Genomic DNA, 115343 nt, shown 5'->3' on the forward strand with positions numbered 1-115343 from the left:
TCACGTTCGAAGGGAGTAATGTTGCCCGCGTGCAAGGCCGAGGTTTGCGCCCCGGTGTCGATCTTGGCCTTGATCCACGGCACTCCGATTCCGGGCAGGCTCACCCATTCACGCCAGCCCGTCAGGGTGCTTGAATAGTATTCGTCCACGGCTTCTATCTTGGCAGGAAATCACCTTGAAACTGGCGATTCTTTCGCGCGCCCCGCAGGCGTACTCGACGCAGCGCCTCCGCGCGGCCGCAGAACAGCGCGGCCACAACGTGAAGGTGCTCAACACCCTTCGCTTTGCGATCGACCTCGCGACGGATGAGCCCGACCTCAGGTATCGCGGAAAGCTCCTGAGCGACTACGACGCGATCCTGCCGCGCATCGGCAACTCGATTACCTACTTTGGTACCGCCGTCGTCCGCCAGTTCGAGCAGATGGACGTCTACACTCCGAACACCGCCAATGGAATCTCGAACGCGCGCGACAAGCTGCGAGCGATCCAGATCCTGTCGCGCCACTCGATCGAGATGCCGCCGACAGCCTTCGTGCGCAATCGCGCGGACGTTCGCCCGGCGATTGAGTCTGTCGGCGGCGCCCCCGTCGTGATCAAGCTGCTCGAGGGCACGCAGGGGATCGGCGTGATCCTCGCCCCCCAGGTGAAGGTCGCCGAGGCGATCATCGAGACGCTGCACTCAACGCAGCAGAACGTGCTCATCCAGAAGTTCATCGCGGAGAGCCGCGGCCGAGATATTCGCGCGCTCGTCGTCGGCGACCGCGTCGTCGCGGCGATGCGTCGCGTCGCGTCGGGCGACGAGTTCCGGTCGAACGTGCACCGCGGTGGCACGGTCGAGCCAGTGCAGCTCGACCCGGCCTACGAGCAGACCGCCGTGCGCGCCGCCCAGATCATGGGGTTGCGCGTCGCCGGCGTCGACATGCTCGAGGGCGACGACGGGCCGCTCGTGATGGAGGTGAACTCGTCGCCGGGCCTGCAGGGCATCGAAACCGCGACCGACCTCGACGTCGCCGGGGCGATCATCGACTACATCGCGAACCAGGTGAACTTCCCCGAGATCGACGTCCGTCAGCGCCTCTCCGTCTCGACGGGGTACGGCGTGGCCGAGCTCGCGATGCACGCCGGCGCGGAGCACGTCGGCAAGCCGCTCGGCGAGCTCGGGCTGTGGGAGCGCGACATCACCGTGCTGACGCTGCACCGCGGCGTGCAGGTGATCCCGAACCCGCGCAAGCACGTCGTGCTCGAGCCGGAGGACCGACTGCTCTGCTTCGGCAAGCTTGAGGAGATGCGCTCCATGATCCCCGAGCGCCCGCGCCGCCGGGCCCGCGTTCGCAAGCTCCCGCCCGAGGCGCAGGACCTCGTCGACAGCTGAGCCTCGCCGGCCGCGGCCCCGGAACAATGCCATGATCGAATGCATGAACGGAATTCGGTACGGCAGCGAGCGGAGCCCTGCTCGGCTGGCGAGCGCCCCTTCGAAGGCGTCGGGATGACTGCCGGCAGCAACCGGGATCGGGAGCTTGCCGCCATCATCCGTCGCCTCAGTGAGGGAAGCCCCGTCTCCGAAAGTGAAATCTCTGCTGCGGCAAACACCGCAGAGACAGCGGAGGCACTCATAGCGCTGTCCCAGCGCACTGCCGGGCTCCGCCAGAGGAGCGCCGAGCTTCGAGCGGTGATGTCATCCACACGCGACCTGTTGTCAACGACCGATGCGGAGTTACTCCTGCAGCGCATCGTGGATCGCGCCCACGAGCTCATTGAACTCGACATTGCGTACCTGTCTGTCTATGACGCGAGCAACGAAGAACTCTACGTGCGGGCCGCGACCGGTACAACGTCCCCTCGGTTTCTCACAATGGTCGTGCCGGCAGGCATTGGCCTGGCGAGCCTCGCGGTGCGTACGAGGCATCCGCAGTGGGTGGAGGACTACGACGAACTCACAACCGTCCCCCACGACCCTGTCATCGATGGCATTGTGCAGGAAGAGCAGCTGCGATCCCTCGTCGGAGTACCTCTCGTTGTTGGAGATGAGGTCTTGGGCGTGTTGTTCGGCGCGAGCCGCCAGCCGCATAGCTTCAGGGCTGACGAGATTTCGCTGCTCGCCACCTTCGCAGGACATGCGGCACTGGTGCTGCATACCGCCAGGCTGCTCCAGGAAGCCACCACCGCAACCCAGGAGGCAGCGCGTGGTCAGCGGGCAGCCGAATGGGCGGCGTCGCTGCACGGTGATCTCACTGCTCTCGTCGTACACGGGCATGGAACCGCGACAGTGATCGCGACCCTCAGCGACGCGCTCGGGCGTCCGGTTGGCCTGCTCGATGTCGAGGGCAAGGTTGTGGCGGGCACGATGAGTGAAACCTCACCGGGCCGGCGGATGCGGGAAGTGATTGAGCGCACGGTGGCGGGTGGAACGAGCCTCCGCTTGCCGCAGGGGGCCGTTGAGCTGGTCGCTCCAGTGCTTGCCGCGACGGGGCACCTCGGGGCGATAGTCGTTGAGCGAGGCGCCGCACCGCTGACCTCTGTCGAGCAGCGAGCAGTCGAGCGATCAGCAGTTATTGCCGCACTTGTGCACATGCGCCACGACGCGCTCGACCAAGCTGAGGAGAGAGTCCGGGGGGAACTTGCAGCCGACTTGTTCGACCCCGAGCGTCGTGCGAGCGGGGTAGATCGGGCTGAGGCCCGCGGCTACCCCGTTGATGAACCTTGGGCGTTGTGCGTCGTCCTTCTGCCGCGGGAACACTGCGCGCAGGCATTGGCCGCAGTTCGCGGCCGCCGGGACTTTCTCGCCGCACACACGCCGGTCGGTGTTGCAGTGCTCGCTCCGCTCGAGCATTCAGGGGATACGTGCGAGCACATTGTTGGGGTAATGAACCGGCCTGAAGCGGGAGCTGCCTACGTGATCGCGGCGAACCTTCAGGAAGCCGCCGCAGGCATCGAAGACGCTATACAAACCGCGAAGCTGGCCCAAGGGCTGGCACTTGGCTCGCGGCGTTTCCCCGTCGCGACCTTTGCCCCGTATGCGTTGCTGTTCGGAGGCGAAGGTGGCAAGCTCCGCGATTTTGTCACCGAGACGTTGCGCCCTGTTTCTCAATGGGATCACGCGCATGGGACCCAGCTCGTAGAAACTCTTGCTGCACTCTTCGATGAGCGCTGGTCGCTCACCGCCGCCTCGCGGCGGCTCCACATTCACCTCAACACGTTGAAGCAGCGAGTGCAACGGCTACGAGCGCTCTTAGGTGAAGCCGATGACTCGCCCGAAGCACGATTCCGCCTCGAGCTTGCTGTTCGCGTAGAAGTCGCACGCCGCGCACTCGAATAGACAGGGTTGATCGCCCAATAACGTCCAAATCGGACCTGATGTGGCTGACCCTGAGGTGCTTTGATTGCTCGGATGGCATGACCGCTGCGTGTGCGGTTGAGCATGAGAGGACAATGACGTGGCCAAGACTTCCCGCCTAAGCGGACTTCGCAATCTCACCGTCGCTGAGCGGCGTACCACCCTGATGGACGCCTTCGAAGCGCCGCCTACGAATATGGAGGCGCTTGTCGGTAGCGGCTTGTCTGAAGAGCAAGCCGACCGGATGATCGAGAACGTGATCGGCCAGATCGGGATCCCGGTTGGGGTGGCGACAAACTTTGTCGTGAATGGTCGCGAGGTGCTCGTGCCGATGGCCACTGAGGAGCCGTCTGTCGTGGCGGCCGCATCGAACATCGCTCGGATGGCTCGAGAACTTGGTGGCATTACGACCACGACGAGCGAGCCATTGATGCAAGCGCAAATTCAGCTTCTCGACATCGCAGACCCACATGGTGCGCGGGCGCGACTCATCGAGTCGGCTGATGAAATCCTGGCCCTCGCCAATGCACAAGATCCGAAGCTTGTCGAGATCGGTGGCGGTGCGCGCGACATTCGCGTACGCATACTGCCGCGGAGCGAGGGTGGATCACACGTTGTCGTGCACCTCATCGTCGATGTCGCCGACGCTATGGGGGCGAACGCCGTGAACACTATGGCGGAGGCCGTTGCTCCTCGACTCGCTGAACTCGCCGGAGGCCGGCCACTGCTCCGAATTCTCACCAACCTCGCTGACCTGAGGCTTGTTCGAGCTCGGCTGGCTATTCCACCCGGAGCGCTGGGCGGCGGCCAAGTCGTAGACGACATGCTCGCCGGCGCCATGCTTGCAGTCGATGATCCCTACCGAGCCGCCACCCATAACAAGGGCATCATGAACGGCATCTCCGCTGTCGTACTCGCAACGGGCAATGACACTCGGGCCGTCGAAGCCGGAGCGCACTCGTACGCTGCGCGCGACGGCCAGTATCGGGCGCTTTCGCGGTTCGAACGAGACGAGTCGGGCTCGCTCGTCGCTACCCTGGAGCTGCCAATGGCTGTTGGGCTCGTCGGGGGCGCAACGAAGACCCATCCCGCAGCGCGGGCGGCAGTTGAGATCACCGAAGTGAAATCCGCTGCAGAACTCGGTGAAATTGTCTGCGCCGTGGGCCTCGCTCAGAACGTCGCCGCCGTACGCGCACTCGCTGCCGAGGGTATCCAGCGGGGCCACATGGGACTCCACGCGCGCAACGTGGCGATCGGGGCAGGCGCGACGGCCAGCGAGGTCGATGCAGTCGCGAGTGCGCTCGTTGCAGACGGGCGCGTTCGCGCAGACATCGCTGAGGGAATTATCGGTGAACTGCGGGCCGAACGGTGACTGACGTTCGGGCGCTTGGCTTGCCCGCCCGCGTCTCCCTGCCAAGTGGGCCGGACGCCGTGGAAGTCTGGGAGATGGCGCCGCGTGATGGGCTGCAAGCCGAGTCCAGGCTCCTCGGCATCGACGAGCGGGTTGAGCTCATCGAGCGGCTCGCCGGCGCCGGTTGCCCCATCATCGAGGTCGGTAGCTTTGTCCGCCCGGACCGTGTACCGGCAATGGCGGGTTCTGATGAGGTGCTTCGCCGGGTGGCGCACCTCGACGTGCGAAAACCAGTGCTGGTGCCGAATCTCCGTGGCTATGAGCTCGCGCGCGCCGCTGGCGCCACTGAGATCGCTGTCTTCCTCAGCGTCACCGAGTCCTTTTCGCAGAGCAACCTTGGTGCATCGCGCGAGACCATGGAAGCCGCTGCCGCTGCCGTAGTCGCGCGCGCCGTTGCTGACGGCGTGCGCGTACGCGGATATCTCTCTATGGTCTTCGGAGACCCGTGGGAAGGTCCAGTGTCGCCACGGGAGGTCCTCGGCCTTGCTCAGCGAATGCGGGCGTTCGGGGTATCGCAGCTTTCGCTTGGGGACACCATCGGTGTCGCGACGCCCGGCCAGGTGACCGAAGTGGTGCGCACGCTTACCGGGGAAGGAGTGCCTGTCGCTGATCTCGCGTTGCACATGCACGACACCTACGGTCAAGCTTTGGCAAACGTTGCCGCTGGCCTTGCCGAGGGAATCCGCGTCTTTGACTCGTCGGCGGGTGGGGTTGGTGGCTGCCCCTTTGCGCGTTCGGCCACCGGCAACCTTGCCACCGACGACTTGTTGTGGATGCTCATGGGGATGGGCATCCAGACAGGCATCAATTTGGATGCCCTCACCGAGGCGAGCTCGTGGCTGAGTGCCACGCTCCGCAAACCCCCTACATCACGAGTCGCAACGGCGCTGGCGCGTTAGAAAGAGGAAGCTCAATGAACAACGACCACCTTCTGGAGGTGTGGGGAGACACGGTTGATAGCCGTCACCTCGTCGCCTCTATTGGACTTGGCATTGGTATCGCGGTACCCGCCTACTTTGTCGCAGAGTGGGGATTTGGCCTGCTCACTGACGGCGATCCCCTCGCTCACTCCTACTCGCTGGTGACCGGCCTTGCAGCGTGTGTGCTGGCCGCCGTCATCGCGGCGCGGTTCTTCAAGCCGAAGAGGATCGTCAGGATCGGCGAGGAAAGCTCTGGCTCCCGCGCTGACGCGATGGATGCCATCGAAGCCGAGCTGGGCCCGCTCGGGGACCCCGACGAACTTCCTGCGGCGACGCTCGCGGAGGTTCGTGAACTCGGACTCTATGACGATCTCCGTGCGCAGCACCTGAAGAACGAACGCCGGCGAGCGGAACAGGGGGACGCTTCCTAATGGAACTTATCGAACTCCTGCTGTGGGCTGTCGGAATGGCCCTTGCTGGTGCCGTTGTGTTCGGGCTGCTTGGGCTCGTGTCGGGGACCGACGAGACGGCCACGATCGCGCCCCTGACTCTGCTGGTGATCCTGCTTGGTGTGCCACCCGTCGGCGTCTTTGCCTTCTTCATGGCATCGATCGCGGCGAAACACATCACCCACGCGATACCCACCACACTCCTCGGGATACCCGGCGACACGCTAGCCGCGCCGTTGCTCCGCGATGCTCAGATGCTGCGCGAGCTTGGGGTTCCACACATTGCCCTGCGCAAGGCCATCTCCGGCGGCGTCGTTGCCGCTCTCATTGCAGTGCCGTTGGCCGTGCTGTTTGCGATGATTCTGACGCCTTTCTCGGGAGCGATCAGCTCGGTTGCTCCGTGGTTGTTCCTTGCCGCTGCGGTGCTCATCGCCGTTCTTTCGAAGGGCCGTTGGGGTGCATTGGTGGCACTCGTTCCGTTTGTCTTGATTGTTGTTGGCCTCCAAGGGTGGGCAACGGGGGTGCTTGGCAAGGGGCTGTCGATCAGCTTCTTCCTGGGAATTGCAATCGGGCCCCTCATTGCCGACCTGGTGCTCTCCGCGAGCCCCACCGGTCGGAAACTACTGAAGCGGGATGCTCCGAGAACCTTCGAGCTTGCGGCAGATGTTCGAACGTGGAAGGGCCGGACCCCGAACCCATTCCGGGTGCTAGACCGTGGCCAGCTCGCGGGTACCGCCTCAGCGGCGGTCGTGTCGAGCGCGACGTTCGTCTTTTCTCCGGTCGCAATGACTGTGCTCATGGGCGAGACGTTCGGCGGTCGAATCAAGAACGGTTACCGTCGACTGACATCGATGATGGCGATCAAGAACGGCACGACGGAGTCCACGTATATTGCTGAGACGCTGATCCCGCTCATCGCAATCGGATTGCCGCTTTCGCCCATGGCGGCGGGCCCAGCCAACCCGCTCTTCAACGCTCCGCCGGTCTACACGATCGATGCCGACTCGGGCGAAACGAACAACCTGCACAACCTGCTGGAGCCCTGGCAGTTCTTAGTATTCGGCCTCGTTGCGGTGGTCATCGCGCTGCTGATCACCTACCCGTTCGCGATGACGCAGGCGCACCGTGCCGCGTCCTGGATCATGCGTAAGGTCTCGCACGAAGCCATCATTGGTGCGTTCGCCGGGCTCATCGCCGTAATCTGCTTGTACGAGGGAGGCATTGTCGCGCTTCTCGTGGCGGTCAGTATCGGGCTGGTCGGAGGACTGTTGAATCGGATGTTCCAGGTTCATACCGGAGTCCAATTCATGGGGTACTACGTCGCCGCGCTGACGGTTCCAGCGATTGGAGCCTTGTTCGCTGGATGATTCACTTGCGAACGCCGCTCCCAGCGGCGTTCGCAAGCTCCCGCCCGAGGCGCAGGACCTCGTCGACAGCTGAGCCTCGCCGGCCGCGGCTGAGACGCCTCACGCGGCACGCGCCCGCACCATACGTAACGCGAAGAAAACCCGTCAGTGGCGGGCCGCGATGGAGTACTCTCTCCACAAGTCGTGATGTTCCGCGGCGAGTACGGTGACCCAACGAGGCGGTGTGGCGCGAATGGACGATCGAGCGGTATCTTTCAGGAAAACGACGGAGATCATCGCGAGCGGTGGTTCGGTTGAGATCCTCGGCGAGCATGGCGTCGGCAAGAGCCATCTGGTGCACCAGATCGTCGAACACTTCCGTAACCTCACCTGGCGCGTGATTGAAGTGCGGGGGATCTACGCGTACCGGACGACGCCGTTCGCCTGCCTGAGCCTCGCTGGAGTCGAGACCGCCCCGAGCGGGCGGGGGTTCTCCGTCGGCGCTGTCGTGACCGAGCTCGCCGCGCTGCTGGGCGACGACGACGCGCTGCTTGTGCTTGAGGATGCCGACTTCATCGACGACGCGAGCTGGGGCGCGCTCTCCGCGGTGTGCTCGCGCAAGCGGATCCCAACCATCGTCAGCCGGCTTCCCGGCTCCTCGCGGCACCGCGTTGGGAATCAGCTTGAGGGGCTCAGCATCGCGCCTGGTTTCGGGGTGCGCCTTGGGCCGCTCGGCTTCGACGAGCTGGCTGCCGTGATCGAGCGTGCGACCGGTCACCCGATGCATCCGAGCACCACCAGCTCCGTGTTCGCAGAGTCCGGCGGCAACGTCGGGCTTGCGCTGACGATGGTGCGGGCAGCGATTCACGACGGAAAGATGCAGCTCGATCGCGGATCGTGGGTGGCGTCGGGCACGTTTTGGAGTAACGCACTCATTCCGTACGTCGACGCGCTCCTTGCCGAGCTCACCGACGAGCAGTGGGACGCGCTCGAGATTCTCGCACTGCTGGGGATCGTCGAGCTCGACACCCTCGTCGAGTTCACCGGTCACGAGGTGCCGACGCAGCTTGAGGACCTCGCGCTCATCGGCCTGTACCCCTCGGCCGGCAGGCTGCTTGTGACGGTGCAGCCGCCGCTGCTTGTTGACTTTTTCAGGCAGCGGCCCGCCGCGGCGAGGCGACACAAACTGAGCAAGATGCTCGAGGCTCATCTGGGCGGCGACACCGCGAAGGCGATCCCGTTCCACCTGCCCGAGCTCACCGCAACGCCGGACGCGCCGTTCGTGCGGCTCGTCCACGAGCACCTGCGCAACCGGATGCTCGTCGCGCAGTCGGAATGGTCCCGCTCGCCGTCGCGCACGACGCTCGCGAACCTCATCGAGATCTCGGTCTCGGCGGGGGCGACACAGGAGGAGCTGGAGGAGCTGTTCGATCTGGCGGCGGGGCTCCCCGCTGAGGCCAGCGAGGCGATCATGGTGCGCTGGGTGCTGCTGCAGGTCGACCACTGGCTGTTTATCTCGCGCGAGTTCGATCGGGCCCTCACGACGTTGGTCGAGGAATCCGGGCGCTTTCCGCGGCTCGGGCCGCTGCTCAACGTCCGCGCGTTCGAGGTGCAGGGCGCGCTGCTGCCGCAGGCCGATCCTGATCTGCTGCCCGACCCGAAGGACACACGGCTTGACGTGCGCGTCCGCGTTGCCGTTCACGAGGCGCTCGGCGCCCACCTGTTGCGCGACGGGAACCCCGCTGCTGCCCGCGCGCACTACGCCGCGGCGGAGTCGATTGACGTTCGTCCGCCGTCAATCGAGCGGACAGGCTTTGTCATCATGACCGAGTACTTTGGAGGCCACCCCGACCTCGCGCGGACCTACGCCGAGCAGGGGCTCGCCGCCGCGCGCGAGTCATTCGACAACCTCGCCATCCGTGGGTTTTGCTACATATCGGCGCTCATCGACATCTTCGACGGCCGGTACTGGCGCGCGGAGGAGTCGATCCGGCTCGCGCTCTCGCTCGGCGAGCCGATCCGCCAGCCGCCCTTCGTACACCTGTCGCTTATCGTTATGGGCGCCGTGCTCGCGGCGGTGCGAGGCGACCTGCGGACGGCCCAGCTCCTGCAAGCCCAGTACGAGGCGCTGCCGGTGCCCGACAGCCTGCTGCCGGGCGGGACGCGTGGCTGGGCATCGGCTCACATCACGGCGGCCGCGGGCGACGCCGCCGCTGGTGCGGATCTGGCTGAGGCGGGCGGCGACGAGCTGTGGGCCCGGGGGTCGAAGCTCAACGCAGGCCTCACGTATCTCACCGCGCTCGATCTCGACCCAACGTCCGATCGGCTCGACCGCCTCCGCGAGCGTCTCACGAGCCTCGCGTCTGAATATTTCGCGCGGAGGCTGGAACTGTTCGAATCAATCGTGGCGGGAGCCGCTGGCAAGGCTGCGGCAACGGGAACGCAGCTGGCGGCAGGCGGATTCTACGGCGACGCGCTCACCGCGTACCGGGTGGCTCAGAACCTGGCCGAGGAGGCGGGCGACGCCGCCAAGGCAGAGGCTCACAAGCAGCAGTACGACGAGCTCCGCGCCGAGCTCCCCCGTGAGGAATTCGGGGACATCCACGCTGAGAACCTCGGATCGCAACTGACGGCGCGCGAGCAGGAGATCACGCGGCTCGTGCTCGCGGGCGCCACGAACCAGCAGATCGCGGATCGCCTGGTGCTGTCGGTGCGGACGATCGAGAGCCACATGCACCGCATCATGAAGAAGACCGGAGTGCGAAAGCGTGGTGACCTCGCCTCGGTGGTGAACCTGCCGGGCTGATTCGGGTGTCCTTCTGGCCCGCGCGCGTGACCCGCGGCCGGGCCTTAGGAGTTGCTCGCGAAATAGTCGGCGAGGTCGGCGCGACGATCGATGTCGAGCTTTCGCATGATGCGATAGATGTGGCTTTCGACGGTGCGGATCGAGAGGACGAGGTCGGAGGCAATCTGTTGGTTCGAGAGGCCGGACTGGGCGAGCCGCGCGATGCGCAGCTCTCGGCTCGTGAGCTCTGCCGCCACCTTTGAGCCCCGGCGCGGGTCGTATTGCCCCGTCGGCAGACTCTTGGTGAGCTCTGTGAGCTTGCGCTCGAATACCGCGGTCTCGGCAGGGTCCCCACTCGAACGCGAGATCTCGGCCGCGAGCCGAAGCGCAGAGATAGCGAACGAGTACCTGCGCTGCTGGGCGAAGACGCCGGCAAGGTCGGCGAGCGCAGGAGCGTCCTCGGAGATCCTTGCCACGGCATGCTGCACGAGGAGCGCGACGGCGGGGGCGGTGACCTGCTGCAGCCGCGGCAGTGTGGCCGCGAGGCGTTCGCGTGTTGGGTCGGCTTCGAGCGCGCCGAGATAGGCGTAGGCTGCGGCTAGGCGCGAGTCCTGCTCCCAGTACTCGTGCCCAGACCGCTCTGCGAGGGCGGCTGCGTCGCGCTGCTTTCCCGAGCTGATGAGAGCCTGGACTGCGGCCCACTGGGGGCTGACACCCGGCAGCGGCACGGCGACGTCGTGCATGCGGGGCTGATCGTGTAGGGGCCGCTCACCGAGATTCTTCCGCCCTTGTCGCGCGGCGAGGACAGCGGCGGCGGTGGCGAGGCTCATCCGAGTGAAGGCCGGGAGGGTGCCCGGAGCGCCAAGCATGTGCGTGCGTGCGATGACGCTGCCGGCTTCTTTGTGCCTGCCCTCAAGGAGCAGCAGGGTCGCGCAGAGCGAACCACGAGCGATTACTGCGACGGTGTCGAGGTTGGCGACGGCGTCATGGAACGCGTCGAGGCATCGAAGGATGGTGTTGGCAGCGTCGCCAGAGAGGTACGCTGCGTAGCCCTCGAAGATCTCGACCGTGGCGTCGACGCTGCTCGTCCCTGGGGCAGCAGCGAGTAGTTCGCGGCGTTCCTCAAACAGCACGGTGCACGCGCCGACGTTGCCCTCGACGAGCGCAAGCATTCCCTGAGTGGCGAGGATCTCTGCGTGGACGCGGGGCGGGGCGTCCGACGGTGGGCGCGGGCATGACCTTGCGCGCGCCTGATCTCCGGAATACACCAGCGCGAGTTGCGCGGCGCGAGCCTCGAGAGCTGGGGCGTACTCGCTTCCCGAGGCAGCTGCGGTCGCAAGCACGGTCATCGCGCCGCTCAGGTCGGCGTCACGCGCGATGTGTACGTCGGCGATGGTGCAGGCCCAGTCGAACGACTCTTCGTCCGTCGCCGTGAGTTGCTGCGCCTCGGCGACGATCGCGGCAACCTCCTCAGTAAACCTGTCGATACCTAGTGTGAGCGCCCGCACCGCTCGCGCAGCCGTGCGAAGGCTCGGGGCCTCTCGCCACGCTTGACCCGCAGCAAACTGCTCCGCGCGAATCCGTTCGTGCGCGAGTCGGACGAGCTGAGCCGGGTGCTCAGACTCAGCCTCGAGCGCCGTCGACCCCCAGGCGCCTTGGGACGGCTGGGGGAGGCCCTCGAGCGCCTTGGTGAGCCTGAACCTGCGGACGTGGTTGGCCTCGTGGCGGAAGTATTCGGCGAGGAGTGGGGGTTCAACGGACACGACGTTGTCGCCATCGACGGGGACAATCTGAATGAATCCGTGGTCCTCGAGCCGTTCAAGCAGGCCGAGGTCGACGACTTCGCTTGCGCGGCTGACGCTGACGGCGCCGAGGAGGGAGAGCACCTCGAGGGCGTCTCGATACTCGCCGTCGAGCCTATCGATGAGCCTGCGTGCGAGCGCCGCCAGTGAGTCGTTCCACAGGTCCGCAGCGCCGCGCCACTCATTCTCGATGACGCGCAGCTTGTCGACCTGCGTGGCGGCGTCGACGAGCGCCAGGGCGAGGCCGGGGCTGCCGCCGGTCTTCGCGTAGATCCGGCTCAACGTGTTCGGGGCGATCGCGCCGTTCAGGTGCTGTTTGAGTGCCTGCTCGAGCTCGGCGAACGTCAGAGGCCGAAGCCGTACCTCGCGCATCTTGCTGCCTGCGAGGGGGCTCAAGCGTGACGTCGAGATGCCCGGCGGGTCGGCCGGAAGCCTGCTGCACACGAGCGGAACCGCATTGCGTCTTGCAGCGGCCTGGATGACGCCCCAACTCGCGTCGTCGAGTTCCTGCCAGTCGTCGACGAACAGGGCCGACCTGCCGTGTGGCAGTTTCGCGCACAGATCGCTGACCGCCGCCGCAAGGAGCGCCGCGACCGGTTGAGGCCGGAGCTCTGCGGCGTTCACAAGCCCGGCGACGGTGAGCGCTGCGAGCGGATGGTTGACGAACGATGGCTGGCCCTGCACGCTGTAGACGACCCAGCCGTCCTGCTGCAGCGAGCTCTGTGCGCGCTGCAGCAGCGTCGTCTTTCCGCTCCCCGGCGCACCAACGACCTCAACGTGCTTTCCACGCTGAACGTCCTCGCAGATAACGTTCGCATGATGATTGCGATGCATAGTTCTCGGCCCCTCATTTGCGGTCGGTGCGTCGAAGACTCTCGCGGCCGCTGGGACCGCTGGGCGCGCACGCTGGGGCGCGATCTTCTCTCCAGATCAGCAGCCGGTGACGACCAGCGTGGGCACGGGACGCACTAGTTTTCTACCGCGTTGACGGGCGGACGGGCCCACGAAGCGACCGAATTTCGGTGCCGAGTGAGTACAGTGCAGCATTCCTGAGGGGCCCAAGCGCCCCAATGCAGTAGTTTCTCGGCCCGTGGCCGTGAGTGGACTACGTAGTCGGCAGTGGATCGTTCTCGGTGGGTGCTAGCCCCGCCCCGCGGTGAGCTGAAACTCGACGAATCCCTCGGGTTCGACGGAGACAAATCCGAGGGTGGGGGCCGTTACGCCAAAGTCGGCGAAGGTGATCGGAACAGACCCAGCGAGCTCGGCGGTCGTGCCGTCGCTTCGCAGTTCGACGTCGACAGTCACGGTCTGCGTCTTCCCGGCGATCGTGAGCTCGCCGGTGGCGCTCGCGTGGACGGTTTCGCCCGACTCGGGCGTCTCAGCGAGCTGGACGGGCTCCGTGAGCGTGAACGTCGCCTCCGGGAACTCGCTGGCTCGCAGCGCCTGGTCTCGGAAGTAGGCATCGCGCTGCGCACTGTCGGTCTCAATCGATGCCACGTCCACCGACAGCTGCGCGGCGGTGAGGGTGAGCCCGTCCTCGCCGACGGTGAACGTGCCAGTGACGTCCTGCGTGCGGCCGGTCACCGTGACGTCGGTGCCGTTCAGTACCTCGTCGACCCGGTAGCCGGCCTCGGACCCTGCAGTCACGGACCAGTCGCCCACGAGGGCAGCCGGGTCGAGCGCGCCGGTCATGCCGTCCGCCGGCGCGTCGGCGGGGCGCTCGACCGACGGCACCTCGGCTGCGGGCGCGGCGATGAAGTCGCGGTAGATGCTTGGCCCGACGAGTGCCCCCACCGCGCCGAGCGCGAGGAGGCCGGCGCCGACGCCGATGAGGATCTTGTGGTTCTTCTGCATGAGGAATCTTCCGTCGGAGGAGCGCGGGTATCAACCTTCGCAGTTTCCTCGACGAGATTGCTTTGAAAAGGTAGGGAAGTTGCTGGCAACTTATCGGGTGCCAGGGCCCGCATTCGCCGCACCCTCGGCCGCTTGCCCGCCGCCCGTGATGGTGAGCCACAGCGGCCACCCGACGAACCACACGCCGGTCACGAGCCACACGCGACCGATCCAGCCGGCGAGCTCCGCGGTGCGCGCGCTGTCGCCGACGAGCAGCACGATGACGCCGATGACGACGCTCGCGATGACGGCGCAGAGCAGCATCCGACCCCATTGCTGCCACTCGTAGCGGACGTGGGCGCTGCCAGCCTTGGGCGGCTTGACCGGGGGCGGGCCGCCCGCGAACCTGTGCGCGAACCGCGCATCCACCCGGTTGATGATCTGGTGCCCGAACGCCACGGTAAACCCGAGATAGACCGCCCCGAGCCCGTGGGCGAAGGTGGCGGTTGCGCCATTGAAGACGAGATCCCAGGTAATAAGCGCGAGCAGCAGCAGATCCAGGAGAGGGACGCAGAGCAGCAGCACGGACGAGAGACGGCGAAGCCGCAGCAGATACCGCGCGCCGAGGCCCGCTGCGAGGACCACCCAGAACCCAATCTCGCAGGCGACGATCCCGATAACGATGATGTTCATACATCCAGGCTCCCGTGAGCGGGCGCGGACCGGATCCTCCCCCTGGCCGCACCTGCTCCTCCGATCGAATGAGCCACGGGGCCGGGCCGTGGGCGAAGATAGAACCATGCAAGCTGACTGGGTGAAGACGCTCCCGGCGCACCCCGGACGCCGAGACGCCCTGATCGCCGCGTTCTGGCTCGTTGTCGGCGGCGTCGCGTGGGGCTTGGGCTTCACCGGGATCTGGGGGCAACTCGCCGTCTTCGAGGCGCCACGCTGGGCATTCCTCGTCACGCTCGCGGCCGCAGCCGCACCCCTACTCATGCGCTCACGCAGGCCGTTCCTCGCGCTCGGGCTCGGGGCCGCCGTCGCCCTCGCCGACACGCTCCTGGGCGCGAGCGTCGCGGTGGTGTTCGTCTTCACGGACCTCATCTACGCCGCCGTGAAGTACGGGAGCCCGCGCGCCGTGCGGATCCTGCTGCGCCTCGCAGGGTTCGCCGCGGCGGCGCTCGCCGCCGCGCTGGTGCTTGTCACTCCGACCCACCCCGAGATCGCCGTCGCGCTCGTGCAGTGGGGGCTCATCGTCGCGGTGTCCGGCCTGTGGGGCTGGAACGTGCGCGCCGAGCGCGCGAGCACGGCCGCGGAGCTCGCGACCCGTCACGCGAGCGACACCCGCGAACTGCGCACCCGGATCGCGCACGACCTCCACGACCTCGTCGCGAACCAGATCGCCGTCGCCGGGCTGCACATCGAGGCGGCCAAGCTGCAGGCCGCGAAGCTCGACCGCGCCGATCCCGATGCTGGACCGCGCACCGACCTCAGCGCGCTCCAACAGAGCCTTGACCGCGCGAAGAACGGAACCGATCGCGCGCACCACGAGCTGCGCGGGCTCATCTCCGTGCTCACGCTCGTCGACGAGGCGGGAAGCGGTGCGCCGATCGACACCGGCGAGGAACTCGCATCAATCGCTGGCCTGCTGCCGGCGGGGCGCGCGGTGCACTGGGCGGAATCGGCCGATGAGACGATCTCCCGGGCGCTCGCACGGGAACAGACCGCGCGGGTCAGGATCCTGCTCCGCTCGCTCCAGGAGCTCGCCGCGAATGCGGCGAAGCACGGAACCGGCGATGTCGAGGTCCGCGCGGAGCATCTTGAGGGCGTAACCGAACAGCCCGACGGTCGGGCGCTGCGCATCGCCGTCAGCAATGCCCGCGGTGCCGGCGCACATCCGCTGCCGACAGGCACGGGTCTCGGGATCGAGGGAACCCGCGTGCTGCTCGAAAGCGTCGGCGGGACGTTGCGCTCGGGGGCCGATGGGGCGACGTGGCGCGCCGTGCTCGAGCTGCCCACCCTCGGCGCGCGCAGGGGCGGGCGAGTGCCACCGGAGGGAAGCCGATGACCGAACCTATTCGCGTACTCATTGCCGACGATCACGAGGCGGTGCGCAGCGGCGTGGCCGCGATCCTCCAAGCTGGCGACGGCATCGAGGTCGTCGCCGAGGCCGAGAACGGCCTCGATGCGGTCGCCGCATGTCACCGCTTGGCGCCAGACGTCGCACTCGTCGACCTGCGCATGCCGGGAACCGACGGCGTGTGGGCGACGGAGCGGATCACCGCCGAGACGGCGACTCGGGTGCTGGTGCTCACCACGTACGACTCGGGCGATCTCATCGCGAGCGCGCTCGCCGCCGGCGCACACGGCTATCTCCTCAAGAGCACGAGCGGTGGCGACCTCATTGATGCGGTGCGGCACGTTGCGGCGGACCGACACGTGCTCGACCCCGCCGTCGCCGGTTCGGTGATCGCCGGGTTCACCGCCGCGCGGCGTACCAGTCCAGCTCCCGGCGGCGACGCCTCAGGCGGCCTCGCCGACCTCACGCCGCGCGAACGGCAGGTGCTCGAGCTCCTCGTCGCGGGGCTGTCGAACCAGCACATCGCCCGCGAGCTCCACATCGGCGTGACGACGGTCAAGACGCACGTGGGATCGCTCTACACGAAGAGCGGCGCGACCTCACGCGTGCAACTCGCGGCGCTTGGCGCGGCCGCTATCTGACGCGCAGGGCAGCGGGCAGCACCCGCGCTTCGAATGACACGACATCCTCGAAGTCGTCGCCGTCCACCTCAAACGCGTGCGGGTGGGGGAGCTCGACCCTCACCGTGCGCGCCCGCAGATGCCCGGTCGAGGCGGAACTCTCGGCCCGGTCGCCGCCAGTGAGCAGCCGCTTCAGGCCGTTCTCCCACACCATGTTGCGCATCGTGTCGAGCCAGGCGGCGATCCCATCCGCGCGCAGCACGAGCAGGTCGAGCTCGCCGTCGTCGGGCTCCGCGTCTGGGAGGAGCGTGATTCCGCCCTGGAGCGTGCCGCAGTTCGCGACGAGCAGCGTGTGGGCCTCCTCGGGGTGTCGATCCGCGCCGTCGAGTGAGAGCGAGAACTCGACAACCTCGGTCTCCGCCGTCGCGCGCCCGAGCGACTCCACGTAGGCGAGCCACCCGGCCTTCTCTTTGAGGTCGTCGTCGGTTTCGACGATCATCTGCGCGTCGATGCCGAAGCCGACCATCACGACGAAGGCCTCGGCTTCGCTCGCGCCGTCCGCGCGCGTCAGCGTGACTTCGCCGAGATCGAGCGGCTGCGCCTCCCCGGCGAGCACGCGCGCGAACGCAGACTCGGGGTCTCCGAGCGGAACGCCGAGGTTGCGCGCCAGCAGGTTCCCAGTGCCGAGCGGAATGATCCCGAGGTCTGCGCGCGGGCTGCCCTCACCCGCCCGCGCGCCGAGGCCGCCGAGCGCCCCCGCGACCGCGCGAACCGTCCCGTCGCCGCCAGCAGCGACGACGACCGTGCATCCCGCTGCGAGCGCCTCCCGGGCCGCGGCGCCTCCCGGATCGGCTACCGTCGTTTCAAACCAGTGCAGATCGGGCTCGCGGCCGCTCGACGCGACTGCGGCCGCGACCGCAGCGCTGAGCTCGCTCTCCGCGACCTTTGACGGATTCCAGACGATGCCGATGGTCTCGTGCACGGTGTTCCCCTTGCCGTGACGCAGCCGGCACGGTCGCCGACTGCTCGTGCCACTATGCTTGCGCGACTGGCTGAAAGTTCGCCGGTTATGCGTCAGAGCTGCGCGAGCTGCGCCTTCCAGTAGGCGCGCCACTCTTCGATGCGCTCGCCAGAGCTCATCCCATCCTGACTGATCGCGAGGATCGTCCGCGCGGGATCCTTCGCGGTCGCCGACACCTCGACCTTGCCGGCATCGGTGAGCGAGAACCGCCAAAACGAGCGCTTCTCCGTGCGCGAGCTGCGCGCCCCGGTCACCTCGTGTCCGAGGTGCTCCGCAGCATCGCCGAACCGCTCGACCCAGGCGGCGAGCGCGGCGTCACGCTCGAGCGGCAGGGTGCGGCTCGCGCTCACACGGAAGTCACCGGCGGACGACTGGCCGGGCACCCGCAGGCCGGCGTGCTGCTCGAACGCGATTGCGACGCCCTGCGCCCACCACTCCTCGTTCTCGACGTTCGGCGGCATCGTCGCGAGCGCGAGCTTCGCGATCTCCGTGTGCCCGAGGGAGCGCGCCCCGTGGGCATCGAACACGCTGACCCAGTCCGCCCACTGCCTGCCTGTCGCCCGCTCGATTGCGGGAACCCGCTCGCCGCGGGTGTTGTTCCCGGTCCCGCCATTCGTCGTACTCATAGTGTCAGTGTAGGCCCGTGGCGGCTCGGCGGGCGCGAGCTGCGACCACCCAGCGCCAATACGGTCGCGGGAGCCCGCGAATGGTTGAATGAGGGGCATGATGGATACGACAGCCGGGCCCGCGAATCGAGCAACGAGGCGATATGCGGAGCAGGAGTCGTCGCAGCATGCGGCTCGGGGTAGCGAGGGAGTCGAACCTGGCGAGGTCGGCGACAGCACGGAGCTCGAGCAGTTCCGCATCGACCTCGAACGGATTCGCTTCTCGTCGTATTTCGCGCGGCTGTCGGACGTGACGCAGGTTGTGCCGCAGTCCGGCGTGGGGCCCGTGATGCACAACCGGCTCACGCACTCCCTCAAGGTGAGCGCCGTCGCCCGCGTCGTCGCGGCGAACCTCGCCGGGGCCGCCGCACACCACAGCGCGTTCGAACGCGGTGAGGCGGCGACCGATGACGAGACCGGCGCGATCGTGACGGCGCTCGGTGGGTGCGACACGATCGTCGCCCAGGCGGCCGCGCACGCGCACGACCTCGGGCATCCACCGTTCGGGCACCTCGGTGAGCGTGTGCTCGACAGGGTCGCGCGCGAGCGCCTCGGACTCGCCGAGGGGTTCGAAGGCAACGCCCAGACGTTCCGCATTCTTACCTCGCTCGACACGCTCGGGCGCGACTTCGCCGGCCTGAATCTCACGGCCGCGGTGCGCGCGTCAGTGCTGAAGTACCCCTGGACGCGGGCGCGGTGGGTCGGCGTGACCGCGAACGAACTGCCCGTCACCGAGCGGCCACGCGGCGTCGGCAACGACCCGGTGAAGGGCGCCGAGAAGTTCTCGAGCTACGTGCTCGAGGTCGGCGAGCTTGAGCAGGCGCTGTCCGCCTTCCCGGCGATCGCCGAGGGCGTGCAGACCGTCGAGTGCGCGGTGATGGACGTCGCAGACGACATCGCGTACGCGGTGCACGACCTCGACGACTTCACGCGGGCTGGCGTGCTGCAGCACGCCGCCGTCGCCGCAGAGCTCCAGACGTGGCTCGCTGAGGACGCCGTGCTCGCGGCCGAGCCGCTTGCGAAGGTCCAGGTGGAGTGGCGCAGGCCGGGCCGCTCGCTCGAGCTGAAGTGGCGAAGCATGAGCAGAAAGGATGGCTGGATCGCAAACCGGGACGCGTTCCGAGCCGCCGTGCAGCTCGTGTGCGACGAACTCGTCGACGGCCTGCTCCTGTCGCCCTACGACGGGGGCATCGCGAGCGAGCGCGCCGTCTCCGGGTTCACCCGCCGCTGGATCGAGCGACTCCGCTCCTCGATCGTCGTCGAGGCCAAGCCGCACATGCGCGGCGGGCACGTGCGACTCAACCAGCGCGCGTGGCACGAGGTCGCCGTGCTGAAGTTCGTGCACGCGAGCTTCGTGCTCGAGTCGCCCGACCTCGCGCACTCCCAGCGCGGTCAGGCCCGCGTCGTCGAGGAACTCGTGCTCGGCTTCGACGCCTGGCTGTCGGACCCCGACGACGCCGGCCGCGCGCCGCGCAGACTGCTCGAGTGGGTCGACGAGGCCACTGAGAACCTCTTCGATCTCTCGAAGGAGCGGCCGGAGCTGCTGCAGGGGGACATCTCGGGCACGGGCATTCACCGCAGGGGCCGCGCGCGTGCGATCCTCGACTACGTCTCGTCCTTCACGGACCAGCAGGCGGTGGCCGCGTTCGACCTGCTCACCCGCGCCGGATAGCTCGGGGCGCTGCTAGCCCGTCACCTCGAAGTCGGACCCTGGCTGCCACGGCACGGTCCAGCCGACACCGTCGATACGTGCCGCAACGCTGGCCTGACCTGTGCGGGTCATTCTCGTGTCGAGAGAAACGTGCCGACCGCGACCAAGACTCCGGCTAAGAACGATATGCCAATCGCAATGACCGGAACGATCTTGGAAGCAGATCCCTCCAGCTGCCCCACCAGCAGTGACACGGCAAAGACGTTGAGCGTGGCATTGACCCCGTTCACAATAGCCAGTCCGAGGCGTGCCTCGCGGCGGTTCCAGGCGCGAGCTGCAACCTGCCCGAGGATGATGACGAGCAGGGCGCATGCAGGCATGACGAGGAGCTCGGCTGGCGACGCGTACCGGGAAGGCCTCCCGTCCCACCACTGCATGACGACCCCCTCAGGGGCAAGCGGCATCAGCCACACCACTGTCCCCGCGGTGAGCAACGAGAGCACGCTCGGGAAGACAATAGTGGCCAACGTGGATCGGCGCGATCCGCGACGCATCAGGTGCTCTCGGCCGTTTCAGCTGGAACAGAACCTGGCTCGGCGACCGTGTTGAGTGAGAATTCAATCATTGTCGCTGCAGTCTGTGACATCGACAGACACCCATACCTTACGAACGAACGTGCCTGTGTGTTGATGGACAACCGCACGCGTCTCCCGAGCAGCGACGGCCGTGTCGACTGCTGGTAACCCGCCTCCGATCGAGCGCTGCGGCGGTCGTTTCAGACTGACTCCGGTAGCGATACGGGCACTTCCATAGCGGTGCTGCGAACAAAGGTGCGCCTCAGTCCACAGGATCTTCTTCCTCGTCACGATCGCTCGATCCTGTCTAGCCATACGAATGTTCCTCAGTGGTTTTCGCAGTCGGCGCGAAGGGCGTGAACTTGCCGAGCACAACTAGGACGAGAAGGAGGATCGCTGGGACGATCCAACCGCTCCACCCAGTGATGTTGCCGTGTAGCGGGTCGAAACGGCCGTTCTCTGCAACGAACACGATAAACAATGAGCCGGCGGCGTTGAGGGTGCTGTGCGCGAGGGCAGCGGGCCAGACTGATCCTCCGCGAAGCCTGAGCCACCCGAAGAGCCCGCCCATGATCGTGCTGAACGCGACCATGGCGAGGAGAGCAAGCCAGCCCGGAGTTCCTGGGTAATTGTGCCCTAGCAGGATTACGGGAGCATGCCAGAGTCCCCAGATGACACCGGATATGAGAATCGCGGGCCACGGGCCGTACTTCAGAAGCTTTGGTAATAGCCAGCCACGCCACCCGATTTCCTCGCCGAGTGCGGGGAGCAGATTGATGAACAGCGCGGAGACGAGAACGTTCAAGAACTGCAACGCTACAAGCGCGCCGATAGGCATAGGCAGCTCGGTGCTTCCTGCTTGGGCAAGCTGCATCTCGGTGATCTGGCGGAAGCCCGAGAAATGGGTGAAGTCAGCCGGATACACTCCGAACAATGACCCAACCACCAGGGCGAGTAAACACAGCGCGATCGTGAGGAAGAGGGCAACTATGAGGTAGCCGATGAGCCTCCCCGCTGGCTTGAGCGGGACGAGACCGAGCGCCTCCGCCTTTCGCTCAGGCTTTTCGATGACAAGCACCACAGTGAGTGCGGCGACCGTTGGAACGAACATCATCGTAGTTACGAGAAGGTTCGCGAGTGGCGAACGTAACCCCTCTCCGAGCCAGAGTGGAAGTGCTATCGCCCATGCCAACACGAATGAGATCACGGTAAAGATAGCCACCGAAACACCAGACCATCGACTGTAACTCATTCGGTTTACCACCGCCTCATTGCTGTGTTTCGAATATCATACAGAACGCACTGCCCTTAGTCATTCCAGCGGGCTGAGATGGGCGTCGGCATGCTTGATGGCTTGCGGAGGTGTCGAGGCAAGGCTGCGAAGCGGCTCAGCATGAGGGGACTGAGCTGCGATCGGAGGAAGCTCCTGCGTGGCAGTGTGAGTATTGGCCCGCGCCCGATAGCTCGGGGCGCTGCTAGCCCGTCACCTCGAAGTCGGACCCTGGCTGCCACGGCACGGTCCAGCCGACACCGTCGAAGACGCTCGACAGGAGCATCCCGGTGAAGCCCCACACGGTGTGGCCGCCGAACCTGTCTTGCAGCTTGAACGCGGCGCCGCGATGCGTCGCGCCCGCGCGCCGGAGCACGGAGTGGCCGCGGGCCGCCGGGTCGAGCATCTCGGCGACGGGCACACGGAAGACCTCGACGGACTCGGTGTGGTCGGCGGCGACGTTGCTGGGAAGCCGCCACCAGCCGATCACGGGCGTGACGAGGTTGCGGCTCACCGGCACGTGGATCTCGGGCAGCGTGCCGAGGACCTCGACGCCCGCAGGGTCGAGTCCGGTCTCCTCCGCGGCCTCTCGCAGTGCCGTCTGCGTGATGTCCGCGTCCTCCGGCTCGACGCCGCCGCCCGGGAAGGCGATCTGGCCTGCGTGATGCCGCATCCGGGTCGCGCGGCGGGTGAGCAGCACGTCGAGCTCGGCCGGGACCGGCTCGCCCGACGCCGGGTCTGCGGGCACCCTGTCGAGCGCGCCGAAGAGGATCAGCACGGCGGACCGGCGGAGCTCGCCAGTGGTCTGCGGAAACGGCGGTTCAAAGTCGATCCCGAACCCGCGATCGACCGCGTCCTTGAGCTGCTGCCGCGCTTCCGCCTTCGTACGTGCCATGACTTTAGCTTAGGCGCTCGCCTCCGCGAGCTAGCCGTCGATGAGGAGATCGGCGAAGCCGTCGGGCACGCGCTGCGAGCGCGCCCACGGCTCGCGGTCGCGACGGGCGACGCGCTTGACCTGCCGAGTCTCCTCGGCGCGGGCAGCGGTGAGCACCGCGATGACCGCCGCACGCTCCTCTTCGCTGACGCCGCGGGTGATGAACGTAATGTCGTCGCCGTGGATGGCGTCGTCTTCCTCGCCGGCGTCCTCCCGCTTGGCGGCGTCGCGCGCGGCGGCGTCGGGCGGCAGGTCGCCCGCGAGCGCCGCGAGCTCCTCGTCGATGTCCGCCGCCGGGTCGACCGCGGTTTCGGTGTTCTGCTCGCTCATAGCGGGATGTTGCCGTGCTTCTTCGCGGGCAGTTCGTCGCGCTTTCCGCGGAGGCCGCGGAGCGCCTTGATGACTGCGAGGCGGGTGCCGGCTGGCTCGAGCACATTGTCGATCTCGCCGCGCTCGGCCGCGAGGAACGGGCTCGTGACGTCTGCCGTGTACTTCGCCGTGAGTTCGGCACGCAGCGCCTCGACGTCTTGGCCTGCGGCCTCGGCAGCCGCGAGCTCCTTGCGGTAGAGGATGTTCACGGCGCCCGCGCCGCCCATGACGGCGATCTCGGCGGTGGGCCACGCGATGTTGAAGTCTGCGCCCATCTCCTTCGAGCCCATCACGATGTACGCGCCGCCGTAGGCCTTGCGCGTAATGATCGTGACGAGCGGCACCGTCGCCTCCGCGTACGCGAAGAGCAGCTTCGCGCCGCGACGGATGACGCCCTGGTACTCCTGCTCGGTGCCGGGCAGGTAGCCGGGAACGTCGACGAGCGTCAAGATCGGGATCGAGAACGCGTCGCAGAACCGCACGAAGCGTGCGGCCTTCTCGCTCGCGTCGATGTTCAGCGTGCCGGCCATCTGGTTCGGCTGGTTCGCGACGATGCCGACCGTGCGGCCTTCGACGCGGCCGAAGCCGATGAGGATGTTCGGGGCGAACAGCGGCTGCACCTCGAGGAAGTCGCCGCCATCGAGGATCGCCTCGATGACGACCTTCATGTCGTAGGGCTGATTCTGGCTGTCCGGGATGATCGTGTTCAGCCGGCGGTCTGCCTCGGTGATCTCGAACGCGGTGTCGCTGTCGTAGATCGGGGCCTCGGCCAGGTTGTTGTCGGGGAGGAAGCTGATGAGCGTGCGCGCGTAGTCGAGCGCGTCGAGCTCATCGCTTGCGAGGTAGTGCGATACGCCGCTCGTCTTGTTGTGGGTGAGCGCGCCGCCGAGCTCCTCGAAGCCGACCTCCTCGCCCGTCACGGTCTTGATCACGTCAGGGCCGGTGACGAACATGTTGCTCGTCTTGTCGACCATAATGACGAAGTCGGTGAGGGCGGGCGAGTAGACCGCGCCGCCGGCCGACGGGCCCATCACGATCGAGATCTGCGGGATCACGCCCGAAGAGAGCGTGTTGCGCTTGAAGATGCGGGCGTACTGCGAGAGCGAGAACACGCCCTCCTGGATGCGGGCGCCGCCCGAATCGAGCATGCCGATGATCGGTGCGCCGGTCTTCATCGCGAAGTCCATCGCCTTCACGATCTTCTCGCCCGCAGCCTCGCCGAGCGAACCACCGAACGTGGTGAAGTCCTGCGAGTAGACGACGACCTGGCGGCCGTGGATCGTGCCAGCGCCGGTCACGACGGCGTCGCCGAAGGGGCGATTCGCGTCCATGCCAAACGCCGTCGAGCGGTGCTTCACGTACTTGTCGAACTCGACGAAGGATCCGGGGTCGAGGAGCGACGCGATGCGCTCGCGCGCGGTCATCTTGCCGCGCGGATGCTGCTTGGCTGCTGCTGCTGCGTCGCGGTCACCGACGGCCTCTTGATACTTCCGGCGATGGTCCGCAATGCGGCCGGCCGTCGTTGCGAGGTACTCGGGAGCGGTGTCGTTCTCTGAGGTCACCCGTTTAGCCTAGCGCGGGTATATGCCGCAAAGTTCAAGAACTCCTCCAACTGAATTGCGGATCCTTGGTTGGAATCCTCAGTGAGTGCGGGGGTGGAGCGCGCGTCCGGGCCGTTCGGGTGCCCGGCCACCGGGCTCCGGGGAATAGGCTCGCACGTATGGAACTCAGGCAGACCCGCGCCCAGCAGCCCCGTGTCGAGTGGCGCGACGAGTCACCCTCGACCAACGCCGAACTCCGTGAGCTTGCGGCGGAGGCCGACCGCGCCGGAGCACCGCTCCCGCACGGCACCGTGCTGCTCACCGACAATCAGACGGCCGGGAGGGGGCGGCTCACCCGCGGCTGGGAGGTGCTGCCGGGGCGGGCGCTCGCCGTCTCCGTGCTCGTGCGCGGGTACGGCCACCGCGACGGCGCCGGTGCCGGTGCCGCCGCTGCTGATGCTGGTGGTGGTGCTGCTGCCGGTGCTGCTGCTGCAGCGTGGGGCGACCTCGGCCCGGGCTGGCTGCCGTTCATCGCCGGGGCGGCAGTGAACGCCGCGTTTCAGCCGCTGTTCACCGCGGCAGCCGCCCGCGACGAGACCGAGGCGATGCGTGTTGGCATGAAGTGGCCGAACGACATCCACGTCCGCGACGAGGAGGATGCGGTCGCCGGCCGGACCGGGAAAAAACTCTGTGGGATCCTCTGCGAGCTCCTCCCCGACGGCAGTGCGATTATCGGAATGGGCATGAACCTGCTCATTCCCGAGTGGGAACTGCCGACTGAGCGGGCGACGTCGCTGCTCGCCGCGGGCGCCGACGTCGGGGGCGCGGAGAGCTTCGCAGACCCGCTCGGGGCCGAGCTCGCCGACCGGGTGGTCGCCGCCGTCACCGCCGAGATCTCACGACTCGCGGAGCTCGCAGCCCGCGAACCGGAGGCGATCAGGATCCGGGCAGCGCGCCATTCCCTGACCCTCGGCAGCGAGGTTCGCGTTCACCTGCCGGGCGACGAGATCGTCGATGGCAGGGCGCGAGCGCTCGCGGACGACGGCGCCCTGATTGTCGATCTACCGACCGGCGGCACCCTCACCGTGAACGCGGGAGACGTGCAGCACCTGCGCTAGTTCGCGGCCCGCCAGTGCTGCCTTCCCCTGTCGGCTCTGCCCTCCGGCAGTACCAATGCAATCTGCCCAAGATCTGCCCCAACTCGCAGTTGAGGGCATATCTTGGGCAGATTGCATTGGGTGGCGCTCGAGTTCGATCGCGAGTGCGACCGCGAGCGCCCGGGTGGGGCCGGCTAGCGCCGCTCACCCTCCAGCGGGAACTCGTCACCGAGCGCATCGATCTGCTGCGTCGTCGGGTCGCCCTCGGAGAAGTCCATCTTCGGAACAGGCCCGCGGAAACCGCGCGTCACGAGCACGATCACGCCTACGCCGAGGACGAGCCAGCACGCGCCGACAAGCCAGGTGATCGGCTGAAGGGAGGTCCACAGCCAGATCGTCAGCCCAAACCCGACAAGCGGGATCACGCCGAACCGCAAGATCTCCCACGCCGTCGCCGGCCGCGTGCGACCGCCCTTCGGGAAGAGGTAGGTGCGGATCACCGAGAGGTTCACCATCGCGAACGCGGCGAGCGCGCCGAAGCTGATCATGAACGCCGCGACGTCGAACGGCACGAACAGTGCGGAGAGCGCGAACGTTGACACGACGACGGCCGCGACGATCGGGGTGCCGAAGCGCTTGTGCAGGCGCGAGAGTGGCTTGGGCAGCATGCCGTCGCGGCCCATCGCGTAGAGGATGCGCGAGACCGACACCTGGCCTGTCATGCCAGACCCGAACGCCCCGGCAACGTAGACCGCGACGAAGAACGCGGTGAACCAGCTCGCGCCGAACGAGTCCATGACGGTGGTGCCGGCGGCGTCGATCTGCGCCTGGTCCATTGAGGCCCAATCGGGGTCGAACGCGAGCGCGCCCGCCCATGCGACGAGGATGAAGAAGAACCCGCCAACGAGGGTCGACAGCATGATGGCGCGGGGGATGTCTCGGCGCGGGTTCTTTGCTTCTTCGGAGAGCGTCGAGACGGCGTCGAATCCGAGGAACGACAGAGCGAGGATCGCGGCGCCCGACGCGATCGCACCGATCCCGCCCTCGCCGAAGGTGAACGGCTCGATGATGCCGACATCCGTGGCGCCGCCGAGGTGCTGCTTGAACGCGAGCGCGACAAACACGATGACGAGCACGACTGACAGCGCGATGATTGCCATGTTGAGCTTGCTCACGAGCGTGATGCCGAGCACGTTGAAGACGAGCACGAGCAGCAGCGCGGCGAGCGTGAATACCCAGATCGGGATCGCCGGGAACTGCGTGTTCATATAGATGCCGATGAGCATGAAGTTGATCATCGGGATGAACAGGTAGTCGAGCAGCATGACCCAGCCGGTGAGGAAGCCTGCCGCGCCGCCGAAGGACTGCTGCGCGTAGGTGTAGGCGGACCCGGCGACCGGGTACCGCCGCACCATGGCCGCGTAGCTCCCCGCGGTGAAGAGCATGGTGATGACGGCGACGATGTACGCCGCCGGGAGCTTACCGCCGGTCACCTGGTTCACGATGCCGTACGTCGTGAATACGGTGATGACGGTCATATAGGTCACGCCGAAGAACGTGAGCCCGGTGAGCCCGAGCGCCCGCCGCATGTGCGGCTGGCTTTCGGACGACGCTGTGGGGGTGGTGGTGGACACGATTCTCCTTTGAATCAGCGGATGGTGTGGGGGTTAGTAGGTGCGTTCGCCCGCGAGCCAGGTGCCGCGGACGTCGATGGACGGGATGGAGTTGGGGTCGACGGCCAGCGGATCGGCAGACAGCCAGACGGCGTCTGCGACCATGCCGATGCGGAGCGTGCCGCGATCGTCCGCGAGGGCCTGCCTGGCCGTGCCGGCGGTGTACGCGGAGAGGGCCTCGCCTGCGCTCACCCGCTCGTCCGGCAGCCACGCCTCGGCGTTGGGTTCGAGGTGGCTGTGGCGTGTGACCGCCGTCGAGAACGCGGGGCGCCAATCCTTGGTGGTGACCGGCCAGTCGCTACCGAATGACACTGTCGCGCCAGCCCGAAGCACGGACCCAATGAGGTACTGCCAGCCCTCGCGGTCGTGGCCAATGTGCGGGATGGTGAGGTCGCGCATTACGGCGTCGCACTGGGCCCAGTAGGGCTCGAAGTTCGCGATGGTGTCGAGTTCGGCGAAGCGTGCGACCTGATCCTCAGCGAGCATCGCCACGTGCGCGATTACGTGGGCGCGTTCGCGGGCAGGATTTGTCGCCTGCACGGCGGCGATGGTGTCGAGCGCGATGCGATTCGCGTCGTCGCCGATCGCGTGAATGTGCAGCTGGAATCCCGCGAGGTCGAACGCGCGCGCCGCGGCGATGAGCTCGTCCTCGGCCCAGTTCGGCAGGCCGCGCTCATCGGGGCGGTCGGCGTACGGGGCGGCGAGGACCGCGGTGTGGTTCTCGATGACGCCGTCGACGAAGAACTTGACGGTGTTCGCGCTCAGCCGGTCGTGCGCGAGCGCGCGGATCTCGTCTCGCTGCACACCGAATGCGGCGACCTGATCCCGCCAGGTCGCGGGGTCTGCGCGGAAGGCGAGGTTGACGCGCGTGTGGAGGCGACCCGCACGTGCGGCCTCGACGTAGCTGGGAAGGTCCGTCGGCTCGACCCAGGCGTCCTGGACCCACGTCGTACCCTGTTCGGCGTAGGCGCGGGTGGCTGCTTCGATCGCTGCGACGCGATCCTCGAGCGAGAACGGCGGCACCACGTTCGCGATGAAGTCGTTTGCCGCCGCCTCCTGGAGTGTGCCCGTCGGAGTGCCGTCGGCGTCGCGCACGTAGCGTCCAAGCTCGGGGTCCGGGGTATCTGCCGTGATGCCCCCGGCGCGGAGCGCAGCGGTGTTCACCCAGGCCGTGTGATAGTCCCACGCGCGCAGGATCGTCGGGGTGTCACCGGTGACCTCGTCGAGCCACTCGGCCCGGAACACCCCGCCGGGGGCGAACGTCGCGTCGTAGCTCGCCCCGACAATCCACTTGGTCTCCGGGTGCTGCCGCTTCCAGTCGGCGACCGCGGTCAGGATCCCGGCGACATCTGCCGCCCCGCGCACGTTCGGGCCGACGGCCTCGAGCCCGCCGAGCACCGGATGGGCGTGGCCCTCGCCGATCCCCGGCACGAGCGTTCCACCCGCAAGGTCGACGACCTCTGCATGCTCGGCCCTCGCGAGTTCGTCGGCTGCGGCGTCGAGCGCGACGACCCTGCCGTCCTCGAACGCGATCGCCGCGGCGACATCGACGCCGCCCGTGCGGTCCGCCGCGACGATGACTGTTCCGCCAGTGAATACCGTGAGTGCCACGCTCGCTCCATCTCTGGCGCCTCTGCCAGTTCGTCTCATCCGCCCGTTTAATGAACAGTGTTCGTTATTGTACGCACACGACGGCCTCGAGCGCGAGCCAGAAATGCGACGCGGCTCCGATACCCTCGGATGAGAGACATGCTCGGCCGCTGCGGTGCCGGGAGAAAGCGGTGCACCATGGCGGTGAGCGAACAGCCCCAGGCAAGACGGTCTGGCAGGCCGACAACCCCGGTGCTCACGCGCGGCCTCATTCTCGAGACGGCGCTCAGGCTGCTCGACGAGCGCGGCGAGTCGGGGGCAAGCCTCCGGCTCATCGCGCGTGAACTCGGCGTCCGGCCGTCCGCGCTCTACAACCACATCTCAGGCCAGGACGACCTCATTTCAGGGATCCGCGAGCTCGTGAGCGACAGGATCGACGTTTCCGGCTTCGGGCGGCTGCCGTGGGACGAGGCGATGGATCGCTGGGCACGTTCGTACCGCAACGCGTTCGCAGATCATCCACCGACAATCGCGCTGCTTGGCGTGCTGCCAATCGCGACGGGGACGCGCACGAGCGACATGTACGAGGCGGTGTTCGCGGGTCTCATTGAGGCTGGGTGGCCCGAATCTGAGGTGCTGAGCACCGTGGTCGCCGTCGAGTGCCTCATCCTGGGCGCGGCCCTCGATCACAGCGCACCCGACAATATGCTCGACCCGGGCGACGACCCGAACTCGCCGACCTTCCAGGCCGTGTACGACGCCGGGCACGCAGCGGCCGCGTCCACGGCGAGGCGACTGACTGACGTGGCCTTCGAAACGGGGCTCTCGGCGATCCTCGCCGGGCTGCGCGCCAGACACGCAGCGCTCGCAGCCGACTAGGCTGCCGACTCGCCGTTCGAGTGCCGCGCAGACTCATCGAGTAGTGGCTTCAAACCGGTCGCGAGGGCAAACATGTGTCCGTTGACGCTGTCGATGCGGTCGCTGAGTCGGACATCGAGGCTCGCGATGCGGTCGCTGAGCCGACTATCGAGGCTGTCGATCCGCTCGCTGAGCCGGACATCGACGTGTTGAATTGCGGCAGTGAGTTCGGTGCGTGTGGCATCAAGCTGCTGGGTGAGTTGCGTGAACTGGGCCTCGATTCGTTCGAACTGCCCGGAGGCGAATGTGGCAGCGCTTGCGAACCTTCCGTCCACGCTGCCCTCAACCGCGGCAAAACGGGCGTCCAGTTTGGTGTCGGCTTCGGCAAAACGGGCGTCCAGTTTGGCGTCGGCCTCGGTGAAACGGGCGTCCAGTTGGGCGTCGGCCTCGGTAAAGCGAGCCTCCAGTTTGACGTCGGCCTCGGTGAAACGAGCGTCCATCCTCGTCTCCAACTGGGTCAACCAGGAGTTCGTAGCGGAGTCGGAGGCGTCGAGTCGCGCATCATTTGCGTCAAAACGGGCGTCCATGCGGTCCAGCCGCGCATCAATTCCGTCAAGTCGGGCGTCAACGCTGTCGATCCGTGCGTCGATGCCGTCCAGCCTCGTTTCGATCCGGTCCAGTCGTATGTCGACTTGCGCAAACCTGGCGCGGAACTTCTGGTCGAGGCTTCGGCGGCTGAGTAGGAGCATGGTGCCGATAGTGATGAACCCGGCGACCGTCGAGATGAGGTTGATGATCGGGTCCATGGCACCTCCTGCGCTAATCGACGTTCGAATGATGTATGGCAACCATACGTCGACTAGTGCTCGAAGGGTATGGTTTCGGCCGGACCCGTGGATAACTTACGAAAACGGGCTGCTGCGATCTCCTGTGGAGAACGCAGCAGCCCGCAGGTAGGCGGAGGGGCCGCCTACCGGAACACGATGGTGCGGTCGCCATCCTGCAGCACCCGGTTCTCGGCGAACCAGCCAACCGCATGGCGCAGCACTCGAGACTCGATGTCCTGCCCGAGCTGCATGAGCTCGCGCGGCGAGTAGGAGTGGTCTACCCGTGTCGTATCCTGCTCGATGATCGGGCCCTCGTCGAGGTCCGTCGTGACGAAGTGCGCGGTTGCGCCAATGAGCTTCACACCGCGCTGATGGGCCTGCTTGTAGGGGTTGGCCCCCTTGAACCCGGGCAAGAACGAGTGGTGGATGTTGATCGCACGGCCGGCGAGGGCCTCGCAGAGCTCGGGGGAGAGGATCTGCATGTAACGGGCGAGAACGACGAGCTCGATGTCGTGCTGTTCGACGGCTTCGAGTACGCGGGCCTCGAACGCAGCCTTCTCGTCAGGTCCGGTGACCGGGCGGTACTCGAAATCGACGCCATAGAACTCGGCGATGTCGCGCATGGTTTCGTGGTTCGAAAGGACGAGCGGCACCTCGATCGGAAGCTGGCCGGCGCGCTTGCGGTAGAGCAGGTCGTTGACGCAATGCGTGGCCGTGGACCCAAGCAGCAGGGTGCGAACGGGGCGACCCACCTGGTCGAGCCGCCAGAGCATGTTGTAGCGCTCGGTGACGGGTGCGAGGGAGCTGCGGAAGCGGTCGCCGAACGTCTCGGGCTGGGCGACGGCCTCCACCTGCAGTCGCATAAAGAATCGTCCCGTGTCAGCCGAGGCGAACTGCTGGCTCTCAGCGATGTTGCCGCCTGCGGCGACGATCGCGCCGCTGATAGCGTGCACGATACCCGGACCGTCAATGCATGAAAGTGTCAGTACCCACTGTTGGCTCTGCGCATCGGCGACGATTGTGTTCATCCGGCCAATTCTAGTCCGCTTTGTATAACGTCCTCAGCTGGGCGGTGAAACCTATCGTCATAGGCAAGCGGGCCGCTGATAGGATTGCTGCGTCGTGACTGGCGTACAGATGGAAACCATCGGGGAGCGACACCTTTGAACGGCCGCTCGCCTGGGCCACACATCCTGGAAACATCACACAAGGGAGACTCATCGTGTCTAACCAGTCAGCTTTCTTTAACGAGCCGCTTGAAGTCGTCGATCCTGAGATCGCCGAGGTGCTGAAGAACGAACTCGGCCGTCAGCGCTCGACCCTCGAGATGATCGCGAGTGAGAACTTCGTTCCCCGCGCCGTACTCGAGTCGCAGGGCTCGGTGCTCACCAATAAGTACGCCGAGGGCTACCCCGGCCGCCGCTACTACGGTGGCTGCGAGTTCGTCGACGTCGCTGAGAACCTTGCACGCGATCGCGCGAAGAGCCTGTTCGGCGCCGCGTACGCAAACGTGCAGCCCCACTCGGGTGCGCAGGCGAATGCCGCTGTGCTCTCCGCAATCGCGGAGCCGGGCGACACCATCCTGGGCCTGGAGCTCGCGCACGGCGGCCACCTCACGCACGGCATGAAGCTGAACTTCTCGGGCAAGCTCTACAACGTCGTCTCCTACGGCGTGAACCCTGAGACGTTCCTCGTCGACATGGACGTTGTCCGCGAGAAGGCGCTCGAGCACAAGCCGAAGGTCATCATCGCCGGCTGGTCGGCGTACCCGCGCACGCTCGATTTCGCGGCGTTCCGCGCCATCGCTGACGAAGTCGGGGCGACGCTGTGGGTCGACATGGCGCACTTCGCCGGGCTCGTCGCTGCCGGCCTCTACCCGAACCCGGTGCCGCACGCGCACGTCGTCTCCTCGACGGTGCACAAGACCATCGGCGGCCCGCGCTCAGGCTTCATCCTCACGAACGACCTCGAGCTCTACAAGAAGCTGAACTCGAACGTGTTCCCCGGCCAGCAGGGCGGCCCGCTCATGCACGTGATCGCGGCGAAGGCGACGGCGTTCAAGCTCGCAGCGACCGACGAGTTCAAGGATCGCCAGGTGCGCACCCTCTCCGGCGCGAAGCTGCTCGCAGAGGCGCTCACGAGCGACGCCGCGAAGGCTGCCGGCGTTGACGTGCTCACGGGCGGCACCGACGTGCACCTCGTGCTCGCCGACCTGCGCAACTCGAAGCTTGATGGCCAGCAGGCTGAGGACGCGCTTCACGAGGTCGGCATCACCGTGAACCGTAACTCGGTACCGTTCGACCCGCGCCCACCGATGGTCACCAGCGGCCTCCGCATCGGCACCCCCGCGCTTGCGACCCGCGGTTTCGGCGACACCGAGTTCGCCGAGGTCTCCGACATTATCGCGGCGACCCTGACGCAGTCGGCTGATATCGAGGAGCTCCGGGCGCGCGTGACGAAGCTTGCTGACGCCTTCCCGCTCTACCCGGGCCTCGAGAACTGGTAAGCCACCAACACTGATGCCGACCGGGGCGCGTGAGGGGTGCCCTCCGCGCCCCGGCGGCGTTCGGCACCTCATCGCGCAGGTCCCATAGATTTCAAGGAGAACACATGTCTGCTCAGAAGCTTGACGGCACCGCTGCGGCCGCCGCCATCAAACAGGAACTCACCGAGCGGGTCGCGGCGCTCGCCGCACGCGGCATCGTGCCGGGACTCGCGACCGTGCTCGTGGGTGAGGATCCCGGTTCGCAGTGGTACGTCGCTGGCAAGCACCGCGACTGCGCCGAGGTCGGGATCGCGTCGATCAAACGCGAGCTCCCCGACACCGTCACGCAGGAGGAGCTCGAGGCCGTGCTCGACGAGCTGAACGCCGACGACACCTGCACCGGATACATCGTGCAGCTTCCGCTGCCGAAGCACATCGACACTGACCGAATCCTCGAGCGCATCGATCCGAGCAAGGACGCAGACGGCCTGCACCCGACGAACCTCGGCAAGCTCGTGCTCAACGCGAACACTGAGATCACTTCACCGCTGCCCTGCACGCCGCGCGGGGTCATCGAACTCGTCGAACGCAACGGATTGTCCTGGTCAGGCAAGCGCGTCGTTGTCGTGGGCCGTGGCGTGACCGTCGGTCGCCCGATCGGGCCGCTGCTCACGCGCCGCGAGTACAACGCGACCGTGGTGCTGACGCACACCGGCACCGTGGACCTCGCCGCCGAACTGCGCCAGGCCGACGTCATCGTCGCTGCAGCTGGCGTCGAGGGGATCGTCGGCGCCGAGGACGTCAAGCCGGGCGCGATCGTGCTCGACGTCGGGGTGTCGCGCAAGGTCGACCCCGAGACCGGTAAGAGCCGCGTGGTCGGCGACGTCGACCCCGCCGTCGCTGAGGTCGCGGGCTGGGTCTCGCCGAACCCGGGCGGCGTCGGGCCGATGACGCGCGCGCTGCTGCTGAAGAACGTCGTCGAGATGGCCGAGCGGCAGGCTGCCTAGCAGCGACAGTCAGCGGGGCGGCCGGCGTCAGGCCGTCTGTTCGGGCAGCCCGTCGAGGATGCCCATGCGGCCCGCGCGGAGAATTGCGGCGTCGCGATCGCGCACGCCGAGCTTCTTGTAGACCGCGGCAAGGTGCTTCTTCACGGTGCCCGCAGTGATGAAGAGACTCGCGGCGGCCTGGTTGGCGTTTCGGTGCTCGCTGATTGCCGCGAGCGTTCGCAGTTCCATCTCGGTGAGGTGCTCATAGCGGTACGCACGTGACTTCTCCGGTATCGCGTCGAGCGCGTCGACGATGTCGCAAGCACCAGCGTCCCGCGCGGCGACCGCGACTTCCCGGAGCTGCTCGAACGGTACGCTGACAAGCATCGCGGGGAGGAAATACTTGTCGATGAGCGCGACGGCCAGTGCGAGTGAGTTGATTGCCTCAGTCGGGCGATCGCACCCCCACGAAGCGACGGCGGTGATCATTCGGCGGTCGACCCGCTGACGCTTCGTCGCCCCCGGATCCCCGACCGACTGCGCGATGAGTAGCGCCTCAACATCGTTACCGGAGAACAGCGCGAGGCGTGCCCGCTCGAGCCTGAAGATGGCCTCGTCAGCGGGGACCTCGGAGAGGAGCTCCTCCGACCGTGCGAGATTTCCGATCGAACTGTTGAGCACCGCCTCGAAATTGACGACGTACTTGAACCAGGCCTTCGGGATCGGCGCGCGCCCCTCAGTGTCCTCGAGGCCAGACGCGAGGTGGGCGAGCGCGAACTCTGTGCCACGGGTGTCCCGGATCGACGCCGCCTCGGCGATCAGCAGGAGCGGCCATGGCTCGAGCCTGTCAGCGATAGGGGCGAGCCGATCGACGGCGAGCGCAAGGCTCGCAGAGTCTCTGCTCTCTTGGGCAAGATGGGCCCGGGCGATTTCGATCCCGACCCAGGAGATCCCGGGGGCCTTCGCGGACGTCGATGCGACGATCTCGTCATACTCGTGCACGAGCTCGCCGGCACGGCGAATGTGGCCGTCGATGGTGTCGGTGAATGCAAGTTCCGATAAGGCTGCCAAGAGCCAGTTCCCACCCGATTCGGCGTCGGTCACCGTGCGCGTCGATGCGTGGGGGAAGCCATGCCACGGCGTCGACATCTTGCGTTCCGACCGGCGACGCAGCCGTTTCAGGTTGCGGCGGGCCCGCCCGAAGTCGCCGACCGACAGTGCGGTCGCAGCAACCTCGCGGTAGAACACCGAGAGCGAGCCGTTGCCCGTCAACACCGCGGGAGCTTCGGCATCGGAGCCGCCCGGAATTGGGAGCGCGGGAACGTGATCGGGCGAGAGCCTTCCCTCAATGTGCTGCATGTAGGCCTCGGCGTCCTCGAGATTCCCGAGCACGCGATTGAGTACCATCGCCTCGCAGAGCAGCTGGAGATGGATGGACCCGGGCGGTGTCGCCGCGCCCGCGGGCAGCCGGCGCTGCAGTCCAAGCTGCCAGACGCGGAGCAGAAAGTTGAGGCGGGACGGGGCGACGCCCACACGCGGGGTCTCGAGAAACAGCAGCGCCGCGGTCAGCGTCGGGTGCTCGAGCAGCACCTCTTCCGAGAGCGACCGGAGGGCGCGCATGGCCCCGTCGACCTCGTCGGTGATCGTCGTGAAGTTCTGGGCGAGCGTGATCTCCGCTGCCTCAAACTCGTCGGCGGCGCAGAACAGCCTGAACGCGGTGAACGGAGCGGTTGCGGCGATCTCGTGTGCGCGGTTGCTGTAGAGGCGCTTGCGCTCGGTGGCGTCGATTGCCCCGACGGCGTAGTCCGCGAACGGGGCCCGAACCGACCGGTGGCAGCGATACTCGGCAAGGCCGGTGCTGGTCACCTCCATCAGAAAGCCGTGCTCCGTCAGGTAGTTGAGTGTCTCCTCGACGGCGGTGTCGTCCCCGCCGACAATGGAGCGGATCTGCGTGACGCTGAGGAAGTCGATCTGCGCGGCAGCGAGGACAACTTGCTTGGCTGCCGCTGTCATGATTTCGAGTGATGCCATGGCGAACGCGTTGAGGTTCGCGAGCGGGTCGAAGCCGTGCGCCGCGGGGCCGTCCGCCCACACGCGTCCCTCTGCGGTATCGGTGTAGAGGCCATCGGCGCCGAGGTTGAGCGCGGCGCGGATCGCGAGCGGCCAGCCTTCCGTCCGGTCGAGCGCGGTCTCGAGGTTCGGGCTTTCCGGGACGCCAAGGGAGCGGGTGAGCTCGAGCGCTTCCTCCGGGGTGAGGCTGAGGTCGTCGACACCGATCAGCCGAACGCGCGTCGTCGCGCTCACCAGCGGGCCGTCGAGGAGCGTCACGCCGCGCCCGATAATCACAAGTGTGAGCAGTGACGACTCGGCCGATAGCTCGGCGAGGGCCATGTCGGTTTCTGCTGAGGTCGCGTGCTGAAAGTCGTCGATGACGAGCGTGACAGCGGTGTGGAGCCCGCGAGCCAGGCGCATCACCGTCGACACGGGGTCGGCTCCCTCGCGCGAAACGTAGTCCGATCGCGATGCAAGTGCGTCGATGAGTTCGTCCCAGAGGGTGTGCGGCTCGCGCCTCGAGCAGTGCACCCAGTGCACCGGAAGTGGCCCCTCGCTGTCCTCGCCGAGCCAGTCGGCTATCGTCGCGGTCTTGCCGTACCCCGTTGGCGCGTTTACGAGCGTCAGCCGCTGCTTGCCCGCTGACCCCGCGGTCTCTTCCACCATGCGCTCGAGCAAGCGGCACCGGCTCGGAAGCGCAACCCGACCGCCCTCGACGACCGGGCGGGGCAGATGAGGAGCCGGTCCCGAGGCTTCATGTGTGCGCAGCATAGAGCCTTTCTCAGTTGGCTACCGAACGGGGGTAGTGACGGGGGCAGGTGTCTCGGTGAGAGGTGAAGATCAGGGGGAAGGTGGCATCAATGCTAGTGCGCACAGTCCTAGACCACCATATGCTGAACCTCGGCGCCACGGAACTGTTTTTTTGTACCAAATTTGTTCTGGGTTTGAGCGCCGCTATCGAGTTGCCGCTGAGGAATGATCCTCGCGGTGACTATCTCTCACCAACGCTGGTCTTGGGGAAGACCAACGCGGGTGGCGTCGCACACACGTGCGCGCAGAGTAATTGGGGGAAACAAGGTTGGGGAAGCCTCGCAATCGGGGGATTGCGACGAGCGCGCTCGTACTGAGCGCGCTCGTCGGAATCATCATGCCGCTCGCAGACACAGGGATCGTTTCGGCCCAGGCCGTCGAGCGGTCTCTGGCGACGCCGGAAACAGACGCTGCGCAACAGCCAGACGACGCTCAGGAGACGGCGCCCGCCGCTCCGGACGAGACGACCGAGCAGACGGAGGGCGGGGCAACGACGCCCGCGCCCGACGAAGACACGAACGCTGCTGAGCCCGAGGCGGCTCAGCCCGCTCAGCCGCGCGCGCAGGCCGCGCCGCTCGCCGCGCCGACGGGCCCTGCCTTGACCTGGACGGTGGCAGACGAGAATGGAGCATTGGTTTCAGGCGCAACCGTGAAGCTTGCTGGCCCTGAGGTCCGCACATGGGCTGGTCGATATGAGTGGCGCGACTCTTTCACCGTGACGGACTGTACGTCCGCGCCGTGCGCGCCGACCTCGATGGACCAGGATCCTCGGCCCGGTGTGTTCTTGGTTGACCGAACAGTCACGGGCAACAGCGTGCAGATCTTCACCGCTGACGCAAAATATCAGCGCTTCCAGATCACCCCCATGGGTGCGCCTTCGCTGTACACGTGGGTCTCCCAGGGCGCAATCGCGATTCCCGGTTCTGCGGGCAAGCCGTCACAGAGCCCTTGGAAGACCAATCAATGGGACTTTGGCCGCCTCCTGCTCAACTCTGCCGACATCACCTGTACTCCCGGCGACGTGTACTCAGTGAGCTCTGCCGGACAACTCCAGCACCTCCAGGTCAAGGACAAAAACGCCACACTGCGAAACGTTGGCACGTCTGCCCGTGTCTCGGGTTTCAACGGATTGGGCATCGGGCCCGGAGATAACTCTGTTTACGCCTACAGTCGGTCTTCGAATGGCAAAACGGGGAATGTGTACCAATACGATGCCGAGACAGGGGAGTGGAGTGCGCTGAGGGGTGGATCATTTAACGCATCGGGTCCTAACGCTGCTCAGAGTCTGGTTGGCGGCGCTGTTGACCCCGACGGCGTGTATTGGGCCGGCGGGTTCAGCAGCTACTCGCGGTATTTCCAACTATGGAAGTTGGACAACGGCAAGATGGCGATGTGGGGGCACGTTGACCTTTCCGCGTTCAGCACTTCCGACTCAGGTGGGGCAAATGGTGACATCGCCTTCGACTCTGAGGGAAATCTCTATATCGTCCGTGGAGCTGGGACTGATCTCACGGTCTTTCGTGTGGACGCAAGCAGGCTCGATCAGACCGGAACTATCGGCGGCGCGGCCGTTGTGACTCGCGCCACTTCCGGCTTCACAGACATCAACGGAATAGCGTACGGCGCGGACGGCAAGCTCTACGTCGGAAGCAAGAACCAGCTCGCATTCCGGGCTGCCGACGCGGGAGTAGGAAGTAACTCATTCCAATCGATCGCGCTGCCGGACAATAAGCTTGACACTACTGACCTGGCGTCATGCGGGTACCCTCCGACCCTGCGCGTAGTGAAGGATCTTCCTGACGGCCGCGCGAATGCGTCCGACCAGTTCTTGATTGGCGCGAAGGTCGGGCAGACAGTCATCACACCGGTAGCCACGTCTGGGCAGGCCAGCGGCGAGCAAGCTCCAAGCCTTGGGCCGATTCCCATTGGCACAGGCGTCAAAGTCTCTATCTCTGAGGCTCCTGCGAATCGAACGACGAACTTGGCGAACTATGCCGCAAGTTGGGCGTGCAGCGTTGATGGCGTGCCTCTGAGCTCAGGAACGGGAACGGTGAGCAGCGAGTTCACGATCCCTGATGATGCGCACGGCAAGAAAGTTCTGTGCGTCATCAAGAACTCACTCATGCAAGTTTCGAAGACCGCAAGCGTCGCCTCGGGCACTGCTGTCGACGCGGGGCAGCGAATCGACTACACGCTGACGTTTGATAACAGCGGTGGAGCGAGCGCGGCCTTGGTGAACTACCGTGACTACCTCGCGGATGTGCTTGACGACGCGACCTTTGTGAAGGCAGACGGATCAGTCTCAGCTACGCCTGTGATCACAAGCACGGTCGGCTTGACCACGGACTGGAGCGCTGACAAGCACTGGCTCACCATCGGCGGCACAGTGAAAGCAAACAGCGTCGGGACGATCAAGTACTCCGTCAAAGTGAAGAGCAACTCTGATGAAGCCCAGAAGCGTGCTGATGGCATGACGACCGAGGGATTTATCGTCCGAAACATGCTTGCCCGAGGTACATCGGAGACGCCTCCATCTGAGTGCCAGCCTGGCATGTGTACCGAGCACCCGATCAACTCGTGGACCGTCGACAAGGATTCGCTCCCCGCCGACACTGCGCGCCTGCACAAGGGCGGCAACGTCCACTACAAGGTGACCGCGACGAAGACGAATGCAGACACGACGCTCAGGGGCCTGGTGCTACAGGATGACCTCACGCACGTCTTCAAGACCGCTGGTTGGGCACCCGAGGCTGCCGTGCCGGGAGGCGCTCAGAAAATGGGCGTGTACCTCTTCAACAGCGACGGCCGGACGATTAACCTCGACGGCCAGCCGAACACTGACAGCATGGACACGCTCCGCTCTGTTCGCGACGTGGCCGCGCCGACGCAGGTAAATGTTGCCCCGAACGGTGCACCCGCAGACCTGCGGTGGATCGTGACCTCGGGGGCGCCGCTCGACCTGCCTAAGGAAGCCGAGCGCGCCGAGATGTGGTTCGCGGTGCAGGCCGCGGAATCCCCGGTCGGCATTCCCGCTGCAAGCACCTGGGAGGGCCAGGGGAACACTCCGACCACCGGTTGGAAGTTCGTGAACTACGCCACCGGCATGGCGAAGTCGGGCTCTGGCGCGACGACGAAGGACTTCGCGCCGAATGCCTGCGTGACCGGGAAGAACGTGCCGAACACGGCGCTCGCGCCGAATAGTGCGCAGCCGGTCGACGTGAACTTCCCTGAGCAGTGCCGCGTGCAGCACGAGCTCAGCCAGAACTACTTCACGATCCGTAAGGATGCGGGCGGGGCCGGCGTCCAGGCACTCGCCGACGATAAGGCGTGGGATCCGGATCCGACGGGCCTCTGGAACATGATCGGCCACGAGTTCGAGGTGCGTGACAACGACAAGGCGACCGGCAAGGCGACGTCGTACCCGTCGGTGCAGCTCTGCCGCACGGACTACGACCCCGAGAAGGGGTGGCGGGGCGAGTGGATCTCGCCGGCAATCGCTGGCGACAAGAGCCGCTGGGACTTCAGCACCGAGAACTCCGCAACCGCGAAGAAGATTCTCGACTGGAACAACGCGCACCCCGACGAAGCCGATCAGCTGCCGGTGTGCGGCACGCTCTACGAGATCTCCGACGGCGGGCAGAAGGGCCGGTGGCGTTCTGAGAACCTGAACGCCGGCGACTACTGGCTCGTCGAGACGAAGGCGCCGAACGCGCAGACCGACGCGAACGCAGAGAAGACGCGTCCCGTGCCCGGCGTGCAGAAGCTTGCGCAGCCGGTGCCGTTCAAGATCTGGCCTGAGGAAGACGGAACTTCGCTCGGCGGGCCGGCGATGCAGGGCCGCGGGCAGCTCGATGTTGGAAATGGCAGCGGGAAGTACCTTGACCGGTGCAACCCGGGCCAGCAGAAGCCGGGCGGTGAGTTTGAGCCGGGCGGCACGATTGCCGAGCGGCCCACCGCCTGCGTGAACCCGACCGGCTACCTCTTGCTCGTGAAGGACCCGGCCCCGGTTCCGCTCCCACTGACTGGCGGGCAGTGGCTGCCGATGGTACTGGGCGGCGGGGCCGCGGTGCTCTTCGTCGCACTCGCCGGAGCGCTCTGGTGGCGCCGCCGCCGCACGAACCCATCGGCTCCCGTCGGGCGGCACGGAGCCTAACCGCTCCCACACAGACACTCCGAACTCGGGGGCGGAGTAATCACCCCCAGCACTATCAACACCATCGTTTTCAAGAAGGGGAAACCATGTTGAACATCAAGAAGCGAGGCCTCCTCGCGAGCGCCGGTGCGCTCGTGACCGCTGTTGCGCTCGCATTCGGCGGTGCGGCAGCCGCGCAGGCTGCACCTGTCGACACGATGCCCGAGACCTCCGGGCTCGTCATCACCAAGCTCGAGCAGCCGGCTGAGAACGGTGCCGCGGCGACCGGCCTCGAGCAGACCGGCCTGACCGCGAAGGCAATCGAGGGCGTCACGTTCGAGGCCTACAAGGTCCCGCTGACGAAGAACCCGATGTCGAACGAGGGCCAGCAGGAGATCGCTGGCACGACCCTCGCCGCTGCGAAGGCTGCAGTGGCGTCGAAGTCGGCAGACCGTACCGGCATCACGGACGCCGCAGGCGTCGTCCGCTGGGAGGGCGCGCAGGCGCTCGACGCTGGTCTCTGGCTCGTCCGCGAGACGAACACCCCCGCAGGTGTCGTCGCGGCCGGTGACTTCCTCGTCGCCGCACCGCTCACCCACCCGACGAACCTCAACACGTGGCTCGACACCATCTACGTCTACCCGAAGAACCACACGGTGCTCGGCCAGAAGACCGTCGAGAACGCCGCTGACCTCAAGGTCGGCGACACCGTCACCTGGACGATCACGGTGGACAACCCGAGCCCGCGCGATAACGCCACCGGCGCGTACATTGCGACCGACAAGCTCCAGATCGTCGACGTGCTCGACGATGCCTTCCTGAAGACCGCTGCCGACGGCTCGGGCGTGAAGGTGACTGCGCCCGCAGGCCTCGCATTCGGCGACGACTACACGGTGAACGTTGCGGCCGCAGGCGGAAAGAGCACCGTGACCATCGACTTCACCGCCAAGGGCCTCGCAAAGGTCGCGGCCGCTGCGACCGCCGATGTCGTGCTCACGCTCGACACCGTGGTGACCCAGCCGGGCGAGATCAAGAACGTCGCGCACTTCTACTCCTCGAAGTCGCAGACCGAGCCGAAGGAAATCCCCGGCACCGAGGTCAAGTACGGCAACTACGCGCTCATCAAGAAGAGCGAAGGCGCCCCCGAGGGCAAGACCGCGAACCTCGCAGGCGCTGAGTTCATGGTGTTTGCGTCCGCTGCGGATGCGCGCGCTGCCGTGAACGGCGACGTGGACGCGCTTGCCAAGGCGCTCAAGCCCGCAGCCGGGTCGCACACGGACGGCGTGTGGACGACGAACGCTGATGGTCGCGTCGATATCACCGGCGTCCGCTACAGCAACTTCGCAGACGGCAAGGAAATCGCCAAGGGCCAGCCCGGCTACCAGTCGTACTGGCTCGTCGAGACCAAGGCGCTGCAGGATCACCAGCTGCTCGCAGAGCCCGTCGAGTTCGTCGTCACCAAGGAGTCTGCGACGCAGACGACGCAGACGATCGTGAACCAGTACGACCGCGGCGGCTTCGTGCTGCCCCTCACCGGTGGCACCGGCACGATCATGCTCACCGTTGCCGGCATCGCACTCCTGGCCGTCGTGCTCATCGTCGCACGCCGCCGTCAGAACGCTGCGGAGTAGCCCCTTCCCCTCGCAGGAAGACGATAGGTAGATGGGAAAGGAGGTGTCCGATGGCTCACGCACTCGCGCTTGATACGACGGGCACCTCCCGACCCGTTAAGCGGCGGAAGCTGGGTATGCCGCTCGTGCTCCAGGTCGTCGCGATGATCGGGATCGGCGCGCTGGTGTACCCGGCCGCAGCCGACTGGTTCGCGACGCTCGCTCACAACGCCGAGCGTTCCGGCTACGTCCGCACCGTCGACGAGCTGAGCGAGGAGCAGCGCGCTGACGGCCTCGCCGCCGCGCGCGACTACAACGCGAACCTGCCCGCAGGTTCGCTCATCGATCCGTATTCTGCTGCGGGGGATCCCGTGGCTGCCGCGGCGGACGCCGCCTCGTACCGCGCGTACGAGGAGGTACTCCAGGGGAGCGGTGACGGCGTGATGGGCGAGGTCGTCTACCCTCGCCTCGGCATCGGTCTGCCGCTCTACCACGGCACGGGAGACGCTGCGATCTCACGCGGCGTCGGGCACCTCTACGGTTCCTCGCTCCCGGTTGGTGGCGAGTCGACGCATTCAGTGCTCACGTCTCATTCGGGTCTCGTGCACGCCTCTTTGTTCACGAAGCTCCCGCAAGCGAAGGTCGGCGACGTCTTCGAGGTCCGGGTGCTCGGCGAGACGCGGTATTACGAGGTTGACGGGCTGGAAACCGTCGAGCCGTTTGTCACCGATTCCCTCGACGTCGTCGACGGCGAGGATCGGGTCACACTCTTTACCTGCACCCCCATCGGGGTCAACAGCCATCGCTTTCTCGTCCACGGGGTCAGGGTTCCGGCGCCTCCGGGGGCCGGCGACGTGGCGCTTGCAGGCGACGGGCTGACCGCGGGGTTCCCCTGGTGGGCGCTCGCATTCGTTGGCGGGACCGGCGCCGTCGCCGCCATTCTGTTTGCGCCCCGCCGAACCAAAAACAGCGCGGCCACCACGATCAACATCGACACTGACGAGAAGAGGAAGTCATGACGGAAGCGCGCACGAACGGCGCAGTTCGCGGAACACGAGGCGGCGCTGTGGCCGCCCTGCTCGCGGCGCTCGCTCTCGTCGTGGGGTTCGCCTCACCTGCCCACGGCGCCGACCTGGTGCTGCCCGACGGGCCGAAGACGCTCGTCATCCACCCCGGTGTCGAACCGGAGCCGACCGACAAGCCGGGCTCCGGCCTGCCGCCCGGCGCGGGCGCGCCGACCGGCGTCGCCGGTCACACGTTTGAGATCAAGCGCATTCCGGGTCTCAAGCTTGAGAAGACTGTCGACTGGAACCGTGCGGTCGACATGAAGCCCGCCGCCGCCGCGCGTCTCGTCGCTGGCGAGCCAGTGGCGGGCACCGGGGTCACGGCGGCCGACAACAGCGTCGTATTCAGCGACCTGCAAACCGGGCTCTACCTCGTCACCGAGACCGCCGCGCCAGCGGGTGCGATCCGCTCGGTCCCGTTCCTGGTGATGCTCCCACTCCCGAACCCCACGAGCGCGGGCGAGTGGCTCACGACGGTGCACGTGTATCCGAAGACCGCCTCGGTCGACACCACGCTGGGCGTGCGCGACGCAGACGCGGTGACCTGTGGCGACCCCGTTGTCTGGTCCGCGCTGAATGTCATTCCAGCGGTGAGCGAGCTCTCGAGCTACCGCGTGCAGCACGTGCTTGCGCGGGGCGTTGAGCTCCGCGGAACTGCGGCCGATACGACCGTCGAGATCACCGGCCAGCCGGCGCTCACCGCGGGCGCCGACTACTCGGTCACCCAGACCGAGGTCGACGGCAGAGTCGCACTCGAGACCGTCTTCACCGAGGCCGGTATCGCCAAGCTGCTCGTCGATACGTCCGCCGAGGTTCGTATCTCGTTCACGAGCGCGGTCAATGCGCCAGGCGAATACACGAACGAGGTGCGATTGTTTGCCGGCGACGCGGGCGTCGTCACGGACACCGCGACGACAAAGTTCGGCCCCCTCCGTATTCTCGTGCACGAGAAGGGCCACCCACAGAACCTCATTCAGGGTGCCGACTTCCGGCTGTACACGAGCGAGGCGGACGCGCGGGCCTCGAAGCGGCCCGTCAAGTTTGCTGACGGGTCAGACCTGCGCACCTCCGCCGACGGCCTCATCACGGTGCCGTGCCTGCGCTACTCGAACTTCGCTGACGGACTCGACCGCGAGCCGGGCAGCAAGCTGTACCGCGACTACTTCGCAAAGCCCGTTTCGTACCCCGCCGGGTGGACCGGCGAGGACGTGATCCTGCGGGGCAGCGTCCAGTCGGCCACCGACCCGGAGACCCTCCGCGCCGTCGTCTGGAAGGCAACACCCGTGATTCCGCCCGTCCCGGGGCTCTCGGAGACCGGCGGGAAGATCGCAGCGGCCGCGTTGCTCGGCGGCGTCCTTGTCGTGGTCGGCGGGGTGGTTATCGCCAGGCGCCGGCGTGAATCGCGAGCGGGCGAGCAGTGACCGGAGGGAACCCGGCCGGGGCGACGTCGGACGTCGCCGTGTCGCCGGCCGATACCGCGCCCTCCGCGGAGGGCGGCGGGCAGCGACCGAAGCGCCGCACCAGGGGGCAGCTAGCGCTGAACGTTGTGCTGCAGGTTGTCGCGATGGTCGCTATCGGCATGCTTGTCTACCCTGACGCGGCCTCGTGGGTCGCTCGGATCGGACACAACGCCGAGATCTCGGGCTACGTTCAGCAGGTCAAGGGCACTGATCCCGCCGAGCGCCAGCGCATTCTCGATGCGGCATACGCCTACAACGACGAGCTTGAGCCCGGTCCACTGACCGACCCGTACATCTCGGTGAACGAGGACGAGGCGAAGCGCAGCAACCTCTACCTCGCCTACGAGGAAATGCTTCGGGTGAGCGGCACCGACGCGATCGGTACTATCAACTACCCGCGCCTCGACATCTCGCTCCCCGCGTACCACGGGACCTCCGACCAGGTGATCTCGAAGGGCGCTGGGCACATGTACGGTACGTCGCTGCCGATCGGCGGCCCGTCGACGCGCTCGGTGCTCACGGCGCATTCGGGGCTGCCGCACTCGAAGCTGTTCACGCAGCTACCCAAGGCGAAGGTGGGCGACACGTTCTGGATCAGCGTGCTCGGCGAGGATCACCACTATCGGGTGGAGCAGGTCGAGACGGTGCTGCCGAACGAGACCGAGTCGCTTGAGATTCGCGAGGGCGAGGACTGGGTGACGCTGTTCACGTGCACGCCGATCGGTGTGAACAGCCACCGCTTCATGGTGCACGCGGTGCGGCTGCCGGATTCCGAGGCGCCGCAGAACGAGACGCTCAGTGGCGACGGCGTGAGTCTCGGATTCCCGTGGTGGGCCGTGTGGTTCGTCGGTGGGTCGGGCGCGGTCGCCTGGGTGCTGTTCGCGCCCCCACGCAAGCGGGCCAAGAAGTCAGACGCCCGGTAGCTGGTTGCCGTCGCCGCCGCGCGGCGGTGGCACGGTGCGGCCGCGTCACACGCTGGCGGCTAGGCGTCGCTCGCCGCGATGGCAGCGATGAGCTCCGCAGTGAACCTCGAGATGGCCGCGACGTCGTCGGCGCCGTGCGTCAAGGTGAGATAGGTGTTCGCCTCCCAGCTGGCAACCTCCACGTACTCGGGCACCTCGAGCTGGGCGAGCAGCTCGGCGGGGTCCGTGGTCGAGGCATAGCTCAGATTGATCGCAGCGTAGGTGACCTGAATCCACCCGTCTGGTTGGAACGTGCCCTCCGCGAAGTAGTCCCGGTCTCCGTTGTCGATGGCGTGGTGCAGCCCCTCGGTCAGCAGGGCATGAATCTCGGTGGCGTTCATGCCGCGAGGCTATCAGCCCGTCTGGTGGGCCGGGGAAGCGGGGCCGTGAGGCTCGGCGCTGGCGCCCTCGAGCCACACCCGTTTCACGTGCAACGTGTCGTCGAGCAGCACGGCGTCGGCGCGGTAGCCGGGCCGTAGCGAGCCGAGGTCGTGTGCGCGGCCGACCGCGGCGGCCGGCGTCGCGGTGAGCGCGAGGATCGCCGCCGCGAGCGGGACGCCGCACTCGGTGACGGTGTGGCGGAGGGCGACGTCGAGGGTGAGCGTCGAGCCGGCGATCGCCCCATCGGGGACGAGGCGCGCGACGCCCGCCTCGACCCGCACGGGAAGGGACCCGAGCATGTAATCGCCGTCGTGCGCGCACGCAGCGACCATTGCGTCGGTAATGAGGGCGACCCTGCCGGGCGCCTCCGTGAACACGAGCCGGGCGAGCGCGGGGTGCACGTGCACCCCGTCGTTGATGACCTCGAGCGTGACGTGCTCAGCCTCGAACGCGGCCGCGATCGGCCCGGGAGCGCGGTGGTGGAGGCCGGGCATCGCGTTGAACGTGTGCGTGAGGATGCTCGCGCCCGCATCGAACGCCGCGCGCGCCTCCTCGTAGGTGGCGCTCGTGTGCCCGACGGCGACCGCGACGCCAGCGGCAACGAAGTCCGCGATCGCGGCCGAGGCGCCGGGTAGCTCGGGCGCGAGGGTGATCTGACGGAGCGTGCCGCGCGCGGCTGCGAGCATCGCCGCCGTCTCCTCGGGCAGCGGCGACCGGAGCATCTCAGGATCATGCGCACCGCGGAACGCGTCGGCGAGGAAGGGCCCTTCGAGGTGGCTGCCGAGCACGCCGGGCGTGGTTTCTGTGAGATCAGCGATCGTGGCGAGGTGCGTCAGCAGGTCCGCGGGCCGCCCGGTCACAAGCGAAAGCACGGCGCGCGTCGTGCCGTGCTCGCGGTGGGTGGCGAGCACGGTCCGGATCGCGTCGGCACCCCCCTCGTTCGCCGCGCCGCCGCCGCCGTGCACGTGGATGTCAATGAACCCGGGGGAGAGGATCGCGCCAGCTCCATCGACGACCTCGCAGCCGGGGCCGGCCGCCTCCGCCGCGTCCCGCCACGTGCCGCCTGAGCCGATCTCCCGAACGACACCGTCGTCGAACCTCACCCAACTGTCGGCGGTGGCCTCGCCATCGCTGACGAGCGTGACGCTGTGAATGACGGTGGCGGGCATCTGGCCTCACTTCGAACGAAGGGCCCCGGTCGCGAGGGCGGCGCGCAGCGGGCGGCGTGCCCACAATCCATGTGATTCCGAGTTTACGGCAGGCTGTGGCTGGTAGTTTAAAGGCGTGAATTCGCTCCTCGCTCTGGCCGATCCGCTCGCGCTCACTTCGACCCCGGCGCTGCTCGGCATCGACTGGCTCGACCCCGAAACGCTGTTGTCTGCGGGCGGCTGGATTGCGCTGGTGCTCGCCTGCGCGTTCGTCTTCCTGGAGACGGGCGTGCTCGTGCTCGCGTTCCTGCCCGGCGACTCGCTGCTCTTCACCGTTGGGCTGTTCAGCGCGACAGGCATTATCGACGTGCCGATCTGGATCACCTGCGTCCTGCTTTTCATCTTCGCGTTCGCCGGCGACCAGCTCGGGTTCACGCTCGGGCGCAAGCTCGGCCCCGCGATCTTCAACCGGCCGAAGAGCCGGTTCTTCAACCCGGAAAACGTCGAGCGCACGCACGCGTTCTTCGAGAAGCACGGTCCGAAGGCGATCATCATCGCGCGCTTCCTCCCGATTATTCGCGGCTTCGTCCCGGCGGCAGCAGGCGTGGGAAACATGACCCGCAAGCACTTCATGGTGTACAACGCGATCGGTGCGCTCCTCTGGGCCGTTGGCGTCACGCTGCTTGGCTACTTCCTGGGCCAGATTCCGTTCGTTCGTGAGTACAGTGAAGTCTTCATCATCGTGCTCGTGTTGATCCCCGGTATCCCGATCCTCATCGAACTCTGGCGCGTCTTCGCGAGCTGGCGGCGCAAGCGCCGCGGCACCGTCGCGGACGACGCGACCGACGCGGCCTAGCTCGTTCCCCCGGAGTTCTCGGGAAATTCTTTCAGCGCCCCTTGCGCTCGCTGAGAATCGGCGTAACATACAACCAAATGGTTGCAGTAGCGGAGTATTCAGACGAAGCGGTGGATCGGCTCTTCCGGGCACTCGCCGACGCGACGCGGCGCGATATCGTGCGCAGAACGCTGGCGAGCGAACTCTCGGTGTCGGACCTCGCCGGTGACTACGAGATGTCATTCGCGGCGGTGCAAAAGCACGTTGCGGTGCTCGAAGCCGCCGATCTGGTCGCGAAGATTCCGCGCGGGAGGGAGCGCATCGTGAGAGCGAAACCCGAGACCATTCGCCGAGCCCAGGAGCTGCTCGGGCACTTCGAACAGCTCTGGCGCGGCCGCATCGACAGACTCGATACGCTGCTCGCCGAAGACGACGAACAGTCACCTTCCGACCCCTCCTGAGAGGAACACCGCAATGCCTATCACCGCCGTCACACAAGACACCGACGCGCTCACCCTCACCGTCGTCGCCGACTTCGCCGTCCCGGTCCGCCGGCTCTGGGACGCCTACCTCGACCCGCGTCAGATCGAGCGATTCTGGGGACCGCCGACATACCCGGCAACCTTCACCCGCCACGACGGCTACCCCGGCGGGGTGAGCAACTACCGCATGACCGGCCCCGAGGGAGAGATTAGCGCGGGCTACTGGACGTGGGTCGCCGTCGACGAGGGCCACTCGTTTGAGGTGCGCGACGGCTTCGCAAGCGAGGACGGCACACCCAACGCCGAGATGCCGGACATGCGGATGGTGTTCGAATTCGTCGAGACCGCGCTCGGTTCCCGGCTCACCACCACCACATTCTTCAACACCCTCGACGAGCTTGAGCAGCTCCGCGCGATGGGCATGGAAGAAGGCATGCGCGAGGCGATGGGGCAGATTGACGCGGTCGTCGAAGACCTCACCGCGTTCGCCGCGGGAGCGGGGACAGAACTGCAGCTCATCGGGGACACCCAGGCGCGCACGAGCCGCATCGTCCGCGGTACCGTCGACCAGGTGTGGAAGGCCCACCACGACGCCGACCTGCTGCGCCGGTGGCAGCTCGGGCCCGACGGCTGGACCATGCCGGTCTGCGAGGTCGCCACAGCGGTCGGTGAGCGCCACCGCACCGAGTGGGCGTCTGACGATGGCGAGCAGCGCTTCGGGTTTACCGGGACCGTGCTCGAGATCGAGCCGCCGCGCCGATCAGTGACGACAGAGAAGATGTGGACACCGGAAGACCCCGAGGCGGCGCAGAGTCCCGAAACGATCAACGAACTCACGCTGATCCCTGTGGAGGGCGGGACCCTGGTCTCCCTGCTCATCACCTACCCGGACACCGCGACCCGCGAGATGATCCTCTCGACGGGCATGGTCGACGGCATGGAGACCAGCTACGCGCGGCTCGAGGACGAGGTGCTCGCCTAGGAGCCGCCCGGGTGCGGGGGCGGCATTGCGGACCCGGGGCCGTGAACGAGTGACAGTAGTTCGGCAGCGGAGTTGGTCACCGCATCGCGCCCGGGGCCGAGATACTTGCGTGAGTCTACGAGCCGCGGATTCCCGGCGAGGGCCGCGCGAACGGCGCCGGTGAAGAAACCGTTCAGGTACGTCGACACATTGATCTTCGTCAGGCCAGCTTGAATGCCGGCAGCGATCTCAGCGTTAGGCACGCCTGAGGAACCGTGGAGCACGAGCGGCACCCCAACGAGGCGGCGAATCTCGCTAATGCGCGGCAGGTCGAGTGAGGATGTGCGCTCGGTCATGGCGTGAGACGAGCCGACGGCGACTGCGAGCGCGTCGACGCCCGTTTCCAGGGCGAAGCTCTGGGCCTCGATCGGATCAGTGCGAACGCCGGGGGCATGGGCACCATCTTTGCCACCTATCTCGCCGAGCTCGGCCTCAACCGCGACCCCAGCGCTGTGCGCAGACTCTACGATGCGCCGCGTTGCCGCGACGTTCTCGGCGTACTCGAGGCGGGCGCCGTCGAACATTACGGAGCCAAAGCCCAGGTCGATTGCCTCGCGGGCGAGCGTCTCGCTTTCGGCGTGGTCGAGATGCACCGCAAGCTCAACCGTACTGTCTTCTGCCAGCGCCATGGTGGCGGCGGCGATGGGACGCAGACTGCCGTGGAAGCTCACGCAGTTCTCGGAGATCTGCAGAATGAGCGGGATGCCGGTGCGCTCGGCCGCGGCGACGAGCGCCTCGGCGGTCTCGAGATGCAACACGTTGAATGCACACACACCGCGGCGTTCGCCGACTGCGGCGTCGAGAAGGGCTTGAGTAGGAACAAGGGTCATTGCATTGGCTCCGTTGTCAGGATCACGTCGTGAATGAGGTGGGTGTGGGCCGGGTCGATCTCACCGGCGACCGGCGCGAGCACTGCAGCGGCAGACCAGGCAACCGCGCGTCGCAAGGCATCGCTCGGATCGGATTCGGTCAGTAGCTCGCCGCGGTGAATGGCAGACGCGAACGCCGCTACGGCGGCGTCTCCCGCTCCCGTCGGATTGCCGACGAGCGGTTCGGGGAGCCGCGCCCTTCGAACGACGGGGTCCCCCTGGAGTGCGAGCATCATGCCCTCCTCGCCGAGTGACACCACCACGGCGCGGGCACCGAGTTCGGTGAGGTGTCGGGCGCCCGCGAGCGGGTCAGTCAGGCCTGTTGCCTGAACGAGTTCTTCGGCGTTGGGCTTGAGGAGATGCGCCCCGGCCCGTGCGGCATCGAGGAGAAGGGAGCCCGATGTGTCGACGATGACCGGAAGCTGGGCGCAAGCCCCGATGAGCTCGCCGAGAAACTCCGAGGAGGTGCCGGGTGGCAGGCTTCCGCTCACGACTACGACGCTCGCCTGTGCGGATCCGTCGCGAAGCGCGGCGACGAACACGGCCTCCTCCTCTGCTGCGAGCCCGGTCCCGCGTTCGTTGAACAGCGTGGCGTCGCCGTTGTCGGTGACGAACGCGATGCTCCGTCGAGTCTCGGAAGCGACCCGCACCAGCTCGTGAGGCACACCGCTTCCTGCGAGGTCGGCTGCGAACTGCTTGCCAGTTAGACCGCCAACGGTCGAGAGCGCGAGCGTAGAAAACCCCTGCGAGTCGAGCACACGCGCGACGTTCACGCCCTTCCCGCCCGCGCGGGCGATGGGGGCGTCGACCCGGTGGCTCTCGCCCGGGGAGAGAGCGGGGAGATGGTATGTGACATCGAGCGCGGGATTAACAGTGACGGTAACGATCATGCTGGCCTGCCCTCCCATGGCCGAACGCTACCGAGCACGCTCAGAGGTTCGCCGCGTGCGACTCGCAGTGCGGCCGCCGACACCTCAGCCGGGGTGTGCCAGCGGCTCGTGCCGTGCGGGAGCTCCACCCAACCGAGAATGAGCTCGTCGTCGTTGTGGTCACGCGTGTTCTCCGGCGCCGCTGCCTTGCTCGTGCGAAGCACGACCACGGTACCGTCGACGTGGTCGCGGATGAGCGCCAGCGTGTCGGCAGACACAGCCGGCACGTACACGATCGCATGAGCCCATCGAGTATCGGATGCGGCGGCGGAGAAAGCCGTCAAGGAATGACCGTCGCAACGCAGCCAGCTTGCCCCGGCTGGCGCCTGCCGGGAGCGACTCATGGCGGTCACACGGTGCCCCGCGGCCACGAGCTGAGTCACCGCGGGGGCGAGGATCCCCGATCCACCCACGACGAGATATGACGATGGCTGGGTCATGTCAGAACGCCTGCGGTCCGACGGCCGCACCGCTGCTGCCCTGCAAGAAGTCGAGGTCGAGTCCCTCGTCTGCCTGCGTGACGTGTTCGATATACAGGCGCGTCCACCCGCGCTCGCTGCCGGGCACCTGCGGCGCCACCCAGCCGGTCTTGCGCGCTGCAAGTTCGGCGTCGTCGACGTGCAGGTGCAGGCTTCGACTCGGCACGTCGAGGGTGATGGTGTCGCCAGTGCGTACGAGTGCGAGCGGGCCACCGGCGGCCGCCTCCGGCGCAACGTGCAACACCACGGTGCCGTACGAGGTGCCGCTCATTCGGGCATCTGAGATGCGCACCATGTCGGTAACCCCGGCCTCGAGCAGTTTTCGGGGGAGCGGGAGGTTGCCGACCTCGGGCATGCCGGGGTAACCGCGCGGTCCGACGTTTCGCACGACGAGAATGTCATCGGCGGTGACCTCCAACTCGGGGTCGTCAGCGTCGGCGAGGTACGCATCGAGGGTGTCCCAGACCAGCGCGCGCCCCGTGTGCGTGAGCAGCTCTTCGGAAGCGGCCGACTGCTTCACGACAGCACCCCGCGGCGCGAGGTTGCCGCGCACCACGGCGATGCCGGAGCCGGGAGCCTTGACCGGATTGTCGAGCGGCCGAATCACCTCGGGGTTGTACACCTCGGCGCCCGCGTAGTTCTCGCCGAACGTCTTGCCGCTCACCGTGAGCGTGTCACGGTGCAGCAGATCGCCGAGGGTCTCCGCGAACCCGGCGGTGCCGCCCGCATACTCAAAGTCCTCCATGAGGAACCGCCCGCTCGGCATGAGATCGGCGATGACCGGCACGTCGCGGACGAGCGTGTCGAAGTCGTCGAGCGTCAGCTCCACGCCGACGCGGCGAGCGAGCGCGAGCAGGTGGATCACCGCGTTCGTGGAGCCACCGAGAGCTGCGTTCGCACGAACGCCGTTCTCGAACGCCTCGCGGGTGAGGATCTTCGACGGGCGCAGATCCTCCTCGACCATCTCGACGATGCGGCGCCCAGCGAGGTGGGCGGCAGTCGAACGGCGCGAATCGTTCGCAGGCAGCGCGGCGGTGCCAGGCAGCTGCATGCCCATGAACTCCGACACGCACGCCATCGTCGACGCGGTGCCCATCGTCATACAGTGGCCCTGGCTGCGCGCCATGCACCCCTCGGCCTCGGTGACGGCGGCCTCGTCGATCTGCCCGGCGCGGTACGCCTCTGTGAAGCGCCAGACCGAGGTGCCTGAGCCGATGTCACCGCCGCGGTACTTACCGTTGAGCATCGGCCCGCCGGTGATGAGCAGCGACGGGATATCGACTGAGGCGGCGCCCATGAGGTAGGCCGGGGTGGTCTTGTCGCACCCGGCGAGCAGCACGACGCCGTCGAGCGGATTCGCACGCAGCGTCTCCTCGAGATCCATCGCCATGAGGTTGCGCAGTAGCATCGCGGTCGGGCGCACGAGCGGCTCGCCCGCAGAAGTCGTGGGGAACTCGAAGGGCACGCCGCCCGCCTGCCAGATCCCGCGCTTCACATGCTCAGCGAGCACCCGAAGGTGAATGTTGCAGCTCGTGAGCTCACTCCACGAGTTCGCGATGCCGATGACGGGGCGGCCCCGGAACGTATCGTCGGGGAGCCCCTCACTGCGCATCCAGGAGCGGTGCATGAACCCGGTCTTGCCGTCGGCTCCGAACCACTTCGCGCTGCGCAGGCCCTCGCCCCAGTCGTGGGTCGAGCCAAGATTCTTCGCGCTCATGCTGTGAACCTCGGGAGATTGGCTGCCTGGGCCGCGAGCAGGTCGTCCGTGAGCGCCGCGGCGCGGTCGCTATCGAGCACTGCTCCGTCGGCGATCATCGCCTCAATGACGAGGTCGCGGTTGCCCGTCAGGGCAGCCTCGACTGCGATGTCCACCGACGAGAGCCGGCGGGCGAGCACGCTCGTGAGCGGCCCCCCGAGGTCGGGGACGGCGATGGGGCGGATCCCGCGCGCGGTTGCGACTCCAGGAACTTCGACGGCCGACCAGTCGGGCAGGCCAGGTACCGTGCCGTTGTTGATCACGTTGCAGCTGAACATCTCGCGCGAATCAAAGGTGATCGAGCGAATGATTGAGATGAGCTGTTCCTGCTCGCCGCCGCTGCGCTCGAAGATGGATTCGTCGAGCGGATCCTCGCCGTTCGCCTGGCGACGCATGGACTGGTAGCGATTCTCGCCCCAATCGAGGATCTCGGGAAGGCTGAACGCGTCAACGCCGAGCTTCTTGCCATAGTAGTCGCCGTTCGCGAAACGCTCGGGGAAGAATTCGACAATGTGGCGGTCGCCCGCGGCTGCGAATGCGCCGTAACGATGGAACAGCTCCCACGCGTAGGGGTTGTGCCACGCGGAGGGGGTGTCGTAAAAAATGTTCCCGATCTCATCGGGGTTCGGGGTGACGGCGAGCTCACGCTCGACGCGCTCACGCACAATCGGCCAGGCGTCCCGCCCGTCGAGACGGAAGTCGTAGATGAACGTGAGGTGGTTGATGCCGGCGTACAGCGTCGACGTGCGCTCGAACGGAGCATCGATGAGCTGGGCAAGTTCGCGCTGGATGTGGTGCACCCCGTGGCAGAGGCCGACGACATCGAGCCCGGTCTGCTGGTGGATCGCCTGCACGTTGGCGGTCATTGGATTCGAGTAGTTGAAGAAGTGCGCCTCAGGTGCGAGTTCGGCAATGTCATGGGCGATATCGACGAGGACGGGTGTCGTCCGCAGCAGCCTGCTGATGCCGCCGGGCATAATCGAGTCGCCGACCGGCTGATAGACGCCGTGGCGCTGCACGATCTCGTGATCGAGCTGCCAGGCCGGGCGGCCGCCCACCCCCACGCACGTGACGATGAAGTCTGCGCCGGGGAGGACGGCGCGGCGGTCGTCGCTGCGCACCACGCGAATCTTGCCCTCGGCTCCGCGCGCGGAAACCATGGCCTCGGCGAGGTCCGCCGCGACATTCAACGCCTCAGTGTTGATGTCGACGAGGCGGATCTCCCAGTGCCCGAGGTCTGTTGCGCCGATGAGGTCGGCGAGTAGGCCGCGGGTGAAGACCGCGGACCCTGCCCCGATGAGAACGAGGACGCGTCGTTCGGATGTCATTGCTTGCTCCTTTGCCAGCGGTGAAACGAGAGTTGTGCGGGATCTATTGGGTTCGCTGCGAACGGTAGACGTAGCGGTTGGTGAGTTCGCCCAGGCCCTCCACGCCGCAGACGACGGTCTGGCCGTGTTGCACGTAGCGCGGGGGAGTACGGAAGCCGCCGGCACCTGCCGGGGTGCCGCTGAGCACAATGTCGCCCGGCTCGAGGGTGATGCCGTCGCTCACGAACGCGAGGATAGTGGGGAGATCGAAAATCATCTCGGAGGTGTGGTCCTCCTGCATGAGCTCGCCGTCGACGGTGGCGTACACGCGGTGTGAGGCAGCGAGGTTGAATTCGTCAGAGGTCACGAGCCACGGCCCGAGCGGGGTGAACGTGTCAAACGACTTCCCTCGGGTCCACTGGGCATCGGCAAACTGCACGTCGCGTGCCGAAACGTCGTTTGCGACTGTTGCCGCGGCCACGTCGTCGAGCGTTGCCGGGGTGATTCCGCCGCAGCGGCGCCCGATTACGAGCGCGAGTTCCGCTTCGAAGTCGATGCCCTGGGTGAGGTGGTCTGGTACGAAGACGTCGGTCGTGGGGCCGGTGATTGACGAGGGATATTTGGCGAAGGTCAGCGGACGTTCGGGAGCGGCGAAGCCGGTCTCTTCGGCGTGGTCGACATAGTTCAATCCCACGGCGATGATCTTGCCCGCGCCGCTCACGGGGGCGAGCAGCTCGAGATCGCTGGCGTCGATGGTGTCCCAGTTTGCTGCGACGTCTGCGCGAACGGCGGCGATCGCGGCGAGGGCGTCGTCGGGGAAGTCACTGGGCGCGAGTCGTGTCGCCCCAGCAGTGTCGACGATGATGCGAGGCTGGCCGTCAATGCGTGCCCGGGCGATTCTCAATGTTCTCTCCTTTGCGAAACCGAATGAGCCCATTCTGGCATAAACATTCACAAATGAGCAAGAATGGGCAGATGCACTCATTATCCATTCTCACTGTCGGCCCGAACCACGAAGGCGTTGGGGCCCCATCACTCGTCCAGGGCGTCTACGGTGCAGTCGGCAACCTTGAACTACTCTCATGCGACCGTGAAGACGGCCTCTGGGTCTACTGGTTCAATTCCGACCGGGAATCAGATCCGTGCGAGACCCCCGACGTACCGGCTGGGACGTGGAGCGCCGGGCTTCACTTTGCGTCAGGCGCGGCCTACGCCGAAGCGCAGATCATGCAGTCGTCGGAGGGGCCGAACCACCTTGAAGTCCTGGCCTTGACTCGGGCCGGAGCGCTCGAAAGCTGGTTCTGGTCTCCGGGGCCCGGATTCCAGCGACGTGGGACGCCGGCGTGGAGCCGTGACGGGGCGGATCGCGTCGAGGCATTCAACGCCGTGATCAGCGGCGGACAGGTCTCCGTCACCGTGCGCACTAGTCACGGTACGCTGCGCCGACTCCATTCCGACACGACGCGGTACCCTGAACGCCACTGGGAGGCCAGCGCCACGGGCCCGGGCCTCACCGATGGCTGGGCAGACCTTGCCAAGCTGCGGCTCGTTGAACCGGCCGAGGCGATCCCGAGTACCGCCCGCGAAGCCAGCTCTACCCGCGAGGGCGGAATGCGCGAAGTCACGTGGCGAGGTGCCGACGGACGGGTGCGTCACTGGGGGCTGCCGCTCCGCGAGGAAAACTAGACGACGGGGCGGGGGCGCACATCAAGTGCGCCCCGCCCCGTCGCAAGTTTTCCTTTGGCTAGCGAATCCGGTGGATCATCGTGTTCGAGAACACGTAGCGGTACCCCGCCTCGCGTACGGCATCGTCGTGCAGCGCACTCTGCCCGTACGAGGAACCGTGGAGCCAGGCAAACGCCGGCGCTTCCTGTCCGGTGACTGCCTCGAGCTTGCGCTTTGGTTCGAATACCTCACGCTCGAGATCCTCCGCGGTGAAGACATTGTCGTAGCCCTCGTGGCGGGCGGTGTGTGGGAAGACCACGTGCCGTTTCGACAACTGCGCGACCTCGTCCCACGTCATCGCGATCCTGCCGCCGCGGGTGTCCTCCTCGACGAGTGAGATCCAGTGTGCCCGGGCGAACGCCTCCTGGTGTTCTTCCGGGGTGTCGAGAAACGACGTTGCGATCGGGAACCAGCCCGTCAGGCCGAGCTCCTCGCAGAGCGGCGCAGCGACCTCAGCGGAGTTACGGTAGCCCTCGTAGAACACCGGGATCAGGCCGGGCCGGTCGGCGTGCCACTCGCCGGTCTCGAACAGTCGGTCGAGATCAGCGAGGGTGACAGGGGCGTAGTCCTTGGCGAAACCTGCGAGCTCGGCGGCGAGTTCGTCGCGGGCGACCCGTGGCGTTGAATGGTAGTTCACCACGCGGATGAAGTGGCCGTTCTGAAGCTGTTCGCGAGTGCGGCTCAGTGCTGGGCGAGTCATGGTATTCCTTTGATCTAGGCGGTGTGAGTTGAGGCTTCGGGATCCTGCAGCGGAGCTGCCCCCGGAGCGAAGTGGGTGTATGCGAGGACCTGCATTGCGGTGATCAACGAGCCCTCGTCGAGGTCCTCGCCCCAGGGCGTCAGCACCGCCGAGTACTCGTCGAGGATGCGAGCGAACTCGGCACCTTCGCCGCGCTGCGGAGCGTCGGCGACGACCGGGATCGAGCCTCGCTCATCTACGAGACCGATGACCATCGGGATACCCTCGCGTTCGAGCCGGCGATCATGGCAGGCGCGCATCAGGCCGACGATATCGCCCGCAGCGAGCAGTGTCGCGGGTGACAGTTCCGCCTGCTGTGAGTCGGTGTCGTGATCGGTGACGGACATGGTGATACTCCTTTGGGTAGGTGAGACCGCGGCAAACAGGGTGCGGCAACGCACCCCGCCGGGCGGCGTGGGAATGGGAAAAAGGGGAAGCGGGCGGCCGCTAGCAGGTCTCGACGGTGATGCCAGCGGTGCGAAGGCCCGACAGAGCCGCCGCATCTGCGCCGTCGTCGATGATGAGCCTGTGGATCTTGTCTGCGGGAGCAAGCCGACTCGGGCCACGCTGAGCGAGCTTCGAATGGTCGGCGAGCACGATGAGTTCGGATGCCGCACTCACCAACGATCGATCGGTCTGGCTCTCTGAGAGATTCGTGCCCGTGAGCCCCATCTCGGCGTCGACCCCGAAGGCGCCCGTGTACACCTGGTCGATGCCGAACTCGCTAAGGCCCGAGATCGTGAGATGACCGAGCAGGCTCAGCTCGTTGCGCCTGAGAAGACCCCCCAGAACGATCACTGAGATCTCTGTCGCCTGCACGAGCCGGTTGGCGACGCTGAGATTGTTCGTCAGCACCGTGAGCCCGGGAATGCCCGAGAGATGGGGGAGCATTGCGTCGGTGGTCGTGCCACCCGTGATCAGGATCGTGGAGTGATCCTTTACATGCGCGGCCGCCGCGCGGCCCACCCGGAGCTTCTCCTCGGCAAACGAGATCTCGCGCAGTGGGCGCAGTGGCTCGATATCTTCGACCTGCGCCGCGCCCCCGTGAACGCGCTCGAGAAGGCCGCGCTCCTGCAGATCGTTGAGATCGCGTCGCACCGTTGATGTGCTCACTCCGAGCAGCTTCGCGAGCTCGTTCACGGATCCCGACCCGTACGAACGGATGTAGTTCAGGAGCTCGCGCTGCCGCTTTGGGCTGAGTAGCGGTTCAGTAGCCTGCGACACGGTTTACCTCGTTGAGTAGGGGGCGGTTCTCAGCCAGTCGGGTGAGATTCTCCACGACAAGATCGAGCGTCTGGGCCTGATACTGCGGAGCCAACCCTGCGACATGCGGGGTGATAAGCGCGCCAGGTTCCCGCCACCAGTGAGAGGTTTCGGGAAGAGGCTCATCATCGAACACATCCAATGCGACTCCGGCGATCCGGCCGGCGCGGAGCCGGTGGAGGAGGGCTTTCTCATCAACGATACCGCCCCGGGCGATATTGATGACAAATGCATTGTCGGGAAGAAGGTCGAGCTCGCGCTCGCCGATCATGCCCTTTGTGAGTTCAGTGAATGGAACGACGACGATTAGGAAGTCGCTTCGCCGTAAGACGGCGTCGAGCTCCGACATGGGAAAGAGCTCGGTATGGTCTTCGCTCGGTGCGAGCCGGCCGGTGTCGAAGACGTCAGCCTGCGTGCGGGCGACGCCCGAGCGGCTGACACCCAGCACGGTCATCCCGAGCACCGAAGCGAGCCGCGAGATCTCCCTGCCGATCCTGCCGTAGCCGACTATTCCGACCGTTGCACCGGCGAGCTGGCGAGGGGTGAGCGATTCGAGCCGGTCGGCATTCGACGGCCACACGCGTTCTTCCCGCTGCTGCGCGATTCGGGGCATCCGGTGGGCGAGCTCTAGGAGCGTCATCATGGCGTACTCTGCCATCGGCACCGGCGCGATCCCGCCAAGCGTCGCGATCGGCACCTCGGTGTCCCACAGCGAGGTTTTTCGAACATGGTCGACGCCCGAGGTGTCGAGCTGGATCCCGCGAAGCTGGGGAACCGCACTGGCATCGGGGAACCAGTCGCCGGTGTGGAGAAAATCGATCGTGGCGAGTGCCGCAGGCCCCGGTGGCTGCTCGGCAGTCATGCGGTGGATCGAGACATCCGGCACGCGCCTGGCGAGCTCGGCGAACCATTCGTCTGGCAGCGGCAGGGAACTGAGGTAGTTGAGAGTCACTTGATACCGCTCCTAGCAAATCCTTGGACGAAGTAGCGTTGGAAGAAAATGAACAGCAGCACCATCGGGAGCACCGAGATGAGTGCCAGCGCCATGATGGCGTTGTAATCGGGGGCCGTTTGGTTCTTTAAGAACAGCAGGCCAATCGGGAGCGTGAAGAGCTCGTTGTCCTTGAGCGCAATGAGCGGCCACGCGAAGTCGTTCCAGCTCCCCATCAGCGTGAGGAGCGTGAGCACGGCGACGAGCGGCTTGCACAGCGGCAGGACAACCTGCACGAAGATTCTGATCTGTCCGGCGCCGTCGATGCGGGCCGCCTCGATCACCTCATCTGGAATCCCTAGGAAGAACTGTCTGGCAAGAAATACCCCGAACGCGGTGGCTGCGGCGGGAAAGATAACACCCCAGTACGAGCCGTAAATCCCCAACCCCGACACGAGCTTGAACTGCGCGACCATGATCGCTTGCACCGGAATCATCATCGTCGCGAGCGCGAGCAGGAAGACGACGTTGCTGCCCCGGAACCGCAGGCGTGCGAACGCATACCCGGCAAGCAGGTTCACGACCACCGTAATGGCGGTTACGAACGTGCCGATCACGAGCGAATTCCCAAACCATTCCATGACGGGGAATCTGTCGAACACCTTCGCGAAATTCTCGAGCGTGAACGTGCTCGGCCAGAACCTCAGCCCCGGCTCGAACACCTCTCCGCGCGGAGAGAAGGCGACAACGATCATCCAGTAGAGGGGAAAGACGACGATCAGTGCGACGACTGCGGCAATGACCGTTCGAATCGCGATGCCAGCGCGGCCCGCGCGAGGACGCTGGGCACTGCGGCGAAGTCGAGCGTTCTTCCGTCCTCGCCGCTCTTCAGCTTCTGCAATGAGCAGAGTTGTTGTTTCAGTCATTGTGGGTCACTCCACGAGGTCTCGGTTGCGGTTGCTCTTCCACTGAATGAACGTGAATGCGAGCGTGATGAGCAGGATGACGATGCCGATCGCGGCACCGTAACCCTGTTCGCGAATCTGGAATCCGTTGCGGTAGGCATATGTCACCAGCACGGAAGTGGAGTCCTGCGGGCCGCCACCGGTCATGACAAAAATGATGTCGAAGACCTGGAACGAGGCGATGACGTTCATGATGAGCAAGAAGAACGTCGACGGCCCCACGAGCGGCACAGTGATCGCCCGGAACTGCTGCCAGCGACTCGCGCCATCAATCTTTGCCGCCTCGTAGAGCTCGGGAGAGATGCCCTGCAGGCCCGCAAGGTAGATGATCATGTTGAAGCCAAGCCGGAGCCAGATCGCAGCGATCACGACTGACATCATTGCCGGGCCGCCTTCGGACTGCCAGCCCACTGGATCGAGGCCAATGGCGGTGAGGACCTTGTTCACGAGGCCGTTCGATTCGTAGAACAGCAGCACTGCGACCATACCCGAGGCGACGCCAGAGATGACCATGGGGAGCACGATGATCGTGCGGAACAGGCCGCGCGCGGGGAGCACTGAGTTCAGCAGGACCGCCAGAGCGAGTCCGCCGATCAGTTCGAATGGAACCGTCGCCAGCGTGAAGATTGCCGTGTTGCCGAGGCTGCGCCAAAAGACCGGGTCGGCCATCAGCTGCGAATAGTTCGCGAGCCCGACCCACTCAGGGGTGCCAAACCCCTTCGTGCTTTGAAAGGAGAGGATCGCGGCCCACACGATGGGGACAAACAAGAAGAGTGCGAGCAGAATGAGGTTTGGTGTGATGAAGAGCCAGCCTGCGAGGCCCTCGCGTGATCGGAGCGACGTGCGCCCCATTCGGGCCCGTAACGCGACAGAGCGCGGCCTCCGGGCCCGAACGGTTGCTTGAGTCATTAGTTCGCCGCCTCCTCGATGGCTGCGCTGAGGTTGGCGAGAGTCTCAGTAGTGCTCTGCCCACCGACAAACGCTGCTTCGAGTTGGTCCTGCAGCGCCGTGTTCACGGCGGCCATCACGGGCGAGGTGAGCTGCTTCACGTCGCTCGGCTCGATCGTCGCGGCCTGATCAACAAACACGGGCATGATGTCGGGGCGAACCGCGAACTCAATCGCGTCGCCTGAAAGTGCCGTGCGAGTTGGAAGCTCGTTGGTCGCCGCGCAGAACTGAGCCATCGCCTCTTCCGACACCATGAACTTCAGGAATTCAGCGGCGAGCTCCGGATTGTTCGAGTCCTTGCTTGCCACAAGCGCGTTGCCGCCCAGATCGGTCGCTCCGCGCTCGTCGCGGGGCATCGGTAGCGCGGTCCAGTCGAATTTGGTGAGGTAATCGATGTCAGGCACGAGGAAGGAGCCGGCAAAGGTCATTGCTGCGGTTCCCTCGGTGAACAGCGAGTCTGCGTAGACCGTGCCCTTCGTTGAACTGGCCGGCGGGACCCACCCCTGGTCGAAGAAGCTCTTGGTGAACTCAAGTGCCCGTTCGCCTTCTGCCGAGTCGATCGTCGCCTTCGAGCCATCGGTAAACGTGCCGTCAGCCTGGAAGAGCCAGCTCAGCCAGCGCGCAGCGCCGGCGAGTTGCCAGTTATAGACGAAGGGGTACTGGTTCTCTGGCAGGCTAGCGCGCAGCTGGGTGGCGACGTCGCCAAATTCTTCCCAGCTCCAAGCGTCTTCCTGGGTCTGTGGGAGGGACGCGGTGTCGATTCCGGCGTCGGCAAGCATTTTGGTGTTGACGAGCAGGGCCGACACGTCGGTCTGGTGCGGAACACCGTACGGGGTGCCCTCGAACGAGACAGCCTCCCACATGGCCGGAGTGAACTCGGCAATCTCGTCTGCGGAGAACGCATCACTGAGATCGAGCAGCTGCCCCTGGCTCGAATAGACGCCAAGGTTGCCGTAGTCCACGCGGAACACGTCTGGTGCATTGCCCGCTGAGAGCTGCGCGTCGATGTTTGAGAACATCTGGTCGTAGGGCACGAGATTGAGCTTGACGCTCACGCCCTCGTTCTCGGCTTCGAACTGCGAGATCAGGTCTCGGAATTCTGCTTCCTCGGCTTCGCTACCCCAGGCGGTAAACGTCAGACTGCCCTCGTCTTCCGCTGAGCCGCCACCAAAGCCTGCGCACCCCGAGAGCAGCATTGCACTCGCGGTAAACAGGCCAACGGCCTGGACGGCCCGCTGTGATCGCTTCTTCAAAATGACGCTCCTTGTCTCTGACCGAGGGGCGCGTCGCGGCTCTGCGACGTCGCATTTCGGCTTGCGTTGAAGTATTCAACATTTTATGCCAATTAGTCAATAACTTCCATTTCGTGCTCATTTCTGATTGAATCTGATCACGGTGTCGGCGAAGTTGCCGGCCCGAAACGACCTTCAGGAAGTGTTTTATGAACAACGCCACCCCTGCTCGCGGAGCAATGACGCGGGCCGAACTCACCAGCCAGCCTGAGATCTGGACAGAAGCGCTCAGTCACGCCGCGCAGTTCAATGCACTTCTCCCGCAGCCGGGTGAGAGAGTCCTCGTGCTGGGGTGCGGCACCTCGTATTACATGGGTGACGCGTATGCCTACCTGCGCAATGATGCCGGGCTTGGCCGGACGCGTGCAGCGATACCCCGGGAGCTCAACTGGGTGGACGACGACGAGCATATTGTCGTCATTTCTCGCTCCGGCACCACGGCAGACGTGATCGCACTGGTTGAGAAATACCGGGATACCCATCGCATCACGGCGCTGCTCGGGGGCCTCGATACGGAACTCGGTCGGCTGTGCGAGGGCAGGGTCGTCGATCTCGGCTTCGCTGACGAACAATCAGTCGTGCAGACCCGATTCGCGACGACTGGCCTGACCGCGCTCCGCAACTCGCTCGGGCTTGTACCCAGCACGCTCATTGACGATGCCCACGCGGCGCTCGCGGCCGCGCTACCTATGGCGCCCGGCGCTGTTCGCCAGGTGGTGTTCCTCGGGCACCGCTGGTCTGTGGGGCTTGCCCATGAGGCGGCTCTGAAGGTTCGAGAATCTGCGGGGTTTTGGACCGAAGCCTATTCGGTCTGGGAGTACGAGCACGGGCCGATCTCCTGCGCTGGCGAGGGGTCGCTTGTCTGGTTCCTCGACGAGGTGCCCGAGAAAGTCGTGGCGAAGATTGCCGCGACCGGAGCACAGATCTACTCAAACGCGCTTGATGCGCAGGCAAATCTCCCACTGGCTCATCGCCTCGCGGTCGAACTCGCCGAGGTTGTAGGACGTGACCCCGATACTCCACCTCACCTGAACCGCTCAGTGTTGGTTGTAGAGTAATGCCGGTCATTACCCTGAGTATGCCGGCGACCTGGCCGGCGGCCCCAAGCCAAAGCGTGGCCGAAGCAGTTGCAGGTGCGCTCGATCTCGGGGCAGGGGACGTGATTGTGCTCGAGACGCCCTACGTTGACAGCGCGCGCAGTGGTCCCCTCAAGTCCAGCGGGCACTGGGTGCTCGTCACTCTTCGCGGTTCGGATCGGGGGGTGGACGCGCGAGACCGAGCAGTTACAGCGGCCTCTGCTGCTGTGGCGACTTGGGCAGAGCGATCGGGTGTCGGCCTTGAAGGAGTGTGGTGTGAGTGGCTGTTGAGCTGAGGCCAGCATCTTTGCTGGTGGTCGGCGAACTGTGCGTCGACATTGTCGTAGATCTCGGCGGCGGGGAGCTGAGGTTCGGGCAACACGAGCAGATAGTACCGGCGACGACCTTGACAATGGGGAGCTCTTCAGCGATCACTGCGTGCGGCGCGGCCACGCTCGGTTTACCAACCGAGCTGGTGAGCGCGCGAGGCGACGATATGTTTGGGTTATTCCTGCGCGACGAGCTTAAGCTGCGCGGTGTTGGCCAGCAGCATGTGAGCGTACACGACGGGATCCCAACGGGTGCCTCCACGCATCTCACGCGGCCAGGCGGCGATCGCACGATTCTGACATCGCTTGGCACGATTGGCATGACAACAAACGCAGACGTGTCGGACGCGATGCTCGCTGCGGCAGCTGGACTGCACATCGGTAGTTACTTCTTACAGCATGCGCTGCATAATGGTGGCGCGGTCGAGCTGTTTCGGCGAGCGCGCGCGGGAGGCCTGCGCACCTCGCTCGACGGGAACTTTGATCCGACAGAGCGTTGGGACTCCGGGATTCTTGAACTCTTGCAGCACACCGATGTGTTCTTTGGTAACGACGAAGAACTCTGTGGTATCACGGGCAAACAGGATCTTATGGCTGCTGCGCGGGCGGCCCTCTCTCAGATGCCGCCCGGTGGAGTGATTATTGCAAAGCTAGGGGCCGACGGAGCAGTCGCAGTGACACAAAGAGGAGAGATCACAGTCAAGACGCCCGACCTCCCGGGGGAGGTCCTCGACACTGTGGGAGCGGGGGACACTCTTGCTGCCGGAACGCTGACCGGGCTATTGCGCGGTGACACGCTCGCCGACGCCCTCGCGCTCGGCGTTGCATGCGGCACAGCTTCGACGCGCGGTGCCGGTGGCGTTGCCGCGCAGCCCAGTTTGGCGGCCGCTCATGCGATCCGCTCAGGGATGGTTTCTGGCCAGCCATACTCTCAGCGAGCGATCCGGTACACGGAGTATCCTGAGGAATTGTGCTGACCGAGCTTGAAACCTACTCAACGATCGCGCTGTATTCAGGCATGATCGTGTACGCGATCGCGTTTGTCTTCTACGTGGTTGACCTCGCGAACCGCAGCGGCGACGCCGAGGTCGCGACCGCTGCACCTGCGGTCGGCGCGAAGGCAGCTGCGGGCGGGACGACCACGCTCGTGAAGCCGCGCCAGAAGGCGACGGCCGCAGCCCCGCGCTCCCGCTGGCTGCGCGCAGGCTTTGCGCTCACCGTGCTCGGCTTCGCGCTGCACCTCGCCGCGACTGTGTTGCGCGGTATCGCTGCGGACCGCGTCCCGTGGGCGAACATGTACGAGTTCGCGCTCACCGCGACGGTCTCGGTCGTTGGCATCTTCCTGATCGTGCAGTTCTTCGTTGACCTGCGGTTCCTCGGCACCCTCGTCACCGGCCTCACGCTCGTCTTCCTCGGCGTCGCAAAGGTGAACTACTACGTCGAGATCGTGCCGCTCGTTCCCGCGCTCGACTCGTACTGGCTTGTCATCCACATCATTGTCGCCGTGCTCGCGGTCGGATTCTTCACGCTGTCGTTCGGGCTCTCGATACTGCAGCTGCTGCAGGCCCGCCGAACGACCTACCTCAAGGCCGGGCAGACGAACTCGCTCGCGTTCATGGGTGGCTTCCCGAACCAGGTGCGCCTGGAAGACCTCGCCTACCGCCTCGCGATCATCGGCTTTGCCTTCTGGACGTTCACGCTCATCGCCGGTTCAATCTGGGCCGAGGCTGCCTGGAGCCGCTACTGGGGCTGGGACGTCAAGGAAGTCTGGACCTTCATCATCTGGGTGCTCTACGCGGGGTTCATCCACGCACGGGCGACGCGCGGCTGGCGCGGCACCCGGTCGGCGTGGCTGAACATCGTCTCCTACGCCGCCGTGATCTTCAACTTCTCGGTCGTGAACGTGTTCTTCAAGGGGCTGCACGCCTACTCAGGACTGTAAGACTCGCTGAGTCGGCAGCGCTCGGCCAACAGCGCTATGCCATGCGATCTGCAGCGGGAATGCCGACTCCTGAACAGGAGGGCAGGTCTTCTGCAGATCACATTGGGTGGGCCGAACGCGGGTGGTTGGGATTTGCGGCTGCGCGGCTGAGCCGAGGTCCCTCTGCCCTAACGGGTTGCGGCCCCCTCGAGCGCACCCGAACGCTCGGCATGCAGGGCAAGGTGACGATGTCGCAGGCCTACGAACTCGGCTCGGCATCCGAGTCGACGAGCCGGCGCCTTATCGAGGAGCTCGCAGAGCTCTACGTGTCGATGACGACAAGCGCGATGATGGATCGCGGAAGCGACCGCACGGTGCTGCACGCCGGGGTCGTCGTCGCCGACGGTCTGCAGCTCGTATAGCGCTCAGCCAGCAGCGCTATATGGTCAGCGCACTTGTCACAGTCCTCGTTTACGACCGGGAGCGAGCGCGTTATGCGGCGCGCTTGCCTGCGGGCTTCTTGGCCTCAAACACGAGACGCCCTTTTCGGGCAGTTTCCCGGGCAGCAAAAGAACCGGTCTTGGGATCTTTCGCGAGACGAATCGTGTAGTGCGAATCCTTGGGCCCGCGTGACTGCGTTGTCTTAGTCTCCGCCATGATCTCCTCCTCGCTTGACACTCATTGTACTCGCTGAGGCTGCGAAGCCAACGCCTGATATTCGTTTGCTCCATTCTGCGCTTAGCTCCTGCGCGATGCCTGCCCATTGTGCACGAAGGCTGGCGACGGAGTTAGCCGTTCGTGCCACGGCGAAGGTAAGCACCGCAGCGCACACGCGGGGGTGCACGCCGTCCGACACGAACACGGGAATCGCAAGCACAGAGTGCCATTTTGGGGAAGAATGCTGGCGAGCATCGACCGCTCGCAGCTGCACTTCTTCGGTAGCGAGGGTTTGTCCGGCAATCCAGGGGCTGTCGTGCCCGATGGGAACTCGCTTGAACTGGTCAGGGCTCCGATAATGGCCTTCGGCAGTCGCCCACCGAACGAGTTCGCTCTGTCCGTTAGCCAACCAAAATGTGCTCCGCACGGGCATCTTGCCAAACACGTGTTTCAGACGTCGCGCAGCAGCGCTGAGAGCCTCGGAGAACTCGACCTGCAGTTCTGCGAACCGTTCATTGTGTCTTCGGAAGGTGGCAATTGCTCGACCCTTCGGCGCGACGTATCCAGAGTGACCTGCTGTCGGAAGCTCGCGAACAATGAGCGCAATGTCGGAGAAATCGTGCAACGTCAGTGCAGAAAGGCCGATTGACTCCCACTGTTCTTGGAGCGCGGGGCGGACTTCCTTGAACGTTTGCGAGTCCAGCCTGAGGCCCTCCCGAACGATCGTGACGAGGGCGGGATTGCTGCTCGACGGGAGGGCTTTGTGAAGCCAATGCCGGAGATCCGGGTCGCGGTAAGTTGAACCCGTGAGGAGCAATGGTCCGCGGTCCAACGCTTGGGTGAGGTACTCGAGTTGCCACGGGGAGTTTTCCGCGAGTAGTTCCGCGTAATCTCGGTACGTGACCACCATCTCGTGATTGCGATGAGCGCCGTAGTCTGTGGATTCGAGTGCGCCGTGCAGATGCGCGACCGATGCGTTAGCGCTCTGGAAATCGTAGGCTGAGGTCGCCACCCGGATTTCATCAACGCCAGCGGCCAACAGCGCTTCTTCGAGGAGGGTGTCAAAGTTGAGCGTCGCGAGTGACGTGCGGTGAGGGAACTGCGTGTAATGCGCAGCGATTGCAAGATGAAGCGGTGAGGGGCGCAGCGGTCCATCGAGCCCGGAGTACAGTGCTTCGCCCACGAGCTGGCTCCATTCCTCCGCTGCTCGAGTGCGTGCAGCTTCGAGGAGGAATGAAGGGTCCTGGGCCTCGATGAGTGTCCTCGCTGCGTGCTCCGAAGGAACCACTCCCGTGCGCACAGCAAGGCGTGTGGTGAGGGTATTCCAATCGGGCAGACCAGACGGCGCGGAGGCACCAGCGCCAATAACGAACGTGAGGTGTGAGGTGTCTGTGATGGCGCGAAAGTGCGCCATTACCTCGGCGTCGATGTCTGGGGCGCTCATCAGGGCTGTGCTGCTGTCAGTTCCCGTTGACCACCGGGAAGGTGCCCGTGGGCGTCTCACCATCGTCGTAGACGTCGGCGGGGGAGCCGATGATCTTGGCGTCTGGCGTGCCGACGACGTCGAGGTCCTTCCCCGGGTAGTCGAACTTCGCGAGCACCCAGCGCATGGCCTCGAGGCGGGCGCGCTTCTTGTCGTTCGACTTCACGACGGTCCACGGCGCGTGCGGCGTGTCAGTGTAGAAGAACATCGCCTCCTTCGCGCGGGTGTAGTCGTCCCACTTGTCGAGGCTCGCGAGGTCCGTCGGAGACAGCTTCCACTGCTTCACCTTGTCCTGCGACCGCGACGTGAAGCGGGCGCGCTGCTCGGCCTTCCCGACGGAGAACCAGAATTTCACGAGGTGGATGCCCGAGTTCACGAGCAGCTCCTCGAAATCGGGCGCTGACCGCGTGAACTCGAGGTACTGCTGCGGGGTGCAGTAACCCATGACGCGCTCGACGCCCGCCCGGTTGTACCAGGAGCGGTCGAACATGACGATCTCGCCCGCGGCCGGCAGGTGCGCAACGTAGCGCTGGAAGTACCACTGCGTCTGCTCGCGGTCGGTCGGGATCTCGAGCGCCACGACGCGCGCGCCGCGCGGGTTCATGTGCTCGGTGAACCGCTTGATCGCACCGCCCTTGCCCGCGGCGTCGCGTCCCTCGAAGATGATGACGATCTTCTCGCCCGACTCCTTCACCCACGCCTGCAGCTTGAGCAGCTCGATCTGCAGCTTGCGTTTGGCCTTCTCGTACTCTTTGCGGCCGAGCTTCTCGTCGTACGGGTAGCCGTGCCGCCAGGGCGCGTCCGGCGAGTCGTCGCCGGCGTCGTCGCCCCCGAGGAGTTCCTCGAGTTCGTCGATCTCGGGGGTGATGTCGACCTGGCCGGCATCAGCCATGTCGAACTCGGGCGTCGGATTGGTGGGCTGATCGCTCATTGCGCTCCTTGTCTGTAGAGACCTGGCGCTTAAATCATCCCACGAAGCGCGATATGGCCTGGGTCGCTTCGCGAAGTTTTTCCTGCGCGACCTCCCCGCCCTCCTCGGCAGCAGAGGCGACACAGTGCCGCAGGTGGTCGTCGAGCAGCGAGAGCGCTACGCGTTCGAGCGCTTTCGTCGCCGCGGAGACCTGCGTGAGGATGTCGATGCAGTACTTGTCCTCTTCGACCATGCGGTGAACGCCGCGCACCTGGCCTTCGGCACGACGGAGCCGCTTGAGCAGGTCTTCCTTGTGCCCAATGTAGCCGTGCTCGTGCCCCTCAGGCGCGTGTTCCTGCTGCTCACCCATACGAGCACTTTACCCTGCCGGCGGGCCGGGCGGCTGCGCGTCCGGGCCGCCTCGGCGCTTGCCGCGCGAACTCCGGACGAGCTGCACCGTGCCGCCGACGACGAGGATCAAGACGGCGCCCCACACGGCCATGTACATGGGCCACTCGCCGCTTGCGATGCGCTCGCCGATGAGGAGCGACGCGACGACGAGGAGGGCGGGCTCGAGGTAGCTCATCAGCCCGAAGATGCTGATGCTCAGGAACCGGGAGGCGAGGAGGTAGCAGATCAGCGCGAAGCCGCTCCAGAGCGCGAAGGCGGGAGCGAGCCACATCAGCGCGGGGTTCTCGGCGAGGGTGCGCCCGTTCGTGACCTCCGCGATGACGAGCCACAGGGCGAAGGGCGCGAGCACGAGGAACTCCCAGAACATGCCGCCAAGGTGGTTGATGTTCAGGGCGCGGCGCAACACGAAGTAGACGGGGTAGCCGAGCGCAACGAGCAGTGTCTCCCACGATACCGAGCCGACGCGAATGATCTCCCAGACGACGCCAACCGCCGCGACGCCAGCTGCGAGCCAGTGCCACCAGAGCAGCGTGTCACGGTAGAGGAAGCGGCCGACGATGACGAGGATGAGCGGCAGCAGGAAGTAGCCGAGCGCGACGTGGAGGCCACGGCCGTGCAGGGGAGCCCAGCTGAACACCCAGAGCTGCGCGGCGACGAGGAGCCCGCAGATCAGGATCGGCACGATCAGCACCGGCCGTCGCCGCAGCCGGATCCAGATGTCAGCGATGAGCTGCTGCTGCCGGAACGCCGCAAGGGTCAGCAGAATAAGCGGCAGCGTGAAGAGGTTGCGGATACCCCACAGGGACTCGGCCGATGCCGGCGCGAGTGTGGGCGTGATGAAGTAGATTCCGGCAAAGCACAGCGACGAGATGACCGAGACAATGAGCCCGCGCTCGGTTGCGGAACGACCCGGGGATGCCCCGCCAGAAAACGACTTAGAGGTCGATTGCCCCAATGACTTCTCCGTAAGGGGTTTCGCCTACGGGAGTGAAGCCGATGTGCAGGAAGAACTCTTCGGGACCCTCGGCACCGCGCTCCCAGAGCACGGTGAGACGGCCGACCTCGCGGCGCTTTGCCTCGTCGATGAGCGCGGTGACCGCGAAGGTGCCGACGCCCTGGCCCTGCACGTCTGCCTCGACGTTGATCCGCCAGAGCGCCGCACGGAACTCCTCCTGCGGGGCGTCTGGGTCGAAGTTACCGTGGATGAACCCGACGACCTTGTCATCGAGCAGCACGACGCGCTGCCAGGCGCTCTCCGCCGGGGTGACCGCGGCGGCTGCGGCGTAGGAGACAGGCGTGATGAACTGCTCCTGGCCGGGCTTCAGGCCAAGGGTGTTCACCGCAACGATCGTCGCTGCAGAGAGTTCTTCTAGTCGCAGTTCACTCATACCAACAGGCTACCCTGCGAAGCCGTCTACGCAACTGTGACTACTCATTTACTGCAATTGCTGCGCCGATTGCCGCTGCCGGCGATCCCTCTGGAAGGACCTGTAAGCGCTCCGGGAAGCGAAGCGCCGCAATAAATTCGGAGGCCGCAGCCCACTCGGCGAGCTGCGCACGAATCCCGTCGAACAGGGGAGCGCCGAGGAGGCGCAGGCCGCCGCCGACGACGAACGCGCCGGGGTTCACGGTGAGCCCGAGCACCCGGATCGTCTGCGCTGCGCCGTCGATGAGGTACTCGAGGGCCTGCTTCGCGTCGGCGTCGCCAGCGGCGACCGCGGCGTTGAGCGTGCGACCGGGGTGCTCGCCGCCTGCGGGCCAGTGGGCCTTCAGCGCTGAGCCGCTCGCGACGGTCTCGAGGCAGCCGCGCTGGCCGCACGGGCAGGGGCGCATGCGCGGGTCAACCGCGAGGTGGCCGATCTCGCCGGCAAACCCGTCGGCCCCGCGGACGGGCGCGCCGTCGACGGTGACCCCAGCGGCGAGCCCGGTTCCGAGGTTGAGGTAGGCGACGGTCCCCTCGAGACGCATGATCGACGCGGCGCCGACCGCGGCGGCCGTCACGTCGTTGTCCACGGACACGGGCAGGTCGATGGCGGCTGCGAGTTCGGGGCCGAGCGCGAGTGAGGAGAGCCCCATGTTGTAGGCGTTGCGCACCGTGCCGGTGGCGCGGTCGACCTGGCCTGGGATCCCGATCCCGACCCCTGCGAACTCCGCGCGCGCGAGCCCGGATTCGCCGATGAGGCGTGCGACGATGTCGCCGCTCGCCTGGAGCACGCCGGTGGGTCCTGGGACCGTGGGGACGAGAGCGCGGGCGACGATGTCGCCGGCGGGATCGAGCGCGATGCCCTCGATCTTCGTGCCGCCGATGTCGAGGCCAATGCGCGGGGAGGGGGTCATGAAGGGGTACTTTCGAGAAGATCGATGAGCGCCGCACCGACGAGGGCGGAGGAGCCGTATGTTGCGAGTGCAGCGTACTCCGCGGCATGCTCCCCGGGCTCCGGGGCTGCCGGCCAGCCCATCTCGACGACGAGCACCGGGGTGCCAACCGCGAGGAGCGCGTCGATCCGGGCGAGCGCCGCCGGCGCGCGGTGCAGCTCGCGGCCGATGACGATGACGCCGCCTGCCGGGTACGCCTCGCTCGGGTCGAACTGCGTCCGCGCGCCGAACGCCGCGGCCTGCTCGCGCTGGCCGGGGAACGGGAGCGCTGCGGCGGCAAACGGCCCCCACGGCGCGAAGCCGACGGCCATGTTCGCCTCGGAGTCCACGCGCAGCACGGCGGCGGCTGGGTGGTCGCGCGCCCACTCGCGCGCGGCGGCCGCGCCGTCGAACGAATCCGCGATCCGCGCGAGCTCGGCCGGGGTGATCGCCTCGCGCGGCGCGCTGCCGGTGTCCGCGCGGGCGACGGCCGTTGCCCGCGGGCCGGCGGCGTCACCGAGCGCGCGCACCCGGCCTGCGGCGTCGGAGATCCTGTCGGCGTCGAGCCGGCCATCCTCGACGGCCGCCGCGACGTGCGCCACGATCTCCATGAGCTGTTCGTGCGTCGTGTCGACGCCGACGCAGAGCAGGTCGCAGCCTGCGGCGAGGGCGCGCACCGCGGCCTCGGGGATGCCGATCTCGCCGCTCGCGCCCTGCATGTCGAGCGCGTCAGAGACGACGACGCCGGTGAACGCGAGCTCGCCGCGCAGCAGGTCCTGCAGGATCAGCGGGCTGAATGTCGCCGGGACGGACCCGTCGAGCGCGGTGAGCACGATGTGGGAGGTCATGACCGAGCGGGCGCCGGCGGCGAAGGCCGCGCCGAACGGGGGCAGATCGCGCTCGCCGAGCAGCTCGCGGGACGCGGTCACCGTTGGAAGCTCGTGGTGCGAGTCCTGTCCGGTGTCGCCGTGGCCGGGGAAGTGCTTCGGGCACGCGACGGCGCCCTCGCCCTCGAGGCCGCGCACCCACGCCGCGACGTGGCGGGACGCGAGCTCCGGCGTCGGGCCGAAGCTCCGGGTGCCGATGACGGGGTTGAGCGGGTTGCTGTTCACGTCCGCAACCGGGCCAAGCGCGAGATTGAAGCCGGCGCTGAGGATCTCGCGCGCGACGCGGCGACCGATCTCCTCCGAGTACGCCTCATCGTCGATGCGGCCCATCACGGCCGCGCCAGGATACGGCGATCCTTCGAGGTAGCTCAGCCGAGTGACCTCGCCGCCCTCCTCGTCGATTGCGAGGAGCGCGGTCGGCGCGAGCTCGCGGAGGGCGAGTCCGAGCGAGCGCAGCTGCTCGCGGTCGCGCACGTTGTTGCCGTAGACGCAGGCCGACGCGAGGCCAGCGTCGAACGCCTCCGAAAGCCAGGCGGGCGGCTCGAAGCCGACGAAACCGGGCATGAGTGTGGCGAGGATGTCGCGCCGAAGCTCGCTCATCCCTTCACCGCCCCGCTCACGAGACCGCTCGTCATGCGGCCCTGAACGAACATGAAGAAGATGATCACGGGCACCGCGACGAGCGTCGACGCGGCCATGACCTGGCCCCAGTCGATCGCGGTGCTCGCGGACTGCTGAATGAAGCCGCGCAGCCAGAGCGGCAGCGTCTTGTTGTCGGCGTCGAGGAGCACGAGCGCGACAGTGAACTCGTTCCAGGCCTGCAGGAACGCGTAGATGCCGCTGGCAACCAGGCCGGGGGCGAGCAGCGGGAACGTAATGCGGAGGAACGCCTGAGTGCGGCTCAGGCCGTCCACCATCGCCGCCTCCTCGAGGTCAGCGGGGATGCCGGCGACGAAGCCGCGAAGCATCCAGATCGTGAAGGGCACGACGGCCGCGATGTAGATAATGCTGACGCCGATGATCGAGTTCAGCAGCCCGAGGTTGCTCATGAGCTTGTACTGCGCGATGAACATGCCCTCGGCGGGCAGCATCTGGATAAACAGCACGGCGAGCACGAAGCTGCGGCGGCCCTTGAACCGGAAGCGGCTGATCGCGAGCGCGGCGAGGAACGCGAAGATGAGGCACACGACGACCACAATGGCCGCGATCGACAGGCTGATGCCGAGGGCCTTGAAGAACGAGCCGTCGGCGATCACGGCCTGGAAGTTCTTGAACGAGCCGCCAAACGGCAGGAGCGTCGGGGTCGTCTTCTCGAGGACGACGTTCGGCAGCATCGCCGAGTTCACCATCCAGTAGACGGGGAACGCCCAGACGACGGCGAGGAGGACGCCAACGATGTTGAGCACGATTCGCCACGGCTTGCCGGTGCGAAGGCGGCCGCGCGCGGAGACGACGTCGACGGGGGCCGTCATCGTGGTGGTGCGGGGTGCGGAACCCGCGAGTGAGGCCTGGCTCATGACTCGTCGTCCTCCTTGATGAGATTGCGGACGTACGCCCAGCTCAGCGCGATGGTGAGCAGCAGCACGAAGATGGACATGGCGCTCGCCATTGCGAAGTCTGAGGAGCCGACGCCGAGCTGGTAGATGTAGGTGCCGAGCACGTCGGTCTTCGACGCGATCGAGCCGCGGTCCTGCAGCAGCTTGATTTGGGTGAAGACACGGAGGTCCCAGATGATCTGGAGCAGCATGACGATGCCGAGGATCGGCTTGATGATCGGGACGATGATGAGGCGGAGGCGCTGCCACGGGCTCGCGCCGTCCATCTGGGCAGCCTCGAGCACCTCGCCGGGCACCTGGGTGAGGCCTGCGTAGACGGAGAAGGCGACGAAGGGGACGCTCATCCAGACGACGATGATGAGCGCGACGGCGAAGAAGCTCAGGGGCTCCTGCAGCCAGTTGTGGCCGTTGAAGGGGAGTCCGAGGTTCGTGAGCAGCCAGTTGACGAGGCCGCGGCGCCAGTCGAAGATCCATTTCCAGATGGTCATCGCGGCGACGACCGGGGTGGCCCAGGCGAGCAGCAGCGCGATCTGCAGCGTGAGGCGGACGCCCTTCGACGCCGCCTGCATGAGGAGCGCCAGGCCGATGCCGATCACCATGGTGACGGAGGCTGCGGCCAGGCAGAAGAGCACCGAGCGCAGCACGACGAACCAGGTCGTCGGGTTGCCGAAGAGCGTCGCGTAGTTCTCGAACCAGACCCACTCGGGCGGTGCGCCGAACTGCTGGGCGAGCCCGAACTGCTGCATCGAGGTGATGAGCTGCCAGATCACCGGGTAGGCCATCGCGACGAGCACGATGATGCTTGCCGGCAGCAGCAGCATGTAGGGGGCGAGGCGGCGGCGGGGCTTCCGGGGGGCCGGGGCGGTGCCATCCGACGCGGCGGTGCTTTCGCGTGTTCCCGTGCCGACCGGTGGCGCTGTGTCGACGCTCATCGCGGTTCTCCTTGAAACGTTGTGGGGTGTGGACGGGGGCCCGCAGCTGTCGCGCGGGCCCCCGGTGCCGACGTTACTTCTGGTTGAGCAGTGCGTCGAGCTGTGCGTTGGTGTCCTGAGCGAGCTGCTTCAGGTCCTTCGCATCGCGGATCTTGGAGAAGAACTCCTCCATGATGTTCTTCGACTCGATCGCGGCCCAGCCGGGAGCGGCGGGGGTGAGCTTCGAGTTCGATGCGGACTCAATGAGCGCCTTCGCGAACTGGTCGGAGCCGAGCGAGTCAGCGTAGTCCGAGTTCGCCGGGCCGAGGCCCTTCTCGCCGAGCATCGTCTGGTACTCCTCGGAGTAGATGATGCGCATGAGATCCTTGGCGAGCTCAGGGTTCTGCGTCTTCGCCGAGATGCCGATGTTCGAGCCGCCCGCGAAGACCGGAGCGGGCTTGCCGTCGTTGCCAGGCAGCACGAGGGTTGCGAACGTGTCGTCGTTCCACTCGCGTGCGGGCTCGCCCTTGTCATTGGTGACGAGGTCACCGATCGACCAGTGCGCCCAGCCCGGAGCCATGATGGTGGCTGCCGCGAGCGAGAGGTCCTCGGTCACGTTGCCGTCTTCGTCCTTGACCTCGTCGGAGTCGTTGAGGTACTGGTACTGGTTCGCGTCCTTCATGTCGTTCGGAGCGTTCGACGCGTTCTTGTAGAGATCCTGCAGTTGCTCGAGGCCCTTGAGCGACTCGGGCGAATCGAGGGTCGCGACCCACTTGCCGTCCTTGAACTCTGCGATCTCGCCACCGTTCGCGAAGATCCACGAGATGCCGTCGCGCCAGTCCTGGCCGCCGAGGAAGAAGCCCGAGAAGTTGTCGATGCCCTTCGGGTTTGCCTTCGTGATCGCCTTGACCGACTCGTTGAACTCGTCGAGCGACGCGGGGCTAAAGTTCTGGCCTGCGGCGTCCCAGACGTCCTTGCGGAGGAAGGTGTAGCGCGAACCGAAGTAGTAGGGGAGCGTGTAGTTCTTGCCCTCAACGGCGCCAACCTCGACGAACGAGGGGAGCAGCTTGTCGCCGCCGAGCTCGTCGTACATGTCGCTGATGTCGAGGAACGCGCCCGCGTTCGTGAAGGCCGGCGACTGGGTGTTGCCGATCTCGGTCACGTCGGGGGTGTTCTTCTCATCGGGAAGCTTCGTGGTGAGGTTCGTGATGATGTCGCCCCAGCCCTGCTCCTGGATCTTGAGCGTCGCGCCGGTCTTCTCGGTGAACTCGGTTGCGAGGTACTCGCGAAGCTCGGGCGGGGTGTCACCGCCAATAACCCACATCGTCAGGGTCTTGTCGCTGTTGTTGCCGCTGTCGCCACCCGACGCAGCCGGGCTGCACCCGGCAAGGACGAGAGTCGAAGCCATAGCCGCTGCTGCGAGGCCAACGAGCTTTCTCTTCATTGTTGTGTTCCTTTCGGTGTGCGACTCGGCGGTGGCCGAGACGCGGGTTCGTGTCTTCATCGATACGTGTTGTGTGACTGGAAGTGTGTGGTCGGCGGGGCTAGCTCACGCCGAGGCGTTCGCGGAGCACGATTGCGGCCGCCCCGCGCAGGATCAGGTCCTCGCCCTGGCTGCTCGCTCGGATCACGAGGGTGTCGTGCGAGTCGGGCATGGTGCGGCGGGTGAGGATCTCGAACGCGGCGTCCGCGAGCGTGCCGCCGACGAGCTCGGGCGGGCCCGAGAGGACGATCTCGGCGAGGTTGAGCATGCCGATGACGGGCGCGAGTGCGACGCCGAGCCGGTTTCCTGCCTCGCGGAGGACGGCCTCGCGGCCGTCGGGCCCCGCGTCGGCGAGCGCCCGCGAGAGCGTCGGAACGGAGAGCCAGTGCTCGAGCACCTGCTCGCGGGCGTACGGGGCGTCGATGCCGAGGTCGGTGCCGACCATGACCTGCCCGATCTCGCCCGACGCGAACTTGCTGCCTGGCACGCTGCGGCCGCCGAGCATGATGCCGGCGCCGACGCCGTAGCCGATGCGGACGAGAGCAAAGTCCTCGCTCGTGTCGCCGAAACTGTATTCGGCGAGGGCGGCGACGTTCGCGTCGTTGCCGATCGAGGTCGGGAGGCCGGTGCGCTCCATGAGGATCCGCCTGAGGGGGAGTCCCTCCCAGCCGAAGTTCGGTGCGACACGCACGACCCCCTCGTCATCGACGACGCCGGGGGTGCCGACGCCGAGCCCGATGATCGGGATCTCGCTCGCGTCCCGCAGCGTGACGGCGAGGTCCGCGACGAGCTCGCTCGCGGCATCTCCCGTCACGGCGGTGCCGGCGGCGTCGAGTCGCGGCGCCTCGACGCGGGCAAGCGTGCGGCCGGCGAGGTCGATGACCGCGCCGCGGAGCAGCTTGTCGTCCGAGAGGTCGAGCGCGACGACCGCGTGCGAGCTGCGGGCCAGGTCGACGAGAATCGCGGGCTTCCCTGGGCGGTGCGATTCCTGCTGACCGAGCTCCTCGATGAGCCCCTCGCCGATGAGCTCGGCAACGAGACCGGAGATGGTGACCTTGGTGAGCTGGGTCGTGCGCGCGATATCGGCGCGGCTCAGCGGGCCGGAGATGTAGAGCGTCTGAAGCACGAGCGTGCGGTTGTGGAGCTTCGTATCGCCAGGAGTGGCCTTCGCCGCCACCCTGAGATCGCGGGCCCGGCGCGGGTTCATTGCCCATGCAGTGGCGTCCGCGGGACGCGTCGTTACGTGCTTCATATTGGTTAGTAAAGCTAATGAACTAAATAAACGCAAGTCCGCTGGCAAAGTTTTTTCGGCCCGACAATCGGAGCGGCCGTCGTGGGGCGCGATTTTGGCGGAATGAACAGGGGGTGACGTCGCCCGTGGAGTGAGCAGCCGGTATAGACAAGTTGTGTCGACGCGTCCGCGTGGAGCCAGCCTCATCGTCGCGCGCCGCACCGTGCGCCGCGGGGGGCTTCGGCCGCCCGCGGCGCCCGGGCAGCAACGTGGCCGTCACATGACCTTTGGGTAACGGGTCTGGCGAGCCGGGCTCATGCCTGCCTAGGCTCCGGGTGGGGGCACAGCCGGGGGTACCTGACGTGCGCCCTGCCAATGCCACACGTCACACACGAACGAGGAGTGCAGTACGCATGAAGTCAGGCTCAAGTAGTCGAACGGGAGACGCCTTCTTCCGCCGGAGAGAACGAGCGATGGCGCTCGGTCTCACCGCCGCCATTTCCCTGGGTATGGGGATCACGGGGACCGCGCCCGCGCTCGCCGCACCGGACGGCTCCGGGGTGGTGATCAACGAGGCCTACCTCTCGGGCGGCAGTCGCGATGCCGCGTTCACCAAGAAGTTTGTCGAGCTCTTCAACCCGACCGGTGAAGCGATCACACTCGACGGCACCTCGCTGCAGTACCGTCCGGCCACAGGCACCGGGGCGTTTGGCGGCGTGACGCCGCTCACCGGCACGATTCCCGCGGGCGGGCACTTCCTCGTCGCGGGCGGGTCCAATGGGACCGCGGGCGGCGAACTCCCGGCACCGGACCTGTCCTCGACCCTTAACCCGGCCGGCACTGCCGGCACGATCGCTCTTGTTGATGGCACCGAGCCCCTCGCTATTCCCGCGGGATCAGCAGCCGGCGCTCCGGGCGTGATCGACCTACTCGGGTACGGTACCTCGAACACGTTCGAGGGGACGGCCGCAGCCGCGCCCGCGGGAAACACCGACGTCAAGTCGCTCAACCGCAACGAGGCGGCTGACACCGACAACAACGCCGCTGACTTCGCGCTCTCCGCCGACATCACCCCAACGAACGCGGCGGGAGCGACCGCGCCCGACCCCGGCACTGATCCTGATCCCGGCACCGATCCCGACCCCGGCACAGACGCCGGTACGGGCACGCGCACCATCGCGGAGGTGCAGGGCACCGGCGACACGTCGCCGCTCGTCGGCCAGACCGTTACCGTCGAGGGCGTCATCACCGCAGACCACCGCGTCGGCGGCTACGACGGCGTCGTCATCCAGACCGCCGGCTCCGGCGGCGAGCAGACGGAACCCCGCACCGCATCAGACGGCATCTTCGTCTACCTCAAGGGCAAGGACGTGCCTGGCGAGATCGGCGACCTCATCAAGGTCACCGGCGCCGTGAGCGAATACTACGGCCAGACGCAGATCGCTCCGGCGCAGGTCGCAGACGTCGCACTCGTGAAGCAGGAGGCCGGGCTCCCCGCGCCGACCCCGCTGCCCGCGACCGTGGTCGGGGCCGAGCGCGAGGCATACGAGAACATGCTCGTGCGGCCCACCGGTGACTACTTCGTCGCGTCGAGCCACCAGCTCTTCAACTACGGGACGCTCTGGCTGAATCCGGGCGAGATGCAGGTGAAGAGCACGGAGACCGCGCGCCCCGGCGCCGAGGCCGACGCGATCGCCGCGGCAAATCGCGCGAGCCGGATCCTGCTCGACGACGGCTACTCGATCCAAACGACGAACAACGCCCACCCGGGCGAGCAGCCGTACTTCACGGCGGACACTGTCGTGCGCAACGGCGACGCCGTCGACTTCGCCGACCTGAGCTTCGTGCTGCAGTACGGCTTCGACGAGTGGCGGCTGCAGCCCGTCACCCCGCTCGACAGCACGTCGCCGGCGGCGCAGAAGGTGGCCTTCGACGCGAAGAACACCCGCCCCGAGGCACCGAAGGTCTCAGGCGACGCGACCGTCGCCGCCTTCAACGTCTACAACTACTTCACCACGCTGAAGAGCGAGAACAAGGACGCCCGCGGCGCGACGACGGCGAAGCAGTTCGAGACGCAGAAGTCGAAGATCGTCTCCGCGATCAACAGCCTCGACGCCGACATCGTCGGGCTCATGGAGATCGAGAACTCGGTGAAGCTCGGCAAGCCGGTCGATACCGCGCTCAAGGACCTCGTCGACGGCCTCAACGCCGTGACGGGCGACAAGACCTGGGACTACGTGCCGACGCCGAAGGCGCTGCACAACGCCGCAACGACCGACTTCATCACGAACGCGATCATCTACAAGAAGGACGCGGTCACGCCGAAGGGCGAGGCGCAGACCATCGTTGATGAGAGCGCGTGGGGCAACGCCCGCGAGCCGATCGCGCAGGCATTCGACATCGACGGCCGCACCGTCACGGTCGTGTCGAACCACTTCAAGTCGAAGTCGGGCACGGGCGCGGAGCCCGCTGACGGGCAGGGACACTTCAACGCCGACCGCGTGAAGCAGGCGAAGTCGCTCCTCGCGTTCACCAAGGAGCTCGAGCAGTCGACCGGCAGCGCAGACATGCTGCTCGTCGGCGACTTCAACGCCTACGGCCAGGAGGACCCGGTGTTCGAGTTCACCTCGCAGGGGTGGATCGACACGGTGCCCGCGCTCGCCGCAGGCCAGTACAGCTACAGCTTCAACGGCGAGCTCGGCTCGCTCGATCACGTCTTGGCCTCGCCGTCGCTCGCCGACTCGCTCGGCGGCGCCGCGATCTGGGCGGCGAACTCTGCCGAGTGGGGCGACCGCGGCTACGGCTTCGGCGCCGCCGAGGCAGGCACGCCGTACCGCGCGAGCGACCACGATCCGATCCTCGTCGGGATCACCACGACGCCGCAGCCCGTCAGCATCGACATCGCGACGATCAACGACTTCCACGGCCGCATCGAGGCCGACGGGAAGGCAGCGGGGGCCGCGGTCATCGCGGGCGCCGTCGCCGAGTTCGAACGCCAGAACCCGAACTTCATCTTTGCGGGCGCTGGCGACCTCATCGGGGCATCGACGTTCACCTCGTTCATCCAGCAGGACGAGCCGACCATCGACGCGCTCAACCTCGCTGGCCTCGACGTGAGCGCCGCCGGCAACCACGAATTCGACGAGGGCTGGGAGGACCTGCGCGACCGCGTCCAGGCCCGCGCCGACTGGGAATACATCTCGGCGAACGTGTTCGTCACCGAGACCGGCGAGCCCGCGCTCGCGCCGTCGTGGGTGAAGGAGGTCGACGGCGTGAAGGTCGGCTTCGTCGGCGCCGTTACCGAGGACCTCGACACCCTCGTCTCGCCCGAAGGCATCAAGGACCTCGAAGTGCGCAGCGTTACCGACTCCGTGAACCAGGCGGCAGCGGCGCTCCGCGACGGCGACGCCGCAAACGGTGAGGCCGACGTGGTGATCCTGCTCGTCCACGAGGGCGCGGCGACCGCCGACCTCTCGAGCATCACGCCCGAGTCGCAGCTCGGCAAGATCGTGAACGGCGTCGGCGACGACGTCGACGCGATCGTCTCCGCGCACACGCACCTCGCCTACAACCACGTCATCGACGGCCGCCCGGTCGTCTCGGCAGGCCAGTACGGCGAGAACCTCGGGCTGATGAACCTGCAGGTCGACCGCGAATCGAAGGAGCTCATCTCGATCACGAACGAGATCAAGCCCCTCGTCGTCGACGGGAAGCCGCAGTACGAGGCGAACCCTGAGGTGCAGGCGATCGTCGACGCGGCGAAGGCCGCTGCCGACGAGTTCGGCAGCGTCTCGGTCGGCAGCATCACCGCCGACTTCAACCGCGCGCGCCAGAGCGACGGCAAGACCGAGAACCGCGGTGGCGAGTCGACGATCGGCAACTTCGTCGCCGACGTCCACCAGTGGTCGACCGACGCCGACATCGCGCTCATGAACCCGGGCGGCATCCGCGCGAACCTGAGCTACGCGTCGACCGGCGACAAGGACCCGGATGGCAACGTCACCTACCGCGAGGCGGCGACAGTCCAGCCGTTCGCGAACACGCTCGTCACCCTGAAGCTCACGGGTGCGCAGGTGAAGGACATCCTTGAGGAGCAGTGGCAGCCAGAGGGATCGGCGCGTCCGTTCCTGAAGCTCGGGCTCTCGAAGGGACTCAGCTACACCTACGACCCCGAGGGCGAGCGCGGCGCACACGTCACCTCGATCACGCTCGACGGCAAGCCGCTCGACCTCGGCGCGACGTACACCGTCGCGGCGAACGCGTTCCTCGCTGGCGGCGGCGACAACTTCGTGTCGTTCCGCAAGGGCACCGACGTGAAGGACACGGGGCGCGCTGACCTCCAGTCGATGGTCGAGTGGTTCGCGATCAACAAGGAAGCGACGCCGGACCTCGGCAAGCGCGCGGTCGGTGTGCAGCTCAGCCCGCCGCCGGCGGCCGCGGCCCAGCAGGTGGCGCGCGCGAGCGCGGCAAGCGCGGGCGACGGCGAGTACAGTGCGGGCGACGAGGTCACCGTATCGCTCAGCTCGCTCGCGTTCTCTGGCGGCGAGGTCCCGGCCGAGTCCGTCTCCGCTGAGATCGACGGGAAGCAGGTCGCGACCGCGCCCGTCGACCCGACGGTCACCGACGCGTGGGATGCTGCGGGAAGCGCCACGCTCACGTTCGCCGTTCCGGCCGGCCTGAAGGGCAACCAGACGATCGAGGTCGCGACGAGCGACGGGGCAACCCGAGTATCGATCCCGATCACGGTGGCCGGCGGGGACACCGAGAATCCCGGCACCGAGGAGCCTGGCACCGAGAACCCGGGAACTGAGAACCCGGGCACCGGCGGCCCCGGTGGCACCGACGGCGAGCAGCCCGGCACCGCCGGGCCTGGCGCCGGCGGCGGCTCGACGGGCGGTGGCCTGTCGAACACCGGTGCTGAGCTCGGGTGGATTGGCGGCGCGACGCTGCTGCTGCTCGCCCTCGGCGGCGGACTGCTCGTCGCAGCTCGCCGCGGGACGCACGCGGCGCAGTAGCACCGAGAGGCAGGGCCCCGGCGGTTCGCCGAGGCCGCACGCCCGCCCCACCTCCTGTCGGTGGGGCGGGCGTTTGCCTGTGTTAGCCTGTCTGTGCCCAATGATGGGCAGCGGCGGAGGATTCTGCCGTCATTCCACTACGGATCGTCCGGCACGTACCTGCCGGTGGAGGAAAACAATGGCATCAGTCACGTTTGAAGGCATTACTCGCGTCTACCCTGGCACGGATCGCCCGTCGGTTGACAAGCTCAGCCTCGACATCGAAGACGGCGAGTTTCTCGTGCTCGTCGGCCCCTCCGGCTGCGGCAAGTCGACCACGCTGCGCATGCTCGCCGGCCTCGAAGAGGTGAACGAGGGCCGCATCCTCATCGGCGACTCAGACGTCACCGACGTCGCCCCGAAGGATCGCGACATCGCGATGGTCTTCCAGAACTACGCGCTCTACCCTCACATGACCGTCGCCGACAACATGGGCTTCGCTCTGAAGATCGCGGGCGTCTCGAAGGAAGAGCGCGCCGAGCGCGTGCTCGAGGCCGCGAAGCTCCTCGATCTCGAGGACTACCTCGACCGCAAGCCGAAGGCACTCTCGGGCGGTCAGCGCCAGCGCGTCGCGATGGGCCGCGCGATCGTGCGCCAGCCCCGCGTGTTCCTCATGGACGAGCCGCTGTCGAACCTCGACGCGAAGCTCCGCGTGCAGACCCGCACCCAGATCGCGTCGCTCCAGCGCCGCCTCGGCGTCACAACCGTCTACGTCACCCACGACCAGACCGAGGCGCTCACCATGGGCGACCGTATCGCCGTGCTCAAGGACGGCCTGCTCCAGCAGGTCGGCACCCCGAGCGAGCTCTACGAAACCCCCGTCAACGTCTTCGTTGCGGGCTTCATCGGCTCGCCCGCGATGAACCTCTTCCCGACCACGCTCACCGCCGAGGGCGCAGTCTTCGGCTCGCTCACCGTTCCGGTGCCCGCCGGCGGCGCGACCTCGAACGCAGTGACCGTCGGCATCCGCCCCGAGGACCTCGTGCTCGCGGCGCCCGGACAGGACGGCCTCACCGTGCAGATCGACCTCGTCGAGGAGCTCGGCGCCGACGGCTACCTCTACGGTCACACCACCGGAGGCGACGGCGCCCAGATCGTCGCGCGCGTCGACGGCCGCAACCACCCGCAGGCCGGCGAGACCGTCACCCTCGTGCCGAACCCCGCGCACCTGCACGTGTTCGACACCGCAACCGGCAACCGCATCTAGTCGGGGCTGGGCGGCGCGGGGCGCTGCGCTGCGCGCGCTCCCCGCGCTCCCTGTGCTTTCCGGCCGCCCTGCCGCCGCACCACCCCGCCCCGCGAAAGAGTAGTGTTCCTGCACAAGAACCCGTTTCCAGCGGTAGGTTTCGGGCGCTTCTGCGGGAAATGTGCTCTTCGGCTGAGGTGGGCGGGGCTGGGCTTGGGTTGGCTTGGCTGGGCTGGGGAATCGATTAGGGCGTGAACTCGCCGTCACCCGCGTTGGGCTAGAAGATGACCCGCTGGCTGGTGAAAGCATCCGCGGGAGTTGAGGGCTGGAGCTGCGCGGAAGCGGTGAGGAGCTTGGCGGTTTGGGCAGCAGCTTCAATTGCGAGCTGCCCCAGCCTGCGAACCGTGTCCGGGGTGATGCGGTAGGTGGGCCCACCAATCCAAATCGCAAATCGGGGCAAATCACCAATGAGGACGGGTGCCGCTACGGACGCGGCGTCCCGTTCTAGGGCTCCATAGAGCCAGGCGTAGCCGTGGGTACGGGCTGGCTCGAGGGTGTCGATGAACATCTCAAGCGTCGAAGGGTTCTCCTTCGGGTAACTCGGTTCGAGAAGCTCGCGTACTACTTCGGGGTCGCGATATGACAACAAGGATTTGCCAGTGGAGGTGAGCCACGGAGGTTGCACTCGTGGCGTTGACTTGAGTGTCTGGCCAATAAGTGAGGGGCCCACGTTCTGCAGCAGGACCACGATGTCGTTGTCCTGCAGCATGTCGAACCCTGTCGTCTCCCCTGAAGCGTTCGACAGATTGGTCAAGATCTCGCGGATCGCCCGCAGCGTGCCAGTTTCCGTGAGCAGACCGCCGATGACTGATAGCGAGCCGACCGAAATGCGCGTCTTCTTCGTTTCATCATCGGTCACCAACATGCCTTCTTCTTCCAGCGTGGTGATGATGCGGAAGCAAGTTGCCTTAGGCACGCCTGACAGGCGAGTGAGTTCGCTGAGCCCGATCCCTTGCGGAAAAGTCGAGATTACTCGGAGCACGCGCATGGATCTATTGAGAAGTCCGTCGCGGCCTTTGCCTGTGTCTTCTGCGGTGTCGGGGCTCGTTGTTGAGGTCACAATCGCACTATATCAAACCGATAGTCCACTTTTGGAGGCGTTTGTGAGCGTCGTCACGGACTCCATGAGTGCGTCAATGATGCGGTTGTCGGCTTCGTCCTGGCTGAAGAGAAGCGGCACATGTGTAATGAGCCCAGCAAACGTGTTTGGCAGGTTCTCGTCAATGGGGTCTGCAAGCCAAGCATCGAGCAATCCACCGGTGGAGCGGTCACCGTACCGCGCCGCGACTGCAGGTGCAGTGCATTCGACGCCAACGACGGCAAGGCAGCGGTCGAGCCATCCCCGGACCGGGCGGCCACCGATAACCGGTGAGAGTCCTATCACCGGCGCCGCGGCCTCGGCGATAGCCGCACGAATGCCGGGTATTGCAAGAATCGGATCGATTGAGACGACTGGGTTGGAGGGGGCGATCACGATGATGTCGGCAGTGGCAAGTGATTCGAGCACGCCAGGCGCGGGCTTTGAATCCGTAGCGTGGGGAAATGCGAACGCGGTTGGTGAGGGATTCGCCTGGTTCCGCACCCACCACTCCTGAAACCACATGGGGGCTGAGGCAGTGTGCTCGACGATTGTTGGCGAGGGGTCATCCGTTGCTGGAAGTACTGTGAAGCTGACGCCGTAGCGAGAGTTTAGGAGGCGGGTCGCCTCGCTGAGCGAATGGCCGTTCTCGAGGAGCTGCGTGCGCATGAGATTGTGGGCGATATCTAAGTCACCGAGCTGGAACCAGCCCTCCTCGGGAAGAACGCGCGATATCTCGGACATGGTTCGGGTTGAATCGTTGGCCCTTCCCCACCCGCGTCCCTTGTCTCCCATGTCAGCAAGGTGATAAGCCACCGAATCTAGGTCGGGAGAGATGCGCAGGCCCATGTGAGTGAAATCGTCGCCCACATTCACAATCGCCGTGCAATTGAACGGACGACCGGAAGCTTCATTCCACGAATGGAGCGCTCTGGCGAACCTTGCGCCCCCAACGCCTCCGCTAAGGAACGTAATATTTCGGGTCATGTCAGTGCCTCCAAGGGTTCGATTGGCGCGCGCAAGGCGGCCGGGGGATCGTCGCGGGTCCCTGCGAGTTGTGCAGCCTCTGTGGCCTGCGAAATGCGAGGTGGGAAGTCGTGTCGAAGGAGGTAGCGGCTTCTGCTCCCGTCACTGGTGTGGATCATGTCCACGCCCCAATGGTTTTGAATCATCGCGGGCGTGACCACACTTGCCGTTGGCCCCACCGCGACAATGCTGCCGCAGTTCACGATGGCGGCACGGTCGGTGAACACCGAGGCAAGGTCGAGGTCGTGCAGACTGACGATGAGTGCAACACTGGTGCTCGCGAGAGTGCGAAGAAGCTCGACTGTGTCGCGGATGGCCGCAAGATCGAGGTGATTCGTCGGCTCGTCAAGGAGGAGGGCGCGTGGTTCCTGCGCGAGCGCACGAGCAATCTTCGCCCGTTGATGCTGGCCGCCGGAGAGTCTGTCGATCGGTGTGTGCTGAACGGAGTCGAGCCCGCATCGTTCAAGCGCGTGATCGACGACATACCTGTCCGTTCGGGTGGTCGGGCGGAGCCAACCAGTAAACGGGACGCGGCCAAGCTGTACGAACTGCCGAATCGAAAGATCCGAAGGGGCAGTGGAGTCCTGCGCGACGAACGCAACGCGCCTTGCCCACTCGCGTTGCCCGAGCTGGGCTCGAGAAACGCCATCCCACGAGACGGCCCGATGAGACTCCGGGAGGTGCCCTGCGAGGCTGTGGAGCAGTGTGCTTTTCCCGGCGCCGTTCGGGCCGAGGAGCCCGAAGATCTCGCCAGGGCGGAAATCGAGCGCGGGAACGGAGAGCTTAAAGTCGTGCCCTCGGCTTGCTGAGAAGGGGAGCGTGTGAAGAGTCATGAGTGTCCTTTCTGCTGCCGAAACATGATGACTCCAAACGCGACAGCGCCGAGCACGGAAGTCGTGATCCCGACCGGAAGCTCTTGTGGTTGCGCCGCGATGCGTGAGAGCGTGTCAGCCCACGTGAGAAGCAACGCGCCAATGAGTGCAGAGGCCACAAGGTGCTTCGTGACGCTCCCAGAGGCAAACGGTCGAGCAAGGTGAGGGACGATAAGACCGACAAAGCCGATCGCGCCAGAGACCGAGACCATTCCTGCCGCGACAAGCGCCGCGAGGGAGAGAACCCACGCCCGTGAGACCCGCACATTGATTCCTAGCGACTCGATGTCGTTGTCACCGAGCTTGAATACTCCGAGCAAACGGGATGATGCCGCCAACGCCGACCCGAAGACAGCTAGTGTGACGGCCGCGATCAAGACGGTGCTCCAGTTTGAGCCGCCAAGCGACCCGAGTAGCCAGTGCAGTACCTGGCGGTAGCTATCGCTGTCGGGGGATTGGAAAATGATGAAAGAAGTGCATGCGCTGAACAGTGCCGTGGTGGCCACTCCGGCAAGAATCACTCTTTCCGACGATGATCGGCGTTGACTACCGCTGAGGAAGAGAGTGACGGTGAGCGCGAGTGTTCCGCCCACGAAGGCTGCAAATGGGAGCGCGAGTGTAAGCCCAAGCAGAATGACTGAGACCGCTCCAAGCGAGGCTCCCGAGGATACGCCGAGTAGATAGGGCTCAGCGAGCGGGTTGCGAAGCACCGTTTGTAATGCAACCCCGGAGACCGCGAGCCCCGCGCCAACACATGCCGCTGTGAGTACGCGCGGAAGCCTGACTTGCGTCAGGATGACTTCTTGGGTACTCCAAGAGGTGGGATCAGTGCTCATCGCCGAGGCAAGCGTTTGCCAGGGGATAGGGACTGCTCCGACAGAAGCGGCAAGAAAAAGCGAGGCAAGGAGCGCTGCGAGCAACAGGGCGGCGGCAACGGCGAAGCGTGACCTTGCGGACGTTGCCCGCGGTGAAGCTGCCTGCCCGCGTTGACGCACCTGCTCGCTTGTCACTGTGAGGCCGCTGCGTTTGCGATTGACTCGACGGCGTCGATGTTTCGCACGCCGGCCTCCGTGGTTGCGAAGTCGACAACGATAAAGCGCTCGTCTTTCACCGCGCGCATCGAGCTGGCTGCTGGGTGACCTTCGAGCAACGCACGCTTCTTCTCCGCGGAGTTCCATGGCGCGTCTACCAGCACGATGACATCGGGATCGCTTGCGACAAGGCTCTCCCAGGGCATGCTGAACCAGCTTTGCGCTTCCGACTCTGCAACATTCGTGAGACCGGCTGCCCGCATGATCATGCTGGGAGTTCCAGTGCCACCGCCGACGAACGGCACGTCCTCGCCAGAGCTAAACCAGAGGGCGGATAGGGCGCCGTCGTTCTTTGGAATAGCTTTCAGCCTGCTGCGCTGATCACTGATGATTGACTCTGCTTCGGTGCTTGCATCGAACATCGCCCCGACCTCCGAGATCATGTCGAATACGTCATCGAACTCGAGTGGATCGGAGCTCTCGCTGCCAAACACGCAGGCGGGTGGAGCAACGTAGGTGTTGATGCCGAGACCCAGGAGCTCCGTTCGAGTACCCAGCCCGTCCTGGCCGAGGTTCGACTCCCAGCCAGCGAACACAAAGTCGGGCTCTGCGGCAAGGAGTACCTCACGACTGGGAAGCTGGTCTGCCAGCACATTCGGTTCCCACCCTGCTGGTGCGAGGCCCTGCGGCACGGGACCATCAAGCATCGCGGAGCCAACGATGCGGCTTGACTGCCCGAGGGCCAGCAGCAGTTCGAGCGGCGTTGATTTCACGGTGACCACGCGCTCAGGCGGGACGTCGAGTTCAACAGTGAACCCGCAGTTGTCTATGGCGGAAGCTGGCCCTGGAGTGACCTGTGCGGGGGCCTCCGGAGAGAGTGATGAGCACCCAGGGAGAAGCGCTAGAGCGCCGACAGTGAGAAGTGAGACCGTATATTTGAACCGACGGTTCGTTTCAATTTTCATCGTTGAAAACCAATGCCTTGAGTTGGCCGCTGGGTCGCGGGGGTTCGTTGGTGCCTCGTAGTCTGAGGAATTTAAAGGATAGCGCAAGGCACCCGTGGTGGATAGTGTGGATTGCTCGGGGCTCAAGGGTTTAGGAAAAATGAGCTTGCAAAAATTATGAACCGATGGTTCACTGTATTCACGTCGCTAATGTCAGGGAGGACATGATGTCACCACAGATCCGCAAACTCGTTCGTTTGGTCGAGGAAATCCATAGCGAGAACGGTCAGCAGCTCGCCAAACCACACCGTGTTGCAGTTGCAGCGGCCGTCATTGCGAACCCGTATGGCGCGGGCTACGTTGAAGACGTCGTCACGCTCGCTGACGAGCTTGGTGAAGCGATCGGGGAACTACTTGGCCCCGAATGCGTTCGACTCTTGGACGATGAGATTGAGGCCTTTGGTAAGGCAGCGTTGGTGGGCGTCGACGGCGAAACCGAGCACGGATCTGCGTTGATCCACAACCTGCGGTTTGGCAACGTATTCCGGCGTGCAGCCGGCGGAACGGAACTGTTGCCTGCAGCGGAAAAGATTGGCTTGCAGGGAGCTTCCATCGACGTTCCGTTGAAGCACAAGACTGACGCCAAGACGCGTTCGCATCATCAGACGGTCACCTTCCGCATTGAAGATGCCCCGCGCGCTGACGAGATTGTTGTCGCCTGCATCGCAGCGAATTCGGGGCGGCCGCTTGCTCGTCTCGCGACCTTCGGGGCCGAGGCTCCCGTGAGCATCGCCTAACGGCGAAGGCACCGACGAAAAGAGTCAGAATTATGAACGCAGTCGCATGGTCAAAAGAAGAGCTCGTCGCGGCAGACAGTGAGTTCGTCATCCACTCGTGGTCGAAGCAGGGTGGTCTCAACGCCCGCCCCATCAAAGGCGCCGAGGGATCCTGGTTCTGGGATTACGATGGCAATCGTTTCCTGGACTTTCAGTCGCAGTTGGTAAACAGCAATCTTGGACACCAGCACCCCAAGCTTGTGCAGGCGATCAAAGATCAGGCTGACACGATGTGCTACATCGGGCCGGGATTTGCCGAGGAACAGCGAGCCCGTCTGGCGCAGAAACTCGCAGAGATTACGCCAGGTGACCTGAAGATGAGTTTCTTCACCACAGGTGGTGCCGCTGCGAACGAGAACGCCATCAGACTCGCGCGCCATGTCACGGGGCGCAACAAGATTGTTGCGCGATATCGCTCCTACCACGGGGCGACCGCGGGCGCGATCGCCTTGACCGGGGACCCGCGTCGTTGGCACGCTGAGCCCTCGATGCCGGGCGTGGTCCGAATGCTTGATCCTTACACTTACAGGTGCCCGGCGGGCCACCCCTCCCCGTGTCCCGTCTGCTCTGGTGGACCGCACCTGGAAGAGATTTTGCAGTTCGAGGACCCGTACTCGGTTGCCGCCGTCATTCTCGAACCAGTCACTGGGACTAACGGCCTCATCTACCCTGGTGAGAACTACCTGAGATCGATTCGTGAGGTGTGCAACAAGTACGGCATCATCCTCATTTTCGACGAAGTGATGGCTGGTTTCGGTCGCACGGGTGAGCTGTTCGCCTGTGACCACTGGGGCGTTACCCCAGACATTCTGATCACCGCAAAGGGTCTCAACTCAGGGTATGTCCCTCTCGGAGCGATGACAGTTTCGTCGAAGATCTCTGACTGGCTTCAGGACAATAAATTCTGGGGAGGGCTCACCTATGCGGGGCATCCTCTCGCGTGCGCCTCCGCTGTCGCGTCGCTCGAAATCATGGAAGAAGAAGGGGTTGTCGACAACGCGCGGCGCCAGGGCGAGCGACTTGGAGCCGGCCTCGCTGAACTTGCGAAACGCCACCCGTCTATTGGTGACATTCGTGGGCGTGGACTGTTCTACGGGCTCGAACTAGTTCGGAACCGTGACACCCGCGAGCCGCTCGTGCCGTTCAACGCGGTTGGGGAAGCCGCCAAGCCGATGCAGGAGATCAACAAGGCTGCAATGGCGAAGGGGCTGTACCTGGCATCGAACTTCAATGTGCTTCGGCTTACGCCGCCCCTCGTGATCAACGACGAGGAGATTGACTTGGCGCTCGAGACCCTCGACGAGGTGCTCGACATCGCCGATGTGCACTACGACACTGCGGGAGGCCCCGCATCATGACGATGGAATCAGCGACAAACGCGGGGCACACTACACTCATCGCCGGTGGCACCGTGGTGAATGCGGAAGGCTTCGTCCGTGCTGATGTGCTGGTGCGCGGCGAACGGATCGTTGGCATCGGGGTTGAGCAAGCGTGGGATGCTGACGAGACGATCGACGCAACCGGGAAGTACATTTTGCCTGGTGGAATCGACGTTCACACTCACCTTGAGTATCCAATTGACGGCTTTACGACGCGTACGGCTGATGACTTCGCGACAGGCTCGGTTGCCGCTGCGTTCGGTGGCACTACTACCTTTATCGACTTCGTCAAGAAGCGCCCAGACGCTTCGCTGTTCGACACTTTTGTTGAGCGGCGCTCGATCGCAGAATCCAAGAGTATTGTCGATTTTGGACTGCATGCGATCGTGCCGCCATTGGTTCAGCAGCCGGATGTCCACGACGATCTTGTTCGGCTCTTCACCGAGCAAGGCGTGTCGAGCTGGAAGTTCTTTATGGCGTACCCGGGTACGCAGATGGTTGAAGACGACGAGCTTCTCGCTGGAATGGATCTCGCTCTCAAGCTCGGTGCGTTCCCGATGGTGCACGCTGAAAACGGGCACATGGTGAACCGGGCCGCTCAGCAGCTTCTGGATGAAGGGAAGACTGCCGAGATTCACCACGTCGATGCTCACGGCCATTCCCAGGAGGCTGAGGCGGTTCACCGGGCGATTGTGCTCGCTGCAGAAGTGGGCACGCCCCTGTACGTTGTCCACGTCTCGAGCGAGCAGGCTGCGGCCGAAATTGCAGCTGCGCGCAGTGAGGGCCTGCCCGTTTGGGGTGAAACTTGCCCGCAGTATCTCGTCACCGCGCTGGAAGATTATCAAGAGCTGGGGGAGCGGGCCGCTGGTTACATTTGCTCACCACCGATTCGTGAACGAGCAAATCAGGCCGCCCTCTGGAAATACCTTGGTGCTGACGGACTCTCGACGCTCGCGACGGACCATGCTGCGTTCTGTATGGAGCAGCCCGAGGACTTGCCTCCGCAGAAGCTTCGGTCTCCAGGGTATTTCCCGAAGACTCCGAATGGGGTGCCCGGACTCGAAGACCGCATGATGGTCGCCTGGGAAGCCGGCGTCGTAGGCGGAGCGCTCGACCTCTGCAGGTTTGTCGAGATCACGGCTGCTCGACCCGCCAAACTCTTTGGAATGTACCCCAACAAGGGAACGATCTCCGTCGGAGCAGACGCGGACATCGTGGTGTGGGACCCTGAGGCAGACCACACGATCACCGCTGCGGGTGGACATTCCCGAACCGACTACAACCTCTATGAGGGTATGCGCGTAAGCGGCCTTCCCGTAACGGTCATGAGCCGTGGGCGGACGCTGATCCTTGACCGTGAGCTGCAGGAGGTGGCCCGGACAACCCGTGGCCGCTACCTCGCTCGCGGCGCAGCCCAACTTTTCTAACCCACCGCTTACTGCCGCCAACGCAGGTTGGCAGAGCACCCCACGAAAGGCATCACAATGAAGTTTCCCATTGGAATCCATGTCGGCGACCGGATGACGCTCCCCGAGACATACGAGGTCGCGCAGTACACCGATGAAAAGGGTTTCGACTCGTTCTGGGTTGCAGAGGGCCGAATGGCTCGCGACGGCATTGTGCCCGCCGCGATTGTTGCTTCACAGACCAAGCAGATTCGCATCGGTACCGGCGTCGTCAACAATAAGAGTCGTAACGTCGCGCTCATGGGTGTGACGTTCAAGACGCTCGACGAAGTCGCACCCGGTCGCGCGATTCTCGGCATTGGTGCGTGGTGGGAACCGCTCGCCACGAAGCTTGGCGCGCCTATCCGCAAACCTGTCGCCTCGATGCGCGAATACATTACGATCCTCAAGCAGCTCTTCAACAACGACACTGTGACTTTCAATGGTGAGTTCTACACGATCGACGGTGTTCGCTTCGACAGCATGTATCGCGAGAACACTGAGGTTCCAGTACCGATTTATGTCGGTGCCGTCGGCCCGCGCATGCTTGAACTATCGGGTGAGATCGCTGACGGCGTACACATGGACTTCCTGCTGCCCCCCTCCTACCTCGAAGGCGCGAAGCAAGCGATTGATGCCGGCCTCGCGAAGCGAACAGACGGTAAGACAGAGATCGATCTGACACAGATCATCGCGTGCAGCGTGAACGATAAGGACCCGCAGGAAGCGATCGACCACTGCAAAGCCTTCTTGACCCTGTACCTGATGCAGCAGCCGCATATTGCCGCGCACTCGGGCGTCGAACCGGAGCTTGTCGAAGAGATTCAAAAGATCGCTGGTTGGCCTGCAACGAAGGAGGATATCCGACGTGCGATGCAGCTCGTCCCCAACGAGCTCGTGCAGAACGTCACTGCCTGCGGGTCGACGGACACGGTCGTGCAGAAGCTCGAAGAATACCGTGAGGCAGGGGTGCGAGTGCCTGTCCTCTCGACTCACGGAGACCACCGTACGACGCTCGTCAACATCACCGAAGCGCTGCAGTAGGGAAGCGGCATGACCATCGCAATTGTTGGGGGCACTGGACCCCAGGGAAGCGGGATCGGGCTGCGACTCGCCCTTGCTGGTGAGACCGTGATCCTTGGATCACGCGACGGTGAGCGGGCAGCGAGCGAAGCTGCCAAACTCACCTCCGAGCACGCGCCGCTGGGAGTAATAACCGGAGCGAACAACCGGGACGCAGTGGCCTCCGCTGACACCGTTATTCTCGCTGTGCCCTATAAAGGACACGAAGAACTCGTAGGCGGACTTGCTGACGTCATCGGGCACAAGCTCGTGGTGAGCTGCGTGAACCCGCTCTCATTCGACAAACAAGGTCCGGTTGGTACACAAATCCCTGACCTGAGCGCAGCCGAGGAAGCCGCGAGGCTGCTTCCCGAAGCAAATGTGACGGGGGCGTTTCACCACCTCTCGGCAGTCAACCTGCACAAGGTAGAGACTGACCTGAGCCACGAGGACGTGCTCGTTTGCGGCAACGACGAGTCGGGGAAGGCAGAGGTGATGCGCCTCGCATCGCTCGTGACTGGCGGTCGTGGCATCGATGTTGGAGCGCTTCGGCTAGCGCGGCACCTTGAACCGTTCACTGCGGTGCTCATCTCGGTGAATAAGAAGTACCGCACCAATTCGAGCGTGGCGCTCACCGGCGTCCCAGAGACTGGAGAGAAGTAATGAAACTGGCAGCACTTCAACTGCGTGCGACAGATGACCGCGAGGTGACGCTTATGCGCGCCGGTGAGCTTATCGACGAGGCTGCCGCGCAAGGAGCGAAGGTCGTGCTCATGCCCGAGTTCTTCGCGATTCCCTTCGTGCAGCCTGAACCAGACCCCACTTACATCAAGTGGGCCGAGGATTTTGACGGACCCTCGAATGAGCTCGTGCGCGTGAAATCAGCGCAGCACGGCATCACGATCGTGTCGTCCTTCTTCGAAGGAACTGACCTGCCAGGTGTGTTCCACAACACCGCTGTGACGTTTGTGAACGGCGAGGCGCGTCATACCTACCGTAAGTCGCATCTTCCGTTTTCGAATGGGTTCCCAGAGAAGTTTTACTTCAGGCCTGGTCAGGAAGCTCCTTCCGCTGTCGACACAGGTGAGGTGTCTGTTGGCACGATCATCTGCTACGAGAGGCACTTCCCCGAACTGTCTCGAGCCGTTGCGATGGCTGGTGGCGAGGTGCTCTGTGTGCCTGTTGCTTCCGCCTCTGCGCCAATGAAGGAGGTCTTCCAGCTCGAGCTCCGGGCGCACGCCGCCTTCAACCAGTTCTTTGTGATCTGCTCGAACCGGGTCGGTCTCGAAGGCACGAAGGATTACTTTGGCCTGAGCGCGGTTTACGGGCCTGACGGCACCGTGCTCGCGCAGGTCGCTGACGGTGAGGAAGGGGTCGCCGTCGCGGAAGTCGATCTCGATGAGATGCGTGCTTCGCGCATGCGACGTCCGTTCTTCCGCGACCGCCGGCCAGAACTCTACTCGGCCCTGACTGAGCAGTACTAGCCGAGCTGGGCGACACGCGTTTTCATGCGCGCGTCGTCCGACTCGGGTTGGCGGCGTCACCGAAGACGGCCGACCCACACACAACAGACTTTCACCTCAGAGGTTTTCATGACAATCAACGAAGATTCAACCGGGCGCATTGAGCTCGTATCGACCCAAAACATTGAGACGAGCCGCCTTTACAACGATGACCTTGCGCCCGTCCCGTTGGCAGGCCGCACCTGGCACACCTATAACTATGCTGCGCTGTGGATGAGTATCGCCCACGGCATCCCGACCTATTACCTTGCATCCGGGCTCATTGACATGGGAATGAGTTGGGTGCAGGCCGTTGGCACTATCGGGCTTGGCAACCTGATCGTGATGATCCCCCTACTTCTTAACAGCCATGCTGGTGCGAAGTACGGGATTCCGTTTCCCATCATCGCGCGGGCCGCATTTGGAATTCGCGGAGCCAACGTCCCTGCGATCATTCGGGCTCTGTCTGCCTGCGGATGGTTCGGGATCCAGACCTGGGTCGGTGGACAAGCCATCTTTACCTTGAGCTCGGTATTCTTTGGCAGTTGGTGGTCAGAGGCCACGCCGATCGGAGGCCACCCCTGGACGATGTGGGTGTCGTTCGGCATCTTTTGGCTCATTCAGATGGGCCTCGTTCTTCGAGGTATTGAGTCGATTCGAACACTTGAGAACTGGGCCGCGCCGCTCATCCTTGTAGTCGCGTTCATCCTGATGATCTGGGTGATGAACCTCGCGGGAGATCTCGGAACCGTGCTGACCCCACACTCCACACTCGGCTGGGGGCCGGAGTTCTGGAAGATTTTCCCCGGCGCGCTTATGGGCATGATCGCCTTCTACGCCACGATGTCAGTGAACATCTCGGACTTCACTCGTTTTGCACGCTCGCAGAAGGCACATATTGTTGGCCAGTCTGTTGGACTTACTCCCACTGTCGTCGTCTTCACAACCATTGGCGCTCTGACCACGGCTGCGACGGTTGAGGTCTGGGGTCGTCCAATTTGGGACCCTGTTGAGCTCGTCGGGATGATTCCGAACGCGATCGTTGTCTTCTTTAGCCTGCTGTGTGTCATCGTTGCGACGGTCGCCGTCAACGTGGCTGCGAACACGGTCGGCCCGGCGTACGATTTCTCGAATGCATTTCCGCGCTTCGTCAGTTTCAAGATGGGCGGACTCATCACTGGTGTGATCGCGATTCTCATGCAGCCCTGGAATCTTATGGCGAGCTCCAACCTCTACATTTTTGTGTGGCTCGGCCTTACGGGTGCGTTCCTCGGGTCTGTCGGCGGGATTCTTGTAACTGAGTATTGGATCAACCGTAAGCGTTACCTCAATGTCGAAGAGCTCTACCAGTACGGGGGGCGATATACCTACACCCGCGGCTTCAACTGGCGCGCCCTCACCGCTATGGCCGTTGCGCTCGTCTTATCGATAGGCGGTGCGTACTCCGACCCGGCGACCGGCGGACCTTTCCCGGAAGACGGACTGATTCCCGCACTCAAGCCATTGTTCGACCTCAACTGGGCAGTCGCTTTCCTTGCCGGACTGCTCGTGCACCTGTTGCTCTCAAAGGCATTCCCGCCCGCTTCGTTCGCGCTCGATGAGGCTGATCGAGCAACGGGACAGCCTGGTACGGGAGCAATCCAGGTGCCGGGGATGCAGGAACCGGCTGCCAGGTACAGCGCCACCAGCAGCACCAAGTCTGCAGAAACCGAAGTCTGACACAGGCCTCCGATCTACGACATCACACAAAGGACAGCAGCAATGAAAACACCAGCAGCGGCCGTGCTCAACGCAGGCGAGGATTGGACGGTTGCCGAGATCAATCTCGCAGAACCGCAGGCGGGGGAGGTGCTCGTCGAGTTTACTCATGCGGGTCTGTGCTTTTCAGACGAGCATCTCAGGCACGGCGGGCTCGGCGAGCTCCCTGCCGTCGGCGGACACGAGGGGGCGGGAATCGTGCGTGCACTCGGTCCGGGAGTCACGAGTCTGGCTGTCGGAGATCACGTTGCGGCCGCGTTTGTGCCCACCTGTGGTCAATGCGATTGGTGCGTCACCGGCCATTCGAACCTCTGTACACAATCCGCAAATGCCCCCGGCGCGGCAGACCGGAGTCTGTACCGCTTCTCAACAGGCGGTGTAGCGATTGCAGCCAACTGTGGGCTCGGTACGTTTGCACAGTTCTCTGTCGTATCAGAACGCTCACTTATTGCAGTCGATCCCTCGATCCCGCTATCCGTCGTCGCGGTTGCGAGCTGCGGGGTGCTGACTGGATGGGGCGCCGCAGTGCATGCCGCAGAGGTCTCTGTTGGCGACGTCGTAGTCGTTCTCGGCGGCGGCGGCGTTGGAGTGAACGCCGTGCAGGGAGCCCGTCTGTCTGGTGCGCGAGAAGTCATCATGGTGGATACGAACCCGGCGAAGCTCGAAACTGCCACGCTTTTTGGCGCGAGTCGGACCTTCCAGTCGATGGATGACGCGGCTGAGTACGTTCGCGAGATCAACGGTGTCGTTGGTGGCGCGGACGCCGTAATTGTCTGTACCGGCAACACGATCGAAGCAATCGTGACGGCGGCCTATGGAGCGCTCGGAACCCGGGGGCGACTCGTCCTCGCCGGTATGTCGCAGGACGTTATGGAGAAGAATGTGCAACTGCCAGGCACACAGATCATCTTCAGAGAGCAGACGATTCGCGGAACGATCTATGGCTCGTGCAACCCGCGGCGAGACGTGCCGTTGCTGCTTGATCTCTATAAGCGGGGGCTTTTGAAGCTTGATGAGCTTGTTTCGCGGGAGTACTCGCTGTCGGATATCAATGAGGGTTTCGAGGATCTCCGAAAGGGCCGGAACCTGAGGGGAGTGGTCGCACATGGCTAGTGCAACGTTGTCGGCCGCCGCGGTGGACGAGGCTCGTACTGGGCCCCACGAGGCGGCGCTCCGCACCCTGCGACAGGCTACTGAACACCTAGGACTGAGTGATGTGGTGCGGCAAGCGTATGCCCATTGCAAACGAGAGGTCGCCGTGTCGTTCCCGGTGCGCATGGATGATGGCAGCAGCCGCATCGTTACGGGCTACCGAGTGCATCACAATACTGCGCTTGGCCCGGCAAAGGGCGGCATTAGGTTCTCCCAGAACGTCGACATTGATGAGGTCCGGGCGCTCTCCATGTGGATGACCTGGAAGTGCGCGTTGCTCGGAATTCCCTACGGCGGAGCAAAGGGCGGGTTAGCGATTAACCCCCGCGATTTCAGCAAAGCAGAGCTGGAGCGTGTGACACGTCGTTATACACGCGAGCTTGCAGATGTCTTTGGGCCGGACAAAGACATCCCCGCGCCCGACATCGGCACAGATCAACAGGTCATGGCTTGGATTCTTGACGAGTATTCGGTGGTCGCGGGGCACCTTGCTCACGGTGTTGTCACTGGGAAGCCGCTCGAGCTAGGCGGATCGCTAGGCCGGGCACTCGCTACCTCGCGTGGCGTGACTGAGATCGCCTTAGCCGCGGTCCGCGAGGAACTCGGTGAGCCGGTTGGTGCGACCGCGATCGTGCAGGGTTTTGGCAAGGTCGGAGAGGGAGTTGCGCAGCTCCTGCACGAGGCAGGAGTGCGGGTCGTTGCGGTCAGTGATGAGTTTGCAGCTCTGAGCAATGTGGACGGCCTCGACATTCCCGCACTGCAGCTTCACGTTGGAGAGCATGGTCGCCTCGAGGGCTTCGCTGGTGCGACAGCCCGAGAGCGGGACTCGGTCTTGTTTGATGAGGCAGACCTGCTCGTTCCCGCTGCGGTCGAAGGCGTGTTGCACGAGGGCAACGCTCATCTTGTTCGGGCACGCATCGTTGTGGAAGGCGCGAATGGGCCAACCACGCCAGAGGGAGACCGAGTTCTCGGCGAACGAGGGATTATCGTTGTCCCCGATATCCTCGCCAATGCAGGCGGTGTTGTGGTGTCGTACTTCGAATGGGCACAGGCCAACCAGGGATACCGTTGGAGTGAGCAGGTTGTTGAGGAGCGTCTGCAGCAGCGAATGCTTTCTGCCTGGAATCGGGTGAAAGCATTCGCCGACAACGAGGATCTAGATCTCCGCGCGGCTGCGACAGTGCTTGCTGTCTCTGAAGTGCACCGAGCCCAACAGCTGCGCGAAGAACTTGTCGCCGGCTAGCAACTGACAGATTTGGGTGGCAGCAGAGACCGTTCGCCACCAGAACACGGAGAAAACAATGGAACGGAATGAACTCTATGTTGGAGGGTCGTGGGTCACGCCAAGCACTTCCAGCCGCGGGGAGAACGTCGACTCGAATACCGAGGAACACCTAGGGAGCTACGCTCTGGCGGGCCCAGAAGAGGTCGATCGTGCGGTGGCAGCGGCGCGCGCGACGCTCAACGATCGCAATGGATGGGCGGGGTATTCGCCCCAGCAGCGAGCCGCCGTAATGCGTCGGTTCGCCGACGCGATTGAACGACAACGGGACGCGATTGGCGGTCTCATCTCGCGAGAGGTCGGAACTCCATTCGAGCGTTCGCGGTTCAGCAATGCCGACACTGCTTCGTCGCTTCTGCGGTTCTACGCCGACATCATCGCGTCAACTGAGCTGGAGGATCTGCGGCCGGCCGGCCGAGGACATTCGCTTGTGCGCCGCGAGGCCATCGGTGTCGTCGGGATGATCGCGCCCTGGAACTTTCCGCTCAGCACGTTGTTCTTCAAGCTTGCTCCTGCGCTCGCCGCTGGATGCACCGCCGTGATCAAGCCAGCATCGCTCACCGCACTGAACTCGTTTCTGATTGCTGATGCGGCGGCCGAAGCGGGCATTCCGGCAGGCGTGATCAACATCCTGCCGTGTGACCGTGCGACGGGTGACCACCTCATCGGACATCCCGGGATCGACAAGATCGCGTTCACTGGCTCGACGCCCGTCGGTCGCAAGATTGGGCGTATGTGTGGCGAGAACCTGAAGCCAGTCACGCTCGAACTTGGTGGAAAATCGGCAGCGCTGCTGCTTGAGGACGCTTCCGTCGATACGCTCATTTCCGAGTTGCACGACTTGAGCTTCTCGAACAACGGACAGGCCTGCACGAACAACTCACGCCTTATCGTGCCCGATGTGCTGTACGACGATGTCGTCGATGCTGTCGCGGCCGAGGTGAACCGATGGAAAGTAGGGAACTCGTTTGACCCGGAGACAGTCATTGGGCCGGTCGTGAGCGCAGGGCACCGCGAATCCATTGAACGCTACTACCGGATCGCGCGCGAGGAAGGCGGCCGGGCTGTTGCGGGCGGGAACGCAGTGACCGGCAGAGGGTTCTTCGTCGAGCCGACCGTGTTCGCAGATGTAACACCCGACATGACGATCTTCCGCGAAGAGGTGTTCGGCCCGGCTGTATCGATCACGCGCTACAGCGGGGACCTCGAGGAGGGAATCGATCTCGCCAACGACTCGGAGTACGGGCTGTCGGGCGCCGTCTACACCGCCGACGAGACCCTAGGCATCGAAACCGCGCGGCGCATTGAGACTGGGACCGTTGCGTACAACATGTCGAACTTCGACATTGGTGCACCGTTCGGGGGTAGGAAGAACTCAGGGGTGGGCTTCGAGCTCGGTGCGGAAGCAATCATCCCGTACCTGCACTACAAGACGATCTTCACGCCGCAGGTTCCCGCGGGGTTCTGATCGCCCGCGCGGGGAGCCGGAACCCCCAGGCTCCCCGCGATCTCCACAACTCACGTATCGCAAAGGAGCGAGGCGCATGCAACGAACACCTGGGTTAGAGATTATTCCGCTTATTGGTCTGCCCGAATTCACGCCGGACCACTCACTCGCGACGGAGATTGTTCGTTCTCTCGTTGGAATTGCGGTTGATGACGGTGACGTGCTTGCTGTCACAAGCAAGGTTGTTTCAAAGGTTGAGGGCTGTTTCGTCCCTGCCTCGGAACGCGCCGAACTCATCGAACGAGACACGGTCCGCGTTGTTGCGCGTATGCGCGGTCCCAACGCGTCTGCAATCGTCGAAAACCGTCTCGGGGTGGTTGCCGCAGCCGCGGGCGTGGACGCGAGCAATGTCGCTGGAGACTGGGTGCTCGCGCTCCCCGAGGATCCTGATGCGTCTGCTCGAAGGCTCGCGAACGAACTTCGAGACGCACTCGGCATTGATCTTGGGATCGTGATCACGGACACTGTCGGTCGGCCGTGGCGCTACGGGCAAACTGACATTGCGATCGGAAGTGCGAATGTTGCCCTCTACGCAGATGAGCGGGGAGGCAAGGACACCGCAGGGAAACCGCTTACGGTCACACAACGCTGCGTCGCTGATGAGATCGCAGCTGCTTCAGACCTCGTGAAAGGAAAGACAGCCGGAATCCCCGTAGCCCTCGTGCGGGGGTTGGGCGAGTATGTTGTTCCTGGGACTGATCAGCGCGCCCGGCACATCAACCGAGACCTCGAGTTGGATCTTTTCTCCCTCGGAACGCAAGAGGCTTTCGAAGAAGGGTACCGGTCCGCACTCGCCGCAGTTGCGGCGGGCAAGGTGCTGGACCCTCGGGCGGAGTAGGCCGATGGACGCTGCGACTGGGTGGACCGCTATCGTTCCTGTTCGCGGGTTTGGCACTGCGAAATCACGGTTGCGACCCGACCTGCCCGCTTCAACTGTGTCGGATATTGCGCGGCGTCTTGCCCAGGGATGCGTGAGAACCCTGAAACGTGCGGCGCAAGTCGACGAGGTTATCGTCGTGTCTGACGTTGCAGTTCAGGAGCACTTTCCAGATGCTCAAGTGACCTTCCTTGTGCAGCAGGTTGGGGGCGGGCTCAACGGGGCCGTCCGCGAGGGGCTCGCGCTAGCTGCCAGGCGCAGTCCCCACGCCCCACGTCTGGTGATCCATGCTGACCTTCCCGGGATCAACCCTCAGGCCGTGGACTCGCTCCTTGCCGACCTGCCAACCGGGGGCAAAGACGTTTACATTCCGGATCGTGCCGGAACAGGAACGACTGCTCTTACTTTGCGTGCAGGCAGCCGACGCCCGGTTGGGTTTGGGGTGGGTTCTGCCGCGCGCCACCTGGCCCTCGGGTACGCACCGGTCAGGCTGCCGGCCGACAGCGTGCTGCGCAATGACCTCGACACACTCGAGAACTTGCGGGCACTTCGGTGGGGGTCAACCATCGACCTTTTCTCCGAGAACCCCGCGGCCTGAGCGCAAGAATCGAACCCCGTTCGGCGCACAAAGCTGTGTGATCGAAATGTGATGAGATTCGTAGCTGCGGATTCCGGAGCCGTCGGCTACCATAAATAGAACCAATGGTTCACTTTTGAAAGGGATGCAATGGCGCAGACCACATTGGCTCGGCCTTTAGCCAGTCAAAATAAGGAATTTAGGGAAAAGCCGCGAGGGCCTTCCCGTCAAGGTATTCAAGCGGTCTATCGATTCATAATTACCGTTCTCGTTGCGATCCTGTCAGTTGTGCTGCTATGGGAAGGGTATAAGGCTCTTGGAACGCTCACCGGAGACAAGGTTCCGTTCACGCAGATTCCGCTGCCAATCTCAAGCTCTGACTACGCCATGCCCCATGTCGGAGTCATTCTTGGGGCGCTGGCTGAGCCCACAAGCGGAGGGGGCGGACAGACGCTGTTTGGGTATCTACTTACCCAGCTCTCTGTCACTCTCCGCGAGGCCGGAATTGGGCTCGTCATAGGCGCGTTTATCGGCTGTGTCCTGGCAGTTGCTCTTCGCGAGGTCGTAGTTCTGAGTCGCGGGCTGCTTCCGTGGCTCGTAATGTCACAAACCATCCCGCTTGTCGCATTGGCACCGATCATTGTTGTCTGGGCGGGTGCTGCTGGGCTCCCGAGCTGGGTCGCCGTCACCATCATTGCCGCGTACCTCTCATTCTTTCCCGTTGTGATCAATATGCTTACTGGGCTGAACAGCCCTGACCCTGTGCAAGTGGAATTGATGCAGAGCGTCTCGGCCTCGCGCTGGCAGATCTTGTGGTGGCTGCGTTTCCCCTCCGCGGTGCCAAGCCTGTTCACTGGTTTGCGGCTGGCTGCGACCGCGTCGGTGATTGGTGCAATCGTTGGTGAGCTGTCCGCGGGAACGGGGCTGGGGATTGGCCGGGCCATCCTTACAGCCGCGTATTACTACAGCAACTCTCCGGAGACACTTTTCGCCGCGGTACTCGTGGCCTCTCTCGGTGGGGTTGTCTTCGTGCAAATCATTACTCTCGTAGAACTCTTCGTACTGAGAAAGAGGAACGTCAATGGCTAACGCAATTTCCATCACAAACGCCAGTAAGACCTTTCACGTGTCTGGCCAGGCAATCCCGGCACTCGCAGATATCAACCTTGATATCGAGGAGGGGGCCTTTGTCTCGCTACTCGGCCCTTCCGGATGCGGTAAGAGCACCCTGTTGCGGCTCATTGGTGACCTGCTTGACCCTGACGAGGGAGCGGTTGAAATCTTTGGCAAGAGTGCAAAGACGAGCCGTCGCGACCGTGATTACGGCATGGTCTTTCAGCAGCCGGGACTCATGGACTGGCGCACCATTCAACAAAACGTAGAGCTCCCGCTGCAAGTTGCAGGCGTGAGTGCGCAAAAGCGCGCGTCAAAGGCTCGTGAGCTGCTCGAGCTCGTGCGGTTGGACGGATTCGAGAACCACAGGCCACGTCAGCTCTCGGGCGGAATGCAGCAGCGAGCCGCAATCGCCCGTGCTCTTTCTTTCGAGCCCAAGATCTTGTTGATGGACGAGCCGCTGGGGGCCCTCGACGAGATGAACCGTGAGTATCTGCAGAGAGAATTGTTGCGAATCTGGCGTGAGACTGGCACGACGATCGTGTTCGTTACGCACAGCGTTTCTGAGGCCACGTTCCTCTCCACCGAGGTAGTCGTGATGTCCCCACGCCCAGGGCGTATCGCAACGCGCATCCCCATTGACCTGCCGTACCCGCGGGTCGATGACACTCGTTCGAGCGAGGCGTTTCATGACGCCGAGACTCATGTTCGCGAGGCGCTGCATTCCGTACTCGAACCGACTGTGGCGGGTGTCTGATGACCGCAACACAGGCAATCGGGATCGGGAGACAGCCAACGGTCCGACTCGGGCAACTCCCTAAGCTCAAAGCCGCCGTTCCCGCTCTCGTTGTTGGCCTCATCGTGCTGGTGGGGTGGGAATTGATCGTGCGAGGCGCAAACGTGCCAACGTACATTCTGCCGGCACCATCAGGGATCGTTGCCCGGTTCTTCTCTGACTTCGGTGCGCTCGTGTCAGCAGCTCGTGTTACCACCGTGGGCGTCTTTGGCGGGATCCTGCTTGGGGCCGGCCTGGCGATTGTCGCTTCCCTCGTTGTGAGTCTGTTCGAACGATTCGCGAAGACGGCGCTTGTTCTCGTTGCGATACTCAGCTGCGCCCCCGTGGTTGCTCTCGCACCGATCTTTAACGCGTGGTTTGGCAGCACAAACATTTTCTCCAAGATTGCCGTTGCGGCGATCATGGTGTTCTTCCCAGTGATGGTGAACACCACAAGAGGGCTGCTGGCGGTGAATCCGTTGCACCGGGAGCTCCTTGACTCTCTTGGCGCCTCGCGTCGCCAACTTCTGCTCTACGTTCGGATCCCAGGTGCGCTCCCCTCGCTCATCGACGGTCTGAAGGTCGGCGCGACGCTCTCGGTGATCGGCATCATTGTTGCCGAGTACTTTGGCGGCACAGCGAACGCCCTCGGTGTGATGATTGCGAACTCCGCAGCGCTCTCACAGTTCACTCTCACTTGGGCCGCTGTATTCGCAGCGAGCATTCTTGGCCTGGTCGCCTACGGAGTCGTGCTGCTGGTGGGCCGTGTGCTTGTGCCATGGCAGCAGACAGTTTTGTAAATACCTATACCGAAGTTCTGTACCTCAATTAAAGGAGACATCAATGAAGATGCAACACCTCTCTAGCCGGACTCTGCTCGCGCTTGGGGCAACGTCAGCCCTCGTTGTCGGGCTTGCTGGCTGCTCGGGTATGTCGGACCCGGGAAGCTCGAGTCAGCCCGCAAATGAGAATTGCGAAAAGGTCGACAACGTCACCGTTGTGCTGCAGTGGGTCGCGCAGGCGCAGTTCGCCGGGTACTTTGCCGCTGCCGAGGAGGGATTTTATGCGGATCAATGCCTGAACGTGACGATTCAGGAGGGAGGCACGAATGTCGTGCCCCAACAGGTTCTCGCGTCAGGCAACGCGCAGTTTGCGGTGAGTCACGTGGTGAAGAGCATGGCCTCTCGGGAAGAGGGCGCGGACATTGTGAACATTTCGCAGATCTTTCAGCACGGAGCGTATCTCGAAGTGGCATGGGCCGACTCCGGGATCGAAAAGCTCCAGGACTTTGTGGGGAAGAAGGTTGGTTCCTGGGGCGGCGGCAACGACCTGACCTTGAGATCGGCTCTCGAAGGCGAGGGTGTCGACTTCGAGAAGGACTTTGACGTCGTCCAGCAGCCGTTCGATATGTCACTGCTGTTGAACCGCGAAGCTGACGTCGTTCAGGCGAAGACGTACAACGAGTATGCACAGCTGCTCGCCACGAAGAACCCAGACACGGGCGACCTCTACCAGCCCGAGGACTTCTCTGTCATTAACCTCCAGGAGCTCGGCTACCAGACACTGGAGGACGGGATCTACGCGGGAGGAAAGTGGCTCAACGAAGGCGACAACGCTGACATCGCGGCCCGATTCCTCGCCGCAACTTATCAGGGGTGGGCTTCGTGCCGCGACGACGCCAAGCAGTGCGTTGGCTACGTTCTCGAACGGGGCAGCGCGCTCGGAGAGAGCCACCAGATGTGGATGATGAATGAGATCAACAAGCTCATCTGGGATGGGGCAACGGCAGAGATCGGAACGCTCAAGCAGGCTGATTGGGACCAGACGATCGACATAGCCTTGGCTGGTGGAGTGATTTCGGAGAAGCCTGATGCGGACGCCTTCCGGACCGATGTTCACACAGCAGCACTCGGTCTGCTCGAGGAAAGTGACGTCGACTTGATCGGTGCTGACTTCGAACCGATGACGGTTACTCTCACCGAGGGTGGGAAGTAAACCGATGGTTGACCCGGGCGAACGCTCGAGTACCAGCATCGTCGTAGCGTGCGCGCAAACGGACCCAATTCTGGGCGACATTGAAGCAAACACCGACATGACTGTGGAAGCTATCCGGGGCGCGGTAGCGCTCGGAGCGGACGTTATTGTCCTTCCGGAGTGTGCGAGTGGGGGCTGGGCGTTCGCCGACCGGGCAGAGTCTGCGGCTGCTGCGCAACCGCTCACCGGCTCGACAATTCGCGCCTGGGAACAGGTGGCCATGGAGCACAACGTCTGGGTCAGCGGCGGCTTCGGCGAGAAGGCAGACGGGGGCGCGCTGTACAACAGCGCGGTGCTCGTCGGTCCAAACGGGGTCGAATCGCTCTACCGCAAGGTCCATCTTTGGAACTCGGAGAACCTGGCGTTTGATCCAGGCAACCTTGGGTACCCCGTTACCGAAACCCCGTTTGGACGGGTGGGGATGTTGATCTGCTACGACGCGTGGGTACCTGAGAGCTTTCGATCGCTGGCCGTGGCGGGCGCCGACCTGGTTCTCGCTCCGAGCGACTGGGTACCCAACCCACACCAACCCGCAGACATGCCGCCCCTTGCGCACCTCATGGTCACCGCAGGCGCGCACAGCAATCAAATGTATGTCGCAGCTGCAAGTAGGTACGGCATCGAGCGCGGGCAGCAGTTCATCGGAAGCAGCATGATCGCCGATCACACCGGATGGCCGTTGGCACGGGCCGGAGGGGGCGAAGAGATCATCGTCGCGCAGATTGACCCCATAGGCTCTCGTAGCGCACGTCGAAACGACCCCTTCAACAGGCCGCTATGGGACCGGCGTGTAAGCCAGTACGAGATGGGTGAGGTCAGAGCACATTGACACGAATACGGCGGCCTGGGGCCGGTTCCGCGAACGCGGGATCAGCCCCAGGCCGCCATCGTTGTTTCCGTTTCCTAGCCCGCCTGGCGCGTGCTCGCGTAGTGGTCGAGCGTGCCGTCGCGCATCGCTGCCCGAAGCACCTCGATCTCTGTCCAGTCGGGCAGTACGATCGACTGGCCGTCGCCGGAGGTACCGGTGCCGAGCGTCGGGCTCGTGAAGAACGAGATGTCGCCCTTGCGGATGTTGCGCATGTCGTAGCCGAGGCCGGCTGCCGTCGTCAGCGTGAGATCTTGATCCACGATGAGGTACGGGCTCAGCGCGTCGAACGTCCCCGTGATCTTGCCCGGGTTTGTGAGCGTCTCCTTGCTGAGCATCTGCGACAGCAGGCCCTTGAGGTAGATCTGCTGGTTGCGAGCGCGCTGGTAGTCGCCGTCGGTGAAGGCGTAGCGTTCGCGCACGAAGCCGAGCGCCTCTTCGCCGCTCAGGGTGATTTTACCCTGCGGGAAGTCGAAGCTGCCGTGGTGTGAGGTGAACGCGATCGGGTTGTCGACGGTGACGCCGCCGACGGCGTCGGTGAGGCCCTTGAACGAGTCGAAGTCGATCAGCGCGACGTGATCGATGCGGGCGTCGATGAAGTTCTCGACGGTGTTCACGGCGAGCGGGATGCCGCCGAAGGCAACCGCGGCGTTGATCTTTGCCTCGCCGTGACCCTGGATCTGTACCCAGTTGTCGCGCATGATCGACATGATGGTGACGTGGTCGCGGTTCGGCGAGATCTGGGCGACCATGATCGCGTCGCTGCGGAAGCCCTTCAAGTCTTCAGCCTTCGCGTTCGGGTCGGTGGTGTCGCGGGAGTCTGAGCCGAGCAGCAGCACGTTGATCGGCGCGTTCTTCCCCGCGGGCGGTTCGACAGCGGCCGGCCGTTCAAGGGCCGGGTCGACGGTCTCAACGCGCTCGATCTTGTTGTACGCGCTGTTGAGCATCGCGTAGGCGACGCCGGCGCCGATGCCGATGAGCGCGAGGATCGAGCCGATCACGATAAAGGTGTTGCGCAGGCCGTGGCGCTTCTTCGGGGGCGCGTTCTTGGCGTCTTCTGACGCCTCAGACAGCATCTTCTCGAACTCGGTCAGGTTGTCACCCATACGGGGCTCCCTCGGTGTAGGCGTGGCGCGACGGCGCTCGGCTGACAGCAGAGGCACCGCAGATTCGGCAGCTTTCAGGGTAACCGAGGCTCATAGCAATCGCCAATCACCGAGAGGATTGCCAGCCGGTGCCCGGATAAACTGCGGGTTGCTTGTTTTCCGTGATTGTTGGGAGCCCGATGTGACTGAGCCGCAGCCTAAGGCGCAGGCTGGGCCCGCCGCGCTCCGCCGACGCCTGTCGCGGCGGCAGTGGGTCGGGGCGGTCGGTCTCGGGGCTGTGCTCTGCGTCGCGCTTGCGATCACGCTCAACCCGACCCCAGTTGACCGCGGGCGGGGCGACGACACTCGCGCGTTCCTCAGCGTGCTGCACGGGATGGGCCTGCCCGAGTCGTTTGGGTACCTCGAGCTCGAGTTCACCGCCAACATCATCATGTTCGTGCCGCTCGGGTTCTTCTTCGCGCTGCTCGGGTCGGGGCGGTGGCTGTGGGCCGCGATCCTCTTCCCGCTCGCGCTTTCCACCGGCATCGAGCTGGTGCAGCTGCTCTTCCTGCCCGAGCGCTTCGCCGATGTCTCGGACATCGTGGCGAATACGCTGGGCGGGTGGATCGGTGTCGCGCTCGCGGCGCTCGTGCCGCGGCGGCCGCGCCGACCGCGCTCAGGCAGTGCGCAGGAGTCGTTCAGGCGCCCGTAGGGTTCTCGTAACCTGACTCTGACGTAATGGAGGCATGAGAAAGCTGCTGCACCGCCTCCTTGACCTCGGGTCGGACGATGCCGCGTACCGCACGCTCGACTGCCGCAACGGTTTGCACGGCGGATGCTCGGTGTGCTCTTGTGCCTGCCACGGGTAGGTGAATCGCGCGCTAGGCTCTCTGCATATGGGGGAGTGCCTCATTCACTCGTGAGGCTGCGGCAGGGGAGAGCAACGTGGACCAAGGAAGAACTGCGCCTAGCAAAACCCCGCTTGCTACCGTGATCATTCCGGTGTTCAACGGCGAGAAGTACTTGGAACGCTGCCTTGACTCCGTTCTGGGGCAGACGATGCCTGATTTCGAGGTGATCATCGTCGACGACGGATCAACGGACGCAAGTCCGCAGATCCTTCACGATTACGCCTCGCGCTTCCCAGTGATTCGTGTCATTCGCCAGGAGAACGCAGGGCAGGGTGCGGCACGCAATACCGCACTGGCTCAAGCCCGGGGTGTGTACATTCTGTTCGTTGATGCGGACGATCTAATTGAGCGCGTCACCCTTCAGGTGACTACTGAGCGGGCTGAGCTCGATCAGTCGGATCTTGTGCACTTTGATTGGAAGTTCATTAAGACGAAACCCGATCATCTTGGCAAATACGATTACTACAACATTGAGCCGTTCTGGCACCAACGGATGCTGGAGGGTGCCGAGTGTGAGCAGCTCTTCCGCATGCACAGCTACTTCAGCGTCACAAACCTTTACCGGCGAAGCTTTCTTGAAGAGCACGGTCTCCGATACGAAGAGGGGCAGATCTACGAGGATAACCCGTTCCTCGCTCAGGTATTCTCCCTGGCTCAGAGCGTTTCGCTGGTTCACTCGCCGCTCTACGCAATCCAGGCCAACCCGCAATCCTCGACAAAGGTCGGGGCTGATACTCCGCGACACATGCGTGACCATCTTTCCGCAGTGCGAAAGAGCTTCGAACGGCTCTCTCCGCGATTCGAGACGACGTTGGGGGATCTTGCGGAGTACCATCTCGAGAAGTTCTCGATCTACTACGGTCGCCGAGTCCCGCCGGCGCTGCGCGAGGAGTACGCCCGCGAATTCGTTGCGCTACTCGGGGCCCAGGAACTGCGGTTCGGGGTATTTGGCAGGAAGACAAGCTGGCTGACAAAGCTCTGCCTCAAGCTGGGTGTCTTCGAGCGCCAGAGGTATGCCGTGCTGCAACGGCTCGTTGAGAGTAAAGACCGGCTCGCTCCACCGGCAAAGAAGACCATCTCCGCTGCGAGAAAGATCAAGCGTCGCCTTCGGCACCCAGTTCGCACGATGAATACGGTTATCTCGGGGAAGACGCCCAAGGTGAGACCGGGCACCATCCTTTTTCTAGGATTCGACTACAGGTACACGGGGAATTCCAGGGCACTGTTCGAAGAGCTTCGGGCAGACGAAAGGTTCGCGGAGCGGAAGATTCTCTTTGCGACGGTTGACACCCGGGTCCCCGCTGAGTTCCGGGTGCGGCCTGAATCGATTGCGTTCACCCGAGCCGCGCAGCATTCTGAGTTCGTCATTGCTGAAACCTGGGTACCTGCATCGATCCAGAAGAATCCTGGATCCAAGTGGATCCAGCTGTGGCACGGAACGCCGATCAAACGGATGCTCTTTGACTCGCATGAGCGCGAAATCACCAAGGCTCGCCCCGCTCACAAGGTCAATAAGTACAAGGACATTCAGCGTTGGGACTACTTTGTCGTTGACGGAGATCTCGCTGCGGAGAGATTCTCGACGGCCTTTCTGCTTGAAGAGAAAGCGATGCTTCGTGCTCAGTACCCAAGGGTGTCTCGATTAAGCCGCTATCGGAAGTCTCGTTCGGAAGCCGCTTTGCCTCTGCGGGAGACAGCACAAGGGCTAAATCATGGGCTTAGTTTCGTAGCCCTTTACGCGCCGACTTGGCGGGACCGAAACTATCGAGCCTCCCAGGAAAACCATGACTCTAGCTATCTCCTTGACCTTCAAGAGCTTTCAGCGAAGCTGGGGGAACGCTGGCAGATCATCTTTAAAGACCACGACTATCTGGCCGCGCAGAGAGAAAATGAGGTCGAGCAAAACATACATGTCTCTAGTGATGATATTGAGGATCTGCTCGCGGTAGCAGACGTTCTGATCACAGACTATTCGTCGGTCGAGTTTGACGCAGTGTCTGTCGGCCTGCCCGTGCTGCACCACGTGGTCGACAGAGATGACTTCGTTGGTGAGAGGGGGCTGTACTCAGTGCCCGTTACCGATGGCTCGCTGGTTGCGTCGAATCACGTCTCCGCGCTTGCGTTGGCATGCTCGCAGTCTGTCAATCCGAGACCAGGTGATGCTGAACCAAAGCCCGAGAACAAGGAGCATCTGGGCAAGTTGTTGCTCTGCTGGGGGCACGGTCTTGCTGATGAACGGGGACCGAACTAGTAACGCCTTGCCAGTGGCTGTTCCGCCTTCAATTGCCGGTGAATGTGAATGGCATCTTGAAGCCATACGTCAGGAAGGTGGCTCCGCTTTCCGGCGTTTCATCTGGCCCCAGGAGCCCGCTCGCGCTAAGTGCTAGCCTAAAGCATATGCATAGATTCGACAGCATGGCTGGCTTGCCGACGGCTCTACTTCAGGCGGCTGGCAATAGATGTCTCACCGTAGTGATCACCATGTTTAATGTTGAACGCTATCTCGAGGACCTTCTGGAGAGCCTTGATCGTCAAGCTGACATCCGTGCAGGGTACATTCCAATTGTGCTGGTGGATGACGGATCGACGGACCGGACGATCTCAATTGCCAGATCCTGGGAACAGCGAACTAAGTTCCCAGTAACCATCCTTGAACAAGAGAACTCTGGCCCGGGAGCGGCGCGGAACGCTGGTTTGGATGTTTGCGAAACTCCTTGGGTCACATTTGTAGACGGGGACGACGTTCTGTCGGATTGTTATCTGTCGGAGATTCTCGATGAGGTGGAAAGTGCTCGTCAATCGCCAGAGCTCTTGGTCACAAACATCATTCGTTTCCTCGAGGGGTCCAGGGAACTGAAGAACGACCACCCACTCAGGTACAAGTTCCGTGATGGAACTCGGACCGTTCGTCTGGAACACGCACCACACTTTTTCCAGCTTTCATCCTCTACTGCCGTTTTCCGGATGGAGCCCATACGTGCCAGCGGGCTGAGGTTCGACGTTGAACTCATGGTATTTGAAGACGCTAAGTTTATTGGAGAGTATCTTCTTCTCTTTTCGTCTCCTTCTGTTCGAGTGCTTCATCGGGCGCAGTATCTCTACCGGAGACGGGGCGACGCCTCCTCGCTTGTTCCTTCGGCCGAGCGGTCAACGGCGAGATACTTGGACGTGCCTGAGCGCGCCTACTTGCCTCTTATCGAGATTTCCAAAGCAGGATTGGGAAGGGTTCCTGCTTGGCTGCAGGCAATGATTGTCTATGACTTGTACTGGACTGCAAAGCTCGATATAGGCATGGATGGACCGGCCAGGACCCAATCTCCAACTGTCAGAAAGAAGTTCTTAGAACTCCTCCGACAGGTATTGACGGATATTTCTGTCGAGCAGATCGAATTCGCCCGCGCACAGTACTTGCCATCCAACATCAGGAGTTTCTTCCTTGCGCTGAAGGGAGAGCTGGACGTTCCCTCCACGGTGCTCATCGATAGGTTGGACCCATCCCGAAGCCTTTTGCGCGCGAGATACTCGTACCCTGTTGGGCAGGAGCCTGGAGAGGAGTTCACCTGGGGAGGGGAACTCATCGAGCCCACATTTGGAAAAAGAAGAGCAGTGTGTTTCTTTGATGAGATGGTCTATATGGAACGCATTGTTTGGCTGCCGGCTGCGAGGGAAATCTCGGCTCGGATCAACGGTGATCGAGTCACATTTGTCAGAGGCGAACTCCAAGAACCCCTCCCGGTGATGCACGAGTGGGTGAGCTGGAGCTACTTCGTCCCAAAGTGGGAACGGCCATCGGTGGTCGAAGGAAATCATGACGTCGGTCCAAATTTGCTGTCGGACAGAAAGGTCTCCCTGCGTTATCCATAACGGAAGCTCGCCAAACACGGGCCAACAAACTAGATACAGCTATCGGGGAAGCAAGGCATGGAAAAGCAATTGGGGAACGACAAAAACTTGAAGTCTGGGAGCGAAGCCTTCTACCTGCGGCTACGGAATCGAGTGCCCAAAGAGACTCGAATGCGTTTGCCGAGACCATTGATTCAAATTGCAAAACGTTTGTTCCGGGTATCTGAGACGCTGGACCACACTGAGTATGGGGGTGGAGGTGTTCGGCGGGCCGGGTTTGTGCGAACTGCGACAGCGAAAGTGACCCGTGGGTTGGGCTCAAATCCGCGAGGTGATGCCTATCGCCACCGTTGGCTGCTGATGGACCGGGAGACAGGCGCCAACGACAACGCCGAGCACCTCTACCGATACGCTATGCAGCATTGCGAGGATGTCGAGCTTTGGTTTGTTTTGAGCCCACAATCGTCTGATTGGGAGAGGCTGAAAAATGAAGGATTTCGTCTTGTAGCTCCCCGAAGTGATGAACACAGGGTACTCCTGGAAAATACGGACCTGATCGCTAGTTCCCACGCCGATCACACTGTTATTAGTCAGTGGGGGTCAAAATACTACAGGGAACGCCGCTGGAGATTCGTGTTCCTACAGCACGGAGTTACCAAAGACGACCTGTCTCGGTGGCTCAACGGGAAATTCATTGATCTTATGGTCACGAGCTCAACAGCTGAATACGAGTCAATTGTGGGCGATGATACGGGGTACGACCTGACGGGGCGGGAAGTAGTACTCACCGGGTTCCCGAGGCACGACAGGCTGATGCGCTTGGGGAATGGTCGGCCCGATAAGACGATTCTGCTTATTGCGCCGACTTGGCGTCGAGAGGTAATTATTCCGCTTCGAGAGGGAACTGGGGCATTGGGGGAGACCAGCTACTGGCAGCACTGGGACCAACTTCTTCGCTCCGAAGCCGTTCGGCTTTATCTTGAGAGCGACGAGTTTGAGGTTGTCTTCCTGCCTCACCCCGACGTGGCGCCCTTCATAAGTTCGATCGCTGAGTATGAACAACTCGGGATTCGAGTAGCAAGTTATGAAGAGGATGTGCAGGAGCTGCTTGCCAACACAGTTCTCGGGCTAACCGACTATTCCTCTCTTGTGTTTGACCTCGCAGTGCTCGGCACTCCGACTCTGTACTTTCAGTTCGATCGGGACCAGTTCTTCAATGGAAATCATGTTTACGACCCCGGATACTTTGACTACGAGAGGGACGGGTTTGGCCCCGTTGCGGTAGGGCTGCTTGAGGCCGAGCATGCGTTGGCTAGCTTCTACCGCGGGGATACCTCGTTAATGAAAGCTGGAACTGAACGAGCACTTGCGAGTACGCCCTGGAGGGATGGGATGAACTGTTCTCGAACGGTCGCTGCGATTCGTGAAGCTTTGGCAGTGTCGCCAGTTCGACTAATCAATACGAGCCACCCTTCGCTTGAAATTGAATCGCGCGGTCTGTATGAGATTGATTCCGGAGGTAGTGGCTCGAAAGCGCTGGACGCCGCTGCACAGGTAGAAGGCTAGGCCCTCATCGAGCTGGCTGGAGCTGGGTAGT

Annotated in this window: 98 protein-coding genes, 1 pseudogene and 1 riboswitch (1 of these 100 running past the window's edge); of the genes and pseudogenes, 51 read left to right on the forward strand and 48 right to left on the reverse strand. The window is 64.6% G+C overall.

Annotation, left to right across the window (positions count from 1 at the left end; genetic code table 11):
- A protein-coding gene (locus BJ960_RS00775; RefSeq protein ID WP_185985855.1) for an ATP-dependent zinc protease family protein crosses the window boundary here: on the reverse strand, window positions 1-149 show its 5' end (the start). 328 nt of this gene lie to the left of the window's left edge; only the first 149 of its 477 coding nucleotides appear in the window; its start codon is at window positions 147-149; its stop codon lies off the left edge, out of view.
- Between the two features lie 26 nt (window positions 150-175).
- Here BJ960_RS00775 and BJ960_RS00780 point away from each other — a divergent pair, with 26 nt between their 5' ends.
- From BJ960_RS00780 to BJ960_RS00810, 7 genes are all read left to right on the forward strand, one after another.
- On the forward strand, window positions 176-1372 hold the full coding sequence (locus BJ960_RS00780; RefSeq protein WP_121074238.1) for a RimK family alpha-L-glutamate ligase: 1197 nt from the start codon (window positions 176-178) through the stop codon (window positions 1370-1372).
- Between the two features lie 39 nt (window positions 1373-1411).
- Complete coding sequence (locus BJ960_RS00785) at window positions 1412-3316, forward strand: helix-turn-helix domain-containing protein (RefSeq protein WP_185985856.1); 1905 nt, start codon at window positions 1412-1414, stop codon at window positions 3314-3316.
- Window positions 3317-3434: 118 nt separating this feature from the next.
- A complete protein-coding gene (locus BJ960_RS00790) occupies window positions 3435-4706 on the forward strand; it encodes a hydroxymethylglutaryl-CoA reductase, degradative (protein WP_185985857.1) in 1272 nt (423 codons plus the stop codon).
- A complete protein-coding gene (locus BJ960_RS00795; protein ID WP_425324742.1) occupies window positions 4703-5644 on the forward strand; it encodes a hydroxymethylglutaryl-CoA lyase in 942 nt (313 codons plus the stop codon). Before BJ960_RS00790 ends, BJ960_RS00795 begins: the two co-directional genes overlap by 4 nt.
- 14 nt (window positions 5645-5658) lie before the next feature.
- Entirely contained in the window at window positions 5659-6096 is a 438-nt protein-coding gene (locus tag BJ960_RS00800) for a hypothetical protein (RefSeq protein ID WP_121074225.1), read from the forward strand.
- Window positions 6096-7481, forward strand: coding sequence for a tripartite tricarboxylate transporter permease (locus BJ960_RS00805; protein ID WP_185985859.1), 1386 nt, complete (start codon window positions 6096-6098; stop codon window positions 7479-7481). The genes BJ960_RS00800 and BJ960_RS00805 overlap by 1 nt, the downstream gene beginning before the upstream one ends.
- A 232-nt stretch (window positions 7482-7713) precedes the next feature.
- Entirely contained in the window at window positions 7714-10266 is a 2553-nt protein-coding gene (locus BJ960_RS00810; RefSeq protein WP_185985860.1) for a LuxR C-terminal-related transcriptional regulator, read from the forward strand.
- Between the two features lie 44 nt (window positions 10267-10310).
- Here the strand turns inward: BJ960_RS00810 and BJ960_RS00815 are convergent, their stop codons facing one another.
- From BJ960_RS00815 to BJ960_RS00825, 3 genes are all read right to left on the reverse strand, one after another.
- Complete coding sequence (locus BJ960_RS00815; RefSeq protein ID WP_185985861.1) at window positions 10311-12881, reverse strand: LuxR family transcriptional regulator; 2571 nt, start codon at window positions 12879-12881, stop codon at window positions 10311-10313.
- Between the two features lie 306 nt (window positions 12882-13187).
- Window positions 13188-13901, reverse strand: a complete 714-nt coding sequence (locus BJ960_RS00820) for a YceI family protein (protein WP_185985862.1) — start codon at window positions 13899-13901, stop codon at window positions 13188-13190.
- A 90-nt stretch (window positions 13902-13991) separates the two neighbouring features.
- Window positions 13992-14573, reverse strand: a complete 582-nt coding sequence (locus BJ960_RS00825) for a hypothetical protein (protein ID WP_202229205.1) — start codon at window positions 14571-14573, stop codon at window positions 13992-13994.
- A gap of 106 nt (window positions 14574-14679) precedes the next feature.
- Here BJ960_RS00825 and BJ960_RS00830 point away from each other — a divergent pair, with 106 nt between their 5' ends.
- Both BJ960_RS00830 and BJ960_RS00835 read left to right on the forward strand, forming a co-directional pair.
- Window positions 14680-15948 carry a sensor histidine kinase gene (locus BJ960_RS00830; RefSeq protein WP_185985863.1) on the forward strand — a complete coding sequence of 423 codons (1269 nt, stop codon included), beginning with the start codon at window positions 14680-14682 and terminating at the stop codon, window positions 15946-15948.
- Window positions 15945-16601 (forward strand): response regulator, encoded by a 657-nt coding sequence (locus BJ960_RS00835; protein WP_185985864.1) that lies wholly within the window; start codon window positions 15945-15947, stop codon window positions 16599-16601. Before BJ960_RS00830 ends, BJ960_RS00835 begins: the two co-directional genes overlap by 4 nt.
- Here the strand turns inward: BJ960_RS00835 and BJ960_RS00840 are convergent.
- Both BJ960_RS00840 and BJ960_RS00845 read right to left on the reverse strand, forming a co-directional pair.
- Window positions 16594-17562 (reverse strand): diacylglycerol/lipid kinase family protein, encoded by a 969-nt coding sequence (locus BJ960_RS00840; protein ID WP_185985865.1) that lies wholly within the window; start codon window positions 17560-17562, stop codon window positions 16594-16596. The two genes, BJ960_RS00835 and BJ960_RS00840, sit on opposite strands and share 8 nt — an antisense overlap.
- 92 nt (window positions 17563-17654) lie before the next feature.
- Window positions 17655-18227, reverse strand: a complete 573-nt coding sequence (locus BJ960_RS00845; protein ID WP_185985866.1) for a hypothetical protein — start codon at window positions 18225-18227, stop codon at window positions 17655-17657.
- 97 nt (window positions 18228-18324) lie between these two features.
- Here BJ960_RS00845 and BJ960_RS00850 point away from each other — a divergent pair, with 97 nt between their 5' ends.
- Window positions 18325-19938 carry a deoxyguanosinetriphosphate triphosphohydrolase family protein gene (locus BJ960_RS00850; protein WP_237463723.1) on the forward strand — a complete coding sequence of 538 codons (1614 nt, stop codon included), beginning with the start codon at window positions 18325-18327 and terminating at the stop codon, window positions 19936-19938.
- A 107-nt stretch (window positions 19939-20045) separates the two neighbouring features.
- Here BJ960_RS00850 and BJ960_RS00855 read toward each other — a convergent pair whose 3' ends face one another.
- From BJ960_RS00855 to BJ960_RS00875, 5 genes are all read right to left on the reverse strand, one after another.
- Window positions 20046-20444, reverse strand: a complete 399-nt coding sequence (locus BJ960_RS00855; RefSeq protein ID WP_185985867.1) for a hypothetical protein — start codon at window positions 20442-20444, stop codon at window positions 20046-20048.
- 355 nt (window positions 20445-20799) lie between these two features.
- The gene (locus BJ960_RS17090) at window positions 20800-21714 is read right to left on the reverse strand and encodes a CPBP family intramembrane glutamic endopeptidase (RefSeq protein WP_202229206.1); all 915 of its coding nucleotides are present in this window, start codon (window positions 21712-21714) and stop codon (window positions 20800-20802) included.
- Between the two features lie 253 nt (window positions 21715-21967).
- Window positions 21968-22657 carry an NUDIX hydrolase gene (locus BJ960_RS00865; protein ID WP_185985869.1) on the reverse strand — a complete coding sequence of 230 codons (690 nt, stop codon included), beginning with the start codon at window positions 22655-22657 and terminating at the stop codon, window positions 21968-21970.
- A 30-nt stretch (window positions 22658-22687) separates the two neighbouring features.
- Complete coding sequence (locus BJ960_RS00870; RefSeq protein ID WP_185985870.1) at window positions 22688-23026, reverse strand: hypothetical protein; 339 nt, start codon at window positions 23024-23026, stop codon at window positions 22688-22690.
- The gene (locus BJ960_RS00875) at window positions 23023-24627 is read right to left on the reverse strand and encodes an acyl-CoA carboxylase subunit beta (RefSeq protein WP_121074197.1); all 1605 of its coding nucleotides are present in this window, start codon (window positions 24625-24627) and stop codon (window positions 23023-23025) included. The genes BJ960_RS00870 and BJ960_RS00875 overlap by 4 nt, the downstream gene beginning before the upstream one ends.
- A gap of 158 nt (window positions 24628-24785) precedes the next feature.
- On the opposite strand from BJ960_RS00875, the gene BJ960_RS00880 reads away from it, so the two are divergent.
- Window positions 24786-25724, forward strand: coding sequence for a biotin--[acetyl-CoA-carboxylase] ligase (locus BJ960_RS00880; RefSeq protein ID WP_185985871.1), 939 nt, complete (start codon window positions 24786-24788; stop codon window positions 25722-25724).
- A 173-nt stretch (window positions 25725-25897) separates the two neighbouring features.
- Here the strand turns inward: BJ960_RS00880 and BJ960_RS00885 are convergent, their stop codons facing one another.
- A complete protein-coding gene (locus BJ960_RS00885) occupies window positions 25898-27292 on the reverse strand; it encodes an APC family permease (RefSeq protein ID WP_185988083.1) in 1395 nt (464 codons plus the stop codon).
- Between the two features lie 78 nt (window positions 27293-27370).
- Window positions 27371-28987 carry an amidohydrolase gene (locus BJ960_RS00890; RefSeq protein ID WP_185985872.1) on the reverse strand — a complete coding sequence of 539 codons (1617 nt, stop codon included), beginning with the start codon at window positions 28985-28987 and terminating at the stop codon, window positions 27371-27373.
- A 177-nt stretch (window positions 28988-29164) separates the two neighbouring features.
- Here BJ960_RS00890 and BJ960_RS00895 point away from each other — a divergent pair, with 177 nt between their 5' ends.
- Window positions 29165-29845, forward strand: a complete 681-nt coding sequence (locus BJ960_RS00895; protein WP_185985873.1) for a TetR/AcrR family transcriptional regulator — start codon at window positions 29165-29167, stop codon at window positions 29843-29845.
- Here the strand turns inward: BJ960_RS00895 and BJ960_RS00900 are convergent.
- Together BJ960_RS00900 and purU are read right to left on the reverse strand one after the other, a co-directional pair.
- On the reverse strand, window positions 29842-30630 hold the full coding sequence (locus BJ960_RS00900) for a hypothetical protein (RefSeq protein WP_185985874.1): 789 nt from the start codon (window positions 30628-30630) through the stop codon (window positions 29842-29844). The genes BJ960_RS00895 and BJ960_RS00900 overlap by 4 nt on opposite strands.
- A 164-nt stretch (window positions 30631-30794) precedes the next feature.
- Window positions 30795-31679, reverse strand: a complete 885-nt coding sequence (purU, locus tag BJ960_RS00905; protein ID WP_185985875.1) for a formyltetrahydrofolate deformylase — start codon at window positions 31677-31679, stop codon at window positions 30795-30797.
- 84 nt (window positions 31680-31763) lie between these two features.
- A riboswitch (ZMP/ZTP riboswitch) is annotated at window positions 31764-31843 on the forward strand.
- 30 nt (window positions 31844-31873) lie between these two features.
- On the opposite strand from purU, the gene glyA reads away from it, so the two are divergent.
- Together glyA and BJ960_RS00915 are read left to right on the forward strand one after the other, a co-directional pair.
- A complete protein-coding gene (gene glyA, locus BJ960_RS00910; protein WP_121074168.1) occupies window positions 31874-33157 on the forward strand; it encodes a serine hydroxymethyltransferase in 1284 nt (427 codons plus the stop codon).
- 104 nt (window positions 33158-33261) lie between these two features.
- Window positions 33262-34143: a bifunctional methylenetetrahydrofolate dehydrogenase/methenyltetrahydrofolate cyclohydrolase gene (locus tag BJ960_RS00915; RefSeq protein ID WP_185985876.1), complete on the forward strand. Its 882-nt coding sequence runs from the start codon at window positions 33262-33264 to the stop codon at window positions 34141-34143.
- A gap of 27 nt (window positions 34144-34170) precedes the next feature.
- Here BJ960_RS00915 and BJ960_RS00920 read toward each other — a convergent pair whose 3' ends face one another.
- Window positions 34171-36945: a helix-turn-helix transcriptional regulator gene (locus BJ960_RS00920; RefSeq protein ID WP_185985877.1), complete on the reverse strand. Its 2775-nt coding sequence runs from the start codon at window positions 36943-36945 to the stop codon at window positions 34171-34173.
- A gap of 307 nt (window positions 36946-37252) precedes the next feature.
- Here BJ960_RS00920 and BJ960_RS00925 point away from each other — a divergent pair, with 307 nt between their 5' ends.
- The 5 genes from BJ960_RS00925 (at window position 37253) to BJ960_RS00945 (ending at window position 46173) form a co-directional block, all read left to right on the forward strand.
- The gene (locus tag BJ960_RS00925; protein ID WP_185985878.1) at window positions 37253-41137 is read left to right on the forward strand and encodes a DUF7927 domain-containing protein; all 3885 of its coding nucleotides are present in this window, start codon (window positions 37253-37255) and stop codon (window positions 41135-41137) included.
- A gap of 86 nt (window positions 41138-41223) precedes the next feature.
- Complete coding sequence (locus BJ960_RS00930) at window positions 41224-42747, forward strand: SpaH/EbpB family LPXTG-anchored major pilin (protein WP_185985879.1); 1524 nt, start codon at window positions 41224-41226, stop codon at window positions 42745-42747.
- A 50-nt stretch (window positions 42748-42797) separates the two neighbouring features.
- Window positions 42798-43745 (forward strand): class C sortase, encoded by a 948-nt coding sequence (locus tag BJ960_RS00935; protein WP_237463724.1) that lies wholly within the window; start codon window positions 42798-42800, stop codon window positions 43743-43745.
- A complete protein-coding gene (locus BJ960_RS00940; RefSeq protein ID WP_185985880.1) occupies window positions 43742-45211 on the forward strand; it encodes a SpaH/EbpB family LPXTG-anchored major pilin in 1470 nt (489 codons plus the stop codon). The genes BJ960_RS00935 and BJ960_RS00940 overlap by 4 nt, the downstream gene beginning before the upstream one ends.
- Complete coding sequence (locus BJ960_RS00945) at window positions 45208-46173, forward strand: class C sortase (RefSeq protein ID WP_307814695.1); 966 nt, start codon at window positions 45208-45210, stop codon at window positions 46171-46173. The genes BJ960_RS00940 and BJ960_RS00945 overlap by 4 nt, the downstream gene beginning before the upstream one ends.
- 59 nt (window positions 46174-46232) lie before the next feature.
- Here BJ960_RS00945 and BJ960_RS00950 read toward each other — a convergent pair whose 3' ends face one another.
- The gene (locus BJ960_RS00950) at window positions 46233-46553 is read right to left on the reverse strand and encodes a hypothetical protein (protein ID WP_185985881.1); all 321 of its coding nucleotides are present in this window, start codon (window positions 46551-46553) and stop codon (window positions 46233-46235) included.
- Between the two features lie 12 nt (window positions 46554-46565).
- Window positions 46566-47762, reverse strand: coding sequence for an N-acetylglucosamine-6-phosphate deacetylase (nagA, locus tag BJ960_RS00955; protein ID WP_185985882.1), 1197 nt, complete (start codon window positions 47760-47762; stop codon window positions 46566-46568).
- A gap of 115 nt (window positions 47763-47877) precedes the next feature.
- Between nagA and BJ960_RS00960 the strand changes: the two genes are divergently transcribed.
- From BJ960_RS00960 to BJ960_RS00970, 3 genes are all read left to right on the forward strand, one after another.
- Complete coding sequence (locus BJ960_RS00960; RefSeq protein ID WP_259125363.1) at window positions 47878-48597, forward strand: VTT domain-containing protein; 720 nt, start codon at window positions 47878-47880, stop codon at window positions 48595-48597.
- A 77-nt stretch (window positions 48598-48674) separates the two neighbouring features.
- Window positions 48675-49037 carry an ArsR/SmtB family transcription factor gene (locus BJ960_RS00965; RefSeq protein ID WP_185985883.1) on the forward strand — a complete coding sequence of 121 codons (363 nt, stop codon included), beginning with the start codon at window positions 48675-48677 and terminating at the stop codon, window positions 49035-49037.
- A gap of 13 nt (window positions 49038-49050) precedes the next feature.
- On the forward strand, window positions 49051-50040 hold the full coding sequence (locus tag BJ960_RS00970; RefSeq protein ID WP_185985884.1) for an SRPBCC family protein: 990 nt from the start codon (window positions 49051-49053) through the stop codon (window positions 50038-50040).
- Here the strand turns inward: BJ960_RS00970 and BJ960_RS00975 are convergent.
- The 6 genes from BJ960_RS00975 to BJ960_RS01000 form a co-directional block, all read right to left on the reverse strand.
- A complete protein-coding gene (locus BJ960_RS00975) occupies window positions 50037-50909 on the reverse strand; it encodes a class II fructose-bisphosphate aldolase (protein ID WP_185985885.1) in 873 nt (290 codons plus the stop codon). The genes BJ960_RS00970 and BJ960_RS00975 overlap by 4 nt on opposite strands.
- Window positions 50906-51856: a 1-phosphofructokinase family hexose kinase gene (locus tag BJ960_RS00980; RefSeq protein ID WP_237463725.1), complete on the reverse strand. Its 951-nt coding sequence runs from the start codon at window positions 51854-51856 to the stop codon at window positions 50906-50908. Before BJ960_RS00980 ends, BJ960_RS00975 begins: the two co-directional genes overlap by 4 nt.
- Window positions 51835-52095, reverse strand: coding sequence for a hypothetical protein (locus BJ960_RS00985; protein ID WP_185985886.1), 261 nt, complete (start codon window positions 52093-52095; stop codon window positions 51835-51837). The genes BJ960_RS00980 and BJ960_RS00985 overlap by 22 nt, the downstream gene beginning before the upstream one ends.
- Before the next feature lie 223 nt (window positions 52096-52318).
- The gene (locus tag BJ960_RS00990; protein WP_185985887.1) at window positions 52319-54073 is read right to left on the reverse strand and encodes an IlvD/Edd family dehydratase; all 1755 of its coding nucleotides are present in this window, start codon (window positions 54071-54073) and stop codon (window positions 52319-52321) included.
- Window positions 54070-55440: a family 4 glycosyl hydrolase gene (locus tag BJ960_RS00995; protein WP_185985888.1), complete on the reverse strand. Its 1371-nt coding sequence runs from the start codon at window positions 55438-55440 to the stop codon at window positions 54070-54072. Before BJ960_RS00995 ends, BJ960_RS00990 begins: the two co-directional genes overlap by 4 nt.
- Window positions 55441-55483: 43 nt before the next feature.
- The gene (locus BJ960_RS01000; RefSeq protein ID WP_185985889.1) at window positions 55484-56323 is read right to left on the reverse strand and encodes a fumarylacetoacetate hydrolase family protein; all 840 of its coding nucleotides are present in this window, start codon (window positions 56321-56323) and stop codon (window positions 55484-55486) included.
- A gap of 53 nt (window positions 56324-56376) precedes the next feature.
- On the opposite strand from BJ960_RS01000, the gene BJ960_RS01005 reads away from it, so the two are divergent.
- On the forward strand, window positions 56377-57105 hold the full coding sequence (locus BJ960_RS01005; protein ID WP_185985890.1) for a hypothetical protein: 729 nt from the start codon (window positions 56377-56379) through the stop codon (window positions 57103-57105).
- A 58-nt stretch (window positions 57106-57163) separates the two neighbouring features.
- Here BJ960_RS01005 and BJ960_RS01010 read toward each other — a convergent pair whose 3' ends face one another.
- From BJ960_RS01010 to BJ960_RS01040, 7 genes are all read right to left on the reverse strand, one after another.
- Entirely contained in the window at window positions 57164-57844 is a 681-nt protein-coding gene (locus BJ960_RS01010) for a polysaccharide deacetylase family protein (protein WP_185985891.1), read from the reverse strand.
- A 14-nt stretch (window positions 57845-57858) separates the two neighbouring features.
- Window positions 57859-58230, reverse strand: coding sequence for a hypothetical protein (locus BJ960_RS01015; RefSeq protein WP_185985892.1), 372 nt, complete (start codon window positions 58228-58230; stop codon window positions 57859-57861).
- Window positions 58231-58330: 100 nt separating this feature from the next.
- Window positions 58331-59107, reverse strand: a complete 777-nt coding sequence (locus BJ960_RS01020; RefSeq protein WP_185985893.1) for a DeoR/GlpR family DNA-binding transcription regulator — start codon at window positions 59105-59107, stop codon at window positions 58331-58333.
- Window positions 59091-60098, reverse strand: coding sequence for a D-2-hydroxyacid dehydrogenase (locus BJ960_RS01025; RefSeq protein WP_185985894.1), 1008 nt, complete (start codon window positions 60096-60098; stop codon window positions 59091-59093). The genes BJ960_RS01020 and BJ960_RS01025 overlap by 17 nt, the downstream gene beginning before the upstream one ends.
- A complete protein-coding gene (locus BJ960_RS01030; RefSeq protein WP_185985895.1) occupies window positions 60095-61003 on the reverse strand; it encodes a carbohydrate ABC transporter permease in 909 nt (302 codons plus the stop codon). The genes BJ960_RS01025 and BJ960_RS01030 overlap by 4 nt, the downstream gene beginning before the upstream one ends.
- A 6-nt stretch (window positions 61004-61009) precedes the next feature.
- Window positions 61010-61894 (reverse strand): carbohydrate ABC transporter permease, encoded by an 885-nt coding sequence (locus tag BJ960_RS01035; protein ID WP_185985896.1) that lies wholly within the window; start codon window positions 61892-61894, stop codon window positions 61010-61012.
- Between the two features lie 56 nt (window positions 61895-61950).
- Entirely contained in the window at window positions 61951-63243 is a 1293-nt protein-coding gene (locus tag BJ960_RS01040; RefSeq protein ID WP_185985897.1) for an ABC transporter substrate-binding protein, read from the reverse strand.
- Between the two features lie 188 nt (window positions 63244-63431).
- Between BJ960_RS01040 and BJ960_RS01045 the strand changes: the two genes are divergently transcribed.
- From BJ960_RS01045 to BJ960_RS16425, 4 genes are all read left to right on the forward strand, one after another.
- Window positions 63432-64340, forward strand: coding sequence for an SIS domain-containing protein (locus tag BJ960_RS01045; RefSeq protein ID WP_185985898.1), 909 nt, complete (start codon window positions 63432-63434; stop codon window positions 64338-64340).
- A gap of 298 nt (window positions 64341-64638) precedes the next feature.
- Window positions 64639-65664, forward strand: a complete 1026-nt coding sequence (locus BJ960_RS01050; protein WP_185985899.1) for a carbohydrate kinase family protein — start codon at window positions 64639-64641, stop codon at window positions 65662-65664.
- Window positions 65665-65705: 41 nt separating this feature from the next.
- Complete coding sequence (gene ccsB / locus BJ960_RS01055) at window positions 65706-66629, forward strand: c-type cytochrome biogenesis protein CcsB (protein WP_185988087.1); 924 nt, start codon at window positions 65706-65708, stop codon at window positions 66627-66629.
- Window positions 66630-66838: 209 nt separating this feature from the next.
- A complete protein-coding gene (locus tag BJ960_RS16425) occupies window positions 66839-67030 on the forward strand; it encodes a hypothetical protein (protein ID WP_202229207.1) in 192 nt (63 codons plus the stop codon).
- A gap of 221 nt (window positions 67031-67251) precedes the next feature.
- Here the strand turns inward: BJ960_RS16425 and BJ960_RS01065 are convergent, their stop codons facing one another.
- From BJ960_RS01065 to BJ960_RS01115, 11 genes are all read right to left on the reverse strand, one after another.
- Window positions 67252-68709, reverse strand: coding sequence for an SIR2 family protein (locus BJ960_RS01065; RefSeq protein ID WP_185985900.1), 1458 nt, complete (start codon window positions 68707-68709; stop codon window positions 67252-67254).
- 16 nt (window positions 68710-68725) lie between these two features.
- Window positions 68726-69679: a polyphosphate kinase 2 gene (ppk2, locus tag BJ960_RS01070; protein WP_185985901.1), complete on the reverse strand. Its 954-nt coding sequence runs from the start codon at window positions 69677-69679 to the stop codon at window positions 68726-68728.
- Between the two features lie 34 nt (window positions 69680-69713).
- Window positions 69714-70028, reverse strand: a complete 315-nt coding sequence (locus tag BJ960_RS01075) for a metal-sensitive transcriptional regulator (protein WP_185985902.1) — start codon at window positions 70026-70028, stop codon at window positions 69714-69716.
- A 9-nt stretch (window positions 70029-70037) separates the two neighbouring features.
- Window positions 70038-71024: an EamA family transporter RarD gene (gene rarD, locus BJ960_RS01080; RefSeq protein ID WP_185985903.1), complete on the reverse strand. Its 987-nt coding sequence runs from the start codon at window positions 71022-71024 to the stop codon at window positions 70038-70040.
- The gene (locus BJ960_RS01085) at window positions 71005-71457 is read right to left on the reverse strand and encodes a GNAT family N-acetyltransferase (protein ID WP_121074129.1); all 453 of its coding nucleotides are present in this window, start codon (window positions 71455-71457) and stop codon (window positions 71005-71007) included. The genes rarD and BJ960_RS01085 overlap by 20 nt, the downstream gene beginning before the upstream one ends.
- Before the next feature lie 40 nt (window positions 71458-71497).
- A complete protein-coding gene (locus BJ960_RS01090; protein WP_185985904.1) occupies window positions 71498-72406 on the reverse strand; it encodes an ROK family protein in 909 nt (302 codons plus the stop codon).
- Window positions 72403-73911 (reverse strand): glycoside hydrolase family 3 protein, encoded by a 1509-nt coding sequence (locus BJ960_RS01095; protein ID WP_185985905.1) that lies wholly within the window; start codon window positions 73909-73911, stop codon window positions 72403-72405. Before BJ960_RS01095 ends, BJ960_RS01090 begins: the two co-directional genes overlap by 4 nt.
- Complete coding sequence (locus BJ960_RS01100) at window positions 73908-74828, reverse strand: carbohydrate ABC transporter permease (protein WP_372430604.1); 921 nt, start codon at window positions 74826-74828, stop codon at window positions 73908-73910. The genes BJ960_RS01095 and BJ960_RS01100 overlap by 4 nt, the downstream gene beginning before the upstream one ends.
- A complete protein-coding gene (locus BJ960_RS01105; RefSeq protein WP_237463752.1) occupies window positions 74825-75688 on the reverse strand; it encodes a carbohydrate ABC transporter permease in 864 nt (287 codons plus the stop codon). Before BJ960_RS01105 ends, BJ960_RS01100 begins: the two co-directional genes overlap by 4 nt.
- A gap of 184 nt (window positions 75689-75872) precedes the next feature.
- The gene (locus tag BJ960_RS01110) at window positions 75873-77222 is read right to left on the reverse strand and encodes an extracellular solute-binding protein (RefSeq protein WP_185985907.1); all 1350 of its coding nucleotides are present in this window, start codon (window positions 77220-77222) and stop codon (window positions 75873-75875) included.
- Between the two features lie 100 nt (window positions 77223-77322).
- Window positions 77323-78513 carry an ROK family transcriptional regulator gene (locus BJ960_RS01115; protein WP_185985908.1) on the reverse strand — a complete coding sequence of 397 codons (1191 nt, stop codon included), beginning with the start codon at window positions 78511-78513 and terminating at the stop codon, window positions 77323-77325.
- 392 nt (window positions 78514-78905) lie between these two features.
- On the opposite strand from BJ960_RS01115, the gene BJ960_RS01120 reads away from it, so the two are divergent.
- On the forward strand, window positions 78906-83507 hold the full coding sequence (locus tag BJ960_RS01120) for an ExeM/NucH family extracellular endonuclease (protein ID WP_185985909.1): 4602 nt from the start codon (window positions 78906-78908) through the stop codon (window positions 83505-83507).
- 178 nt (window positions 83508-83685) lie between these two features.
- Window positions 83686-84753, forward strand: a complete 1068-nt coding sequence (locus BJ960_RS01125; RefSeq protein WP_185985910.1) for an ABC transporter ATP-binding protein — start codon at window positions 83686-83688, stop codon at window positions 84751-84753.
- 256 nt (window positions 84754-85009) lie between these two features.
- Here BJ960_RS01125 and BJ960_RS01130 read toward each other — a convergent pair whose 3' ends face one another.
- Genes BJ960_RS01130 through BJ960_RS01150 form a run of 5 tightly spaced genes read right to left on the reverse strand, consistent with a single transcriptional unit; the run spans window position 85010 to window position 89581 of the window.
- Complete coding sequence (locus BJ960_RS01130; RefSeq protein ID WP_185985911.1) at window positions 85010-85852, reverse strand: IclR family transcriptional regulator; 843 nt, start codon at window positions 85850-85852, stop codon at window positions 85010-85012.
- Window positions 85853-85864: 12 nt separating this feature from the next.
- Window positions 85865-86857 carry a 2-phospho-L-lactate transferase gene (gene cofD, locus BJ960_RS01135; RefSeq protein ID WP_185985912.1) on the reverse strand — a complete coding sequence of 331 codons (993 nt, stop codon included), beginning with the start codon at window positions 86855-86857 and terminating at the stop codon, window positions 85865-85867.
- Window positions 86854-87729, reverse strand: a complete 876-nt coding sequence (locus tag BJ960_RS01140; protein WP_185985913.1) for an ABC transporter ATP-binding protein — start codon at window positions 87727-87729, stop codon at window positions 86854-86856. The genes cofD and BJ960_RS01140 overlap by 4 nt, the downstream gene beginning before the upstream one ends.
- Window positions 87726-88763, reverse strand: coding sequence for a FecCD family ABC transporter permease (locus BJ960_RS01145; RefSeq protein ID WP_342354342.1), 1038 nt, complete (start codon window positions 88761-88763; stop codon window positions 87726-87728). The genes BJ960_RS01140 and BJ960_RS01145 overlap by 4 nt, the downstream gene beginning before the upstream one ends.
- Window positions 88764-88774: 11 nt before the next feature.
- Window positions 88775-89581 carry an ABC transporter substrate-binding protein gene (locus BJ960_RS01150; RefSeq protein WP_307814697.1) on the reverse strand — a complete coding sequence of 269 codons (807 nt, stop codon included), beginning with the start codon at window positions 89579-89581 and terminating at the stop codon, window positions 88775-88777.
- 389 nt (window positions 89582-89970) lie between these two features.
- On the opposite strand from BJ960_RS01150, the gene BJ960_RS01155 reads away from it, so the two are divergent.
- From BJ960_RS01155 to BJ960_RS01235, 18 genes and pseudogenes are all read left to right on the forward strand, one after another.
- The gene (locus BJ960_RS01155) at window positions 89971-90540 is read left to right on the forward strand and encodes an amino acid synthesis family protein (RefSeq protein WP_185985916.1); all 570 of its coding nucleotides are present in this window, start codon (window positions 89971-89973) and stop codon (window positions 90538-90540) included.
- Window positions 90541-90572: 32 nt separating this feature from the next.
- The gene (locus tag BJ960_RS01160; RefSeq protein WP_185985917.1) at window positions 90573-91937 is read left to right on the forward strand and encodes an aminotransferase class III-fold pyridoxal phosphate-dependent enzyme; all 1365 of its coding nucleotides are present in this window, start codon (window positions 90573-90575) and stop codon (window positions 91935-91937) included.
- Window positions 91934-93385, forward strand: coding sequence for a dihydropyrimidinase (gene hydA / locus BJ960_RS01165; protein WP_202229208.1), 1452 nt, complete (start codon window positions 91934-91936; stop codon window positions 93383-93385). Before BJ960_RS01160 ends, hydA begins: the two co-directional genes overlap by 4 nt.
- Window positions 93386-93442: 57 nt before the next feature.
- A complete protein-coding gene (locus BJ960_RS01170) occupies window positions 93443-94447 on the forward strand; it encodes an LLM class flavin-dependent oxidoreductase (RefSeq protein ID WP_185985918.1) in 1005 nt (334 codons plus the stop codon).
- Between the two features lie 9 nt (window positions 94448-94456).
- Complete coding sequence (gene npdG, locus BJ960_RS01175; protein WP_185985919.1) at window positions 94457-95128, forward strand: NADPH-dependent F420 reductase; 672 nt, start codon at window positions 94457-94459, stop codon at window positions 95126-95128.
- Window positions 95128-95949 (forward strand): carbon-nitrogen hydrolase family protein, encoded by an 822-nt coding sequence (locus BJ960_RS01180; protein WP_185985920.1) that lies wholly within the window; start codon window positions 95128-95130, stop codon window positions 95947-95949. Before npdG ends, BJ960_RS01180 begins: the two co-directional genes overlap by 1 nt.
- 108 nt (window positions 95950-96057) lie before the next feature.
- A complete protein-coding gene (locus tag BJ960_RS01185; protein WP_185985921.1) occupies window positions 96058-97686 on the forward strand; it encodes an NCS1 family nucleobase:cation symporter-1 in 1629 nt (542 codons plus the stop codon).
- A gap of 42 nt (window positions 97687-97728) precedes the next feature.
- Window positions 97729-98121 (forward strand): annotated as a pseudogene (locus tag BJ960_RS17320) (alcohol dehydrogenase catalytic domain-containing protein); the annotation flags it as partial.
- Window positions 98122-98250: 129 nt separating this feature from the next.
- Window positions 98251-98838: a zinc-binding dehydrogenase gene (locus BJ960_RS16520; RefSeq protein WP_307814698.1), complete on the forward strand. Its 588-nt coding sequence runs from the start codon at window positions 98251-98253 to the stop codon at window positions 98836-98838.
- Entirely contained in the window at window positions 98831-100120 is a 1290-nt protein-coding gene (locus BJ960_RS01195) for a Glu/Leu/Phe/Val family dehydrogenase (RefSeq protein WP_185985923.1), read from the forward strand. The genes BJ960_RS16520 and BJ960_RS01195 overlap by 8 nt, the downstream gene beginning before the upstream one ends.
- A gap of 58 nt (window positions 100121-100178) precedes the next feature.
- Window positions 100179-101627 (forward strand): aldehyde dehydrogenase family protein, encoded by a 1449-nt coding sequence (locus BJ960_RS01200; protein ID WP_185985924.1) that lies wholly within the window; start codon window positions 100179-100181, stop codon window positions 101625-101627.
- Between the two features lie 76 nt (window positions 101628-101703).
- On the forward strand, window positions 101704-102504 hold the full coding sequence (gene cofE, locus BJ960_RS01205; RefSeq protein ID WP_185985925.1) for a coenzyme F420-0:L-glutamate ligase: 801 nt from the start codon (window positions 101704-101706) through the stop codon (window positions 102502-102504).
- Window positions 102505-102508: 4 nt separating this feature from the next.
- Window positions 102509-103141 (forward strand): CofC family guanylyltransferase, encoded by a 633-nt coding sequence (locus BJ960_RS17325; RefSeq protein ID WP_185985926.1) that lies wholly within the window; start codon window positions 102509-102511, stop codon window positions 103139-103141.
- A gap of 129 nt (window positions 103142-103270) precedes the next feature.
- Window positions 103271-104209 (forward strand): ABC transporter permease, encoded by a 939-nt coding sequence (locus BJ960_RS01215; RefSeq protein WP_185985927.1) that lies wholly within the window; start codon window positions 103271-103273, stop codon window positions 104207-104209.
- Window positions 104202-104990 carry an ABC transporter ATP-binding protein gene (locus BJ960_RS01220; protein ID WP_185985928.1) on the forward strand — a complete coding sequence of 263 codons (789 nt, stop codon included), beginning with the start codon at window positions 104202-104204 and terminating at the stop codon, window positions 104988-104990. The genes BJ960_RS01215 and BJ960_RS01220 overlap by 8 nt, the downstream gene beginning before the upstream one ends.
- Window positions 104990-105808 (forward strand): ABC transporter permease, encoded by an 819-nt coding sequence (locus tag BJ960_RS01225; protein ID WP_185985929.1) that lies wholly within the window; start codon window positions 104990-104992, stop codon window positions 105806-105808. Before BJ960_RS01220 ends, BJ960_RS01225 begins: the two co-directional genes overlap by 1 nt.
- A gap of 43 nt (window positions 105809-105851) precedes the next feature.
- A complete protein-coding gene (locus tag BJ960_RS01230; RefSeq protein WP_185985930.1) occupies window positions 105852-107003 on the forward strand; it encodes an ABC transporter substrate-binding protein in 1152 nt (383 codons plus the stop codon).
- Window positions 107004-107007: 4 nt separating this feature from the next.
- Window positions 107008-107871, forward strand: a complete 864-nt coding sequence (locus tag BJ960_RS01235) for a nitrilase-related carbon-nitrogen hydrolase (protein WP_185985931.1) — start codon at window positions 107008-107010, stop codon at window positions 107869-107871.
- Between the two features lie 74 nt (window positions 107872-107945).
- On the opposite strand, the gene BJ960_RS01240 is transcribed toward BJ960_RS01235, so the two are convergent.
- Window positions 107946-109013, reverse strand: a complete 1068-nt coding sequence (locus BJ960_RS01240) for an LCP family protein (RefSeq protein ID WP_237463728.1) — start codon at window positions 109011-109013, stop codon at window positions 107946-107948.
- Between the two features lie 181 nt (window positions 109014-109194).
- Between BJ960_RS01240 and BJ960_RS17095 the strand changes: the two genes are divergently transcribed.
- From BJ960_RS17095 to BJ960_RS01260, 4 genes are all read left to right on the forward strand, one after another.
- The gene (locus tag BJ960_RS17095) at window positions 109195-109704 is read left to right on the forward strand and encodes a VanZ family protein (protein WP_185985932.1); all 510 of its coding nucleotides are present in this window, start codon (window positions 109195-109197) and stop codon (window positions 109702-109704) included.
- A 278-nt stretch (window positions 109705-109982) separates the two neighbouring features.
- Window positions 109983-112154: a CDP-glycerol glycerophosphotransferase family protein gene (locus BJ960_RS17100; protein ID WP_185985933.1), complete on the forward strand. Its 2172-nt coding sequence runs from the start codon at window positions 109983-109985 to the stop codon at window positions 112152-112154.
- A gap of 146 nt (window positions 112155-112300) precedes the next feature.
- Window positions 112301-113767, forward strand: a complete 1467-nt coding sequence (locus tag BJ960_RS01255; RefSeq protein ID WP_185985934.1) for a glycosyltransferase family 2 protein — start codon at window positions 112301-112303, stop codon at window positions 113765-113767.
- 339 nt (window positions 113768-114106) lie between these two features.
- On the forward strand, window positions 114107-115312 hold the full coding sequence (locus BJ960_RS01260; RefSeq protein ID WP_185985935.1) for a CDP-glycerol glycerophosphotransferase family protein: 1206 nt from the start codon (window positions 114107-114109) through the stop codon (window positions 115310-115312).
- The last annotated feature ends 31 nt before the right edge of the window (window positions 115313-115343 follow it).

Origin of the sequence: Leucobacter aridicollis (assembly GCF_013409595.1) — a bacterium.
Taxonomy (GTDB): Bacteria; Actinomycetota; Actinomycetes; order Actinomycetales; family Microbacteriaceae; genus Leucobacter; species Leucobacter aridicollis.

Excerpts from the sequence above, each read along its gene's own strand:
- BJ960_RS00785 (WP_185985856.1), top strand. The coding sequence starts at position 1,412 with ATGCATGAACGGAATTCGGTACGGCAGCGAGCGGAGCCCTGCTCGGCT.
- BJ960_RS00800 (WP_121074225.1), top strand. The coding sequence starts at position 5,659 with ATGAACAACGACCACCTTCTGGAGGTGTGGGGAGACACGGTTGATAGC.
- BJ960_RS00805 (WP_185985859.1), top strand. The coding sequence starts at position 6,096 with ATGGAACTTATCGAACTCCTGCTGTGGGCTGTCGGAATGGCCCTTGCT.
- BJ960_RS00810 (WP_185985860.1), top strand. The coding sequence starts at position 7,714 with ATGGACGATCGAGCGGTATCTTTCAGGAAAACGACGGAGATCATCGCG.
- BJ960_RS00815 (WP_185985861.1), bottom strand. The coding sequence starts at position 12,881 with ATGCATCGCAATCATCATGCGAACGTTATCTGCGAGGACGTTCAGCGT.
- BJ960_RS00820 (WP_185985862.1), bottom strand. The coding sequence starts at position 13,901 with ATGCAGAAGAACCACAAGATCCTCATCGGCGTCGGCGCCGGCCTCCTC.
- BJ960_RS00825 (WP_202229205.1), bottom strand. The coding sequence starts at position 14,573 with ATGAACATCATCGTTATCGGGATCGTCGCCTGCGAGATTGGGTTCTGG.
- BJ960_RS00830 (WP_185985863.1), top strand. The coding sequence starts at position 14,680 with ATGCAAGCTGACTGGGTGAAGACGCTCCCGGCGCACCCCGGACGCCGA.
- BJ960_RS00835 (WP_185985864.1), top strand. The coding sequence starts at position 15,945 with ATGACCGAACCTATTCGCGTACTCATTGCCGACGATCACGAGGCGGTG.
- BJ960_RS00845 (WP_185985866.1), bottom strand. The coding sequence starts at position 18,227 with ATGAGTACGACGAATGGCGGGACCGGGAACAACACCCGCGGCGAGCGG.
- BJ960_RS00850 (WP_237463723.1), top strand. The coding sequence starts at position 18,325 with ATGATGGATACGACAGCCGGGCCCGCGAATCGAGCAACGAGGCGATAT.
- BJ960_RS00865 (WP_185985869.1), bottom strand. The coding sequence starts at position 22,657 with ATGGCACGTACGAAGGCGGAAGCGCGGCAGCAGCTCAAGGACGCGGTC.
- BJ960_RS00870 (WP_185985870.1), bottom strand. The coding sequence starts at position 23,026 with ATGAGCGAGCAGAACACCGAAACCGCGGTCGACCCGGCGGCGGACATC.
- BJ960_RS00880 (WP_185985871.1), top strand. The coding sequence starts at position 24,786 with ATGGAACTCAGGCAGACCCGCGCCCAGCAGCCCCGTGTCGAGTGGCGC.
- BJ960_RS00885 (WP_185988083.1), bottom strand. The coding sequence starts at position 27,292 with ATGCGGCGGGCGCTCGGGCTCACCGGGCTCACGTTCTTCGGCGTGACC.
- BJ960_RS00895 (WP_185985873.1), top strand. The coding sequence starts at position 29,165 with ATGGCGGTGAGCGAACAGCCCCAGGCAAGACGGTCTGGCAGGCCGACA.
- BJ960_RS00900 (WP_185985874.1), bottom strand. The coding sequence starts at position 30,630 with ATGGACCCGATCATCAACCTCATCTCGACGGTCGCCGGGTTCATCACT.
- purU (WP_185985875.1), bottom strand. The coding sequence starts at position 31,679 with ATGAACACAATCGTCGCCGATGCGCAGAGCCAACAGTGGGTACTGACA.
- BJ960_RS00915 (WP_185985876.1), top strand. The coding sequence starts at position 33,262 with ATGTCTGCTCAGAAGCTTGACGGCACCGCTGCGGCCGCCGCCATCAAA.
- BJ960_RS00920 (WP_185985877.1), bottom strand. The coding sequence starts at position 36,945 with ATGCTGCGCACACATGAAGCCTCGGGACCGGCTCCTCATCTGCCCCGC.
- BJ960_RS00930 (WP_185985879.1), top strand. The coding sequence starts at position 41,224 with ATGTTGAACATCAAGAAGCGAGGCCTCCTCGCGAGCGCCGGTGCGCTC.
- BJ960_RS00935 (WP_237463724.1), top strand. The coding sequence starts at position 42,798 with ATGGCTCACGCACTCGCGCTTGATACGACGGGCACCTCCCGACCCGTT.
- BJ960_RS00940 (WP_185985880.1), top strand. The coding sequence starts at position 43,742 with ATGACGGAAGCGCGCACGAACGGCGCAGTTCGCGGAACACGAGGCGGC.
- BJ960_RS00950 (WP_185985881.1), bottom strand. The coding sequence starts at position 46,553 with ATGAACGCCACCGAGATTCATGCCCTGCTGACCGAGGGGCTGCACCAC.
- nagA (WP_185985882.1), bottom strand. The coding sequence starts at position 47,762 with ATGCCCGCCACCGTCATTCACAGCGTCACGCTCGTCAGCGATGGCGAG.
- BJ960_RS00965 (WP_185985883.1), top strand. The coding sequence starts at position 48,675 with ATGGTTGCAGTAGCGGAGTATTCAGACGAAGCGGTGGATCGGCTCTTC.
- BJ960_RS00970 (WP_185985884.1), top strand. The coding sequence starts at position 49,051 with ATGCCTATCACCGCCGTCACACAAGACACCGACGCGCTCACCCTCACC.
- BJ960_RS00975 (WP_185985885.1), bottom strand. The coding sequence starts at position 50,909 with ATGACCCTTGTTCCTACTCAAGCCCTTCTCGACGCCGCAGTCGGCGAA.
- BJ960_RS00980 (WP_237463725.1), bottom strand. The coding sequence starts at position 51,856 with ATGGGAGGGCAGGCCAGCATGATCGTTACCGTCACTGTTAATCCCGCG.
- BJ960_RS00990 (WP_185985887.1), bottom strand. The coding sequence starts at position 54,073 with ATGAGCGCGAAGAATCTTGGCTCGACCCACGACTGGGGCGAGGGCCTG.
- BJ960_RS00995 (WP_185985888.1), bottom strand. The coding sequence starts at position 55,440 with ATGACATCCGAACGACGCGTCCTCGTTCTCATCGGGGCAGGGTCCGCG.
- BJ960_RS01005 (WP_185985890.1), top strand. The coding sequence starts at position 56,377 with ATGAGCAAGAATGGGCAGATGCACTCATTATCCATTCTCACTGTCGGC.
- BJ960_RS01010 (WP_185985891.1), bottom strand. The coding sequence starts at position 57,844 with ATGACTCGCCCAGCACTGAGCCGCACTCGCGAACAGCTTCAGAACGGC.
- BJ960_RS01015 (WP_185985892.1), bottom strand. The coding sequence starts at position 58,230 with ATGTCCGTCACCGATCACGACACCGACTCACAGCAGGCGGAACTGTCA.
- BJ960_RS01030 (WP_185985895.1), bottom strand. The coding sequence starts at position 61,003 with ATGACTGAAACAACAACTCTGCTCATTGCAGAAGCTGAAGAGCGGCGA.
- BJ960_RS01035 (WP_185985896.1), bottom strand. The coding sequence starts at position 61,894 with ATGGGGCGCACGTCGCTCCGATCACGCGAGGGCCTCGCAGGCTGGCTC.
- BJ960_RS01045 (WP_185985898.1), top strand. The coding sequence starts at position 63,432 with ATGAACAACGCCACCCCTGCTCGCGGAGCAATGACGCGGGCCGAACTC.
- ccsB (WP_185988087.1), top strand. The coding sequence starts at position 65,706 with ATGATCGTGTACGCGATCGCGTTTGTCTTCTACGTGGTTGACCTCGCG.
- BJ960_RS16425 (WP_202229207.1), top strand. The coding sequence starts at position 66,839 with ATGCAGGGCAAGGTGACGATGTCGCAGGCCTACGAACTCGGCTCGGCA.
- BJ960_RS01065 (WP_185985900.1), bottom strand. The coding sequence starts at position 68,709 with ATGAGCGCCCCAGACATCGACGCCGAGGTAATGGCGCACTTTCGCGCC.
- ppk2 (WP_185985901.1), bottom strand. The coding sequence starts at position 69,679 with ATGAGCGATCAGCCCACCAATCCGACGCCCGAGTTCGACATGGCTGAT.
- BJ960_RS01075 (WP_185985902.1), bottom strand. The coding sequence starts at position 70,028 with ATGGGTGAGCAGCAGGAACACGCGCCTGAGGGGCACGAGCACGGCTAC.
- BJ960_RS01085 (WP_121074129.1), bottom strand. The coding sequence starts at position 71,457 with ATGAGTGAACTGCGACTAGAAGAACTCTCTGCAGCGACGATCGTTGCG.
- BJ960_RS01090 (WP_185985904.1), bottom strand. The coding sequence starts at position 72,406 with ATGACCCCCTCCCCGCGCATTGGCCTCGACATCGGCGGCACGAAGATC.
- BJ960_RS01095 (WP_185985905.1), bottom strand. The coding sequence starts at position 73,911 with ATGAGCGAGCTTCGGCGCGACATCCTCGCCACACTCATGCCCGGTTTC.
- BJ960_RS01100 (WP_372430604.1), bottom strand. The coding sequence starts at position 74,828 with ATGAGCCAGGCCTCACTCGCGGGTTCCGCACCCCGCACCACCACGATG.
- BJ960_RS01105 (WP_237463752.1), bottom strand. The coding sequence starts at position 75,688 with ATGCTGCTGCTGCCGGCAAGCATCATCGTGCTCGTCGCGATGGCCTAC.
- BJ960_RS01110 (WP_185985907.1), bottom strand. The coding sequence starts at position 77,222 with ATGAAGAGAAAGCTCGTTGGCCTCGCAGCAGCGGCTATGGCTTCGACT.
- BJ960_RS01115 (WP_185985908.1), bottom strand. The coding sequence starts at position 78,513 with ATGAAGCACGTAACGACGCGTCCCGCGGACGCCACTGCATGGGCAATG.
- BJ960_RS01120 (WP_185985909.1), top strand. The coding sequence starts at position 78,906 with ATGAAGTCAGGCTCAAGTAGTCGAACGGGAGACGCCTTCTTCCGCCGG.
- BJ960_RS01125 (WP_185985910.1), top strand. The coding sequence starts at position 83,686 with ATGGCATCAGTCACGTTTGAAGGCATTACTCGCGTCTACCCTGGCACG.
- cofD (WP_185985912.1), bottom strand. The coding sequence starts at position 86,857 with ATGACCCGAAATATTACGTTCCTTAGCGGAGGCGTTGGGGGCGCAAGG.
- BJ960_RS01140 (WP_185985913.1), bottom strand. The coding sequence starts at position 87,729 with ATGACTCTTCACACGCTCCCCTTCTCAGCAAGCCGAGGGCACGACTTT.
- BJ960_RS01155 (WP_185985916.1), top strand. The coding sequence starts at position 89,971 with ATGTCACCACAGATCCGCAAACTCGTTCGTTTGGTCGAGGAAATCCAT.
- BJ960_RS01160 (WP_185985917.1), top strand. The coding sequence starts at position 90,573 with ATGAACGCAGTCGCATGGTCAAAAGAAGAGCTCGTCGCGGCAGACAGT.
- hydA (WP_202229208.1), top strand. The coding sequence starts at position 91,934 with ATGACGATGGAATCAGCGACAAACGCGGGGCACACTACACTCATCGCC.
- BJ960_RS01170 (WP_185985918.1), top strand. The coding sequence starts at position 93,443 with ATGAAGTTTCCCATTGGAATCCATGTCGGCGACCGGATGACGCTCCCC.
- npdG (WP_185985919.1), top strand. The coding sequence starts at position 94,457 with ATGACCATCGCAATTGTTGGGGGCACTGGACCCCAGGGAAGCGGGATC.
- BJ960_RS01180 (WP_185985920.1), top strand. The coding sequence starts at position 95,128 with ATGAAACTGGCAGCACTTCAACTGCGTGCGACAGATGACCGCGAGGTG.
- BJ960_RS01185 (WP_185985921.1), top strand. The coding sequence starts at position 96,058 with ATGACAATCAACGAAGATTCAACCGGGCGCATTGAGCTCGTATCGACC.
- BJ960_RS01195 (WP_185985923.1), top strand. The coding sequence starts at position 98,831 with ATGGCTAGTGCAACGTTGTCGGCCGCCGCGGTGGACGAGGCTCGTACT.
- BJ960_RS01200 (WP_185985924.1), top strand. The coding sequence starts at position 100,179 with ATGGAACGGAATGAACTCTATGTTGGAGGGTCGTGGGTCACGCCAAGC.
- cofE (WP_185985925.1), top strand. The coding sequence starts at position 101,704 with ATGCAACGAACACCTGGGTTAGAGATTATTCCGCTTATTGGTCTGCCC.
- BJ960_RS17325 (WP_185985926.1), top strand. The coding sequence starts at position 102,509 with ATGGACGCTGCGACTGGGTGGACCGCTATCGTTCCTGTTCGCGGGTTT.
- BJ960_RS01215 (WP_185985927.1), top strand. The coding sequence starts at position 103,271 with ATGGCGCAGACCACATTGGCTCGGCCTTTAGCCAGTCAAAATAAGGAA.
- BJ960_RS01220 (WP_185985928.1), top strand. The coding sequence starts at position 104,202 with ATGGCTAACGCAATTTCCATCACAAACGCCAGTAAGACCTTTCACGTG.
- BJ960_RS01225 (WP_185985929.1), top strand. The coding sequence starts at position 104,990 with ATGACCGCAACACAGGCAATCGGGATCGGGAGACAGCCAACGGTCCGA.
- BJ960_RS01230 (WP_185985930.1), top strand. The coding sequence starts at position 105,852 with ATGAAGATGCAACACCTCTCTAGCCGGACTCTGCTCGCGCTTGGGGCA.
- BJ960_RS01235 (WP_185985931.1), top strand. The coding sequence starts at position 107,008 with ATGGTTGACCCGGGCGAACGCTCGAGTACCAGCATCGTCGTAGCGTGC.
- BJ960_RS01240 (WP_237463728.1), bottom strand. The coding sequence starts at position 109,013 with ATGGGTGACAACCTGACCGAGTTCGAGAAGATGCTGTCTGAGGCGTCA.
- BJ960_RS01255 (WP_185985934.1), top strand. The coding sequence starts at position 112,301 with ATGCATAGATTCGACAGCATGGCTGGCTTGCCGACGGCTCTACTTCAG.
- BJ960_RS01260 (WP_185985935.1), top strand. The coding sequence starts at position 114,107 with ATGGACCGGGAGACAGGCGCCAACGACAACGCCGAGCACCTCTACCGA.